The organism is Alloalcanivorax venustensis ISO4, from assembly GCF_015356855.1.
GTDB lineage: Bacteria > Pseudomonadota > Gammaproteobacteria > Pseudomonadales > Alcanivoracaceae > Alloalcanivorax > Alloalcanivorax venustensis.
Window position 1 is genome coordinate 57672 of record NZ_ARXR01000006.1, and the last position, 113472, is coordinate 171143.

At 66.1% G+C, this 113472-nt stretch carries 108 protein-coding genes and 4 tRNA genes (2 of these 112 running past the window's edge); 29 read left to right on the top strand and 83 right to left on the bottom strand.

Features of this window, described 5'->3' with window-relative positions:
• A protein-coding gene (locus ISO4_RS05200; protein WP_194855396.1) for a HEPN domain-containing protein crosses the window boundary here: on the bottom strand, nt 1–527 show its 5' portion. 124 nt of this gene lie to the left of the window's left edge; only the first 527 of its 651 coding nucleotides appear in the window; its start codon is at nt 525–527; the stop codon falls past the left edge of the window.
• 128 nt (nt 528–655) lie between these two features.
• Nucleotides 656–1588 carry a metallophosphoesterase gene (locus ISO4_RS05205; RefSeq protein ID WP_194855397.1) on the bottom strand — a complete coding sequence of 311 codons (933 nt, stop codon included), beginning with the start codon at nt 1586–1588 and terminating at the stop codon, nt 656–658.
• A gap of 176 nt (nt 1589–1764) precedes the next feature.
• Between ISO4_RS05205 and ISO4_RS05210 the strand changes: the two genes are divergently transcribed.
• The 3 genes from ISO4_RS05210 (at nt 1765) to fdxA (ending at nt 5851) form a co-directional block, all read left to right on the top strand.
• Nucleotides 1765–2655, top strand: coding sequence for a helix-turn-helix transcriptional regulator (locus ISO4_RS05210; RefSeq protein ID WP_194855398.1), 891 nt, complete (start codon nt 1765–1767; stop codon nt 2653–2655).
• Between the two features lie 106 nt (nt 2656–2761).
• Nucleotides 2762–5317 (top strand): DNA mismatch repair protein MutS, encoded by a 2556-nt coding sequence (gene mutS / locus ISO4_RS05215; RefSeq protein WP_194855399.1) that lies wholly within the window; start codon nt 2762–2764, stop codon nt 5315–5317.
• Nucleotides 5318–5521: 204 nt separating this feature from the next.
• On the top strand, nt 5522–5851 hold the full coding sequence (gene fdxA, locus ISO4_RS05220; protein WP_067612130.1) for a ferredoxin FdxA: 330 nt from the start codon (nt 5522–5524) through the stop codon (nt 5849–5851).
• Nucleotides 5852–6406: 555 nt separating this feature from the next.
• Here the strand turns inward: fdxA and ISO4_RS05225 are convergent.
• From ISO4_RS05225 to ISO4_RS05245, 5 genes are all read right to left on the bottom strand, one after another.
• Nucleotides 6407–6745: an Hpt domain-containing protein gene (locus ISO4_RS05225; protein ID WP_194855400.1), complete on the bottom strand. Its 339-nt coding sequence runs from the start codon at nt 6743–6745 to the stop codon at nt 6407–6409.
• A gap of 123 nt (nt 6746–6868) precedes the next feature.
• The gene (locus ISO4_RS05230; RefSeq protein WP_228547930.1) at nt 6869–7501 is read right to left on the bottom strand and encodes a TIGR04282 family arsenosugar biosynthesis glycosyltransferase; all 633 of its coding nucleotides are present in this window, start codon (nt 7499–7501) and stop codon (nt 6869–6871) included.
• On the bottom strand, nt 7491–8195 hold the full coding sequence (locus ISO4_RS05235) for a TIGR04283 family arsenosugar biosynthesis glycosyltransferase (protein ID WP_142948628.1): 705 nt from the start codon (nt 8193–8195) through the stop codon (nt 7491–7493). Before ISO4_RS05235 ends, ISO4_RS05230 begins: the two co-directional genes overlap by 11 nt.
• Nucleotides 8192–9151 carry an arsenosugar biosynthesis radical SAM (seleno)protein ArsS gene (gene arsS, locus ISO4_RS05240; protein ID WP_194855401.1) on the bottom strand — a complete coding sequence of 320 codons (960 nt, stop codon included), beginning with the start codon at nt 9149–9151 and terminating at the stop codon, nt 8192–8194. Before arsS ends, ISO4_RS05235 begins: the two co-directional genes overlap by 4 nt.
• 104 nt (nt 9152–9255) lie before the next feature.
• Nucleotides 9256–9332: transfer RNA gene (locus ISO4_RS05245), tRNA-Arg, on the bottom strand.
• A gap of 138 nt (nt 9333–9470) precedes the next feature.
• Here ISO4_RS05245 and ISO4_RS05250 point away from each other — a divergent pair.
• The gene (locus ISO4_RS05250; protein WP_142948630.1) at nt 9471–9650 is read left to right on the top strand and encodes a PLD nuclease N-terminal domain-containing protein; all 180 of its coding nucleotides are present in this window, start codon (nt 9471–9473) and stop codon (nt 9648–9650) included.
• Between the two features lie 17 nt (nt 9651–9667).
• Here ISO4_RS05250 and ISO4_RS05255 read toward each other — a convergent pair whose 3' ends face one another.
• Both ISO4_RS05255 and ISO4_RS05260 read right to left on the bottom strand, forming a co-directional pair.
• Nucleotides 9668–10159: a hypothetical protein gene (locus ISO4_RS05255; protein WP_194855402.1), complete on the bottom strand. Its 492-nt coding sequence runs from the start codon at nt 10157–10159 to the stop codon at nt 9668–9670.
• A 25-nt stretch (nt 10160–10184) separates the two neighbouring features.
• Nucleotides 10185–11639: a phospholipase D-like domain-containing protein gene (locus ISO4_RS05260; protein WP_194855403.1), complete on the bottom strand. Its 1455-nt coding sequence runs from the start codon at nt 11637–11639 to the stop codon at nt 10185–10187.
• Between the two features lie 311 nt (nt 11640–11950).
• Between ISO4_RS05260 and ISO4_RS05265 the strand changes: the two genes are divergently transcribed.
• Entirely contained in the window at nt 11951–13306 is a 1356-nt protein-coding gene (locus ISO4_RS05265; protein ID WP_194855404.1) for a KamA family radical SAM protein, read from the top strand.
• 39 nt (nt 13307–13345) lie between these two features.
• On the opposite strand, the gene ISO4_RS05270 is transcribed toward ISO4_RS05265, so the two are convergent.
• Nucleotides 13346–14185 (bottom strand): aminotransferase-like domain-containing protein, encoded by an 840-nt coding sequence (locus ISO4_RS05270; RefSeq protein ID WP_194855405.1) that lies wholly within the window; start codon nt 14183–14185, stop codon nt 13346–13348.
• Here ISO4_RS05270 and ISO4_RS17155 point away from each other — a divergent pair.
• The 4 genes from ISO4_RS17155 to recD all read left to right on the top strand — a co-directional run bounded on the left by ISO4_RS17155 (nt 14184) and on the right by recD (nt 23341).
• Entirely contained in the window at nt 14184–14306 is a 123-nt protein-coding gene (locus ISO4_RS17155) for a hypothetical protein (protein ID WP_267254079.1), read from the top strand. The two genes, ISO4_RS05270 and ISO4_RS17155, sit on opposite strands and share 2 nt — an antisense overlap.
• Before the next feature lie 101 nt (nt 14307–14407).
• On the top strand, nt 14408–17797 hold the full coding sequence (gene recC / locus ISO4_RS05275; RefSeq protein ID WP_194855406.1) for an exodeoxyribonuclease V subunit gamma: 3390 nt from the start codon (nt 14408–14410) through the stop codon (nt 17795–17797).
• Nucleotides 17794–21447 carry an exodeoxyribonuclease V subunit beta gene (gene recB / locus ISO4_RS05280; RefSeq protein ID WP_194855407.1) on the top strand — a complete coding sequence of 1218 codons (3654 nt, stop codon included), beginning with the start codon at nt 17794–17796 and terminating at the stop codon, nt 21445–21447. Before recC ends, recB begins: the two co-directional genes overlap by 4 nt.
• Nucleotides 21437–23341: an exodeoxyribonuclease V subunit alpha gene (gene recD / locus ISO4_RS05285; RefSeq protein WP_194855408.1), complete on the top strand. Its 1905-nt coding sequence runs from the start codon at nt 21437–21439 to the stop codon at nt 23339–23341. The genes recB and recD overlap by 11 nt, the downstream gene beginning before the upstream one ends.
• Nucleotides 23342–23399: 58 nt before the next feature.
• On the opposite strand, the gene ISO4_RS05290 is transcribed toward recD, so the two are convergent.
• From ISO4_RS05290 to ISO4_RS05380, 19 genes are all read right to left on the bottom strand, one after another.
• Nucleotides 23400–24473 carry an OmpA family protein gene (locus tag ISO4_RS05290; protein ID WP_142948638.1) on the bottom strand — a complete coding sequence of 358 codons (1074 nt, stop codon included), beginning with the start codon at nt 24471–24473 and terminating at the stop codon, nt 23400–23402.
• A gap of 185 nt (nt 24474–24658) precedes the next feature.
• The gene (locus tag ISO4_RS05295; protein WP_142948639.1) at nt 24659–24982 is read right to left on the bottom strand and encodes a YdbL family protein; all 324 of its coding nucleotides are present in this window, start codon (nt 24980–24982) and stop codon (nt 24659–24661) included.
• Between the two features lie 21 nt (nt 24983–25003).
• Nucleotides 25004–25162: a YnbE family lipoprotein gene (locus tag ISO4_RS05300; protein WP_185956908.1), complete on the bottom strand. Its 159-nt coding sequence runs from the start codon at nt 25160–25162 to the stop codon at nt 25004–25006.
• A 50-nt stretch (nt 25163–25212) separates the two neighbouring features.
• Nucleotides 25213–27849 carry an intermembrane phospholipid transport protein YdbH family protein gene (locus ISO4_RS05305; RefSeq protein ID WP_194855409.1) on the bottom strand — a complete coding sequence of 879 codons (2637 nt, stop codon included), beginning with the start codon at nt 27847–27849 and terminating at the stop codon, nt 25213–25215.
• An 81-nt stretch (nt 27850–27930) separates the two neighbouring features.
• Complete coding sequence (locus ISO4_RS05310) at nt 27931–29013, bottom strand: acyl-CoA dehydrogenase family protein (protein WP_194855410.1); 1083 nt, start codon at nt 29011–29013, stop codon at nt 27931–27933.
• Between the two features lie 22 nt (nt 29014–29035).
• The gene (locus ISO4_RS05315; protein ID WP_194855411.1) at nt 29036–30241 is read right to left on the bottom strand and encodes an acyl-CoA dehydrogenase family protein; all 1206 of its coding nucleotides are present in this window, start codon (nt 30239–30241) and stop codon (nt 29036–29038) included.
• A gap of 321 nt (nt 30242–30562) precedes the next feature.
• Nucleotides 30563–31207 (bottom strand): hypothetical protein, encoded by a 645-nt coding sequence (locus ISO4_RS05320; RefSeq protein ID WP_142948644.1) that lies wholly within the window; start codon nt 31205–31207, stop codon nt 30563–30565.
• A gap of 112 nt (nt 31208–31319) precedes the next feature.
• The gene (locus ISO4_RS05325; RefSeq protein WP_194855412.1) at nt 31320–32006 is read right to left on the bottom strand and encodes a hypothetical protein; all 687 of its coding nucleotides are present in this window, start codon (nt 32004–32006) and stop codon (nt 31320–31322) included.
• Between the two features lie 69 nt (nt 32007–32075).
• Nucleotides 32076–32309 (bottom strand): hypothetical protein, encoded by a 234-nt coding sequence (locus ISO4_RS05330; protein WP_142948646.1) that lies wholly within the window; start codon nt 32307–32309, stop codon nt 32076–32078.
• Nucleotides 32310–33035: 726 nt separating this feature from the next.
• A tRNA-Pro gene (locus tag ISO4_RS05335) sits at nt 33036–33112 on the bottom strand.
• 131 nt (nt 33113–33243) lie between these two features.
• A complete protein-coding gene (locus ISO4_RS05340; RefSeq protein WP_142948647.1) occupies nt 33244–33627 on the bottom strand; it encodes a MerR family transcriptional regulator in 384 nt (127 codons plus the stop codon).
• Nucleotides 33608–33907: an integration host factor subunit alpha gene (gene ihfA / locus ISO4_RS05345; RefSeq protein WP_142948648.1), complete on the bottom strand. Its 300-nt coding sequence runs from the start codon at nt 33905–33907 to the stop codon at nt 33608–33610. Before ihfA ends, ISO4_RS05340 begins: the two co-directional genes overlap by 20 nt.
• 27 nt (nt 33908–33934) lie before the next feature.
• On the bottom strand, nt 33935–36310 hold the full coding sequence (pheT, locus tag ISO4_RS05350) for a phenylalanine--tRNA ligase subunit beta (RefSeq protein ID WP_194855413.1): 2376 nt from the start codon (nt 36308–36310) through the stop codon (nt 33935–33937).
• A gap of 13 nt (nt 36311–36323) precedes the next feature.
• A complete protein-coding gene (gene pheS / locus ISO4_RS05355) occupies nt 36324–37343 on the bottom strand; it encodes a phenylalanine--tRNA ligase subunit alpha (protein ID WP_142948751.1) in 1020 nt (339 codons plus the stop codon).
• 305 nt (nt 37344–37648) lie between these two features.
• Nucleotides 37649–38008, bottom strand: coding sequence for a 50S ribosomal protein L20 (rplT, locus tag ISO4_RS05360; RefSeq protein ID WP_067610411.1), 360 nt, complete (start codon nt 38006–38008; stop codon nt 37649–37651).
• Between the two features lie 26 nt (nt 38009–38034).
• Nucleotides 38035–38229, bottom strand: a complete 195-nt coding sequence (rpmI, locus tag ISO4_RS05365; protein ID WP_067610414.1) for a 50S ribosomal protein L35 — start codon at nt 38227–38229, stop codon at nt 38035–38037.
• 50 nt (nt 38230–38279) lie between these two features.
• On the bottom strand, nt 38280–38837 hold the full coding sequence (gene infC / locus ISO4_RS05370) for a translation initiation factor IF-3 (RefSeq protein ID WP_142948650.1): 558 nt from the start codon (nt 38835–38837) through the stop codon (nt 38280–38282).
• 125 nt (nt 38838–38962) lie between these two features.
• Nucleotides 38963–39039 (bottom strand) — tRNA-Val (locus ISO4_RS05375).
• Between the two features lie 63 nt (nt 39040–39102).
• Nucleotides 39103–39795 (bottom strand): GntR family transcriptional regulator, encoded by a 693-nt coding sequence (locus tag ISO4_RS05380; RefSeq protein WP_067610418.1) that lies wholly within the window; start codon nt 39793–39795, stop codon nt 39103–39105.
• 187 nt (nt 39796–39982) lie between these two features.
• Between ISO4_RS05380 and ISO4_RS05385 the strand changes: the two genes are divergently transcribed.
• The 4 genes from ISO4_RS05385 (at nt 39983) to ISO4_RS05400 (ending at nt 43270) form a co-directional block, all read left to right on the top strand.
• A complete protein-coding gene (locus tag ISO4_RS05385; protein ID WP_194855414.1) occupies nt 39983–40525 on the top strand; it encodes a hypothetical protein in 543 nt (180 codons plus the stop codon).
• A 112-nt stretch (nt 40526–40637) separates the two neighbouring features.
• Nucleotides 40638–42080, top strand: coding sequence for a cytochrome ubiquinol oxidase subunit I (locus ISO4_RS05390; protein WP_194855415.1), 1443 nt, complete (start codon nt 40638–40640; stop codon nt 42078–42080).
• A 3-nt stretch (nt 42081–42083) separates the two neighbouring features.
• The gene (gene cydB, locus ISO4_RS05395; protein ID WP_142948653.1) at nt 42084–43091 is read left to right on the top strand and encodes a cytochrome d ubiquinol oxidase subunit II; all 1008 of its coding nucleotides are present in this window, start codon (nt 42084–42086) and stop codon (nt 43089–43091) included.
• A gap of 17 nt (nt 43092–43108) precedes the next feature.
• Nucleotides 43109–43270, top strand: coding sequence for a DUF2474 domain-containing protein (locus tag ISO4_RS05400; protein ID WP_194855416.1), 162 nt, complete (start codon nt 43109–43111; stop codon nt 43268–43270).
• Between the two features lie 330 nt (nt 43271–43600).
• Here the strand turns inward: ISO4_RS05400 and ISO4_RS05405 are convergent, their stop codons facing one another.
• The 5 genes from ISO4_RS05405 to dapA form a co-directional block, all read right to left on the bottom strand.
• Nucleotides 43601–44773, bottom strand: coding sequence for a phosphoglycerate dehydrogenase (locus ISO4_RS05405; RefSeq protein WP_142948655.1), 1173 nt, complete (start codon nt 44771–44773; stop codon nt 43601–43603).
• A gap of 64 nt (nt 44774–44837) precedes the next feature.
• Nucleotides 44838–45554: a phosphoribosylaminoimidazolesuccinocarboxamide synthase gene (gene purC / locus ISO4_RS05410; protein WP_194855417.1), complete on the bottom strand. Its 717-nt coding sequence runs from the start codon at nt 45552–45554 to the stop codon at nt 44838–44840.
• Nucleotides 45555–45605: 51 nt separating this feature from the next.
• Nucleotides 45606–46418 (bottom strand): MBL fold metallo-hydrolase, encoded by an 813-nt coding sequence (locus ISO4_RS05415; protein ID WP_194855418.1) that lies wholly within the window; start codon nt 46416–46418, stop codon nt 45606–45608.
• 45 nt (nt 46419–46463) lie between these two features.
• Complete coding sequence (gene bamC / locus ISO4_RS05420) at nt 46464–47081, bottom strand: outer membrane protein assembly factor BamC (RefSeq protein ID WP_142948658.1); 618 nt, start codon at nt 47079–47081, stop codon at nt 46464–46466.
• Nucleotides 47081–47962 carry a 4-hydroxy-tetrahydrodipicolinate synthase gene (gene dapA / locus ISO4_RS05425; RefSeq protein WP_142948659.1) on the bottom strand — a complete coding sequence of 294 codons (882 nt, stop codon included), beginning with the start codon at nt 47960–47962 and terminating at the stop codon, nt 47081–47083. The genes bamC and dapA overlap by 1 nt, the downstream gene beginning before the upstream one ends.
• 147 nt (nt 47963–48109) lie before the next feature.
• On the opposite strand from dapA, the gene bcp reads away from it, so the two are divergent.
• On the top strand, nt 48110–48574 hold the full coding sequence (bcp, locus tag ISO4_RS05430) for a thioredoxin-dependent thiol peroxidase (RefSeq protein ID WP_142948660.1): 465 nt from the start codon (nt 48110–48112) through the stop codon (nt 48572–48574).
• Between the two features lie 114 nt (nt 48575–48688).
• On the opposite strand, the gene ISO4_RS05435 is transcribed toward bcp, so the two are convergent.
• Nucleotides 48689–49786 (bottom strand): AI-2E family transporter, encoded by a 1098-nt coding sequence (locus ISO4_RS05435; protein ID WP_194855419.1) that lies wholly within the window; start codon nt 49784–49786, stop codon nt 48689–48691.
• Nucleotides 49787–49801: 15 nt separating this feature from the next.
• Nucleotides 49802–50029, bottom strand: a complete 228-nt coding sequence (locus ISO4_RS05440; protein WP_194855420.1) for a sulfurtransferase TusA family protein — start codon at nt 50027–50029, stop codon at nt 49802–49804.
• A gap of 118 nt (nt 50030–50147) precedes the next feature.
• Between ISO4_RS05440 and ISO4_RS05445 the strand changes: the two genes are divergently transcribed.
• Nucleotides 50148–51584, top strand: coding sequence for a M48 family metalloprotease (locus ISO4_RS05445; RefSeq protein WP_228547931.1), 1437 nt, complete (start codon nt 50148–50150; stop codon nt 51582–51584).
• A gap of 27 nt (nt 51585–51611) precedes the next feature.
• Here the strand turns inward: ISO4_RS05445 and nadA are convergent, their stop codons facing one another.
• The 26 genes from nadA to moeA form a co-directional block, all read right to left on the bottom strand.
• Complete coding sequence (gene nadA, locus ISO4_RS05450; protein WP_194855421.1) at nt 51612–52661, bottom strand: quinolinate synthase NadA; 1050 nt, start codon at nt 52659–52661, stop codon at nt 51612–51614.
• A 146-nt stretch (nt 52662–52807) separates the two neighbouring features.
• Nucleotides 52808–54082: an SAM-dependent methyltransferase gene (locus tag ISO4_RS05455; RefSeq protein WP_194855422.1), complete on the bottom strand. Its 1275-nt coding sequence runs from the start codon at nt 54080–54082 to the stop codon at nt 52808–52810.
• On the bottom strand, nt 54069–54851 hold the full coding sequence (locus ISO4_RS05460; protein ID WP_194855423.1) for a DUF1365 domain-containing protein: 783 nt from the start codon (nt 54849–54851) through the stop codon (nt 54069–54071). Before ISO4_RS05460 ends, ISO4_RS05455 begins: the two co-directional genes overlap by 14 nt.
• Nucleotides 54848–56125, bottom strand: coding sequence for an NAD(P)/FAD-dependent oxidoreductase (locus ISO4_RS05465; RefSeq protein ID WP_194855424.1), 1278 nt, complete (start codon nt 56123–56125; stop codon nt 54848–54850). Before ISO4_RS05465 ends, ISO4_RS05460 begins: the two co-directional genes overlap by 4 nt.
• Complete coding sequence (locus ISO4_RS05470) at nt 56122–57564, bottom strand: cryptochrome/photolyase family protein (protein WP_194855425.1); 1443 nt, start codon at nt 57562–57564, stop codon at nt 56122–56124. The genes ISO4_RS05465 and ISO4_RS05470 overlap by 4 nt, the downstream gene beginning before the upstream one ends.
• Entirely contained in the window at nt 57542–58429 is an 888-nt protein-coding gene (locus ISO4_RS05475; RefSeq protein WP_194855426.1) for a MerR family transcriptional regulator, read from the bottom strand. The genes ISO4_RS05470 and ISO4_RS05475 overlap by 23 nt, the downstream gene beginning before the upstream one ends.
• 7 nt (nt 58430–58436) lie before the next feature.
• On the bottom strand, nt 58437–59411 hold the full coding sequence (locus ISO4_RS05480; RefSeq protein ID WP_194855427.1) for a YbgA family protein: 975 nt from the start codon (nt 59409–59411) through the stop codon (nt 58437–58439).
• A 573-nt stretch (nt 59412–59984) separates the two neighbouring features.
• Entirely contained in the window at nt 59985–61016 is a 1032-nt protein-coding gene (locus ISO4_RS05485) for an ATP-binding cassette domain-containing protein (protein ID WP_194855428.1), read from the bottom strand.
• A complete protein-coding gene (gene modB / locus ISO4_RS05490) occupies nt 61003–61683 on the bottom strand; it encodes a molybdate ABC transporter permease subunit (RefSeq protein ID WP_194855429.1) in 681 nt (226 codons plus the stop codon). Before modB ends, ISO4_RS05485 begins: the two co-directional genes overlap by 14 nt.
• Nucleotides 61667–62389 (bottom strand): molybdate ABC transporter substrate-binding protein, encoded by a 723-nt coding sequence (gene modA, locus ISO4_RS05495; RefSeq protein WP_185956906.1) that lies wholly within the window; start codon nt 62387–62389, stop codon nt 61667–61669. Before modA ends, modB begins: the two co-directional genes overlap by 17 nt.
• 49 nt (nt 62390–62438) lie before the next feature.
• Complete coding sequence (locus ISO4_RS05500) at nt 62439–62897, bottom strand: molybdenum cofactor biosynthesis protein MoaE (RefSeq protein ID WP_194855430.1); 459 nt, start codon at nt 62895–62897, stop codon at nt 62439–62441.
• Nucleotides 62898–63143 (bottom strand): MoaD/ThiS family protein, encoded by a 246-nt coding sequence (locus tag ISO4_RS17235; protein WP_194855431.1) that lies wholly within the window; start codon nt 63141–63143, stop codon nt 62898–62900. It lies immediately after the preceding gene.
• Nucleotides 63140–63622: a cyclic pyranopterin monophosphate synthase MoaC gene (gene moaC / locus ISO4_RS05510; RefSeq protein ID WP_142948675.1), complete on the bottom strand. Its 483-nt coding sequence runs from the start codon at nt 63620–63622 to the stop codon at nt 63140–63142. The genes ISO4_RS17235 and moaC overlap by 4 nt, the downstream gene beginning before the upstream one ends.
• On the bottom strand, nt 63603–64199 hold the full coding sequence (gene moaB / locus ISO4_RS05515; RefSeq protein ID WP_142948676.1) for a molybdenum cofactor biosynthesis protein B: 597 nt from the start codon (nt 64197–64199) through the stop codon (nt 63603–63605). Before moaB ends, moaC begins: the two co-directional genes overlap by 20 nt.
• Nucleotides 64196–64777, bottom strand: a complete 582-nt coding sequence (gene mobA / locus ISO4_RS05520; RefSeq protein ID WP_194855432.1) for a molybdenum cofactor guanylyltransferase — start codon at nt 64775–64777, stop codon at nt 64196–64198. Before mobA ends, moaB begins: the two co-directional genes overlap by 4 nt.
• A 1-nt stretch (nt 64778) precedes the next feature.
• On the bottom strand, nt 64779–65750 hold the full coding sequence (gene moaA / locus ISO4_RS05525; protein ID WP_194855433.1) for a GTP 3',8-cyclase MoaA: 972 nt from the start codon (nt 65748–65750) through the stop codon (nt 64779–64781).
• Between the two features lie 26 nt (nt 65751–65776).
• Complete coding sequence (locus tag ISO4_RS05530) at nt 65777–68425, bottom strand: nitrate reductase (RefSeq protein ID WP_194855434.1); 2649 nt, start codon at nt 68423–68425, stop codon at nt 65777–65779.
• A gap of 3 nt (nt 68426–68428) precedes the next feature.
• Nucleotides 68429–68785, bottom strand: a complete 357-nt coding sequence (gene nirD / locus ISO4_RS05535) for a nitrite reductase small subunit NirD (protein ID WP_142948680.1) — start codon at nt 68783–68785, stop codon at nt 68429–68431.
• A 29-nt stretch (nt 68786–68814) separates the two neighbouring features.
• A complete protein-coding gene (nirB, locus tag ISO4_RS05540) occupies nt 68815–71370 on the bottom strand; it encodes a nitrite reductase large subunit NirB (RefSeq protein ID WP_194855435.1) in 2556 nt (851 codons plus the stop codon).
• A 14-nt stretch (nt 71371–71384) separates the two neighbouring features.
• Entirely contained in the window at nt 71385–72671 is a 1287-nt protein-coding gene (locus ISO4_RS05545) for an NAD(P)/FAD-dependent oxidoreductase (protein ID WP_194855436.1), read from the bottom strand.
• A gap of 12 nt (nt 72672–72683) precedes the next feature.
• Complete coding sequence (locus ISO4_RS05550) at nt 72684–73565, bottom strand: ABC transporter ATP-binding protein (protein WP_194855437.1); 882 nt, start codon at nt 73563–73565, stop codon at nt 72684–72686.
• Nucleotides 73566–73602: 37 nt separating this feature from the next.
• The gene (locus ISO4_RS05555; protein WP_194855438.1) at nt 73603–74604 is read right to left on the bottom strand and encodes an ABC transporter permease; all 1002 of its coding nucleotides are present in this window, start codon (nt 74602–74604) and stop codon (nt 73603–73605) included.
• Between the two features lie 25 nt (nt 74605–74629).
• Nucleotides 74630–76039, bottom strand: coding sequence for a CmpA/NrtA family ABC transporter substrate-binding protein (locus ISO4_RS05560; protein ID WP_194855439.1), 1410 nt, complete (start codon nt 76037–76039; stop codon nt 74630–74632).
• A 277-nt stretch (nt 76040–76316) separates the two neighbouring features.
• Complete coding sequence (locus ISO4_RS05565) at nt 76317–77501, bottom strand: CmpA/NrtA family ABC transporter substrate-binding protein (RefSeq protein ID WP_194855440.1); 1185 nt, start codon at nt 77499–77501, stop codon at nt 76317–76319.
• Nucleotides 77498–78118 (bottom strand): ANTAR domain-containing response regulator, encoded by a 621-nt coding sequence (locus tag ISO4_RS05570; RefSeq protein ID WP_323745338.1) that lies wholly within the window; start codon nt 78116–78118, stop codon nt 77498–77500. The genes ISO4_RS05565 and ISO4_RS05570 overlap by 4 nt, the downstream gene beginning before the upstream one ends.
• A 2-nt stretch (nt 78119–78120) precedes the next feature.
• Nucleotides 78121–79341: a molybdopterin molybdotransferase MoeA gene (moeA, locus tag ISO4_RS05575; protein WP_194855441.1), complete on the bottom strand. Its 1221-nt coding sequence runs from the start codon at nt 79339–79341 to the stop codon at nt 78121–78123.
• 1501 nt (nt 79342–80842) lie between these two features.
• On the opposite strand from moeA, the gene ISO4_RS05580 reads away from it, so the two are divergent.
• On the top strand, nt 80843–81076 hold the full coding sequence (locus ISO4_RS05580) for a hypothetical protein (RefSeq protein ID WP_194855442.1): 234 nt from the start codon (nt 80843–80845) through the stop codon (nt 81074–81076).
• Between the two features lie 490 nt (nt 81077–81566).
• Here the strand turns inward: ISO4_RS05580 and ISO4_RS05585 are convergent.
• The 15 genes from ISO4_RS05585 to aspS all read right to left on the bottom strand — a co-directional run bounded on the left by ISO4_RS05585 (nt 81567) and on the right by aspS (nt 93085).
• Nucleotides 81567–81642, bottom strand: a tRNA-Lys gene (locus ISO4_RS05585).
• A gap of 66 nt (nt 81643–81708) precedes the next feature.
• On the bottom strand, nt 81709–82380 hold the full coding sequence (gene queC / locus ISO4_RS05590) for a 7-cyano-7-deazaguanine synthase QueC (protein WP_142948688.1): 672 nt from the start codon (nt 82378–82380) through the stop codon (nt 81709–81711).
• Between the two features lie 37 nt (nt 82381–82417).
• A complete protein-coding gene (queE, locus tag ISO4_RS05595) occupies nt 82418–83059 on the bottom strand; it encodes a 7-carboxy-7-deazaguanine synthase QueE (protein ID WP_194855443.1) in 642 nt (213 codons plus the stop codon).
• 152 nt (nt 83060–83211) lie between these two features.
• The gene (ybgF, locus tag ISO4_RS05600; protein WP_194855444.1) at nt 83212–83997 is read right to left on the bottom strand and encodes a tol-pal system protein YbgF; all 786 of its coding nucleotides are present in this window, start codon (nt 83995–83997) and stop codon (nt 83212–83214) included.
• A gap of 3 nt (nt 83998–84000) precedes the next feature.
• The gene (gene pal / locus ISO4_RS05605; RefSeq protein ID WP_194855445.1) at nt 84001–84573 is read right to left on the bottom strand and encodes a peptidoglycan-associated lipoprotein Pal; all 573 of its coding nucleotides are present in this window, start codon (nt 84571–84573) and stop codon (nt 84001–84003) included.
• Between the two features lie 46 nt (nt 84574–84619).
• Nucleotides 84620–85909 (bottom strand): Tol-Pal system beta propeller repeat protein TolB, encoded by a 1290-nt coding sequence (tolB, locus tag ISO4_RS05610; protein ID WP_194855446.1) that lies wholly within the window; start codon nt 85907–85909, stop codon nt 84620–84622.
• Nucleotides 85906–86745, bottom strand: coding sequence for a cell envelope integrity protein TolA (gene tolA / locus ISO4_RS05615; RefSeq protein ID WP_194855447.1), 840 nt, complete (start codon nt 86743–86745; stop codon nt 85906–85908). Before tolA ends, tolB begins: the two co-directional genes overlap by 4 nt.
• Nucleotides 86742–87176, bottom strand: a complete 435-nt coding sequence (tolR, locus tag ISO4_RS05620) for a protein TolR (protein ID WP_142948693.1) — start codon at nt 87174–87176, stop codon at nt 86742–86744. Before tolR ends, tolA begins: the two co-directional genes overlap by 4 nt.
• Nucleotides 87177–87193: 17 nt before the next feature.
• Nucleotides 87194–87883, bottom strand: coding sequence for a protein TolQ (gene tolQ, locus ISO4_RS05625; RefSeq protein WP_194855448.1), 690 nt, complete (start codon nt 87881–87883; stop codon nt 87194–87196).
• A complete protein-coding gene (gene ybgC / locus ISO4_RS05630) occupies nt 87884–88318 on the bottom strand; it encodes a tol-pal system-associated acyl-CoA thioesterase (RefSeq protein WP_142948695.1) in 435 nt (144 codons plus the stop codon).
• Complete coding sequence (gene ruvB / locus ISO4_RS05635) at nt 88311–89339, bottom strand: Holliday junction branch migration DNA helicase RuvB (RefSeq protein ID WP_194855449.1); 1029 nt, start codon at nt 89337–89339, stop codon at nt 88311–88313. The genes ybgC and ruvB overlap by 8 nt, the downstream gene beginning before the upstream one ends.
• Nucleotides 89340–89345: 6 nt before the next feature.
• Nucleotides 89346–89954, bottom strand: a complete 609-nt coding sequence (gene ruvA, locus ISO4_RS05640) for a Holliday junction branch migration protein RuvA (protein ID WP_142948697.1) — start codon at nt 89952–89954, stop codon at nt 89346–89348.
• Entirely contained in the window at nt 89951–90469 is a 519-nt protein-coding gene (gene ruvC / locus ISO4_RS05645) for a crossover junction endodeoxyribonuclease RuvC (protein WP_067609030.1), read from the bottom strand. The genes ruvA and ruvC overlap by 4 nt, the downstream gene beginning before the upstream one ends.
• A 93-nt stretch (nt 90470–90562) precedes the next feature.
• Entirely contained in the window at nt 90563–91294 is a 732-nt protein-coding gene (locus ISO4_RS05650) for a YebC/PmpR family DNA-binding transcriptional regulator (protein ID WP_194855450.1), read from the bottom strand.
• A 27-nt stretch (nt 91295–91321) separates the two neighbouring features.
• Nucleotides 91322–93085, bottom strand: coding sequence for an aspartate--tRNA ligase (aspS, locus tag ISO4_RS05655; protein WP_194855451.1), 1764 nt, complete (start codon nt 93083–93085; stop codon nt 91322–91324).
• Nucleotides 93086–93474: 389 nt separating this feature from the next.
• Here aspS and ISO4_RS05660 point away from each other — a divergent pair, with 389 nt between their 5' ends.
• From ISO4_RS05660 to ISO4_RS17240, 8 genes are all read left to right on the top strand, one after another.
• Entirely contained in the window at nt 93475–93771 is a 297-nt protein-coding gene (locus ISO4_RS05660; protein WP_370184957.1) for an HU family DNA-binding protein, read from the top strand.
• A 176-nt stretch (nt 93772–93947) separates the two neighbouring features.
• Complete coding sequence (locus tag ISO4_RS05665; RefSeq protein WP_194855452.1) at nt 93948–94241, top strand: PA4642 family protein; 294 nt, start codon at nt 93948–93950, stop codon at nt 94239–94241.
• A gap of 143 nt (nt 94242–94384) precedes the next feature.
• A complete protein-coding gene (locus ISO4_RS05670) occupies nt 94385–95629 on the top strand; it encodes a hypothetical protein (RefSeq protein WP_194855453.1) in 1245 nt (414 codons plus the stop codon).
• Nucleotides 95630–95649: 20 nt separating this feature from the next.
• Complete coding sequence (locus ISO4_RS05675; RefSeq protein ID WP_142948703.1) at nt 95650–96270, top strand: class I SAM-dependent methyltransferase; 621 nt, start codon at nt 95650–95652, stop codon at nt 96268–96270.
• Between the two features lie 58 nt (nt 96271–96328).
• Nucleotides 96329–97513, top strand: a complete 1185-nt coding sequence (locus ISO4_RS05680) for a sensor histidine kinase (RefSeq protein ID WP_194855454.1) — start codon at nt 96329–96331, stop codon at nt 97511–97513.
• Nucleotides 97503–98054: a response regulator transcription factor gene (locus ISO4_RS05685; protein ID WP_194855455.1), complete on the top strand. Its 552-nt coding sequence runs from the start codon at nt 97503–97505 to the stop codon at nt 98052–98054. The genes ISO4_RS05680 and ISO4_RS05685 overlap by 11 nt, the downstream gene beginning before the upstream one ends.
• Before the next feature lie 84 nt (nt 98055–98138).
• Nucleotides 98139–99908 (top strand): autotransporter assembly complex protein TamA, encoded by a 1770-nt coding sequence (locus tag ISO4_RS05690; RefSeq protein ID WP_228547932.1) that lies wholly within the window; start codon nt 98139–98141, stop codon nt 99906–99908.
• Nucleotides 99905–103369, top strand: coding sequence for a translocation/assembly module TamB domain-containing protein (locus tag ISO4_RS17240; RefSeq protein WP_194855456.1), 3465 nt, complete (start codon nt 99905–99907; stop codon nt 103367–103369). Before ISO4_RS05690 ends, ISO4_RS17240 begins: the two co-directional genes overlap by 4 nt.
• Before the next feature lie 177 nt (nt 103370–103546).
• Here ISO4_RS17240 and ISO4_RS05700 read toward each other — a convergent pair whose 3' ends face one another.
• Complete coding sequence (locus tag ISO4_RS05700) at nt 103547–103957, bottom strand: PaaI family thioesterase (protein ID WP_194855457.1); 411 nt, start codon at nt 103955–103957, stop codon at nt 103547–103549.
• Between the two features lie 414 nt (nt 103958–104371).
• On the opposite strand from ISO4_RS05700, the gene ISO4_RS05705 reads away from it, so the two are divergent.
• A complete protein-coding gene (locus ISO4_RS05705; RefSeq protein WP_194855458.1) occupies nt 104372–106084 on the top strand; it encodes a proline--tRNA ligase in 1713 nt (570 codons plus the stop codon).
• Between the two features lie 69 nt (nt 106085–106153).
• Here the strand turns inward: ISO4_RS05705 and ISO4_RS05710 are convergent, their stop codons facing one another.
• Nucleotides 106154–107173 carry a DUF4062 domain-containing protein gene (locus tag ISO4_RS05710; RefSeq protein ID WP_323745339.1) on the bottom strand — a complete coding sequence of 340 codons (1020 nt, stop codon included), beginning with the start codon at nt 107171–107173 and terminating at the stop codon, nt 106154–106156.
• Nucleotides 107174–107324: 151 nt separating this feature from the next.
• Here ISO4_RS05710 and ISO4_RS05715 point away from each other — a divergent pair, with 151 nt between their 5' ends.
• A complete protein-coding gene (locus tag ISO4_RS05715; protein WP_142948709.1) occupies nt 107325–108074 on the top strand; it encodes a ParA family protein in 750 nt (249 codons plus the stop codon).
• A 3-nt stretch (nt 108075–108077) separates the two neighbouring features.
• On the opposite strand, the gene ISO4_RS05720 is transcribed toward ISO4_RS05715, so the two are convergent.
• The 3 genes from ISO4_RS05720 to ISO4_RS05730 are packed head-to-tail and all read right to left on the bottom strand — an operon-like array spanning nt 108078 to nt 110898.
• Nucleotides 108078–109757, bottom strand: coding sequence for an acyl-CoA dehydrogenase family protein (locus ISO4_RS05720; protein ID WP_194855475.1), 1680 nt, complete (start codon nt 109755–109757; stop codon nt 108078–108080).
• Nucleotides 109758–109774: 17 nt separating this feature from the next.
• Nucleotides 109775–110260, bottom strand: a complete 486-nt coding sequence (locus ISO4_RS05725) for a DUF4442 domain-containing protein (protein WP_194855459.1) — start codon at nt 110258–110260, stop codon at nt 109775–109777.
• Entirely contained in the window at nt 110257–110898 is a 642-nt protein-coding gene (locus ISO4_RS05730) for a TetR/AcrR family transcriptional regulator (RefSeq protein WP_194855460.1), read from the bottom strand. The genes ISO4_RS05725 and ISO4_RS05730 overlap by 4 nt, the downstream gene beginning before the upstream one ends.
• Nucleotides 110899–111136: 238 nt before the next feature.
• Between ISO4_RS05730 and ISO4_RS05735 the strand changes: the two genes are divergently transcribed.
• Complete coding sequence (locus ISO4_RS05735; RefSeq protein WP_323745340.1) at nt 111137–111379, top strand: type II toxin-antitoxin system RelE/ParE family toxin; 243 nt, start codon at nt 111137–111139, stop codon at nt 111377–111379.
• Entirely contained in the window at nt 111376–111669 is a 294-nt protein-coding gene (locus ISO4_RS05740; RefSeq protein WP_142948718.1) for an addiction module antidote protein, read from the top strand. The genes ISO4_RS05735 and ISO4_RS05740 overlap by 4 nt, the downstream gene beginning before the upstream one ends.
• A gap of 40 nt (nt 111670–111709) precedes the next feature.
• Here ISO4_RS05740 and chrA read toward each other — a convergent pair whose 3' ends face one another.
• Entirely contained in the window at nt 111710–112855 is a 1146-nt protein-coding gene (gene chrA, locus ISO4_RS05745) for a chromate efflux transporter (RefSeq protein ID WP_194855461.1), read from the bottom strand.
• A 110-nt stretch (nt 112856–112965) separates the two neighbouring features.
• On the opposite strand from chrA, the gene recQ reads away from it, so the two are divergent.
• Nucleotides 112966–113472 carry the start of a DNA helicase RecQ gene (recQ, locus tag ISO4_RS05750; protein ID WP_194855462.1) on the top strand. The gene runs 1299 nt beyond the window's last position, so 507 of the gene's 1806 nt are visible here — the first part of the coding sequence; it begins with the start codon at nt 112966–112968; the stop codon falls past the right edge of the window.

The window sequence follows — 113472 nt, forward strand, 5'->3', positions numbered from 1 at the left end:
TTGCCGCCCCAGGTGGCGCCGCCGTGCATGATCTGGTTTCTCAGTGTGTAGATGCGACTGAAGACGATGGAGAGCACCATCGGAGTGTTCTGCTCGGCCAGGGCTGAATGCGCCGCTTTCTTGGCGCCGTCGAAGCTGCGCTTCCACTGTTCTTCGGTCAGGTAGCCTTTCTGGTGGTTCCAGAAGCAGGGGAACACGTAGGGGTTATCCAACAGGACGCGGATCGCGTTCGGGTAGGCGTTCCACACCAGCTCGTCGAAGCGCTTTTCGCCGTCCAGGTCGCACAGTTTCCGCAGGAAGCTGTTGAAGGTGGCCTGTTCGTTGAGGTGGACGCGGTCGTCGATTTCCGTGGCGTAGGCGGCGTTGAAGGCGATCCACAGGAAGATGAAGCGACTGTCCGGGTCGTCTTCCTGTTCGGCACGGTCGAGCCAGCTCAAGGCGCGATGCACGCGCAGGCTCAGATTCTCCGGGTAGTTTTCGCGCTCGGCGCGCTGGCGCGCCTTCAGTTCTTTGTGGGTGCTCCCCATTTCCCCTCCAAATGCCCACCTTGGCGGACCGACGTTTATTGGCGGACTCATTCTGTCGTCGGTTCCCTATGCCGGTGTGCCGGCTTTTTTGAGAACCTTATCACATCGGAAGGAATAGGTGATTACCTTCATATCGCTGCCTCCACCCAGACGAAATTTGCCTCGCTGAGCGGCCCGGCGCCGTCCCAGCGGTAGGCGGCCAGGCGCCCGCCGTGGCGGGCGGCAACGCTGTAATCCAGGCAGGCGACGTGGTCGGTCAGGGGCTGGGGTCTGCCCTGGAACCAGTAGTGCCCGACGAACACGGGCTTGTCGTTGGCGTAGCCGGGGAGCACGCCGTCGGCCACGGGCAGGTCGGGGATCGCGTGCAGTGTGGTGTCGGGCACCAGGGCCACGTCGAGATAGGTGGCCGGCGCGGTTTGCCACCAGCGGGTGCGGATGTGTCGCCGGGCCTGGCCGTCTTTGTCGTGAAAGCCTTCGCCTTCGGGCAGTTCGATCTCCAGGCCTTTGAGGGTGGTTTCCACGGCCGCGAACAGTGCGTGGCCTTCGATGGCGGCGGGTGCCCAGGCGTCGGCGGGCAGTCTCGCGTGGTCGTCCAGCCAGGTGTCGAGCGTGTCGATGTGCGCCGGGTGCCAGCAGGCGTGCACCGCGCGGAACTCCGGCAGGTCCAGGTACAGCGGCAGGGTGCGGAACCAGTCCAGCACCTCTTCGTGGAGGTCCGGGTACTGCCCGATTTGCTCCAGGAAGGCTTGATGCTGGTGGCGGTTCTTGGCGGAGTGCGGGCGCAGGTACTCACCGGGTTGCGACGGGTCCGGCGTGGCCCAGGCCACCGCGTTGAACTCATGGTTGCCCATGATCGCCAGCGCTTCGCCGGCTTCGACCATGGCACGCACGACGCGCACCACCTCCAGTTGCTCGGGCCCGCGGTCGATGTAGTCGCCCAGGAACAGCGCCTTGCGGGTCGGGTGCCGCCACACGCCCCGGGTTTCCGTGTAGCCCAGCCGGTGCAGCAACCGCTTCAGGGGTTCCGCGTGGCCGTGGATGTCGCCAATGATGTCGTACATCGTGCGTCCTCGTAATTCGAAAGGTGGCATCCCTGCCCCAGTATCTATCCTAGATGGTGTCCATCCGTGACATCCGCCACTCTATGACTTCAGTGACGACACATCTATACTGGCTACATGAACACGTCCAGTTTTCAGGCAGGTCGCCATGCCAACCAATAAAGAGGGAGAGTGCCATGGCTCGCGTTAGCCGCAAAAGCGCCGGTGCATGGCCGGTACGTTGGGATCTGTTACTGCGCTACAGGTTGATCGAGGTGATGGCGCTCTGGGAGGGCCGGCTCACCACCAATCATCTGATGCGTGCCTTCGGCATCGGGCGCCAGCAGGCCAGCAAGGACATCAATACCTATCTGGCGGATTACGGGCCGGACAATCTGACGTATGACCGCTTCCTCAAGGGCTACCGCCCCACGGAGGCGTTCAAGCCGGTGTTCACCCAGGGCGTCGCCGACGAGTACCTGCAAATGATGCACGCCCGGGAGGACCTGGCCTGTTCCTTTGAGTCGCTGACGGTGCGCGAGCTCAACACCGAGGTGCTGCTGCCCCCGGCCCGGGATCTGCGTCCGGCGGTGTTGCGGCCGGTGTTGCAGGCCTGCCGGGAAGGCAAGCGAGTGGAGATCGAATACGCGTCGCTGGCGAACCCGGAGCCGGAGTTCCGGGTGATCCAGCCGCACACCGTGGTGCACACCGGCTACCGCTGGCACGTCCGCGCCTGGTGCGAGAAGAACGGGGACTTTCGGGATTTCGTACTCAGCCGGATCAGCGACCGGCCCGAGCTGGTGCTGCACGGGGACCGTGGCGCCGAAGACGACGAGGCCTGGCGGACCCGAGTCGTCGTGCGCCTGGGGCCAGATCCTCGCTTATCGCCGCCGCAGCAGGCCCTGATCGAGCGGGATTACGGTATGCAGCACGGTGAACTGCGCCTCGAGACCCGCGGGGCCCTGGTGAGTTATCTGCTCCAGCAGCTGCGGGTGGATACGCCGGCGGACCATCGCTCGCCGGAGGCACAGCAGGTGGTGGTTCTGAATCGGGATGAGGTGGAGCACTGGGCGGTTATGCCCGGCTAGCCGCCACCAATAGAGCCCCGCCCAAGGGTTTGCTATTCTGCCCCGCTTACGTCCCGTTACCCGCCGGGGCGCCACCACTCTTCAGAAAACAGGCGATACCGCGCTTATGGCAATGGACGACCTCTCCGGGCATACGCCCATGATGCGCCAATACCTCGGCCTGAAGGCCAACCATCCAGATCAGCTGCTGTTCTACCGGATGGGGGATTTTTACGAGCTGTTTTTCGGCGACGCCCAGAAGGCGGCCCGCCTGCTGGATATCACCCTGACGCAGCGCGGGCAGAGCAACGGCAAGCCGATTCCCATGGCGGGGATTCCCTACCACGCCGCCGAGGGCTATCTGGCGCGGCTGGTGAAGTTGGGCGAGTCAGTGGTGATCTGCGAGCAGATCGGCGATCCGGCGCTGGCCAAGGGGCCGGTGGAGCGCAAGGTGGTGCGCATCGTGACGCCGGGGACGGTGAGCGACGAGGCGTTGCTGGAGGAGCGCCGCGACACGCTGCTGTGCGCGCTCTATGAGGACGGGCCGCGCATCGGCGCCGCCAGCCTGGACGTGGCCGCCGGGCGCTTCGTGGTGACGCAGGTGGACGGCCATGAGCAACTGCAGGCGCTGTTGGAGCGCTGGCAGCCGGCGGAGCTGTTGATCAGCGAGGATCACGGCCTGCCGGGCCCGCTGAGCCAGCGGCCCGGTTGCCGGCAGCGGCCGCCCTGGGATTTCGACGCGGAGGGCGCGCGCCGGCAGCTTTGCCAGCAGTTCCAGGTGCAGGATTTGTCCGGCTTCGGCCAGCCCACCCCGGCGTCGGTGGCGGCGGCCGGGGCGCTGTTGCAGTACGCCCGGGAAACCCAGCGCAGCGACCTGCCCCACGTCACCGGGCTGACCCTGGAGGCGTTCGACGACGGCGTCGCCATGGACGCCGCCACGCGCCGCAATCTGGAGCTCACCGAAACGCTCACCGGCCAGGAGGAGCCGTCCCTGGCCTGGGTGCTGGACAGCACCGAGACGGCCATGGGTTCGCGGTTGCTCAAGCGCTGGGTGCACCGGCCGCTGCGCGACCGCTCGGTGCTCGGCGAGCGTCAGGACCGCATCGCCGCGCTGCGCGACGGCTGGCGCTTCGAGTCCGCCCGCCAGGTGCTGGACCGGATCGGCGATATGGAACGGATTCTCGGCCGGGTGGCGCTGCGCTCCGCCCGGCCCCGCGATCTGACGCGACTGCACATCAGCCTGTGCGCGCTGCCCGAGCTGCACGCCGCCCTGCCCGACGACGCGGTGTTCCAGGGGCTGCACGACCGGCTCAGCGATTTCCCGGATAAAGTGGCGCTGCTGGCGCGGGCGGTGATCGAGAACCCGCCCATGCTGATCCGCGACGGTGGCGTGATCGCGCCGGGCTACAGCGAAGAGCTGGACGAGTTGCGTTCGATCAGCGAGAACGCCGGCGCGGTGCTGGTGGATATTGAAACCCGTGAGCGCGAGCGCACCGGCTTTTCCACGCTGCGGGTCAAGTACAACCGGGTGCACGGCTATTACATCGAGCTGTCCCGCCGCGAGGCGGACCAGGCGCCGGTGGATTACCAGCGCCGCCAGACGCTGAAGAACGCCGAGCGCTTTATCACACCGGAGCTGAAGGAGTTCGAGGACAAGGCGCTGTCCGCGTCCAGCAAGGCGCTGAACCTGGAGAAGCGGCTTTACGAAGCGCTGATCGAGGAGCTGGCCGCCGATCTCGGCCCACTGCAGGCGAGCGCCGCGGCGGTGGCCGAGCTGGACGTGCTGGCGTGTCTGGCGGAGCGGGCGGAAACCCTGAACTGGGTGCGCCCCAATCTGGTGGACGAGCCGGGCATCGAGATCGTCGACGGCCGCCACCCGGTGGTGGAACAGGTGATGGACGACGCCTTCGTGCCCAACAGCCTGCAGCTGGACGATCAGCGCCGCATGGTGATCATCACCGGCCCGAACATGGGCGGTAAGTCCACCTACATGCGCCAGACGGCGCTGATCGCCCTGCTCGCCCACATCGGCAGCGCGGTGCCCGCCGCCAGCGCCCGCATCGGCAAGATCGATCGCATCTTTACCCGCATCGGCTCGTCCGACGATTTGGCCGGCGGCCGTTCCACCTTTATGGTGGAGATGTCGGAAACGGCCAACATCCTCAATAACGCCACGCCGGAAAGCCTGGTGTTGATGGATGAGATCGGCCGTGGCACCAGCACCTTCGACGGCCTCAGCCTGGCGTGGGCGGCGGCGGAGCATCTGGCCCGCAATCTGCGCGCCTACACGTTGTTCGCCACCCATTACTTCGAGCTGACGCAGCTGCCGGAGCATCTGCCCGGCGTCTACAACGCCCATCTCACCGCCAGCGAGCACAACAACCGCATCGTCTTCCTGCACCGGGTACAGGAAGGGCCGGCGAGCCGCAGCTACGGCCTGCAGGTGGCGCAGCTGGCCGGGGTGCCCGCCGGCGTGATCCGTCAGGCGGCGGACAAGCTGGCGGAGCTGGAAAGCGGTGAGCGGCCGGTGCCGGCGGCCCACTCCGAAGCACCCGCCCAGGCGGACATGTTCGGTGCCATCAGCGAGGTGGATAAAGCGCTGCGGGATCTGGACCCGGATGATCTGACGCCGCGCCAGGCCCTGGAGGCGCTCTACCGCCTGAAGCAGTTAAGCGACCACTGATAAACCGCGGCATTGACCACTTCGGTCAATCGCGGTGCCCGCGGCGCTTGCCAGCCCGGCACAGTCGGGTAGACTAGCGCGGCCCCGAGGGAGGGTCACGCGCCGAGCGGCTGGCGCCCCTGGCGATATACCCCAAGCGGGCCGGTGATCTGATAGAATTCAGTGCTGGCCCTGGAAAGAGAATACACCTGGCGAGGACAGGCTATGACGTTCGTAGTAGGTGAAAACTGCATCAACTGCAAACACACGGACTGCGTGGAAGTATGTCCGGTGGACTGTTTCTATGAAGGCCCCAACTTCCTGGTGATTCACCCGGACGAATGCATCGACTGCGCCCTGTGCGAGCCCGAATGCCCGGTGAACGCCATCTTCTCGGAAGACGAGTTGCCCGACGACCAGCAGGATTTCCTGGAAATCAACGCGGAGCTGGCGGAGAAGTGGCCCAACATCACCGAGATGAAGGACTCCCCGGACGATGCGGAAGAGTGGGACGGTGTCCCCAACAAGAAGGAAAAGCTCGCCCGCGAGTGGTAATCGGCGGGTAGCCTGAAATAAGAAAGGGCGGCATCCTGCCGCCCTTTTTGCGTCGAGTGTTCCTTACCCGATTGCGCTCACCTAGAACCTCCGTGTCCACCGTCCCTAGCTTTCCGTGTGCTCTTCTCCATGAGCACGGGAGGCACTATAGCAATCGCGGAGGCCGGCAAGGGTTAAAGATATATAAAAACTGCGGACAAGAAATGAGCTCTTTCGGCTCTTCCCCAGGTATATCAATAGCTTAGCGAATTCGCCGATAAAAATTGACGGCATCCGAGGACAGAAGATTGGTAGAAATGCTTACAGTCTTGTAAGATATTGCTTACAAACTCAGAGCATTTCAGCAGGCTGTTCCGGTGCCTTAAGGCCTCCGGGACACACAGCGGTGCCACAAAGCCGCCAAGTTTTACAATCGCTCACGGCTTTTTACAGCATGGGCAAAGTGGGACATGTAACCTTTTGATTAGATAAATGGTATCCCCCCAAGGCGCTAGCAATAGCGCTCACAACCCCCCCTCATCCACCCCCTTTGGATGAGGGGTTTTTTTTGCCCGCTCAACAGGCGCCGAGGGCGTCGCAGGACTTCTGGAACTGATTTTCCAAGGCCTCCATCAGGGTGCCGGCGGCGGCCAGGTCCCGCTCGCGGGCGTATTGCTCGATTTCCAGGCAGATGCCCGTTACCCGCAACGCACCGAGATTGCCGCTGCTGCCTTTGAAGCTGTGCGCCTGCTGCCGGACGGCTTCGGCGTCGCCGGCGGCGAGGGCGTCGTGGAGGGCTTGCAGGCGCTGACCGCCATCGCGGATGTAGGAGGCGACCAGGGTGTCGAAGTCGCCCCCCATGATTTCTCGAAGTTCATTGATAACGGCGCTGTCGAGCACCGGTGGCTGTTCCATGTCTCACTCCCTTGATTGAAGGCGGCCCGGATTCCGATGATAAGCCTAAAGGACCACCTGGAAGGCCAATATACTAAGCCGGAAGCGCGGGGTTCAGGAAGCCGGAAGTACCGGGAATGGGACTCAGGGCAACACACCCAGGTTGCGGGCGCGGGTCACGTCCTCGGGGATATCCACGTCCCAAAGGGGCGGCAATACGGTCACCGGGGCCACGTCGTTGAGCGCCACCAGCGTATCGGCCATGGCGTAATCGGTGCCCAGGCGCACCCCTTCGAAGCGTCCGTCGTGCCAGACCGAGGCGTCGCTGCCGCCGATCAACACATAGCCGCCGTCCTCGCTGGCGCCCAGCACCACCCGGGCGTTGTCGAGCCCGTCCACGGCCAGTGCCAGGTAGGTCTGGTCCAGCACCGGGCAATCGCTGCCCACCAGCAGCACACGTGGCGCCTCTTGCAGGCCGTCCCGCAGTGCCGCGTTCATGCGCTCGCCGAGTCCGCCGCCGTGCTGCAGCCCCACCTCCAGGCCGATTTCCCGGGCGTGGGCGGCGAGCCGGTCGTCATGATCGTCGAGCATCAGCCTGGCGCGGCCGGGAAAGGCGGCGGCCTCCCGCAGGGTGCGGTCGAGCAGGCGCTGGTGTACATCCAGGGCGGTGTCCTCGCCCAGTTCGGGCACCAGGCGGGTCTTCACCCTGCCCCGGCGCGGGGCCCGGGCGAAGACCAGCAGCAGGGTATCCATGGCGGGCGCGCGCTCAGCCGCCATGGTGCTGCTGACGGTAATGTTGGCGGTAGTAGTCGCGGTGCAGCCGGGCCGGGTCCTCGCCGCGCCAGTAGCGCCAGCGCAGCTGCCACATCAGCATCATGGTGCGCCACACGCCGTGTTCCTCCCAGCGCCGGCTGTCGGCCACCAGCCGCGGACGCAGGCAGGCGGGCGCCGCCAGGCGGCGCAGACGCTGGCTCAGCGCCACGTCTTCCATCAGCGGCTGCATCGGGAAACCGCCCATTTCCAGGAATTGGTCGCGCCGCACGAAGATGCCCTGGTCGCCGGTGGCGATGCCGGTCCAGCGCGAGCGGATATTCATGGCATGGCCGATCAGCGGGAACAGGCGGTGATTGCCGGACAGGCGCACGTCGAAGCGGCCCCAGACGGCGTCCTCGGGCAGCGCTCTCAGGGCGCGGATGTGACCGCGCACCACCCGGCCGCAGTCGGCGTGCAGGAACCACAGCCAGTCGCCTTCGGCGCGCTCGGCGCCCAGGTTCATCTGCCGGGCCCGGCCACGGTCGCAGTGCAGCACCAGGTCGGCGTGCTCACGGGCGATCAGCGCGCTGTTGTCGCTGCTGCCGCCGTCCACCACGATGATCTGATCGCCCTCGCCCAGGCGTTCACGAAGCATCTCCAGGAACGGCCCCAGACATTTCGCCTCGTCGAGCACCGGAATTACCACACTCAGGTTCATCCCAAAGCGCCTCCACAGCTACTGCCGGACCCCGCGGTGCACCCGAAGCAATGATCGGCCACGTACACCGGCTCGCCTTCCTTGTCGGCGTCGAGCAGCTCGCTGACGTGGGGGCGCCGATCATGGTGCCCCTGGGGCATATCCAGCATCTGGTTGAAGTCACAATCGTACAGGTAACCCTGATAATCCACGCTCAGGGTATTCCGGCACATCACGGCTTCAAGATTGTCGCGATTGTAGTTGTCGCGCAACAACTGCATGTAATCGTTGAACTGGTTATGCGCCAGCAGCACCGCGCCGAAGCGGCTGATGGGCATATTGGTGATGGTCAGCAGGCGGTTGAAGCGCACCCCGAAGCGCGCGTCCAGCTCGCGGTGGTAGTCCGCCTCCAGGGCCGCCTGCGGCGGCGGCAGATGGGCGCCCACCGGGTTGTACACCAAGTCCAGGGGCAGCGCCGGGTCGCCGTAGCCGACCGCGTTCAGGCGCCGGATCGCCTCGATGCTGCTGCTGTACACGCCCTTACCGCGCTGCTCGTTGACGTTCTCTTCCAGGTAACAGGGCAGCGACGCCACGATCTGCACGCCCTGCTCCGCCAGAAACGCCGGCAGATCCTGATAGCCGTCCTCCAGCAGGATGGTCAGGTTGCAACGGTCGATCACGGTGACGCCGCGGGCCCGGGCGGCGCGCACCAGATCGCGGAAATGCGGGTTCATTTCCGGGGCGCCGCCGGTCAGGTCCAGCACCTCCACGCGGCCCCGGTCCAGCACCTGGATGATCTGCTCAATGGTCTCGCGCTCCATCATTTCGGTGCGCGTCGGGCCCGCGTTCACGTGGCAGTGCACGCAGCTCATATTGCACAGATAGCCGAGATTGACCTGCAGAATGCTGGTGTGGCGCCGGCGCAGCGCCGGGAAGTCGGTACCACTGCGGAGCAAAAGCCCTCGGGTGTCCTTCATGGTGCGCTCCTCTACTTCCAATACGCCCATGGATGCACGTTCAGGGGAAACGTTACGTCAAACAGGGGGCTCCGGCGAGGTTTATCCGAAAAACCGAGGAAAGATGGCGCCCCGAGCAGGAGTCGAACCTGCGACCTAGCGCTTAGGAGGCGCTTGCTCTATCCAACTGAGCTACCGGAGCTGAGGGTTGGTATTGTAATTATCTTGGCGCTTGATGCCAGTTCGTGGGTTTACGGGCTTTTACCTTCGTTTGGTTTACCGGGGCGGCGAGTGTGGTTAGCGTCGGGGTATCCATTCTATGAACCTAGGGAGCGGGCACATGAGCAAGATACTCGGCTTAATCATTCTGGTGCTGGATATTCTGGCGATCATCAAGATCGTTCAGTCCGGCGCCTCCACCGGCGAGAAGATTCTGTGGGTGATCCTGGTACTGGTACTGCCGGTGATCGGCCTGGTGATATGGGCGCTGTTGGGCCCGGGCTCACCGGTCAAGAAGTAGCGCCACGGCGGCCGGCGCTATCCGCCGGTCGCCGCCTTTATCAGCGCCTGATTGTCCTGGCTGATCAGCCAGAAGCCCACACTGCCAAGCGACACCATCAGAAACTGCATATGCTGTTTGCGCCCGCGTAGCCAGGCCTGGGGCCAGTGTTCGCGGACCGCGCCCACCTTCTCCATCAGAAACAGCAGCATCACCGCCACCGCCATCAGCGGCGTGGACGCCCAGGCCGGCAGAAACGGCGTGGCACAGGCGGCCACCAGCAGCAACGCCGCCATCGGCACCAGACCGGCATCCTCCCGCGCCAGCGCCGACCCCGTATAGAGCCCCACCTGCAGCAACAGATGCAGTGCCGCCAGCAACGCCACCAGCGTCACCCAGGATTGCGCCACGGTCGGTGACGGCAGCCAGATCGCGGTGGCCACCGCCACCACCACGAAGCCGTGGATGAACTGCAATCGGGACAGGGTTTTCAGGCCGGCCGGAAGCTCCGGGTCGCGGGGCAAACGCATGCAACATCCTCATTGCCAGAAAAGGTTATAGATAGGGCTCGAACAGGTGCGCCAGCGCGTTGCGCGCGTGGCGCCAGCGGCCCATGGCACGGAACTCCGCCTCGCCGACCCGGCGCGCGCCGCGCAGACGGCGGTCGATCAAATCGTTGGCCTGCTCCGCCAGCGGGTCATCATAACACTCCATATCGAATTCGAAGTTAAGGCGCAGGCTGCGCGCGTCCCAGTTGCCCGAGCCCAGCAGCACCCAGTGGCCGTCCACCGTCATCAGCTTGGTGTGATCGAACGGCGGCGCCGAGAAATGCAGCTCCGCGCCTTCGCGCACCAGCCAGCGAAGCGCGTGCAGGCTGGCCCACTGCACCAGCCGCAGGTTGTTCTTTTGCGGCACCACGATGTTCACCCGCACCCCTTTCAGCAACGCCAGCTGCAGGCTCGCCAGCAGGGTCTGGTCGGGCACGAAATACGGCGTGACGATGCGCACTTCGTGCTCGGCGGCGCCGATCGCCGCCAACAGCGTCAGCCGGCGCTTGTCGAAATCCGCGTCCGGGCCGGCGTTGATGCCGCGCGCCAGGGTGTCGCCCGCTTCCAGGGCGCCCAGGTAGTTGTCATCCAGGGTCTCGCCGCAGGTAAAGGCCCAGTCGGCGACGAAGCTGCGCAGCAGATGCACCACCGCGGGGCCCTCCACCCGGGCGTGCAGGTCCTGCATGTGTGCCGGCTCGCGCAGGTAGCCGGCGCGGATGTTCATACCGCCGGTGAAGCCGATGCAGCGGTCCACCACCATCAGTTTGCGGTGGTTGCGCAGGTTCAGGTAAGGCATTCGCCAGGGGGCGATGGAGTGCAGAAAGCGCTCCACGCGCACGCCCCGGCGGCGCAGGCGCAGGGTGATCGGCGGCAGCGAATAGAGCGCGCCGACGCCGTCCACCAGCACCCGCACGGTCACGCCGCGCGCCACCGCCCGCTCCAGGGCCTCCGCCAGCGGCTTGCCGGCGGCGTCGTTGCCGAAGATATAGGTGGCCAGCAACACACTGTCACGGGCCTGGTCCACCGCCTGGATCATCGCCGCCAGGGCCGGCCCGGCCTCCAGCAGCGTGACCCGGTTACCGCCGGTAAGCGGCAGGCCGGTGAGACGCCCCACCAGCCGCGCCAGCACCCGCAGGCGGTCGGATTGCAGCGGCGTGCCCTGATCCCGGCCGGCGCTCAGGGCGGCATCAATGGCGCCGCCGCCGGTGAGCTGGCGGGCGCGCCGCTGTATGCGGTTCACCCCCAACAGCAGATACAGCAGGGCGCCGACCAGCGGCACCAGCCATACCAGGCCGGTCCAGGCCGCGGCGGCGCGGGCATCCCGTTTGTGCTGCGCCACATGCAGCGTCACCCAGACCGCCGCGACCACGCCGGCGGTGGCGACGATGGCGGGCCAGAACACCTGTAGCCAGGCGATCAGCCACTCCACGAGCGACGCCGCGCCGGCGACCCATTCCTGCATGCTCTCTCCCTTCCGATTGCTTCCCCGTCCGCACGCGGCCCAGCATACACCAGGGCCGCCGCGCATCCGTCCCCGGCGGCGCCGTTTTGCGCTCGGCCGCGCAAACGCATACCATAGCGCCGCTTTACACCCGCCGCGTTAACGACGCGCCACCCCTGGCCCTTGCGGCCCGCAGGGGTACTTATCCGGCCCAAAAGGCCATGGGGTCAGCCCCCGACGCAGACAGATATAACATGAACCACGCTGGTTGAAGCGGCCAGTGTACCGGCGCGCCCCTTGTCGCCGTCGGCGCATGATCAGGAGCGAAAACCATGTCAGAAGCCAATACGGTTATTCCGCTGCGTGAACATCAGGAGCCGGCCACCCAGGAGCCGCGCCGCTTCAAGGTGTTCACCGCACGCCAGTTGGACAAAATCGAACAATTGCAGCGCCTCGACGATGACGCCCGTTTCGCCATGCGCGTGGTGGCCAACGTGCTGCCGTTCCGCGTCAACGAATACGTGATCGAGGAACTGATCGACTGGGACAAGGTGCCCGACGACCCGATCTACCAGCTCACCTTTCCGCAGAAAGGCATGCTCGCACCGGAACACTTCGACAAGGTGGCCGACGCCATGCGCGGCGGCGACAAGGCGGAGATCGACGCCGCCGTGGCCGAGGTCCGCGAGGCCCTCAACCCGCACCCCGCCGGGCAGATGGAACACAACATTCCGGAAGTGGACGGCGAAAAGATCGACGGCATTCAGCACAAGTACAACGAGACGGTGCTGTTTTTCCCCAGCCAGGGCCAGGTGTGCCACAGCTACTGCACCTTCTGTTTCCGCTGGGCGCAGTTCATCGGCGATAACGATCTCAAGATCGCCACCAAGGAAGCCGGCCAGCTCAAGCGCTATGTGCAGGCGCACCCGGAGATCACCGACATCCTGATCACCGGCGGCGACCCGCTGGTGATGAAAACCAAGAACCTGCGCGCCCACATCGAACCGCTGCTGGAGCTGGAGCAGATCCGCACCATCCGCATCGGCTCCAAGGCGCTCACCTTCTGGCCCCAGCGGGTAGTCTCCGACAAGGACGCCGACGACCTGCTCGACCTGTTCCGTGAAGTGCAGGCCGCCGGCAAGCACCTGGCGCTGATGGCCCACTACAACCACTGGCGCGAGCTGGAGCCGGCCATCGCCCGGGAAGCGATCGCCCGGGTGCGCGAAACCGGCGCCCAGATCCGCGCCCAGGGCCCGCTGCTCGCGCACATCAACGACAATGCCGACGACTGGGCGCGCCTGTGGCAGACCCAGGTGGAGCTGGGCATCGTCCCCTACTACATGTTCGTGGAACGGGACACCGGCGCGCGCCGCTACTTCGAAGTGCCGCTGGCCCGCGCCTGGAATATCTACCGCGACGCCATGAAGCAGGTCTCCGGCCTGGCGCGCACCGCCCGGGGCCCGAGCATGTCCAGCCACCCGGGCAAGGTGGAAATCCAGGGCGTCACCGAAGTCGCCGGCGAGAAAGTGTTCGTGCTGCGCCTGATCCAGGGCCGCAACCCGGACTGGGTACAGCGCCCGTTCTTCGCCAAGTACAACGAGGACGCCACCTGGCTCAACCACCTGGAGCCGGCGTTCGGCGAAGACAAGTTCTTCTTCGATGACGAGCTGGCGGCGATGGAAGACTAGGATCGCGGCCCGTCAGGCGCGGCAGCGGCCGGTCGACGCTCAAAGCAGCGCGGCCAGCCGCGTCAGCGCCCGCTCCACCCGGTTGTCCCAGCGCACCGCGCAATTCAAACGCAAACAGTGATCGAACTTGCCGGAGGCGGAAAACAGCGCCCCCGGCGCGAAGTTCACACCCGCGTCCAGGGCCCGCTCCGCCAGCTCGGTGGTGTTCACCCGGCCGGGCAGTTCCAGCCACAGCACGAAACCGCCCTCGGGCCGGCTGACCCGGGTCTTCGTGGGAAACAGCTCGGTGACCCGGTCGGTCATGCGCGCCACCGCCTTGGCGTGCAAGCTTCTCACCCGCCGCAGATAACGGTCGTAGTGACCCTTTTCCAGGAAATGCGCCAGCGCCAGTTGTGACGGCGTGGCCACCGACACCGTATTGATGAACTGCAGATACTGCGCCCGTTGAAAATCCCGCCCGGGCACCAGCCAGCCCACGCGCATCCCCGCCGACAAGGTCTTCGAGCACGACGAGCAGTAGTACACCAGGCCGTCCCGGTCCCAGGCCTTGATGGGCAGCGGGCGCGTGCCGCTGAGCGACAGGTCGCCGTAGATGTCATCCTCCACCAGCGGCACGTCGTGGTCCGTCAGCAGACGCAGCAGCGCCTGTTTGCGGCTGTCCGGCATGCGCGTGCCCAGCGGATTCGAGAAGTTGGGCACCATCACGCAGGCGGCCACCGGCCAGCGCTCCAACGCCAGCGTGAGCGCCTCCAGGGACAGGCCCTGGATCGGGTCGGTGGGAATCTCCAGGGCCTTGAGGCCGAGGGATTCGATCACCTGCAGCAGGCCGTAGTAGGTGGGCGACTCAATGGCCACGGTGTCGCCCGGCCGGGTCAGCATGCGCAGGGCGATGGCGGTGTTGCTGCTGGCGCTGCTGTATCCGGTCTTTTTCAGCGCCGACGCGCCACCGCTGCCGGCGCCCGCGGCGACCCCGCCGCAGTGGTGGCTGAGCGTTATGTAACCGCCGCGGCAGCCGGCACTTTTTCTTTGCGGGTGAGTCGCTTAGGCTTGGCGGGCGGCCCGCCCGGGCCGTGGATACGGGATGCTCAGGGGAAGGCGGCGATGCACAACGGTTTCATGGTGTTGCACGGCAACCGGCTGGAGACGCTCACCGAGCTGGTGGCGGACTGGCTGCGGCAACACCCGCTGGCGCCGCTGGACGAGGAGATCTTCCTGGTCCAGTCCAACGGCATGGCCCAGTGGCTGAAATTGCAGCTGGCCGGGGCGCTGGGCATCAGCGCCGGTTTCCAGTTCCAGATGCCCGCCCGCTTTCTGTGGAGCGCCTACCGCACCGCGCTCGGTGAAGACCGGGTGCCACGCACCTCGCCGTTCGACAAGTCGCGGCTGCTGTGGCGCCTGTACCGGCTGCTGCCCACCCTGCTCGACGCCCCCCATTTCGGTCCGCTGCGCCACTTCCTGGCCGACGACGTGGACGGCCGCAAACGCCACCAGTTGGCGGAACGGCTGGCGGATCTGTTCGACGCCTACCAGGTCTACCGGGCCGACTGGCTGGCGGACTGGGAACGGGGCGACGACCGGCTGCGCCGCGCCGAGGACCGCGACCGCTTCGACGACTTCCCCGCCAGCCAGCTGTGGCAGGCGCATTTGTGGCGCGCCCTGCTCGCGGACATGGAGGCGGACAAACAGGGGCTCAGCCGCAGCGCCATTCACCGGGCCTTCGTCGACACCCTGCAACAGGACACTCTGCAACAGGATACGCCGCCGGCGGGGCTGCCGCGCCGGCTGATCATTTTCGGCATCAGCGCCCTGCCCCAGCAGGCACTGGAAGCCCTGGCGGCGCTCAGCCGCCACTGCCAGATCCTGATGCTGGTGCAGAACCCCTGCCAGCATTACTGGGCCGACATCGTCGAGGACAAACAGCTGCTGCGCCGTCAGCTCGACAACCGCAAACGTCACCTCACCGCGTTGCCGGACAACCCGATCAATCCGCTGCTCGCCGCCTGGGGCAAGCAGGGCCGCGATTTTATCGGCCTGCTCTACGACCACGACGACCCGGACAGTTACCGCAGCGCCTTTCAGAACCAGATCGATCTGTTCGAGAACCTGGAGCCGCGCACCCTGCTGCAACGGTTGCAGCAGGACATTCTCGACCTGGAGCCGCTGCCGCCCCCCGGAGAACAGCCGCCGCTGGCGGCGGACGGCTCTCTGCGCTTCCGCATCGGCCACAGCGCCCAGCGGGAGGTGGAGATTCTGCAGGACGAGCTGCTGGACCGCTTCAGCGCCGACCCGGACCTGCAGCCCCGCGACGTGATCGTCATGGTGCCGGACATCGAAGCCTATGCGCCGCACATCGACGCCGTGTTCGGCCGCCTGGAGCGGGACGACCCGCGCTACCTGCCCTACACGCTCAGCGATCGCAGCGCCGGCGCCGCCTCGCCGCTGGCCCAGGCGGTGGAGTCGCTGTTGCATCTGCCGCAGTGGCGCTTCACCGCCACCGACATCCTCGACCTGCTGGACGTGCCGGCCGTGCGCGAGCGCTTCGGCATCGACGAGAGCGACCTGCCGCAGCTGGCCCGCTGGATCGACCAGGCGCGCATCCGCTGGGGCCTGAACAGCGAACAACGGGAAACCCTGGAGGTGCCCGGCTTCGAGCAGAACAGCTGGGCGTTCGGGCTGAAACGCATGCTGGCCGGCTACCTGCTCGGCGACGGCCCGGCCTGGATGGGCATCGAGCCGCTGGACGAAGTGGCCGGCCTGGGCGCCGAGCTGGCCGGGCGCCTGGCGCGCCTGCTCGACACCCTGGAACACCACTGGCGCCAATGCCGCCGTGACGGCGGCGCCCGCGACTGGCGAGAGCGCTTCACCGCCCTGCTCGACGATCTGTTCCTGCCCGTGGACGAAGCGGACCAGAACCTGGACGCGGGCCTGCGCGACGCCCTCAACGACTGGATCGCCGCCTGCGACGAAGCGGATTTCGACAGCCCGCTGCCGCTCACCGTGGCGCGCCGGCCGCTGCTCGACGCCCTCAACGCGGAAAGCCTGTCGCAGCGGTTCATGGCCGGGCGCATCAACTTCTGCACGTTGATGCCGATGCGCGCTATCCCGTTCCGCCATGTGTGCCTGCTGGGCATGAAGGACGGCGACTACCCGCGTCAGCAGCAGCCCATGGATTTCGACCTGATGCGCCAATGGGGCAACTACCGGCCCGGCGACCGCTCGCGCCGCGACGACGACCGCTACCTGTTCCTGGAGGCCCTGCTCAGCGCCCGCGACAGCCTCTACATCAGCTGGACCGGCCGCAACGTGCGCGACAACAGCGAACGCCCGCCTTCGGTGCTGGTGGCGCAACTGCGCGACCACATCAACCAGCGCTGGCGCGTGGACCGGGGCGAACCGGTGGACGCCCTCACCGTGGCGCACCCGCTGCAGCCGTTCAGCCCGGACTATTTCGACGCCGACGATGACCGGCTGCACACCTACGCCAACGAATGGCGCGCCCTGCACCAGGGCGACGCGCCCCGGGCGCGCAATGAACAGCCGCTGGCGCCGCTGGAAACCGGCGAGCCGGTCACCTGCGCCGCCCTGGGCCGCTTTCTCAAGCAGCCGGTGGCGCACTTTTTCGAGCACCGTCTGAAAGCCCGGCTCCGACAGGAACGCCGCGTGCTGGACGACACCGAGCCGTTCGCCTTCGACGGTCTGCAACGCTTCCAGCTGCAGGATCAACTGCTCAGCGAGGCCCTGCGCGCCGGCCCCGACCAGGCCGACGCCGCCATGGCCGCCGGCCTGGACCGGCTCGCCGGCAGCGGCGACCTGCCCCTGGCGCCGTTCACCGAAGGCAGCCGCGACAGCCTGTTGATGCCGCTGTCCCAGCCGCTGGCGCAGTACTTCGCCCTGCTGGCCGAATGCGGGGAACGGCGGGCGCAGCAGGAAATCCGCCTGCAGGCGGGGCCGCTGCTGATCGAGGACTGGCTCACCGACCTGCGCGGCAGCAACGCCGACCCGCGGCGGCTGGTGCTGCACACCGGCCGCCTCAAGGACCGCTTCGACAAGGTCACCCCGGAGTGGACCCTGCACCTGGCCGCCTGCGCCGCCGGCCACCCACTGACCACGCACCTTCAGGGCCAGGACGGCCGCCTGACCCTGCCGCCGCTGGCCCGCGACGCCGCCCAGCAGCACCTGGACCGCATCGGCCAGGCCTGGCGCCAGGCCCTGTGTGAGCCGCTGCCCATCGCCTGCGCCACCGCGTTCGCCTGGCTCAAGGGGGAGGAGAAGGACAACGGCGAATACGAGGCCCGCAAGCAGTTCGAATCCGGCTTCATGCACACCGGCGAACAGGAAAAAGAGCCGGCCCTGGCGCGCGCCTGGACCGGCTTCGACGCCCTGCTCGCGCCCCGCCACGGCGACCTCAGCGCCTTCGAATACTGGACCGGGCAGCTCTACGCGCCGCTGTACGCGCACGCCCAATGGCACGAACCGGGGGAGCCGGCATGAACGCTGAACGACCGCTGCCGATCACCTTCCCGCTGCACGGCACCCGGCTGATCGAGGCCAGCGCCGGCACCGGCAAGACCTTTACCCTGGCCGCCCTCTACCTGCGCCTGGTGCTGGGCCACGGCGACGACGGGGACCACAACAACGCCTTCCACCGGCCGCTGCTGCCGCCGGAAATCCTGGTGGTGACCTTCACCGAAGCGGCCACCGAGGAACTGCGCGAGCGTATCCGCCACCGCCTCGCCGAAGCCGCCCGCCTGTTCGCCGACCCTGACGCCGAAGCCAGCGACCCGGTGCTCGCCGAGCTGCTCAACGATTACCGCGAACCCGAGCAACGCGCCCGCTGCGCCCAGCGTCTGGAGGCCGCCGCGCAATGGATGGACGAAGCCGCCGTCTACACCATCCACGGCTTCTGCAACCGCATGCTCAAGCAGCACGCCTTCGATTCCGGCAGCCTGTTCAGCCTGGAACTGCAGGAGGACGCCAGCGACGAGCAGCAGCAGGCCGCCCGCGATTACTGGCGCACCGTGATCGCCGATTTCCCGGTCAGCGCCGCCAATGCCCTGCAAAGCGACAACCTGGGCAACCCGGACGCCCTGCTGGCCGCCTGCCGCCCGCTGCTGGGCCTGCGCGAAGCGGACCCGGACGTGCTGCCGCAAAGCGTGCGCCACTGGCTCACGCTCACCGGCCCGCAGGCGGACACGGAGCAGCGGGCGCGGCAACAGCTGGCCGCCGAACTGCCGGACTTTCTGGAATGGGTGCGCGCCGCGCGCGACAACAAATGGCTCAACGGCAACAGCTACCGCACTAACAGCCTGCCGGGCATGCTGCAGACCCTGCAGCGTTACGCCAACGGCGAGCGACTGAACGACAAGGGCTACGAGACGCTGGCGAAGTTTTCCCACGACGGCATGAAGCTCACCAAGGCGGGCCAGGCCCACCGACCGGACTTCGCTTTCTGCCAGGCCCTGGACGCGGTCATGGAAGGGCGCGCCAACACCCGCCTGCCGCGCACGGATCTGCTCGCCCACGCCGCCGCCTGGATTCATCAGCGGGTGGACAAGGTGCGCCGCCAGACCGCCACCATCGGCTTCGACGACATGCTCAGCCGCCTGCACGATGCCCTGCACGGCGACAACGGCGAGCGGCTCGCCGAGGTGATCCGCACCCAGTTCCCGGTGGCGCTGATCGACGAATTCCAGGACACCGACCCCACCCAGTACGGGATTTTCTCGGCGCTGTACGGGGGCCGCGAGGCGGACTTGGCTGACAAGCGCACCGGCTGGTTTATGATCGGCGACCCCAAGCAGGCGATCTACGCCTTCCGGGGCGCCGACGTCTTCACCTATCTGAAAGCGCGCCGCGCCACCGAAGGCAACCACTACACCCTGGACAAGAACTTCCGCTCCGCCGAGGCCATGGTGGAGGCGGTGAACCATTTGTTCACCTACAGTCAGGAGGCGTTCGGCGATGTCTTCATGATGGACAACGCCATCCCCTTCGAGACGGTGAAAGCCCAGGGGCGCAAGGAAGAGCTGCTGGTGGACGGTGCGCCCAAGGCCGGCGTCACCCTGTGGGTGGAGGACCGGGACAAACCGGTGAGCGCCGGCCCCTATCGCGAAGAGCAGGCGGCCCGCTGCGCCAACCACATCGCCCACCTGCTCAACGGCGCGGAACAGGGCGTCACCGGCTTCCGCGACGGCGACGGCTTCACCCCGCTGCACCCCAACGACATCGCCATCCTGGTGCGCGACCGCATTGAGGCCAAGGCGGTGCGCGACGCGCTGATGGAACGCCAGGTGCGCAGCGTTTATTTGTCCGATCAGGATTCCGTGTTCGCCCAGCCGGAAGCCTTCGACCTGCTGCTGATTCTGCACGCCTGCGCGGCGCCGGAATCCGACAGCCGGGTGCGCAGCGCCCTGGCCTGCTCGGTGCTCGACCTGGCCTACGCAGAGCTGGACGCGCTCAACCAGGACGAGGTGCGCTGGGAAAAGACCGTGGAGCAGTTCCACGGCTACCGCCACCAGTGGCGCACCCAGGGCGTGCTGCCAATGCTGCGCGGCCTGCTGATGGAGTTCCAGGTGCCCGCCCGGCTCAGCCAGAGCCTGGACGGCGAGCGCGCCCTGACCAACCTGCTGCACCTGGCCGAGCTGCTGCAGCAGGCCGCCACCCGCCTGGACGGCGAGCAGTCGCTGATCCGCTATCTGGAAGACGCGGTGGAGAGCGCCGTGGAAGAGCAGCGCTCCGGCAGCAAGGAGAGCATCCTGCGCCTGGAAAGCGACGACGACCGGGTCAAGGTGATCACCATCCACAAGTCCAAGGGCCTGGAATACCCGCTGGTGTACCTGCCCTTTATCTGCGGCTTCCGCCCGGCGGACAAGAACAAGCCGCCGCTGCGCTACCACGAGAACGACCACCTCAATGTGTCCCTGGAGCCGGACGACAGCGTCGAGCACAAGGCCGACCACGAGCGGCTGGCCGAGGACATGCGCCTGCTCTATGTGGCGCTGACCCGCGCCCGCCACGTCTGCACCCTGGGCCTGGCGCCCTACATCAAGGGGCGCGGCAAACAGAACCAGCTGGAACGCAGCGCCGTGGGGCGTCTGCTGTTCGGCCGCGGCGTCGCCAACGACGGCCTGATGGCGGCGCTGGCACCGCTGGCCTGCGACGCCATCACCGTGATGGCCCCGCCGGACAGCGACCTGGAGGTCTACCGGCCCACGGAACAGGCCATGACGCTCAGCGACGAGCTGCGGCTTCCGGCCCGGCAGCGGGAGCCCTGGTGGATCGCCAGCTACAGCGCGCTGAAACAGGTTCAGGAAACCCTGGCCCCGGCGGATCCGCGCGGCGATCAACTGGCGGAACAGCACAACGAGGACAGCGACCCGGCGGACGTGGACCAGCCGCCACGGCCGGACAGCATCCACGCCTTCCCGCGCGGCGCCGCGCCCGGCACCCTGCTGCACGACCTGCTTGAGCAGGCCGCCGACCAGCGCTTTGCTCAGACCCTGGCCGAGCCCGCCGACTTCGATCTCAACCTGGAAGAAAAGCTGCGCGCCCGGGGCTGGCAGGACCACAGCGACGTGATCCGTGACTGGTGGAAACAAACCCTCAGGGCCGAGCTGCCGCTGGCCGAGGGGCGCATCAGCCTGGCGACGCTGAACACCTATGTGCCGGAACTGGAATTCGTGTTCCCCGCCCACCGGGTCAAGGTGGCGGAGATGGACGCCCTGATCCGCCGGCATATTCATCCGCAGCATCCACGCCCACGGCTGGAAGCGGACACCCTCAACGGCATGCTGAAAGGCTTTATCGATCTGGTGTTCGAGCACGACGGCAAATACTACGTGCTGGACTACAAATCCAACTGGCTGGGCGCCGACGACCAGGCCTACACCCGGGACGCGATGACCGACGCGGTGCTGGAGAAACGCTACGAGGTGCAGTACGTGCTCTATCTGCTCGCCCTGCACCGCCTGCTGCGCAGCCGCCTCGGCGACGGCTATGACCCGGAGCAGCACCTGGGCGGCGCCGTCTATGTGTTCCTGCGCGGCCTGCGGGGCCCGGCGGCGGGCACCGTGTTCGACCGGCCGGATACCGCCCTGATTGAAGCGCTGGATGCGCAGTTCGGAGGCGCCCATGCAAACTGATTTGTTCGCCACGCTCGACTGGCAGGACGCGCTGGCGCAGCTGCGCGACCAGGGCCTGCTCCGCGATCTGGACGTGGCGGTGGCCCGCTTCCTGCAGCAGCAATGCGCCGAGGCCGGCAACGAAGTCCTGCTGCTCGCCGCCTTCACCAGCAACCAGCAGGCCAGCGGCCACCTGTGCCTGGACCTGAACAACCGGGATCTGCCCACCCAGCTGTGGGGCAGCAATCCGCCGCCGGCGCTCACCGCCCTGTTGCCCGGCGGCGTGGACAACTGGCTTCGGCACTTACAACAGAGTGCGCTGGTCAGCGAGAACGGCGGCACCCCCCTGGTGCTGGACGGCGACCGGCTTTATTTGCGCCGCAACTGGTCCCGGGAGCAGGCGGTGGCCGAGGCCATCGAGGCGCGCCTGGCGGGCGGCGAACCGGTGCCGGTGGACGCGCTGCGCGCGGCCCTGGCCAGGCTGTTCCCCGGCGGCGACGGGGCGCACACCGACTGGCAGCAGGTGGCCTGCGCGCTGGCGGTGCGTGGCGGCATCGGCATCATCACCGGCGGCCCGGGCACCGGCAAAACCACCACCGTGGTGCGCCTGCTGGGCGTGCTGCAGAGCCTGGCCATGGCGGACGGCCGGCGCCTGCGCATGCGGCTGGCGGCGCCCACCGGCAAGGCGGCGGCGCGGCTCACCGAATCGATCGGCGAGCAGCTGCAAAAGCTGCCGGTGGACGCGGCGGTGCGCGACGCCATCCCCACCGAGGTGACCACCCTGCACCGGCTGCTCGGCACCCGCCCGGACAGCCGCCACTTCCGGCATCACCGCGACAACCCGCTGCACGCGGACCTGGTGGTGGTGGACGAAGCCAGCATGATCGACATGGACATGATGGCCAGCCTGCTGGACGCGCTGGATCAACATACCCGGCTGATTCTGCTCGGCGACAAGGACCAGCTGGCCAGTGTGGAAGCCGGCGCGGTGATGGGCGACCTGTGCCGCGACGCGGACCAGGGCCTGTACACCCCGGACACGGTGGCCTACCTGCGCCAGGCCTGCGGCGCCGACGTCAGCCCCTGGGCCGGCGACGGCGCCGCCCTCGCCCAGCAGACCGCCATGCTGCGCACCAACTGGCGGTTCAAGGACACGCCGGGCATCGGTGAGCTGGCGTTGGCGGTGAACGGCGGCGACCCGGCGGCGGTGGCGCGGGTGTTCCAGCAGCAGCGGCCCGGCCTGCGCGGCCTGTCCCTCGGTGAAGAAACTGACGCGCTCACCGACCTGCTGCTGGACGGCGACGGCCAGCACCCCGGCCTGCGCGCCCTGTTCGCCGACGTCGCCACGCCGCCGGCTGACGGCCAGCCCGACAGCTGGGCCGCGCAACGGCTGCGCCAGCTCACCGGCCAGCAACTGCTCAGCGGCCTGCGCAGCGGCCCCTTCGGCGTGGACGCGCTGAACCGGTCGATCACCGAGCGCCTGCGCCGCGAAGGTCTGGCGGGGGACCACGACTGGTATCCGGGCCGGCCGGTGATGATGACCCGCAACGACTACCAACTGGGCCTGATGAACGGCGACGTGGGCCTGACATTGCCCCACCCGGACGGCCTGCGGGTGGCGTTCCAGCTGCCTGACGGGCGCATCAAGTGGGTGCTGCCGAGCCGCCTGGACAGCGCCGACACCGTCTACGCCATGACCGTGCACAAGGCCCAGGGCTCGGAGTTCGGCCACACCCTGCTGGTGCTGCCGGACCACCCCCATCCGTTGCTGACCCGGGAGCTGATCTACACCGCCGTGACCCGCGCTAAACAAGCTTTCACCCTGATCGAGCACGGCCCGCCCACCGTGCTGGCCGACGCGGTGCGGAGGCGAACTTGGCGCGCTTCAGGCCTATGGCAAAAGCTGAACCGCTAAACCATAAAAAAGGGGCGGCAAAAGCCGCCCCATGGGTTCGCTGAGCAAGGCAGCTGAATCACTCCTTGAATTGCGCTTCCTTCTCTTCGCTCTCCACCACGATGTCGGCGCGGCGGTTCTGCTCGCGGCCTTCGGCGGTGTCGTTGGGCGCCACCGGACGGCGTTCGCCGTAGCCCTGGGTGTCGATCACGCCGCTCTCCACCTGGTACTCCTGGATCAGCTCATCACGGACCGAGTTGGCGCGCCGCTCGGACAGGCCCTGGTTGTACTCCTCGGTGCCGATGCTGTCGGTGTGGCCCTCGACGCGGATGCGGTTGCCGTCGCCGTCGCGTACTTTCTCGGCGGCGCTGCGCACTTCGTTGTTGAACTGGTCACGGATATCGGACTGGTCGAACTCGAAGTAGATGGTTTTGATGGTCTCTTCCCGACGGACGTCGTAGACCTGACAACCACGGTCGTCGACCACCGCGTTCGGCGCGGTGCCGGGGCAATCGTCGCGGGCGTCGATGACGCCGTCGCCGTCGCTGTCCTTGCTGACCACCTCGGCGGGTTCGTCCACGGCGGTGCGCGGCTCGCTGTCGGACTCGCGGCCACTGACCGCGAACATCAGGTTTACGCCGGCGTAGACCTGGCCTTCCCAGAATTCCCGGTCGCTGCTGTAGGCGTGCCGCGTACCCAGATCAAGCAGCACGTTTTTGAAGAAGGCGCGCTGGATGCCCATCTCCACGCCGCTCATGGTTTCTTCGTTGTCGTTGATTTCCTGGGTGCCCACGTTCAAACCCATGTAGGGCTCGAAACCGAGCAGGCTGGTTTCATCGAAATGGTGACGCAGGCTGGCGTAGTAGTTGACCACATCGGATTCGCGGTCGGTGTATTTATGCTCGACCTCGTCGTTTTCTTCGTACCAGGCCTGCACCGACCAGCGCGGGCTGAAGCGCCAGCCGATCTGGCCGCCGAAGAACTCGGAGTCGTCGAAACCATCCACGTCCCCGGTCACTTCGTTATCGTAGAAAAAATACTGGCTGACGTGCCCGCCGATGTACCCGTAGGTATCCGGCACGTTTTCATCGGCGAACGCGGGGGAAAACAGAAGCGGTGACGCAAGCACCGCGGTCATCATTGACTTCTTCATGGCAAGCTCCTTTGCGAATCAGTGCTGAACATCAGCAATTCTGAGCCGCAAAGGGCAGCTTGGGGATGGGAAAACGTAAACAGTTTCGAAAATCCAAGCGGATTTTACGCCGTTATTACAATCCTGTTTCCCGGTGTTACCGGACGTTCAAACCCCTTAACCGGGCGCCTGCTTTGGGAAACCTTTTATTTGGTCACCCACTGCCCGGTGGGGGTCTTCACATATTCGCCGGATGGGGTTTTCTCGATCGCTTTCTGGCCGGCCAGATTGGCGACCTGCTCCAGGCTGATACCGTTTTCCCGGGCGATGCGCTGATACGCCTCACGGCGTTTTTCGTTCACGTCGGAGACCAGCTCCACCGCTTCCGAAGTGGCCTTGACCACGCCCAGGTAGCCGTTCGGCTGCTCGCCCACCAGGCCCTGGCTTTTCGCGCTGTCCAGGTCCAGGGCAAACGCCGCGCCGGCGAAAACCAGGGTGACCGCGAACAGCAGGTGTCGAATGAATGTCATGTTTATCTCCTGATCCCTACCCTAGAACAACTCGCTGTCTTCACTGAACAGGTCGTCAATATCCTTCTCGACCTTAAGACGGATTTCATGATCGATCTTAACGTTGAGGTTGATCGTGATCGGCTCCTTGGGGGCTTCCAGCGCCACCCGCGGCGTGCAGGCAACGGCCAGAGGCACCATCAGCGCCAGGGCCAGCAGGCCCGCGCTCCGGTGTCCGTTGATCCGGTCTGTCATGGTCTGGTCTCCGTCATCACTCTGTCGGTGATTCGTTCACCGATGCGTAAACTGCGTAATAGCTCTAGCACATTTTCCTTGTGGGTGTAATTAAAGACCACCGGCAGCCCGTTTCGTTGCGGATTGGTGCCGCGAATGTGCACGGCGGCGTCCAGCCAGCCGTCGTCGGCCATATCCACTTCCGCGCTGAAACGCTCCACGCGCAGCGGGTTGAGCGCCTCCAGAGCGATCGATACCGCCCGGTTGGATTCCGCCATCGCCTGGGTGCCCGCCGCCGGCAACAACGCCAGCGACAGCGGTGTCTCGTTGGCCAGCCGGCCGTCGCGCACCGCCACGCTGTCGGCGGCCAGGCGCAGCGGAATGTAGCCACCCACCTCGCCGGTAAGACTGACCACCGCCTCGTTCTGCAACGCCGCCAACTGATTCAGCTCGATGCCGGTCAGTACCACCGGCTGCCACTCCGACGACGGCCACCGCAAACGGGGCGCGCGCACTTCACCGCCCAGCAGTTGCGCGCTGATCTTTTCAAAACGCCACTGATCCAGATCGGTGTCCACGCCCATGCGCACCTCGGTAACCGGCACGCCCACGTCCAGGTTGGCCAGGGTCAGCGGCGCGCGGCTGCGGATGTTCGGCGCCTGCCCCTGGCGCCAGTCCAGCGCCAGATCCGCGTCCAGGCCACGCGCCTGGATGCTGCCCCAATCCAGTGACAGCCCTTCGCCGCGCAGGGTGCCGTCGACCTGGAAGGCGTCGCGCCACTGCCAGCGACCGTCCATCACCAGGTCGCCGGCGCGGGTGGTCAGTGGCAGCCCGCGGCTCATCGCCGGCACCAGCGGCGAGCGGCCCTGCAGCGTGCCGCTCAGCCCGGTGCCGCCCTGGCGGCCGCGCATGGACAGCCGGGTGCCCCACTGGTCCACCGAGAGGTCCGCCTGGAAGGCGGCGCCGTTGAGCCGGGCACTGCCGGTCACCGGCGGCAGGGTCCAGCGCTCCGCCACCAGGCCTTCGGCGCGCACTTCCAGGGCGCCGGTGGGCCCGCCCTCGCCGATCACCAGCGGCTCGCTGACGCGCAGGGTAAGCGGTTTGACCAGGCGCGTACCGCTCACCGTACCGCCCACGGACAGCCGACTACCGGCCAGCAGGCTCAGGCTGTCACCCCAGCGCCAGCGGCCCTCGGCGGTGACCGGCCCGCCCTGACCGAGCGTCGGCACCAGGCTGTAGAAGTGTTCGCCGCTGGCCTGGATCCGGCCCGCCCAGACGCCCTCGTCGAGCGCGCCGCTCAGCTGGCCCCGGAACGGCACGCTCTGGTAGCGGCCCTCCACGCTGGCCTGGAACGGCCACTGTGGCGGGCGCAGGCCGTCCACCGGCAAGCGCGCCGTCACGTCCAGATCGGTGGATTGGAGGCGCAGCCGGGCCGGCTCGCCGCGCACCCCGGTGGGGCCGGCGTCGCCGGTCCAGCCGCCGCTGACCCGGTAGCCCTGCCAGCGCCCGTCCACGGTGACGGCGCCGCGCCACTGCAGATCATTGGGCCGCCAGGCCAGGCCGCTTTCCGTGGTTTCCAGAGTGAGCTCCCGCCAGACCAGCGACAGCGGCAGGCTGGCCTGGCCCTGCATCGCCAGCGGCGCGGTGACCGGCTCGCGCAGGCGCACCGTCAGGTCCTCGGCCAGCCCGCTGACCTGGAACGGCGACACCGTAACCTCACCGTCCCGCCAGCGGAACGCCACCTCGCCATCAAGCCCCTCGCTGAGCGACAGGCTGCCCTGCCCTTCGCCCAGCCGCGCCGCGTCGCTGCTCAACGACAGAGCCGCCCGCCCCTGGGGGCCGTTGGCCACCAAGCGGCCGTCCGCCCGCACCAGCGCCGCGCCTTCGCCACGGGCCTGCAGGTCCTCGCCGGGGCTCACCACCCAGCCGGCGCCCACCGCCAGCGGCTCGTCCAGGCCGGCGCGCAGCCGCCAGGCGTCGCCCTGCCATTGGCCGCGCACGGTGACGTTGCCGCGCGGCCCGGGGGTTTCCAGACCCAGGTCCCGGCCCAGCAGCACCAGCTCGCCAGTGAAGTGTTCCGGGTCGGTCCAGTCCCCGGGCCACCACAGGCCGTCGCCCTGCACCCGCACCTCGCCGGCCAGGCGCTGGTCCAGATGGCCGCCTTGCAGGGTGCCGTCCACCCGCCAGCGGCCGCTGCTGCGGCGGTACTCGGCACTGAGCCGGCTGTCGCGGAACTCGGCCCGCGCCCGCCAGGCGCCGTCGCGCTGAGACAGGTTGACCATCACCGGTGGCAGATCGCGGTACTGCACCGCCCACACGGTGACCTCCAGGGCCGGTAAGGAAGGGATGTCGGTGAGGCCGTCCGGCGCCGTATCGGCGTCGTCGGGGCAGGCGTGAATGCCCAGGGTGTCGATGCCCAGGGTGAGCGGGCGCAGCGCCGACAAGCGCACGCCGCGGGCTTCCAAGGGCCGGCAACCGTCTGTTTCTTGCCAGACCGCGTCCAGGGTCAGGCCGTCGCGCCAGCCCGGGCCCTGCCAGTGCCAGCCGGCCAACCGTATCGCCAGGGCGGCGACCAGCACGGCCAGCAACAGGCCCGCCGCGATCACAAGCGGCAGCAGCCAGATCAGCCGCTTGCCGGGAAACCGTTTCGCCATCAACAATTCGACCTTTTTCCCTGGTCAGCAGTAAAGGGAAAGGATGGCGGTTTCACGCTCGGAAATACAGGCCTTTGCGACTCAACCGCGGGCGAACGCGGCCAGATGCTGGTCGGCGCCACCGAACAGGCCGTCCATGGCGGTGATGCGCTTAAAGTAACGCCCCACCGCCAGCTCGTCGGTCATGCCCATGCCGCCGTGCAGCTGCACCGCTTCCTGGGCGATATGCCGGCCGGCGCCACCGATGCGGGCCTTCAGCGCGTGCACCGCCTGGCGGGCGTCGTCGTGGCCTTCCAGCGTCTTCAGGGTGGCGGCCAACAGCAGCGAGCGGGTCTGCTCCAGGGCCATGAACATGTCCGCCATGCGGTGCTGCAGCACCTGGAAGCTGCCGATCGGCACGCCGAACTGCTTGCGGGTTTTGCTGTATTCCACGGTGTCGTCCAGCAGCACGGAGAGCGCGCCCACGGCTTCCGCCCCCAGGGCGAGAATGGCTTCGTCCAGTACTTGGCGGACCGGTTCGAAGGCGGCGTCTTTCTCGAAGATCAATGCGTCGGCGGACAACCGGACCCCATCGAGCTGCAGCCGGGCCGCCCGGTGGCCGTCCACCAGACGGTGCGGCGTCAGCGTCACGCCCGGGCTGCCCGGGTCGAGCAGGAACAACGACAGGCCGCGCTGATCGCCGGGCTCGCCGCCGGTGCGTGCCAGTACCAGAATACGGTCCGCCTGATCGCCGTTAAGCACCACGGTCTTGCGACCGTTCAAAACGAAGCCGCCGCCCTCCTCGCAGGCTTGCAGCGCGGTGTTTTCCGGCGCGAACACACGCTCCTGTTCGTCCACCGCCAACGCCAGCTGCAAGTCGCCCGCCATCAGGTCCGGCAGATAGCGGGCACGGCAGGCCGCGTCGGCGCGGCGCAGGATGCCGCCGCCCAACACCACCGTGGCCAGGTAAGGCGTGGTCACCCCGCCGCGACCCAGTTCTTCCAGCAGCACCATGGTTTCCACCAGGCCGGCGCCCAGGCCGCCGTCGTCCTCATCGAACGGCAGCGCCAGCCATCCCAGTTCAGCGAACTGACGCCACAGGGCTTCCGGCTGGTAGCCGCCCTGCACAAAACGGCGCGCGCTGTCGGCCAGCATTTGCTGCTCATCGCTCAGCGAAAAATTCATCCTCGTTCTCCTTCCGTCGCCGTCACAGGCCCAGTACCGCCTTGGCGATAATGCCCCGCTGCACCTCGTTGGACCCGCCGTAAATGGAACAGGCCCGCGCGTTCAGATAGGACGCCATGGCGGTGAGCGCGTACTCCGGGCCCAGCGGCGCCTCGTCACCGCCGGGCACCAGCGCCTGCGGCTGCCAGACCAGCGCCTGGCTGCCCAGCGTCTCGATACCCAGCTCGGTGACCCGCTGCTGCAGCTCGGTGCCGAGGATCTTGGTCATCGACGACAGCGCGCCCGGGTCCTTGCCCGCGGACAGTGCCGACTTGATGCGCTTTTCCGTAAAGGACAGCGCCAGCACCTCGCTTTCGCAGGCGGCCACCTTGTGCGCCCACACCGGATCCTCGCGCAAGCTGCCGCCGCCGGCGGTGGTCTGCCGCGCGGCGATCTGCTTCAGCCGCTGCAACTGCACGCCCAGCGCCGGCGCGTAGTCCTGGCCGCCGCGCTCGAAGGTGAGCAGGTACTTGGCCACCGTCCAGCCGTCGTTCTCCTCGCCCACCCGGTTGCGCTTGGGCACCCGCACATTGTCGAAGAACACCTGGCACTGCTCCGGCACTTCATCGAGGCCGACAATCGGGTCCACGGTGATCCCCGGCGTGTTCATATCCAGCAACAGGAAGGTAATGCCCGCCTGAGGCTTGCCGTCGCGGCGGGTGCGCACCAACAGGAACATGCGGTTGGCGTGGTGGGCGTAGGTGGTCCAGATCTTGGTGCCGTTGATCACATAGTCGTCGCCGTCGCTCTCCGCGAACGTCTTCAGCGACGCCAGATCGGAACCGGCGCCGGGCTCGGAATAGCCCTGGCACCAGATATCCTCGCCGGAAAGAATGCGCGGCAAATAATGCGCCTTCTGCTCCTCGGTGCCGAAGCCGATCAGACAGGGCCCGCACATCTGCAAGCCCATGGGAATCAGCGGCGGCGCCTCGGCGCGCACCAGCTCCTCGGCGAACACCGCGCGCTGGCCGACACTCCAGCCTGTGCCGCCATACTCTTTCGGCCAGTGCGGCGCCGCCCAGCCCTTTGCATGCAGAAGACGCTGCCAGGCCATCACCTCCTTCACCGGCGCGAACACCGAGGTGGTCTTGCGCCCCGCCTCCAGAATCTCAGGAGTCAGCGATTCATTCAGGAACGCACGCACTTCCTCGCGGAAATGCCGCTCCTGCTCGGGTACTTTCAGGTCCATGGTTCACCCCGGTAGCACGTTGGCTGGCCAGCATAGAACCAGCGGATTTGAGAGGCACTGGCCTTAAACACCGGCGCCCTGACGGAAACGGTCAGGCACGACATCCCAGCCCCACTCTACCCGGGGCCGGCGCCGCCGCTACTCGGCGAAACGGACGAGGTTTGCCGGCAATCAGCCGTCGCAGGCACACCCCGGCGGCTTCGTGCAGGTGTAGCTACGGCTGATGCAGGAATTACCGCAGGCCTTGCCCTTGCGGCACACCTTGCAGCAGCTTTGGAAAACTATATGAATCTGTTAACGAATAATCAGCTCCCCGATACTTCACTGAGCGCTGGTCTTCCGAACATGCTGTCGGTATGTGGTTGGACGACCATGCCCAAACCCTGTGTGGTCGGGAAAGACGTCCGACCAAGAAAGCTCTCTGTCGTTACCAAAAAGGACGTGGAACTTCTGAAGTTTCGGCGCATAGTCTTCGATATCGTTGTATACCTCGATAAAGCCATCGAGCTTGGCAATTTCCGGGTTTTCGAGAATTGCCTTAAGCATCTCCGACGTGGCCTGGACCGCCCTAGATACAGCAAGCACATCTCTAACGAGCTGCGTACTGGGCAGATCCTTGAAAACTAAAGTGTCGAGAACTCTCTGTGTCTGAATCAAACCCTGCCGAACAGCCTTAAGGTAGATAGGGTGAACCTCGCCCTTCTCCTGCACGATGCCCACAAGAGTCTCCACATCGGTCCGGGCCATACTCAGTGCGGATTTAAACCTGGCAATAGACTCCAAATGATCCATGTGAATTTTCTGCCGATACAGATCAACGGCATCCTGCATGGTCTTCCGGCTCCTGCTACCTGCATACCAAATGGCCAAACCAGCGACGATGGCTTGAACCCAGGCTGCGGTTGCTGGACTCCAGAACCACGTGGCCCAGCAATTCCAGTCACCTTCACACCAATACAGTTCCATTACTCCATTCTCTTCTACAGCGTCAGGGAGGCATGCCGAATTCCGTCACCAGGTTTCAAGGATTTGAAAAGCGAAGTAAGCCACGAAATATCGCAATCACTCCTAGGCAGCTTCAATCCTCGCCAAGCTTCTTTTCTTCAGGCCCCTCATCCTTCGACGAGATCTGAATGCCCGGAAACTTTGCTTTCTGGCTGGTGCGTAGCTCCACGGAGAATATCGTCATCGCCTCGATAATAGCACTCATAACCGCAACCTGATCTTCCAGAACCGCTAACGTTTGGTCAGGAATGGCCGGTCGTAGACCCAGGGGACTCAATGTGCCGCGCGACGCTTTGGCCTGCTCCAGAATGTCCTCAATGACGATGCACACTTGCTCACTAGGGAGCATATATCCCGAAAGAGCCAAAACGACTTCTTTATGGGCAGTCGGTTGAGTCATCAGGAACTCAACCTGACGATGGGTGAACTGAATCTGGCGAAGGGTGGCAATAAGTTTTCCAAGCCCGATTGGACCTCCCTTTTTAGCCTCTTTGATTACTTCCTCAATAACCGATGTACAGTACCTCTGCACTTGTATGATCGACTCAGTGTTCCTCTGGATGGCATCGCGCTTAGCCTTCGATTCACGCTGTGCCGCATGGCTAGCCACAACCACCGCCACTACAGCAGCCGCCAACGCACCAATCCCTTGCACCCAACCAACAGTTGCAGGGTTTGTAAGCCAGGCCACCCAGCAGTCGATATTAGATCCGCAAAAGCAGTAAGACATCACGCCCCCGAGTATTTTTAGGGTAAGCACGCTTTATCCGACCGCTCCACACCAAATCAGGGTTGGAGGGGGCCGCATCACATGCGAATTCCAAAATAGCTAACGTTGAACCACGGCTTTAGCTTGAGCTTCTCCGGCGTTCCTAGCCGCATCAAGGGTCTCGAAAGATGTATCCATCAGCTCAAGCGTGCCTCCAATTTTCCTTCCATTTTTGTCGTGCAACTCAACCTCCACCACCCACCGGCCCTCAGCAGTGAACTGGGTAGAGTGAATGGTGGCATCAACGGCCTCATTGATTTCTCTCACCGTTGTATCCGAATCATACTTTTGCACAAAAGTCCCCTGTTCGTGATTACACTTCCTTACGATATAACGCTGCTCGCCAGGCGGAAAGTGCCAAGCCGCATAGCAAACCATGACAAAAAAAGGGGGGAGGGTACGAGTGACGCACCTGTTGAACCACAGGACTAGCGCCACGACGACTGTCTTAACACAATGCCCGATAAAATTGTGATTGGCATCCACCACAGATACGGCAAGTGGCGCGTGGTTTACATACAGTATTTGTAACATCTCCTGGGTTCGTCTTCCCATAACGTCCCAACTGAAAGAGATGGTAGCCCTCCGCCGACATCATGTGCACTCCCAGATCCTAATTCACCAGAAGCCCGATTGGCGCGTAAACCAGTCCGGAGCTGCGCCCAGGTCGATAACCGGTACCTGACCCTGGCGTTCAGGGCGGCCAGGGACGCCGCCAACCCCTACCCCGACTGATCACTGGAGTAACAGCTGGGCTTCCATGAGCTGCGCGCCCTGAGCCTGCACCTGTACAAGAAAGCGGGCAAGGATGGGCAAAAGCTGGCCGGGCACAGCACGCGGAAGATGACGAAAAACTACGAGGCGGATCACGAAGAGGTGGTGTGTACCGAGGCCGTGGCCGACCTGGATTTGAGCAATATCACGGGCTGAGTTTTGCAACAGTATTGAAAATGTTTTGCAACAGCGTCAGAAACGAAAAAGGGCCAGTGCTCGTAAGTCACTGACCCTCTTCGTTTTATTTGGTCGGGACGGAAGGATTCGAACCTTCGACCCCTTGCACCCCATGCAAGTGCGCTACCAGGCTGCGCTACGCCCCGAAATTGTGCTGCTCCGCCAGGGGAAGGTTCAGTGCGGCGAAGCGGCGGGAATCATAACGGATTCCCCGGTCGGATGGAACCCGGAATCCGCGCCGGTCGGCGCGGATGCTCAGGCTTTGAGCAGACGGCGTTCAGGGATGGCGCACGCTGTTGATGCGGTCCGCGTTGAGCACGTCCAGCACGTCTTCCAGTTCGACGATCATCTGCTTGATCATCTGGTGGTAGCGGGTGGACTGCTCGGCGTTGGCGTCGCCGGACAGCTGCTGACGGGCGCCGCCGATGGTGAAGCCCTGCTCGTAGAGCAGACTGCGGATCTGGCGGATGGTGAGCACGTCCTGGCGCTGGTAGTAACGGCGGTTGCCGCGCCGCTTTACCGGTTTGAGCTGGGGGAATTCCTGCTCCCAGTAGCGCAGCACGTGCGGTTTGACGTCGCACAGCTCGCTGACCTCACCGATGGTGAAGTAGCGCTTGCCGGGGATCGCCGGCAGTTCGTCGTTATGACTGGGTTCGAGCATAGTCTTCCACCCGCTGTTTCAGTTTTTGCCCGGGACGGAAGGTGACCACGCGGCGCGCGGAGATCGGGATCTCTTCCCCGGTTTTCGGGTTCCGGCCGGGGCGCTCGCTTTTGTCACGCAGGTCGAAGTTGCCGAATCCGGAGAGCTTCACCGGCCGGTTGTCGGCCAGTGAGTCTCGAATCTGCTCGAAGAACATCTCCACCAGTTCCTTGGCTTCGCGCTTGTTGAGACCGAGCTCCTCGAACAGCCGGTCGGCCATATCTGCTTTGGTCAACGCCATTGGAAATGCCTCAATCCAGGCCCTTCTTCAGTCCCTGAGGGTCGCCTTAAACTGTTGTTTTAACTGAGATACTACCGCTTCCACCAGGTCGTTGACCTGGGCGTCCTTAAGAGTGCGCGAAGGATCCTGGAAGGTCAAGGTCAGCGCCAGGCTTTTGCGTCCGGCCTCGATGTTGTCGCCCTGGTAGAGGTCGAAAATATGCACCTGACGCAGGCGGTCGTCGCAGGCCTGGTGGGCGGCGGCGACCATCTCGCCGGCCGGCACGTCGGCGTCGACCACGAAGGCCAGGTCGCGCTGCACGCGGGGCTGGTCGGAGACCGGCTCGAAGTGCGGCAGGCGACCCAGACGCAGGGGCTCCAGGGCCAGTTCGAACAGGTACAGGCCCTTGGGCAGGTCGAGCTGCGCGGCCAGGCGCGGGTGCAGGCGGCCCAGGTGGCCCACGGTGTGGCCGTCACGGGTGACTTCGGCGCACTGCCCGGGGTGCAGCGCCGGGTGGCTGCCCGGCCGGAACGCGAAGGCGTCCGGTTGTGACAGGGCCAGCAGCGCTTCCACGTCCCCTTTCAGGTCGTAGAAGTCCACCGGGCGCGGCTTGCCCTCCCAGTGGGCGGGCTGGGCGCTGCCGTAGAGCAGGCCGGCGACCATGGGTTCCTGGGCCAGGCCGTCCGGGCCGGGCACGAAGCGCAGGCCGGTCTCGAACAGGCGCAGGCGGCTGCACTGGCGGTTGACGTTGCGCTCGGCGGCGCTCAGCAGGCCGGCCATCAGGCCGGTGCGCATCACGCCCAGGTCGGCGGAGATCGGGTTGAGCAGCGCCAGCGGCGCGTGGTCCGGGTCCACCTTGGCCTGCAGCTCCGGGGCCACAAAGCTGTAGGTGATGGCTTCCATATAGCCGCGGTCGCGCAGGGTGTCGCCCAGGCGGCGCAGCGGCAGCTCTTTCTCCGGGGCGGGGTCGCCGGCGGGGGTGCCGGCGGGCACGCGGCTGGGCAGATTCTCGTAGCCGTGCACGCGGGCCAGTTCCTCGATCAGGTCTTCCTGGATCGCCATGTCGAAGCGCCAGCTGGGGGCGCGCACCGACCACTGGCCGGCGCCGGTTTCGGTGACCGTCATGCCCAGGCGCTCGAGAATGTCGACGATGTTGGCGTCGTCCAGGGGCGCGCCCAGCAGGCGGGCCACGCGCTCGGCGCTCAGCTCGATGGTGGCGGGCTCGGGCAGCTTGTCCTCGGCCAGGGTTTCGTCCAGCGGGCCGGCTTCGCCGCCGGCGATCTCCAGGATCAGCGCGGTGGCGCGCTCCAGGGCGCGTTGTTGCAGGGCCGGGTCGACGCCGCGCTCATAGCGGTGCGAGGCGTCGGTGTGCAGGCCGTAGCGGCGCGCCCGGCCGGCGATGGCCAGCGGGCTGAAGAAGGCGCACTCCAGGAACAGATCGCGGGTGTCTTCGGACACCGCGCTGGGGCGGCCGCCCATGATGCCGGCCAGGGCCAGGGGGCCGTTGTCGTCGGCGATCAGCAGGGTGTCGTCGTTCAGCTCCAGGGTCTGGTCGTCCAGGCTTTGCAGGGTCTCGCCGGCCTGGGCGCGGCGCACGCGGATGCCGCCGGCCAGCTTGGCCAGGTCGAAGGCGTGCAGCGGCTGACCCAGCTCCAAAAGCACATAGTTGGTCACGTCGACGATCGGGTCGATGGCGCGCACGCCGGCGCGGCGCAGGCGCTCCACCATCCACAGCGGCGTCTCGGCGGCGGCGTTGATACCGCGAATCACCCGGCCCAGGTAGCGCGGGCAGCCGTCGCTGTCGTCCAGGGTCACCGGGAAGCGGTCGTCCAGGGTGGCGGGCACCGGCTCAATGGCGGGCTCGTTGAGCGGGGTGCGGTTGAGCACGCCCACTTCCCGGGCGATGCCGCGCAGGCTCAGGCAGTCGGCCCGGTTGGGGGTCAGGTCCACTTCGATGACGGTGTCGTTCAGCGACAGGTAGTCGCGGATATCGGTGCCCACGGGGGCGTCTTCCGGCAGTTCCAGCAGGCCGTCGATGCGGTCTTCGAGACCCAGCTCGGAGCCGCCGCACAGCATGCCCTCGGAGGGCTCGCCGCGCAGCTTGGCTTTCTTGATCTTGAGGTCGCCGGGCAGTTCGGCGCCGACCCGGGCGAACGGCGCTTTCAGGCCTTCGCGGGCGCTGGGGGCGCCGCACACCACCGGGAAGGTGCTCTCGCCGTCGCTGACTTCACAGACGCGCAGCTTGTCGGCGTCCGGGTGCGGCTGGCAGCTTACGATTTGCCCCACCACCACGCCGGTGAACGGCGGCGCCGCCGGCTCCACGGCGTCCACTTCCAGGCCGGCCATGGTCAGTTGGTGGGCCAGGGTGTCGCTATCGATGTCCGGGTTGACCCATTCCCGCAACCAGGCTTCATTGAAACGCATTCTTTATAGTCCCCTAGGCGAATTGCGACAAAAAGCGCGCGTCGTTTTCGAAGAACAGACGCAGATCGTTGACGCCGTAGCGCAGCATGGCGAGGCGCTCCACGCCCATGCCGAAGGCGAAGCCGCTGTAGCGGGTGGCGTCCACGCCGCCGTGCTCCAGCACCTTGGGATGGACCATGCCGCAACCCATGATTTCCAGCCAGCCGCTGTGCGAGCACACCCGGCAGCCCTCACCGCCGCAGGTCATGCAGCCCACGTCCACCTCGGCGCTGGGCTCGGTGAACGGGAAGTAGCTGGGCCGGAAGCGCACCGGCAGGTCGTCCACCTCGAACACGAACTTGAGAAACGCCGCCACGGTGCCTTTCAGGTCCGCGAAGGTGATGTTCTCGTCCACCAGCAGCCCTTCCACCTGGTGGAACATGGGCGTGTGGGTGAGATCCGAATCGCAGCGGTACACCCGCCCGGGGGCGATGATGCGGAACGGCGGCTCGCCCTTCTGCATCACGCGCACCTGCACCGGCGAGGTGTGGGTGCGCAGCAGACGGCCGTCACCGAAATAGAAGGTGTCGTGCATGGCCCGGGCCGGGTGGTGGGCGGGAATGTTGAGCGCCTCGAAGTTGTGGAAGTCGTCTTCTACCTCCGGGCCTTCGGCGATGTCGAAGCCCAGCCGCAGGAAGAAGTCTTCCATGCGCCGGCGCATGCGCGTGACCGGGTGCAGGGCCCCGGGCTGTTCGCCCCGGCCGGGCAGGGTCACGTCCAGGGTCTCGGCGCTCAGCTGTTCGTTCAGGGCCGCTTCCTCGAGCGTTTGGCGGCGCTCGTCGATGGCCGCCTGAACGCGCTGCTTGGCTTCGTTGATCAGCGCGCCGGCCTTGGGCCGCTCTTCCGCGCTCAGCCCGCCCAGGCTCTTGAGCAGCGCGCTGATCTCCCCCTTCTTACCCAGGTAACGCACTCGCACGTCGTCCAGCGCGCGCGCGTCACCGGCCCCGGCCACTTCCGCCAGCGCCGCCTCCACCAGGCTTTCCAGGTTCTCCATCATATAATTTACCTGTCCCGTGTTATCTCTCTGCCTCGATGCTCCGGAAGCCCCGGCTGGGCCCTTTCGCGACGCTGACAGGGTCGTTTTGCTTTCGGATCAAGGCGCGCCGCCGCCGGCGGGCTGGAGGCCCGCCAAGAAGGTGCAACGCCGAGCCGGAAGCAAAACGGCCCTGGCCCGAAGGGTCGCCTCCGGCGACAGCGTCGCGAAAGGGCCCAGTCGGGGCTTCCAAACGAAAAAAGGGGAAGAGCGCGAGCTCTTCCCCCGTTTCGGAGTGCTGTCGTGTAGGCTAACCGACAGTCAGCTCAGGCGGCGAGACTCGCTTTGGCTTTCTCGGCCAAAGCACCAAACGCTGCCTGATCGCGAACCGCCAGGTCCGCCAGCACTTTACGGTCGATCTCGATGGACGCCTTCTTGAGGCCGTCGATCATACGGCTGTAGGACATGCCGTTGACGCGGGCGGCGGCGTTGATCCGCACGATCCACAGACGACGGAACTGACGCTTGCGGACCTTGCGGTCACGGTAAGCGTACTGGCCGGCCTTGGTGACCGCCTGTACCGCCACGCGGAAGACGCGGCTGCGCGCCCCGTAATAACCTTTTGCTTGCTTGAGAATTTTCTTGTGCCGGCGACGCGCCTGCACACCACGCTTAACTCGAGCCATTGTTCAGACCTCCAAAAACCGGTGATTTAGCTGTAGGGCATCATGCGCTTGACCAGGGGCACATCGGACTCGTGTACCTGGGTCTTGGGGCGCAGATGACGAATCGTCTTGGCGGACTTCTTCGTCAGGATGTGGTTTTTGAATGCCTGCTTACGCTTGAAACCGGAGGCGGTTTTTTTAAAACGCTTTGCGGCCCCGCGGTTTGTCTTGATCTTTGGCATGGTACCTGTCTCAAGTTGTGTGAATAAAACAAAAGCAACCGGGGTTCCGGTTACTTTTTCTTCTTGCTGCCCGGGCTGAGCACCATGATCATCTGGCGCCCTTCCATGTTCGGGCGTTGCTCGACGGAACCGTGTTCCGCGAGATCGGCCTCCACCCGCTCCAGCAGTTCGCGACCCAGCTCCTGGTGAGCCATTTCGCGACCGCGGAAACGCACGGTGACCTTGGTCTTGTCGCCGGCCTCGAGGAAGCGCTTGAGGTTACGCAATTTCACCTCATAGTCGCCGGAGTCGGTGCCGGGACGGAATTTGATTTCCTTAAGCTGAGTCTGACGCGTCTTCTTGCGCGACTCCTTGGCTTTCTGCTTTTGTTCGAACAGATGCTTGCCGTAATCCATGATTCGGCAAACAGGCGGTTCCGCATCAGGGGAGATTTCCACCAGATCCAGTTGCTTGCCGCTGGCCTGCTCGATGGCCTCCTCTAAGGGAACGATGCCTACCTGCTCGCCATCGACGTCGATCAGTCGAACCTGAGTCGCCTGGATTTGCTGATTAATTCTGGCTCGCTGCTCGCGGCCTTTGCCTCCACGCTTAATATCGTGAACCTCCAACTGGTTAATCGAACGAGGCCGCCATCACCTCAGCGGCTCTTGAATATAGCAGGTCATTCTAGGCGACCCCCGGGTCTGCGTAAACCTGGGGTGGCCAAGCGCTGAATTCAAGAGCGGCTCGAAACTGGTAGAACCGGGCGGATTCGAACCGCCGACCTCTGCCATGTCAAGGCAGCGCTCTAACCAACTGAGCTACGGTTCTGCAGAGGGGCGCAATTCTAGGCAGCCAGGACGCCGCTGGCAAGCCCTTATCGGCCTGTGGGGGCTATTTACGGCGGCCACCCCAGGCCGCTTCGATCTGGCGGGCCCGGGTAATGGATTCCTGTACCAGCTCGGACTGGTGCTCGGCGAATTCGCGGATGATCTCCAGGGCCGAGCGCACGTCGCGGCGGAAGATGGTCTCCACCAGCGCCTTGAAGAACGACAGGCACTCTTTCATCTCGTCGTTATCCAGGTGCAGCGCCATGAAATAGGTGCGCTGCAGGGCCGGGTGCAGGTCGGTGAGCACGTCCTCGACGAAGCCGTTGCGGGCGAACGGATAGGCGTGCTCCAGGAACTGGAAGCTGAGGTCGAAGAAGCGCTCCAGATCCCGGTCGGAGGCCGCCACCTGCAACTCGTGGATCAGGGCGATGATCGGGTCCAGGTCGTCCTCGCGCACATTCTTGATCGCCTTGCGGATCACCAGACCCAGCAGCACCTGGACCAGCTCATAGAGGCCGCGCACCTGGCTCTCCGACATCTCCTTCACCACCGCGCCGCGGCGCGGCAGGATGTCGATCAGGTGGCGCCGCTCCAGGATCAGCAACGCCTCGCGCACCGACCCCCGGCTCACTTCCAGCTCGCCGGCCACGCGCAGTTCCTGGATGCGGTCGCCGGCCAGCATGTCACCACGAATGATCTGCGCGGCCAGATGGCCGGCGATTTGTTCGGAAAGGCTTTCCCGGGCTTTAAAGGTCACGTTGGCCTGCGTCCGCTGGCGAATGGAAGACGATGGAAATCATTTTGTCCGACTATAAAACAATCCGGCAGGACCACCAAGCCGGCGCCGAATGCAAAAAATCCACCCCGGGCATGACAAGCCTGTCCCGGTCTGGTTAATTGAGGGCACAGAGGGATTGCGGACGGCCACCACGCCAAGGGCAGTAATGAAAAGGCTAATCACCGAACTGGCGGAACTGGACGGCCTGTTCGACCAGTACGCGGAGCGCTTCGGGCGGGACCAGACGCCCTATCGGAACCACGTTTACCGGGTGATCAACCTGGTGGCGGCGCAGCGCACGCTCACCGGTGACGATCTGCGCAAGCTGGAGCTGGCCGGCTTCTTCCACGACGCCGGCATCTGGCTGGCGGGCACCTTCGACTACCTGCCGCCCTCGGCGCGGCTCGCCTGCCACTATCTGGACGAGCACGGGCTGCAGAGCTGGAGCGACGAAATCCACGCCATGATCGTCCAGCACCACAAACTCACCCGCAGCGACGCCCCCGCCGAAACCCTGGTGGAGGCGTTCCGGCGCGCGGACTGGATCGACCTTTCCCTGGGCCTGCTGCGTTTCGGCGTCAACCGGGAGCGCCTGCGCGAGATCAACCGGCGTTTCCCCAACGCCGGCTTCCACGCCCTGCTGCTGGGCCTCAGCGCCCGGCAGCTGATCACCCAGCCGTGGCGGCCGTTCCCGATGCTGCGGCTGTAGCCGGCCGGGGTAGGACCTTTTGTCACTTGGTGCGGATGCCCCTGATGGGGCAGCATACCGGGTATGACAGCGGCCCCGCCCGGAGCCGCCGGATCACTCAGGAGCTTCGACCATGACCGAAACCCTGGCCCTGGACCTGGCGCGTGCCCAGTTCGCGTTCACGATTTCGTTTCATATCATCTTCCCCGCCATCACCATTGGCCTGGCGAGCTACCTGGCGGTGCTGGAAGGGCTCTGGCTGTACACCAAGAACACGCTGTACCGGGACCTGTACCATTTCTGGGTGAAGATCTTCGCCGTTAACTTCGGCATGGGGGTGGTCTCCGGCCTGGTGATGGCGTACCAGTTCGGCACCAACTGGAGCTTCTTCTCCGAATTCGCCGGCAGCATCACCGGCCCGCTGCTGGCCTATGAAGTGCTCACCGCCTTCTTCCTGGAGGCCGGCTTCCTGGGCGTGATGCTGTTCGGCTGGAACCGGGTGGGCCCCGGGCTGCACTTCTTTTCCACCGTGGTGGTGGCCATCGGCACGCTGATTTCCACCTTCTGGATCCTCGCCTCCAACAGCTGGATGCAGACGCCCCAGGGCCACGAGATCATCAACGGCCAGGTGGTGCCGGTGGACTGGCTGGCGGTGATCTTCAACCCCTCCTTCCCCTACCGGCTGATCCATATGTCGGTGGCCGCGTTCCTGGCCACGGCGCTGTTCGTGGGCGCCTCCGCCGCCTGGCATCTGCTGCGCGGCCGCGACAACCCGGCGGTGCGCAAGATGTTCTCCATGGCGATGTGGATGATGGTGCTGGTGGCGCCGGTGCAGGCGGTGATCGGCGACTTCCACGGGCTCAATACCCTGGAGCACCAGCCCGCCAAGGTGGCCGCCATGGAGGGCCACTGGGGCGGCGAGGAGGCCGCCGACGGCGAGGGCCTGCCGCTGATCCTGTTCGGCTGGCCGGACATGGAGGAAGAGCGCACCCGTTTCGCGGTGTCGGTGCCCCACCTGGGCAGCCTGATCCTCACCCACAGCTGGGACGGCACCATTCCCGGGCTGAAGGAATTCGCCCCGGAGGACCGTCCCAATGTGCCGATCGTGTTCTGGTCGTTCCGGATCATGGTGGGCCTGGGGATGCTGATGATTCTGCTCGGCGGCCTGAGCCTGATGCAACGCTGGCGGGGGCGGCTCTACAACAGCCGCTGGTTCCTGCGCTTCGCGCTGCTGATGGGCCCCGCCGGGCTGATCGCCATCCTGGCCGGCTGGTACACCACCGAAGTGGGCCGCCAGCCCTGGGTGGTATACGGGCTGATGCGCACCGAAGACGCGGTTTCCACCCATTCCGCCACCACCCTGGGCGTGTCCCTGGCGCTGTTCGTGGTGGTCTACCTGTTCGTGTTCGGGGCCGGCGTGGCGTACACCCTGCGGCTGGTGCGCAAGGGCCCGCAACTGGAAGAAGGCACCCGGGAAACCAGCGGCGGGCCGGGGCGGCCACGGCATGCCATGCGCCCCCTGTCCGCGGTGGAGGAAGACCTGGACGACGATCAAGACACGGACGGAGGGCGCTGAGCCATGGGTATTGATCTGCCTCTTATCTGGGCGCTGATTATCGGTTTCGGCGTCATGATGTACGTGCTGATGGACGGCTTCGACCTGGGCATCGGCATCCTTTATCCCTTTATTCCCGACCGCCACCACCGCGACGTGGCGATGAACACCGTGGCGCCGGTCTGGGACGGCAACGAAACCTGGCTGGTGCTGGGCGGCGCGGGCCTGCTGGCCGCCTTCCCGCTGGTCTACTCGGTGGTGCTCACGGCGCTCTATCTGCCGCTGATTTTCATGCTGCTGGGGCTGATCTTCCGCGGCATCGCGTTCGAGTTCCGCTTCAAGGCCCGCGACCACGAGCGCCACATCTGGGACAAGGCCTTTATCGGCGGCTCCTTCACCGCCACCTTTTTTCAGGGCGTGGTTCTGGGCGCCTACGTCAGCGGCCTGCCGGTGGAGAACGGCGCCTACCCCGGCGGCCCGCTGGACTGGATCGCGCCCTTCCCGCTGTTCACGGGCGTCGCCCTGGTGTTCGCCTACGCCCTGCTCGGCAGCACCTGGCTGATCATGAAAACCGAGGGCGAGCTGCAGTTCCGCATGTTCCACCTGACCCGGCCGCTGATGTGGATTCTGCTCGCCGCCATCGCCGTGATCAGCCTGTGGACGCCGCTGCGCGATCCGGTGATCGCCGAACGCTGGTTCAGCTTTCCGAATATCGTCTGGTTCTCGCCGGTGCCGCTGCTGGTGGTGGGCGCCGCCCTGCTGATGCAGCGGGCCCTGGCCCGGGGCCGGCCGGTGGCGCCGTTCCTGCTGGCGCTGTTGCTGATGTTCCTGGGCTACGCCGGGCTGGCGATCAGCGGCTGGCCGAACATCCTGCCGCCGGACATTTCCATCTGGGAAGCGGCCGCCCCGCCCCAGAGCCTGGGCTTCGCCCTGGTGGGCGCGTTGCTGATCATCCCCTTCATTCTGATGTACACCGCCTTCGCCTATTACGTGTTCCGGGGCAAGGTGCGCCCCGGCGACGGCTACCACTGACGCGTTGAGGAGTCCGCATGCAAGGTCGTGAAACCCGGGAACGCAACGGCGCCACCGCCCCGTTGCGCAAGCGGCTGGGCTGGTTGGTGCTGATCTGGGTGGCCAGTGTTCTGACGCTGGGTGGGGTGGCCTGGTTGATGCGCTTGTTCATGAACGCCATCGGCCTGCAGACCAACTGAACCGGCGTGTAAGAAAATCCTCACGAAAAAGTTACTCACAGATTCTGTGGATAACTCTGTGCATAGTCTGTCAGGAACTGTCCCCAGGGCCCATGATCACGCCGATGACCCCTAAATGACGAAAAAATATCCATATTATTAATTTCAATAAAATCAATCAGTTACAAACCTTTCCTTCACAAATCAAGCGGTTACGGGTGCTTGCTAAAAGTGAAATGAGCAATCGCCGTCCGCTGTGCAAAACTCCCAGCCACGGAATGCCCTTTCACGGCGCTGTCACAGGCTGCTGGCGCCGTTTTGGTGCGAAATCGCTGACAGGCCGTGCGCCGCTCACGGACGCACCAGACGGGCGTTAACCACCCCTTCCAGGGCACGGATTCTGGCCATCGCCGCCTCGGTGGGTTCTTCCTCCAGGTCCAGCAGGTTATAGGCCAGCTCGTCGCGGCTTTTATTGAGCATGTCGATCACGTTGATGTCGGCGTCCGCCAGCACCGACAGCACCTGGCCGAGCATCTTGGGGATGTTGCGGTTGGTCACCGCCAGACGCACGCCCGGGCCCGGCTCCAGAATCAGGTCGGGGAAGTTCACCGAGTGGCGGATGTTGCCGTTTTCCAGGAAGTCGGTGAGCGCCTCGGCGGCCATCACCGCGCAGTTCTCCTCGGATTCGCCGGTGCTGGCGCCCAAATGGGGCAGCGCCAGCACGCCGGGAACGCCGGTCAGCGCCAGGCTGGGGAAATCGGTGACGAAGCCGCGCAGCTTGCCGGCGCGCAGCGCCTCGGCCACCGCCGCGTCGTCGACGATGCCCTGGCGGGCGAAGTTGAGCAGCACCGCGTCTTCCTTCATGGGCGCCAGCTGGGCGGCGCCGATCAGATTCCGGGTGGCGTCCAGCAGCGGCAGATGCAGGGTGACGTAATCCGCCCGCGCGAGCAGCGCTTCCAGGCTGGCCATGGGGGCCACCTGGCTGGGCAGCCGCCAGGCGGCGTCCACGCTCAGCGCCGGGTCATAGCCGATCACGTTCATGTCCAGGGACAGGGCGGTGTGCGCCACCCGCGAACCGATCGCGCCCAGCCCCACCACGCCCAGGGTGCGGCCGCGCAACTCGCGGCCCTGGAAGTGCTTCTTGCCCTCTTCCACCTGGCGGTGCAGGTCCGCTTCGCTGTCCGCGCGCAGCCCGGCCACCCAGTCCAGCCCCTCGCGCAGGTGGCGCGAGGCCAGCAGCAGGCCGGCCACCACCAGCTCCTTGACCGCGTTGGCGTTGGCGCCGGGAGTGTTGAACACCGGAATGCCCCGCGCACTGCAGTGGGCCACGTCGATGTTATTGACGCCGGCGCCGGCGCGGGCCACGGCTTTCACCGTCGGAGGGATGTCGGCGCCACCGAGGGGGTGGCTGCGCAGTAACAGGGCGTCCGGTTCGGACAATTCGCTGGCGACCTCGAAACGGTCGCGGGGGAAACGCTCCAGGCCGCGCAGGGCGATCTGGTTGTAGGTGCGAATGCGGAACATGGCGGTCCTCCGAAGGGCTGCTGGATCACCACAGCCTCTCCGTAAACCGCCCTGATTTCCAGAGTTATTGCTGGAAGGTCATGCCCAGGCGGCGCCCTACTTCCTCGTAGGCCTCGATCACGTTGCCCAGGTCCTGGCGGAAGCGGTCCTTGTCCATCTTCTCGCGGGTGTCCTTGTCCCACAGCCGGCAGCCGTCCGGGGAGAACTCGTCACCGAGCACCACCTCGCCGTGGAACAGGCCGAATTCCAGTTTGTAGTCCACCAGCAGCATGTTGGCGTTCAGGAAACGTTTCTTGAGCACGTCGTTGACCTTGAAGGTCAGCTCTTTCATTTTTTCGATGTGCTCGGGCTCGGCCCAGCCGAAGCTGCGCACGTGGTATTCGTTGATCATCGGATCGCCCAGGGCGTCGTCCTTGAGGAACAGCTCGAAGGTGGGCGGATTCAGCTCCTTGCCCTCCTCGACGCCCAGGCGGCGCACGATGGAGCCGGCGGCGATGTTGCGCACCACGCACTCCACCGGAATCATGTCCAGCTTCTTGACCAGCGATTCGTTGGCGCTGAGCAGTTTTTCGAAGTGGGTGGGAATGCCTGCCTCGTGGAGCATCTCCATGATCGCCGCGTTGAACTGGTTGTTCACCGCGCCCTTGCGATCCAGCGCTTCTTTCTTCTTGCCGTCGAAGGCGGAAGTGTCGTTGCGGAACACGATCACCAGCCGCTCCGGATCGTCGGTGGTGAATACGGACTTGGCTTTACCCGCGTAGAGTTCGTCGCGCTTTTCCATGACCTACCTGCGTTAAGTTTGAGAACCCCGCGCGCTCGCCGCCGGGGCGTCTTAGTGAATGTCGAGCCAGCCGAAGCCCTGCTCCTGGCTGGCCACGCGGATACGCTCCCGTCCCGCCTCCACCGCCTGGTGGATCCAGCCCAGGGCGTGGTCCGGCGTATTGTTCTGCTCACTCAGGTGCGACAGCACCAGGTGCTGCAGCCGGTCCACGTTGCAGTGGCCCAGCAGCGTCGCCGCCTGCTGATTGCTCAGGTGGCCCAGATTACCACCCACCCGCCGTTTCAGGGACGCCGGATAGGGGCCCCCCCCCCCCCGCCGTTTCAGGGACGCCGGATAGGGGCCCGCGGCGAGCAGCTCCGGCTCGTGGTTGCACTCCAACACCAGGGCGTCGCATTCGCGATAGGCGTCCACCACATGGGGGGTCAGCGAGCCCAGGTCGGTGAGCACACCCAGCTCCCGTTGCCGCCAGCTGAAGCGGTACTGGCAGGGCTCCAGGGCGTCATGGGGCACGGTCACCGGCGTCACCGTCATGTCCGCCAGCTCGAAGGTCCGGCCCGGGCGCACTTCGCGCCAGTCGGCGCCGTGGAAACCGGCGGCCTTGCCGGTCACCGCCCGAGCGGTCCCGAAGGTGCTGTAAAGAGGGGTCTTGTACTTGCGCGCCAGGGCGCCGGCGCCGCGCACGTGATCGCCGTGCTCGTGGGTCACCAGCAACGCGGCCAGATCCGTGGCGCTCAGCCCCAGCGCCGCCAGCCGGCGTTCCGTTTCACGCAGGGAAAAACCGCAATCCACCAGCACCAGCAGATCGCCGGCGCACACCAGGGTGCCATTGCCTTTACTGCCACTGCCCAGGGACGCCAGCCGCAAGAATGCTCTCCCCCTAAACGGCCCGGCCGGCGGCCGGAGCCCGGTTCACAATTCGCCGTGGATGCTTTCCAGGATAGCCAGGCCGGAGGTCTTTCCGGCCAGCGCCGTACCTTCCTCGTTGAGCACCGCCACCTGGATACCATTGGTGGTGTGGCTCAATTTGAGGCGCGCCTGGGGCGGCTGCAGCTGGTAACGCTCGGGCACGGTCAGGAAGAACACCCCCTGGTCCCGGTTGCGGTCGGTGACGCGCAGATCGGTCTGGGTCAGCGCCTCGCTGACCTTTTCCCAGGCCCAGGCGAAGCTGGTGGGCATCATGATGATCGGGTAGCCGCTGCCGTCTTTCGCCAGCACCGCCTGGCCGGTGTTGTCGGCCGGCGCCGCCGGGGTCTCCTCTTCCTCGTCATCGGCTTCGCCGGGCGCCGCCACCAGTTGCGGCGGACGGGGCGCTTCGAATTTGTCCTCGCCCTCGCCCTTGCCCTGCAGGCGGCGCTCCATCTGCGGCACCGCGTAGAGCGGGTCCGCGCCGATGAACACCATATCCCCGGGTACCGTGATCGGCTCCAGCACTTGCGCTTCGCGGTAGCGCAGGCTGTTATCCGGAATCAGGCCGCAACCGGCCACGCTCAGCGCCACGGCGCCGGCAACAATCAAACTACGATGCATTATCCCTCCAGGAGACCGCAGCTACGCAGCGTTTCGCGCAAGCGTGGCTGGGCGGCCTCCGACAAATGAACCAGCGGCAAACGGATGCCGCTGTCGATCAGACCCATTTCGTACAGGGCCCATTTCACCGGAATCGGGTTGGCTTCCAGGAATAGATCACGGTGGAGGGGTTCCAGTTCCGCGTTCAGGGCGCGGGCACGGTCCACGTCGCCGTCCACCGCCGCCTGACACATGGCGGCCATCTTCGCCGGCGCCACATTGGCGGTCACCGAGATGTCGCCGTCGCCGCCGGCCAGAATCAGCTCCAGGGCGGTGGCGTCGTCGCCGGAATAGATCAGAAAATCGTCGCCGCAGCGCTCACGGATTTCCCGCGCGCGCTCCAGGTTGCCGGTGGCTTCCTTGATGCCGACGATGTTCGGCACCTTGGCAAGACGCTCCACGGTTTCCGGCAGCAGGTCGCAGGCGGTGCGGCCGGGCACGTTGTAGAGAATCTGCGGGATGTCCACCGCCCGGGCCACGGCCAGGAAATGCTGATAGAGGCCTTCCTGGGGCGGCTTGTTGTAGTACGGCGTCACCAGCAGGCAGGCGTCGGCGCCGTCGCGCTTGGCGTCACGGGTAAGGCGGATGGCTTCCTCGGTGCTGTTGGCGCCGGTACCGGCGATCACCGGAATCCGTTTGTCGGCCACCGCCACGATCTCGCGGACCACACTGTCGTGTTCCTCGAAGCCCAGGGTGGCGGATTCACCGGTGGTGCCCACCGCCACGATTCCATGGGTGCCCTGCTCCACATGCCAGTTGACCAGACCGCGCAGACGTTCCCAGTCCACCGATCCGTCTTCGCGCATGGGGGTTACCATTGCCACGATGCTGCCGCGAATCATGCCGCTTCCTCTTAAACGCTTTCGACGCCTTGATTAATGGAGCGCTATGGTAAACCCCGCCCGAAGGGCGGACAAGCGTTGCCCGGCCCGGTAAGCTGTGCCGCTGGCGGCCCCGAGGCCGCGATCAGGCAGTAGCAGGAGACAACCATGACAATCAAAGAAGGACAGCCGGCGCCGGACTTCACCGCCCCGGCCACCAGCGACACCACCATCACCCTGTCGGCCCTGAAGGGCAAGAAAGTGGTGCTCTATTTCTACCCCAAGGACAGCACTCCGGGCTGCACCACGGAAGGCCAGAACTTCCGCGACCTGTACCCCAACTTCCAGGAAGCCAACTGCGAGATCCTCGGTGTGTCCAAGGACTCCCTGCGCCGCCACGAGAACTTCAAGGCGAAGCAAGAGTTCCCGTTCGAACTGATCAGCGACGAGGACGAAACCGTCTGCCGCCTGTTCGACGTGATCAAGCTGAAGAAGATGTACGGCAAGGAATTCGAGGGCATCGAACGCAGCACCTTCCTGATCGACGAAGAAGGCGTGGTGCGTGACATCTGGCGCAAGGTCAAGGTCAAAGGCCACGCCGAGGACGTCCTCGACGCCGTCCACGGCCTCTGACTTCCGTGCCACCGGGCCCGCGGGAGCGGGCCTTGTGGGAGCGGGCCCAGCCCGCGAAAGGCAAGCTTTGCTTGCCGGCAAAGGCTGCCCCGCAGGATCCCAGAGCCCTCTCTATTACTCTTTACTCCCCTCCACTTCCCCCGCCGGCAACCGCCACGCATCACTGCGCTTGGGCCACGCATTGATCACCGCCTTCAGCAAGGTCGCCAGCGGAATCGCGAAGAAAATCCCCCAGAAGCCCCACACGCCGCCGAAGAACAGAATCGCGGTGATGATTGCCACCGGGTGCAGATTGACCGCCTCGGAGAACAGCAGCGGCACCAGGATGTTGCCGTCGATGAACTGAATCACTCCGTAGATCACCATCACCAGCGCGAAGTCGCCGCCCCAGCCGAACTGCAGGTAGGCCACCGCCGCCACCGGCACGGTGACGATGGTGGCGCCGATATAGGGAATCAGCACCGACAGCCCCACCAGCACCGCCAGCAGCACCGCGTAGTTCAGGCCCAGCAGCAGGAACGCCAGGAAGGTCACCGACCCCACCAGCAGGATTTCCACCGCCTTGCCGCGCACATAGTTGGCGATCTGCTGGTCCATCTCCTGCCAGACGTGGGAGAGAATACGCCGCCGCTCCGGCAGAAAGCCCAGCACCCAGCCCACCAGCTTCTCGCGGTCCTTGAGGAAGAAGAACACCAGCAGCGGCAGCAGCACCAGGAACACCAGGATTTCCAGCATGTTGGGAATCGAGGAGAGCGACAGGGTGAGCACCGACTGACCCAGCTGGGCCAGCTCCCGCTGGGCGATGGTGACCAGGGTGTTCACCTGCTCCATGGAGATCATTTCCGGATAGCGCTCCGGCAGGCTGCGCAGCCAGGTCTCGGTGGTGCGCAGAATATCCGGCAGCTGGTCGCGCACCAGCAGCACGGTCTGGCGCCACAGCAGCGGCATCAGCACCACCAGCACCGCCACCAGGGCGGCCAGGAACACCAGAAACACCAGGTTCACGGAAAGCACCGGCGGCACCCGGTAGCGGTTCAGGGCGGTGACCAGCCCCTGCATCAGGTAGGCCACCACCAGCGCCGCCAGCACCGGCGCCAGAATGCCGCCGAACAACAGCACCACGGCGAAGCCCGCCAGCAACAGAAACAGCAGGTACACCGCCTCCTCGTCGGAGAACCAGGCATTGAACCAGCCTTTAAGCACATTCAGCATCGGAGAACCTCGGGCCTAGTCGCCACAACGAATGAGAAAGCGGAATTCCCGCTCGTCCTGCTCGTGGCGAACCAGCTCATGGGAAGACTGTCGAAGATATTCAGGGATGTCCCGGGCCGACCCGGCGTCGGTGGCCGTCACTTCCAGCAAGGCCCCGGCCCGCAGGGCGCGCAACGCCTGCCGGGTCTTGAGCAGCGGCAGCGGACAATTCAGACCGCGGGCATCCAGATATTTGATATCCATGGTGTGATCCGTTCGCAGGGGCGGTCATTATAGGGCACATGACGGCATTATCAGAGACACCTCGTCGCGACAGAATCATGGTGACACGAAAAATGCGGATCGCTAAGGAGAGTCCATTTTGATCGCTGCCGCGCGCTTCGCTCTTGTGGCCTTGCTGTGCCTGGGCGCGGGCCTGGGCCAGGCCCAACAACAGGATCTGCCGGAACTGGGCGACCCCACCGTGGCGATCATTTCCGCCGAGCAGGAGTACCGGCTCGGGCGCGGCTGGCTGCGCGATCTGCGGGGCCAGACGTCGATCATGGAGGACCCGCTGGTCCAGGAGTACGCGGAACATCTGGTCTACCGGCTGGCGTCCTTCAGCGAGCTGAACGAACCGGACCTGGCGATCGTGGTGATCAACAGCGCCGCCATCAACGCCTTCGCCGTGCCCGGCGGGGTGATCGGCCTGAACGCCGGCCTGTTTCTGAACGCCGCCAGCGAAGACGAGGTGGCCAGCGTGGTCGCCCATGAAATCGCCCACGTCAGCCAGCGCCACTTCACACGCCGCTACATGGACTCGAAACGGCGCGGCCCGGCGGTGCTGGCCGCCATGCTGGCGAGCATCGCCCTGGCCATCGCCGGCAGCGGCGACGCCGGCATGGCGGGCATCGCCGCCACCCAGGCGGCGTCGATCCAGGCGCAACTGGCCTACTCCCGCCACAACGAATACGAAGCGGACCGGGTGGGCATGCAGATTCTCGCCGCCGCCAGCATGGACCCCAGCGCCATGCCGCGCTTCTTCGAGCGCATGCTGGAACAGCAGCGCTATTCCGGCGACCCGCCGGAGTTCCTGCTCACCCACCCGCTCACCGCCGAGCGGGTCGCCGACTCCCGGGCCCGGGCGCGCTCGCTGAGCGCGCCGCCGGCCAATCCGTCAGCCTCCTTCGAGCTGGTGCGCGCGCGCATCCAGGCCCGTTACTTCGACGGCCAGGAACGGGCCCGGGATTACTTCGGGCGGCGCCTGGAGAGCAACGACCGCGTTCAGAAGCAGGCGGCGCGCTACGGGCTCGCCCTCACCGACCTGAAAGAGGACCGCTACGACGCGGCGCGCCGCGCGCTCACCGAACTGGTGGAGGCGCACCCGGACCAGATCTGGTTCCAGCTGGGTCTGATGGAAGTGGATATGGATCAGGGCCGCTACGCCGACGTGATCGAGCGCGGCAAGGAGGTGCTCACCATCAACCCCAAGGACTACGCCGCCTCGGTGATGACCGCCCGCGCCTACCTGCTGAGCAAAAAGCCGGAACAGGCGGCGCCGCTGCTGGAGCCGCTGCTGCTGCAGCGCCCCAACGACCCGATGCTGTGGTCGCTGGCCGCCGACGCCTGGGGCAACAGCGACCAGAACGCCCGCGCCCACCGGGCCCGGGCGGAGGTGCTGTTTCTGCGCGGTCAGGATCAGGCCGCCCTGCGGCAGATGCGTTTCGCCCTGGACGAGGCCGACGGCCAGTTCGCCCTGCGCAGCAAACTGAACGCACGCATGAGCGAAATGGAGCGGCTGTCCTCGGAGGAATTCTAGGGGCGCCCGGAACGGCGCCCCGGTGGATCAGGGTTTAAGGCGGGCGCCGAACTCGAGCATGCGGTCCAGCGGTTTCATGGCCTTGGCCGCCAGGGTCGGATCGACGAAGATTTCCTGGCCGCAGCCGTTGTCGTCTTCCAGCACCGCCAGGGTGTTTTCCAGGCCGTTCATGGCCATCCACGGGCAGTGGGCGCAGCTGCGGCACGCCGCGCCGCTGCCGGCGGTGGGCGCTTCCACGAAGGTCTTGTGCGGCGCCAGCTGCTGCATCTTGTAGAAGATGCCCTTGTCGGTGGCGACGATAAAGGTCTGGTTGTCCATCTCCTGGGCGGCCTTGATCAGCTGCGACGTGGAGCCGACCACATCCGCCATTTCCACCACCGACGACGGGGACTCCGGGTGCACCAGCACCGCCGAGCCCGGATAAGCCGCCTTCAGATCTTCCAGACCCTGGGCCTTGAACTCTTCGTGGACGATGCAGGCACCGTCCCAGCACAGCACGTCGGCACCGGTTTTACTGCGCACATAATTGCCCAGGTGCTTGTCCGGCGCCCACAGAATTTTCTCGTTGCGCTGATCCAGGTATTCGATCAGTTCCACCGCGATGGAGGACGTCACCACCCAGTCGGCGCGCGCCTTCACCGCCGCCGAGGTGTTGGCGTACACCACCACGGTGCGGTCCGGGTGCTGGTCGCAGAACGCCGCGAATTCGTCCTCCGGGCAGCCGATGTCCAGGGAACAGGTGGCTTCCAGGGTCGGCATGAAGACCCGCTTTTCCGGGCTGAGGATCTTGGCGGTCTCGCCCATGAAACGCACGCCGGCCACGATCAGGGTGCTGGCCGGGTGGTCGCGGCCGAAGCGCGCCATTTCCAGGGAATCGGCCACGCAGCCGCCGGTCTCCTCGGCCAGGGCCTGGATCTCGGGGTCGGTGTAATAGTGGGCCACCATCACGGCGTCACGGGCCTGTAACCGTTCTTTAATGCGCTGACGGTACAGTGAACGCTGATCGTCGGTGAGTTCGGTCTGCTCGTTAGCGCCCGCCAAATGGGCGCGCACGATCTCTTGGGCCTGTGCTGTCATACGGCATCACCACCCCAGGGTAAGGGGACTATCAATCGCTTGAGGCACCTGCTGTCCAGGATACCACTTTGGTCTCGGTGTCGGGATCATACCATATTGGTCTTAGCAGGACGCTGACCATGACCAAAAGCGACAGCCTCATCGTCTTATATGGACGCCGCGCCGCCCGGATTCAAGCCCTCGCCACCCCGGTAATCCGGGCCGGCGGCGAGCAGATGCACGGTGCTGATGGCCCGCTCCATGAAGGCGCCCTGGCAGTAACACAGGTAGTAATCCCACATTCTGCAGAAGCGTTCGTCGAAGCCCAGTTCACGGATGCGCGGCAGCGCGCTGATAAATCGGGCCCGCCAGTCCTCGATGGTTTTGCCGTAATGGGCGCCGATGTCTTCCAGCCCCACCGGCATCAGCCTGGTGTTCTTGCGCAGCGCCTGGCACATCACCGTCACTGACGGCAAAAAGCCGCCGAGGAAGATGTAGCGCTTGATGAAGTCCACGTTGTCACGGGCGTATTCGTAGCGCTGGTCCGGCACCGTGATCGCCTGCAGCAGCAGCAGCCCTTCCGGCTTGAGGCGCTGGTTGAGCACCCGGAAGTACTCGTCCAGGAACTGGTGGCCCACCGCCTCGATCATTTCCACGGAAACGATGCGGTCGTAGCGGCCCTGCAGCTCCCGGTAGTCCTGCTCGAGCACCTGGATACGGTCGGACAGGCCGGCTTCGCGGACCTGTTCGCGGGCGAAACGGGCCTGCTCCCGGGAGATGGTGGTGGTGGTCACGCGCACCCCGTAGTGGCGGGCGGCGTGCAGCGCCAGACCGCCCCAGCCGGTGCCGATTTCCAGCACTTCCATGCCCGGGGCCAGGCGCAGGCGCTGGCAGATCAGATCCAGCTTGTGGGTGGCGGCGGTTTCCAGGTCCGCTTCCGGACTCGGATAGATGGCGCTGGAATACATCATGTGCCGGTCCAGGAACAGGGCAAAGAAATCATTACCCAGGTCGTAGTGGGCGGCGATGTTGCGGCGCGATCCGTTCAGGGAGTTGCGGTTCATGGCGTGCAGGGCCTTGAGCGCCGGCTTCGCCAGCCAGGCGGCGGAGCCTTCCAGCGCCCGCATGGCGTCCACGTTGGCGGCGAAGAAGCGCACCACCGCGACCAGATCCGGGCTGTCCCAGGCGCCGTCCATATAGGCTTCGGCGGCGCCCAGGGCGCCCCCGGTCATCATCTGCCGGTAGCTGTCCCAATCATGGATGCGGATCTCGGCGGCGCCTTCGGCCGCCGTGTCGCCAATGGACACGGTCTCGCCGTCGGGCTCATGCAACACCACGCCGCCCTTGGGCATCTTCGCCAGGTGTCCCTGCACCAGCCGTCGGGCCAGACTTTGCGCCCAGGACGGGCGCTGACCCACCAGCGCCTTATCACCGTCCATCATGAGTGTTCTCCCCATTACCTTGCTTATCTTTACCCGGGTGGGCGTGGAACCGGGCGCCCTTGCGCCAAAGCTTCCAGGCCTGCCAATAGATGCCCGCCACTGTTTTCACGCTCTGCGCGCCGAAGCGGCGTATCACCCGCGCCATGGCGGGCGCGTCGGCCTCCGCCATGTGCATTTTCAGGCCGGCGGCGAAAACCAGCTGGTCGCCGTCCCGGTCCTCCAACGTTAGGCGCAGATCGGGAAATAAGGCGTGAAGATGCCAGTGATAGCGCAGCCCCAGCGGCAGGAAGGGCGACACATGGAAGGTCTTTTCATGCGCCACCGTTTGCGGCCCCGGCCCCTGGCTCAGGGTCAGGGCGTAGATATGGCGTTCATGCCAGGGGGTGTTGCGCACCTCGGCCAGCATCGACGCCGGCCGTTCGGCGCCGTCCGGAAAGTGGAAGTACAGCACCAGGGGGTTGAACAGCATGCCGAAGGTGCGCCACTGGCCGAGCATGAACACCCGGCCGGCGCGCCAGTCCAGACCGGCCTCGGCGGCCCGGTCGCGCACCTTGTCGCCCAGCGGCCGGCGGTCGGCGTCGATGAAGTCCCGGTCGCGGAACGTCACCGGACGCCAGCGGCGGCCCCACAAACGCTGGCGGGCCAGCATCCGGTCCGGCGCGTCCACATCGCACCACACCAGCCACAGCGGATAGCGGAAGGCGTGCCGCATGGGGGTATGGCGCTGATGCCACACCTGGCCGGTGGCGAGCGCGAAGCGGGGAATCACAGCGCCGCTCCCCGGCCGCCGCCCTGGCCGCGGGCGGCGATGCCTTCGACCACGTCCAGCGCCGACACCACGCCGTCTTCGTGGAAGCCGTTGCGGCACCAGGCGCCGCAGAACCAGGTGCGGTTATCGCCGTTGGCGGCCAGCAGGCGTTCGCGGGCAAGCAGCCCCTCGGTGGTGAACAGCGGGTGGTGGAACACCTCCCGGCGGATCACCGTTTCCGGGCGGATCCGGTCACCGGCATTGAGGGTCACGCAGAAGGTCTCCGGCGCTTGAAAGCCCTGCAGAATGTTCATGTTGTAGGTCACCTGTACCGGCTCCGCGTCATCGGTGCGCCCCAGCAGGGCGTTCCAGCTCGACCACACCCGGCGGCGCTTGGGCAGCATGGCGGTGTCGGTGTGCAGCACCACGTCGTTGGGCTGGTAGCGCAGGTCCGCCAGGCAGTCCCGCTCACGCGGGCCCGCGTCGTCCAAAAGCGCCAGGGTCTGGTCGCTGTGGCAGGCCATCACCACCTGATCGAAACGGTGGCTGTCGCCGCCGGCTTGCACCGTGACGCCCTCGCTGTCCCGGCGCACACCGGTGACCGGCGTGGCGGTGTGGAAGCGGGCGCCGCAGGCGGCGCGCAGGGCTTCCACATAGCGGCTGGAACCGCCGGGCACCACGTACCACTGGGGCCGGTTCCGCAACGCCAGCAACCCGTGGTTGATAAAAAACCGCACGAAGAACTTGGCCGGAAACGCTTCCATCTGCGCCAGGGAGCAGGACCAGATGGCGCCGCCCATGGGCAGAATATAATGCCGCCGGAAGCGCTCGCCATAGCCCTGTTCGTTCAGATAAGCGCCCAGGGGCTGCTCGCCGGCGTCGCTGTCCAGCAGCGCCGGCGCCTCCCGGTTGAAGCGCAGAATATCGCGCAGCAACGCCCAGTGACCGGGGTCCAGCAGATTGCGGCGCCGCCCGAAAAAGCCGCCCAGGCCGTCGCCGCAGTATTCCACGCCGGTTTCCGCGTCGGTGACCGCGAAGCCCATGGCGGTGGGCTGGCGGCCGATGCCGAGCTCCGCCAGCAGCGCCTCGAAGCGCGGATAGGTGCGGTCGTTGAACACGATAAAGCCCATGTCCACGGCGTAGTCGCCGTGCTCGCGCTGCACGTCCACGGTGAAGGTGTGGCCGCCCAGGCGGGGCTCGGCTTCGAACAGCGTCACCTGGTGGTCGCGGCTCAGATACCAGGCGGCGGTCAGGCCGGCGATGCCGCCGCCGACAATGGCGATGCGCTGGCTCAAGAGGCGTCTCCGTTCTGCTGGTTCCAGGCGTCGCGGGCGGCGCGGAAGGCGCTCTCCACCCGCTGCTTGACGCCCTGGTGGGCGACGATCGTGGTGGGGTAATCCGGGGTCATCAAAGGCTGCTTCCAGGGTTCATGGATGGTCTTGTCGTCGGCGGTGGCCAGCTCCGGCACATAGCGGGCGATAAAGCGGCCCTGCGGATCGAAGCGGTGGCTCTGGCGCACCGGACTGAATACACGGAAATACGGCGCGGCGTCGGTGCCGGTGGAGGCGCTCCACTGCCAGCCGCCGTTGTTGGCGGCGAAGTCACCGTCCACCAGATGCGCCATGAAAAAGCGCTCCCCTTTGCGCCAGTCGATAAACAGATGCTTGGTCAGGAACATGGCGGTGAGCATGCGCAGGCGGTTGTGCATCCAGCCGGTCTGCACCAGCTGGCGCATGGCGGCGTCCACCAGCGGGTAGCCGGTGCGGCCTTCGCACCAGGCCTGGAAGTGCTCTTCGTTATCGCTCCATTGCAGCAGCGCGGTCTCCGGCCGGAACGGCGCGCCGGTGGCCAGCGACGGAAAGCGATGCATGATCTGCCGGTAGAAATCCCGCCAGGCCAGCTCACCGATCCAGGTGGCCGCGCCCTCCCGGGCCTTGGCGTCCTGCAGCGCCGGCCGCGCCGCGAGGTAGGCGTCCAGCGGCGCCAGCGTGCCCGCCGACAGCGCCGCGGACAGGCCGCTGGTGCCGGGCTCGGCGGGAAAGTCCCGCCGCGCTTTGTAGTCGCCCAGATGCTGCTCGACGAAATCCTTCAGCTGGCCGCGCGCGGCGTCCTCGCCGGGGTGCCACAAGGCGGTCACCGAGTCCGGCACGGACAGCGTCTCCAGCGCCCGCTCCACCCGATCACGGCCGACAAAGCGGCCCTGCCCGCCGGGCCAGTCCGGCGCCGGCACCGCCTCGGGCTGAAGGTCGTCCATCCACACGTCCCAGCGCTTCTTATAGGCGGTAAAGACGGTATAGGGCGTGCCCTTGCCGGTGTGCAGCGCCCTCGGCGGCACCAGCACGCCGTCGTCGAAACCGTGGATGCGCACGCCCTGCGCTTCCAGGCGGCGGGCCACCGCCCGGTCCCGGTTCAGTTCGTTGAGCGGGTACTCCCGGTTGCAGAACACCTCGGTGACGCCCTGCTCGGCCACGAAGTGTTCCAGGGCGGTAACGCTGCCGTCGAAATCGCCGCCGTCGAGCACATGCAGATCCACGCCCCGCGCCGCCAGGGACTCGCCCAGCTCCAGCAGGCTGTGCAGCACGAACCAGCGGCGCGCCGGCGCCACGCCGTGGGCGTCCCACTGGTCCGGGCACAGAATGTGCAGTGCCGTGACCGCGTCGCCGCCGGCCAGCGCCTGGGTCAGCGGGGTGTGCCCGTGACAGCGCAGATCATTACGAAACCAGACCAGTCGCACCCTGTTCTCCTTGCTGTTGAGTGATTGATTCGGCGTCGTCCATTCGCTTCGCCACCGCCTGGTAGTCGCCCGGCTCGCACGGCAGCCAGGCCGGCGTCGGCGGGTCCCCGGCCAGGGCCGGTCCCGCGCAAAGAAAGGCGCCTTCGGGCTGTTGCTCCGGCCACAGCTGAGCGATCTGCCGGCGTGCCGGGCGCTCGCCGAGCATCCACACCACGCCGGCCAGACGCGGCTCCGCCAGCCAGGGGGTCAGCGCCGGCCAGGCCACCGGCGTTTCCAGGCACCACACCGGCCGGTCCGCCACCGCCGCCTGAATCAGCGCCGGCAGCGGATCGCCCACCGCCATCACCAGCCAGGCCCGCTCGCGTCGACCCGGCGCCCGGGCCAGAAGCCGGCCGGCCAGCTTCTGGCGCAGAAAGCTGTCCAGCAGCGCCTGGGACGCACCGAGGCCCGGCAGCGCGCGCAGATGATCGCGCAACGGGTCGCAAAATCCCGTGACCACCCGACCCAGCGGATAGTCGCCGGTGAGCCGCTGGAACAACTGCTCGAGACGACGCACGTTGCGCGCCTCCAGGGCCAGCAGTGCATCTTCCATGGCGTCCCGCCAGGGGCCGGCCACCTCGGTCACCGGGCCGCCATCCTGCTCCAGTACCGGGCGCACCTGGCTGATCGGCAGCCCCCGATCCAGCCAGGACAGAATCCGCTCGATCACCGCCAGATCCTGGTCGCTGTAGCGGCGGTGGCCGCGCTCGGTGCGCGCCGGCCGGATCAGCCCGTAGCGGCGCTCCCAGGCGCGCAGCGTCACCGGGTGCACACCGCTTTGCCGGCTCACCGCCTGAATGCTGTAACCGTCGTCGAAAGCTTTCATGGCTGTCTCATACCCGGTTGCGCAGCCCCAGCGCGTCCGGGTAGGGGCGCAGGTACTGCTGGGTGGCCAGGTAGGGCTGCTCCACCTTGCTCTGGGCGGCGCGCAGCATCGTCATCGGCACCACCAGCGGCACCTCGCCGCGCAGATAGGCGTCGATCTGTTCGTGGATCGCGGCGCGGTCCTGCTCGCCCAGCTCGTCTCGCAGAAAGCCCATCAAATGCAGCATGGTGTTGACGTGGGCGCCCGGCGAGATGCGCTTGGCCATGGCCGGCATAAAGGCGTGGATATAGTCGTCGGCGATGTCCGCCAACGGTCGCTTCTTAAGGTCGGCGAGCAGCGGCCCCAGGCGCCGATAGGTGGCCTGGCAGTGGGCCAGAAGCTGGAATTTATGGCGGCTGTGGAAGTCGATCAGGCCCTTGGCGGTCAGGCCGCCCTCGCGCTCGGTCAGCCGGCACCAGTCGTCGTAGACGAACACACGCTCGACGAAGTTCTCACGCAGGCGGTCATCGTTAAGACGGCCCTCCTCTTCCACCGGCATCAGCGGAAAACGGTCCATCAACGCCGCCGCGAACAGGCCGCTGGCGTCGCGCCGCGCCACCTCGCCGTCCTCGCGGTAAACGCGAATGCGCTCCATGCCGCAGCTCGGCGACTTGGCCATCAGCACGAAGCCGCGCAGATCCGCCAGCCGCTCCACGGCCTCGGTCACGAAGCCGTCCATCAGAGCAGTAAAATCCCGGTCGCCGCGGGTCGCCTTGAGGCGCACGCCGTCGTCGGTCTCCACCAAGTGCATGGCCGGCCGCGGCGTGGACAGCCCGGCGCCCATCTCCGGACACAGGGAGCGGAACCGGAAATAGCGCGCCAGCACCCCGGTGCAATAGCGGGAATGCTTATGGCCGCCGTCGTGGCGCACCTCGCGGCCCATCAGGCAGGCACTGATGCCCACCGGAATCCGCTGATCGTCGCTGTCTGAATGCCGCCCCATGGTTGCCTCCGTCCGGTGCGCTTGAAGCTGTACAAACCGTTATAGTTGTACAAGTCTCGGGCGTCACCCATGAAGGCTTTGTGAAGCAGGTCTCAAGGTGAAACGATGAAGGCGGGAAAGCAGGGACATTTAAAGCTGTTTTACACACGGCGGCGCGGGATCGTGGCACAGTGAATTCGCGTTGCTGGCCACGGACGGTCAACGTCTCCCCCAGGACGTCACGCAACGCGCATCCCCCCTTCCTTCAGGCATTTGAAGGAACCCCAGGCCGCCTCCCCCCAGGCGGCCTTTTTTATGCCCGCGGCATTCAGAAAGGTTGGCTCTTTAGGTGTTCGGTGCTCCGTATCGGAGACGCGGTGCAATGGTGGTGCCTTCCGGGATCGCTCAAGCCGTCCATGGCCGCTCTCATTTGGCCATCCATGGCCAAATAGGTCCCTCCAGGCACCACCATTGCCCCGCTCACTCTGCAGCGGAACCGCCACGGGTCAGAAGAACCGTCAGGACCTTTCTACGAAGCTGGGTTTGTGGGAGCAAGTCTTGTGGGAGCAGGTCCCGGATACTGAGCACCAATCTCTAAAACTCCGTAAGCAACGACACCGCCGAAGCCTTGAACAGCAGAACCACCCGGCCACCCTCATGCAACCCGAGCCGCGCCTGACTCCGCACCGTCACCCGCGCCTGGATCGACTGCCGCTCGCACAGAGATTCCACCAGCACTCCGGAATCCTGCACCGTGACACCGGTGATGCGCGCCGGCAGCTGGTTCATCAGGCTCACGCCGGCCAGCTCGGCGACGCTCAGGGCCACGTCGTCGGCGTGCAGCAGCAGGCGCACCGGCGTGCCCGCCGGCGGCAGGCGCGGGGTACGCACCCACAGGGTTCGTGCGCCGAAGGCCACCGGAAGCAGGCCGGCTTCCGCCTGCCCGGAGAGAGCCTCCCCCAACAGCACCGAGCACGGCGAGGCCTGACCCTGGTAGCGTCGCAAACCCGGCAGCAAGGCACCGCAATAAGAGACGCCGCCGGGTTCCAGGATCGCCACCTGGTCGCAGAGCCGGGCGATGTCTTCGATCTGGTGGGCTACCAGCACCACGTCGCAGCCCAGGCGCCGGGTGAGGGCCTGCAGCTTGGGATAGAGGCGGTGCCGGCTGTCGTCGTCGAGCGCGGAAAACGGCTCATCCAGCAGCAGCAGGCGTGGCCGGCGCAGTAACGCCAGCGCCAGCGACACCCGGCGGCGCTGGCCGCCGCTTAACTGCGGGGGACAGAGAGGGCGCAAACCGTCGATGTCGAGATCCCGGATCAGCTCGCCGGTCAGGTCACCGGTTTGATGGTGGCGCGCCACCCGCCGCAGGTGCCGGGCCACGGTCCAGTGATCAATCAGCGCCGGGGTTTGCGACACCAGCGACACCCGGCGGGCCAGCGCCGCCGGCGTCACCGCCCGGTCTTCGACACGCAAACGGTGAGCCGCCGGGTTGAGGCCGGCCAGCGCCCGCAGCAGCGTGCTCTTGCCCACCCCGGAGTGCCCCAGCAGGCCGAGCCATCCGCTTTGCGCCCGCACCCGGGCGCGCAGGGCCACCGGCGCCGCGAGGGTGACATCAAAATCGATCATGGCGGCGGCCGCTCCATTGCGACAGCAACACCGTGGCCACGGCGATCGCCATCATGGTCAGCGCCAGCCGGTTGGCGGCCTGGTAGTTCATTTGCTCGACATGCTCAAACAAGGCCACCGACAGCACCCGGGTTTCGCCGGGAATATTGCCGCCGATCATCAGCACCACGCCGAACTCACCCAGGGTGTGGGCGAAGCAGAGCAAGGCGGCGCTCACCAGCGCCGGCCGGATACCGGGGATAACGATAAACAGAAACCGGTACCAGCCCGGGAAGCCGAGCACCCTGCCCGCTTCATCCAGGGCCGGGCCGCTTTGCTGCAAGGCCGCTTCCAGGGGACGAAACGCGAACGGCAGGCTGTAGATCAGAGAGCCGATCAGAATGCCGGTAAAGCTGAACGCCAGTTGCTGGTCGAACAGGCGCGCCAGCAAGGAGCCGGGCGGATGCGCCGGGGAAAACGCCACCAGCAGGTAGTAGCCGAGCACGGTAGGCGGCAACACCAGCGGCAGCATCACCAGGGATTGGATCAGGCTCCGCCCGCGCGAGTCGCGGCGCACCAGCAACCAGGCCAGCGGCAGGCACACAGCCACCAGAATAACGGTAGTGGTGGCGGCCAGTTTGACCGTCAGCAACAGGGCCTGGGCGTCACCGCTAGCGAGCCAGGGCATCGGTGCCTCCTGGTAAGGCGTAGCCGGCGGCGCGAATCAGCCGGCCCGCCCGCTCGGAGAACAGAAACGCCATAAAGGCTTCGGCCAGCGGATCGCCGGGGTTCACCACCACGCCCTGCTGCACCAGCGGCCGGTGCCAGTCGGCGGGCAGCACACGGTATTCACCCCGCCGCGCTTGAATCAGGCTCAGCGCCACCAGCCCCAGGTCGGCGTTGCCGCCGTCCACCAACTGGGTGGCTTGGCTGACATTGGCGGCGACCACGATTCGCCAGCGCGGCGCCGGCCGCGCATCGCGGTAGCGGGCGATGGCCGCTTCGGCGGCGCGGCCGTAGGGCGCGGTGGCCGGGTTGGCGATGGCCAGGGTGTATTGGCGCTCGCCGTTCAAACCCAGACCACGTGGGTCCCAGATCGCCAGCCGCCCCAGCGCGTAGGTGCGCGGCACGCTACTGCCGTTGTTCCGGTGCAGCGCCGCCGGGTAGGCGCTGTCGGCGGACAGGAACAGCTGGTATGGGGCGCCGTGGCGAATCTGCTGGTAAAGGTGGCCGGACGCGCCGCTGATCAAATCCAGCGCCACCTGGGGATGATCTTCGTTGAACAGAACGGCCAGCTTTTTCAGGGTGGGATAGAAATTGCTGGCGCAGGCAATGCGTAATTCGCCCTCTTCCCGCGCCTCAACCGGGGGCGCGAGACAGAACGCCACCAACATTAGCAGCCCGACTGCTTGCCGGCCGATTCGCTTCCCGGCGCGGCTCATCTCACAGCGCCACGGCGTCAGCGTACCAGCGCCCGGCGGCGCGGACGTCGTTGGCAGCGGCATCAAGCCAGCGGGCGCCGTCGGGGCAATGCTCTTTTTTCCAGAACGGCGCCCGGGTTTTGAGCTGGTCGATCAGGAAATGGGCCGCCTGAAACGCTTCGGCGCGGTGGCGGGTGGCCACCGCCACGAACACGATCTGCTCGCCGGCGGCGAGCCGGCCGACCCGGTGCAGCAGACGCACCGCGCGGCAATCCCAGCGGCGCCGCGCCTCGTCCACGAAGCCCTGCAACTGGCGCTCGCACATGCCGGGGTAATGCTCCAGCTCCAGCGCCTGCACGGCGCCGTCGCCGCCGCGCACCCGGCCGACGAAGAACACCACCGCGCCGGCCTCCCCGGCCTGCTCGCAAAGCCGCCGGTACTGGTCGCCCACATCGAAGTCGTCTTGCTGCACCGAGATCATCTAGCCTCCGGTCACCGGGGGAAAGAACGCCACTTCGTCGCCGTCGCGCACCGGCGTCTGGCCGTTGGCCATTTCCTGATTCACCGCGCTCAGCAAGCGGCCGTCCAGGTGCGCCGCCCAGTGCGGGTATTGGTGAATCAGATGCCGGCGCAACGCCGCCACCGACAGCGGCGACGGCGGGCACAGGTCGAGGAAGTCGCAGTCCAGCGCTTCCCGCAGGCGGGCGAAAAAGCGTATCCGGATCATGCCTGCGCCCCCCGGTGCCAGTCGCCGCCGGCGCCGCCGCTCTTGGTCTCCAGGCGGACCGTGTCGATCGACATGCCCCGGTCCACCGCCTTGCACATGTCGTAGAGCGTCAGGCCCGCCACCGACACGGCGGTGAGCGCTTCCATCTCCACCCCGGTGGGCGCGGTGGTTTTGCACTGGGCCTGGATATGGATGGTGCCGTTGTCGTGGTCCAGCTCGAACTCAACCGTGACACCGCTGAGCGGAATCTGGTGGCAGAGCGGGATCAGCTCCCAGCACTTCTTCGCCGCCTGGATCGCGGCGATACGCGCCACCGCCAGCACATCGCCTTTTTTCAGACCGTTGTCGCAGATCAGCGCCAGGGTGGCCGGCGCCGCCCGCACCCGGCCGCTGGCTCGGGCCACCCGGGCGCTGTCGGTCTTGGCGGACACATCCACCATGTGCGCGTGGCCGTTCTGGTCAGTGTGCGTCAGCGACATGGGCCGGCCCTCCGTTGTCGGTTTCGCGGCTGTCGCAGGCGCGGTCCGCGCCCTTCAGATGCGACACGAAATTGCACGGCCGGTGGGCGGCGTCCAGCTGCTCCACCAGGATGCGGTCCCAGGCCAGCCGACAGGCGTTGGTGCTGCCCGGCAGGCACACCACCAGGGTGCCGTTGGCCAGCCCGGCCACGCAGCGGGACTGCAGGGTGGAGGTGCCGATCTCCTCCAGGGAGAGCGCCCGGAACAGCTCGCCGAAGCCGTCCACGGTTTTGTCGAACAGCACGCTGACCGCCTCCGGGGTGCTGTCGCGACCGCTGAAGCCGGTGCCGCCGGTGATCAGCACCACCTGCACGGCGGGATCGGCGATCCAGCGGGACACCTCGGCGCGGATCAGGTAGATGTCATCCACCACCAGCCGCCGGTCGGCGTTGCGGTGGCCCTGCTCAAGCAGCCGGGAACGCAACAGATCGCCGGAGCTGTCCTCGGCCAGGGAGCGGCTGTCCGACACGGTCAGCACGGCAATGTCCAGCGGCCGGGCGCAACGCGGTGCGGCCCGGGTCACGGGGGAAAGGGTCATGATCCGATCTCCTTGCAGAGGGTTTGCGGGGCAGCGTCCAGGGCGGTCGCCCGGCGCCAGGCCTCCGGCGTATTGGTATTGAGAAAGGCGGCGGCGTCACCGCCGTCCAGTGCCCGGGCACGGAGCGCGCGCAGAAAGCCGCCCAGCGCCAGATCACCGCGCCGCAGCCGTTGCGCCAGCCGCTCCGGCAGGGCCGGATCGCCGCTCAGGTAGCAGGGCAAGAACGAGTGCCGGTAATAGCAGTGGCCGTGATCGCGGCCGGCGGCGATCAGCCCGCGCAGCAACGCCACCGACAGCAGCGGCATGTCCACCGGCACCACCAGGTAATCGACCGCCGGACGGCTTCGCAGCACCGCATGAATGCCGCCCAGCGGCCCACGGTCCGGATAAAGGTCGGCGATGCAGCCGGGGGCGGCACGGCTGGTCACCACCGCCTGGCAACCGGCCGCCCAGAGCCGCGCCCGCAGGTGGTCGAGCAGCGGCTGCCCGCGCCATTCCAGCAACGCCTTGTCACGGCCCATGCGTCGCGAGCCGCCGCCGGCCAGTACCACGCCGATCACACCGGGAGTGTCCTGCATGTCAGCCTCCGATCATGGCCAGGTGGCGGGTGGCGCCCGGGTCATGCCGATGCAGCCCGTGGCCGGCTTTCTTGCCCAGCACCAGGCGGTGCAAACGCCGCGATAACTGTTCCGGGGTGTCGTGTCGCAGAGCGTCGCGGAGCGAAATGCCACCCTGGGAGAACAGACACAGCTGCAGGTCGCCCAGGGACGACACGCGCAGCCGGTTGCAGTCGTCGCAGAAGCCTTGTTTATAGGGGCGGATCAGCCCCACTCGGCCGGCATGGCCGGGGTGGTCGAATTCCCGCGCCGGGCCGTCGTCCTCGCCACGGGCCCGGGGGCGCCAGCCGTTCGTGGCCAGCCAGTTTTCGAGAAGGTGGGCGGGGCGGTGCTGCTGGCGGAAAAACTCGCGGTTGTCGCCGGTTTCCATCAGTTCGATAAAGCGAGCGGTCACCGGACGGCGGCGCAGGTAGTCGGTGAACCGCGCCAGCTCGTCGCCGTTGTAGTGGCGCATCAACACCGCGTTGAGTTTCACCGGCATACCCAGTGCCAGGGCTTCATCCACCGCGTCGAGCACATCGCGCAGCCGGTCATGGCCGGTGATCATTTCGAACACCGCCGGCGTCAGGCTGTCGACGCTGAGGTTGATGCGGTCCAGGCCGGCTTTTTTCAGCGTCGCCAGCTTTGGCGCCAGCCGGTAGCCGTTGCTGGTCATCACCACCTCGCGGATCCCCGGCGTCTGTTTGCACAGTGCGATGATCTCCGGCAGGTCCTTGCGCAGGGTCGGCTCGCCGCCGGTGATGCGAATCTTGCGGGTGCCGCTGAGCGCGAAGGCGCGCACCAGGGTGCCGATCTCCTCCAGGCTGAGGGGCGTCGGCACGTTGTCGCCGCGTTGATAGCCACGCGGCAGGCAATACTCGCAGCGGTAGTTGCAGACCTCGGTGATGGAGAGGCGCAAATAGGTGAAGCGTCGGTTGAACTGATCGGTGAGCATGGTTTCTCTCCTGCCTTGGGGCCCGGTCAACCGGCCAGAATGTGTTTCAACTCGGGGATGCAGGAACCGCAGTTGGTCCCGCAACGGAGCGACTTACCCAACGCCTCGACGCTGCGGTCGCCGGCTTCGATGCGCGCGCGAATGGCCGGCTCGCCGACCTGGAAGCAGGCGCACACCACCGGCCCGCTTTCGGCGGCGCCGTCCGGCGCTTCGCCGCTGAGCAGCGCCCGCCGCTCCGTGTTTTCCAGCGCGTCCCGTTGCAGCATCTCGATCAGCCAGTCGCGGCCGGGCAAATCGCCTTTCGGGTGGATAAACAACGCGCCCATCAGCCGGCCATTGCGTACCGCCGCCTGGCGGAAATGGCCGATGTACGGGTCCTGCATGTCCAGCCAGTGCAGGTCGTCGGCGTCGCCGGGGCCGCTGATCAGGGCGGCCAGACGCCGGCGGGCGCGGTCCGGATCGTCGCGGCCGGCCAGTTCGAACAGGTGCCCCCGGGGCAAGGGGCTGTAGCTCCAGTAAAAACAGCGCGGATCGCCGCGCCGCTCGCGGGTGATCAAAAAGCCCTGCCAGCGCACCGCGCAGGGCGCCACGCGGACGCGGGACACTTTTGATTCCGGCTGGCCGGACAGCGGATCGGTGGTGGCCTGCACCAGGGCGCCCATGCGCGCGCGGGCGCTGAACGGGCTGCTCCAGTGCATCGGCACGAACAGCTCGCCGGGACGCTGGTCGGTAGTGACACGCGCGCGCATCACGATGGCGCCGTGGCGGTTTTCCACGTTGGCCAGTTGGCCGTCGCCGATACGATGGCGGCGCGCGTCCTCGGGGTGCAGGGCGACAAAGGGCTCACCGATATGCTGAAGCAGCCGCCGCGCCTTACCGGTGCGCGTCATGGTGTGCCACTGGTCGCGGATACGGCCGGTGTTCATGATCATCTCACCGGGACCGGGCCGGCCTTCCGGTAGCCTGGCGGTGACCGCCACGAAGCGGGCGCGGCCGTCGTCGGTGGTGAAACGGCCGTCGCCGAACAGCCGCCGGCGCCCTTGCGGCCATTGCCGGTTCACCGGCCAGCGCACCGGCGCCATGGCGTCGTAGCCGGCCTGATCCAGCGTCGCCAGCCCGCTGATATCGAACGCCCGGCGACCGTCGTTTTCGAACCCGGACAGGGCCGCGTGTTCGGCGAACACCTGGGCCGGATGCCGCCAGCCGAACGCCTCGGCGTAACCGAGCCGCCGGCCCACCTGGGCCAGCGCCCACCAGTCCGAGCGCGCCTCGCCGGGCGCTTCTAGGAACGGCCGCTGGCGGGAAATGCAGCGTTCGGAGTTGGTCACCGTGCCGTTCTTCTCGCCCCAGGTGCGCGCCGGCAGTTTGATGTCGGCGAGCCGCACCGTGTCGGTGTCGGCCATGCACTCCGACACCACCACGGTGGGGCAGCGGCGCAGGGCGTCGCGCACCCGATCCGCCTCGGGCAGGCTGACCACCGGATTGGTGGAAAGAATCCAGATAAATTTGATCCGCCCGGAGGCCACCGCCTGGAACAGCTCCACCGCCTTGAGGCCGGGCTCGCTGACCATGTTGGCGGCGTTCCAGAAGCGCTTTACCCGGTCCACGTCCTCCGGCGCGAAATCCATGTGCGCGGCCAGCTGATTGGCCAGCCCGCCCACTTCGCGGCCGCCCATGGCGTTGGGCTGGCCGGTGATGGAAAACGGCGAAGCACCGGTTTTCCCCACCCGGCCGGTGGCCAGGTGGCAGTTGATAATGGTGTTGCACTTGTCGGTGCCGGTGGCGCTTTGGTTGATGCCCTGGGAGTAGAACGTCACCGTGCGCGGGCGCCCGGCGAACCAGTTAAAGAACGTCTCGATATCTTCTTCCGGCAGATCACAGCGTTGCGCCAGGCTCGCCAGCGAACCGCTGTCCGCCTCGGCCCGGGCCAAAGCGTCCTCGAAGCCGCGGGTGTGTTCGCGAATGTAGTCCCGGTCCAGATGGCCGTGCCGGCCCAGCCAGGCCAGCAGGCCGTTGAACAGCAGGCCATCGGCGCCGGGCCGTAACGGCAGATGCAGATCGGCCAGATCACAGGTGGCGGTGCGGCGGGGATCGATCACCACCACTCTGGTGTCCGGGCGCGCTTTTTTCGCGGCGACCATGCGCTGGTACAGCACCGGATGGGTCCAGGCGGCGTTGGAGCCCACCAGCACCAGCAGCTCGGCGCTGTCCAGATCCTCATAGCAGCCGGGCACGCTGTCGCCGCCGAAAGCGCGCTTGTAGCCGGCCACCGCCGACGCCATGCAGAGCCGGCTGTTGGTGTCCATGTGGGCGCTGCCGACAAACCCTTTCATCAGCTTATTGGCGACGTAATAGTCCTCGGTGAGCAGTTGCCCGGAGCCGTAGCAGGCCACACTGTCGGGGCCGTATTCCGCCACCGTGTCGCGCAGCCGCCGCGTCACTTCATCCAGCGCACTGTCCCAGTCCACCACCGCGCCGTTCACTTCCGGGTACAGCAGCCGGTTGTGATGGTCGAGGGTTTCGTGGAGCGCCGCGCCCTTGACGCAAAGACGCCCCTGGTTGGCCGGGTGGTTCGCCATTCCGGTAACGCTGTCGCCGGCGCCGTTCACGGACACACCGCAACCCACGCCGCAGTACGGGCAGGTGGTGTCGGTGGTGTGAATGCGCTCGGCCATGGCTCAGGTACCGGTCCGGTTTAGCGCCGCCGGCAGCGGCCGCAGCAGCACCTTGTCACCGTCCAGCTTCACCTCCCAGACCGGCACCGAAACGTGGTCCTGCTCCAGGCAGGCACCGGTGAGCAGGCTGAAGTGCTGCTTATACAGCGGCGAAGCCACCACCAGCTCGCCGTTGACGTCGCCGACGATGCCCCGCGACAGCACGTTGGCGCCGCCGATCGGGTCGTGGTTGCCGATCGCGTAAAGCGGCGGCGACTGATCCGGCAGGTAGAACAACGCCACCTGCTCGCCGTTGATCAGCGCGGCCACGCCGCTGCCGGCCACCAGATCCTCCCGGGTACAAATATGTTGCCACTGCATGGTTGCTCTCCTTCCCTTCGCCGGTTGTTTCAGACGCTGACGGTTTCAATCAGATCGCTGCGCTCGTCCTCGGTGGCGGGCCGGGGCTGGCCCCGCTCGCGCACGAAGCGGATGTCCTGGTCGGGCGTCTCCGCATTGACGAAGCTGCGAAAGCGCTTGAGCTTTTGCGGGTCGTCGATGGTGGTGCGCCACTCGCACTGATAGCGCTCGCGGACCACTTCCATCTGCGCTTCCAGTTCGGCGGCGATGCCCAGGGTGTCGTCGATCACCACCTGGCGCAGGTAATCCAGACCGCCTTCCAGGTTTTCCAGCCACACCGAAGTGCGTTGCAGGCGGTCGGCGGTGCGCACGTAGAACATCAGCACCCGGTCCACCAGTTGCACCAGTTGCTGATCCGAGAGATCGGTGGCGAACAGATCCGCGTGGCGCGGCCGCATGCCGCCGTTGCCGCACACATACAGGTTCCAGCCGTTCTCGGTGGCGATCACGCCGATGTCCTTGCTTTGCGCTTCGGCGCATTCGCGGGTGCAGCCGGACACCGCGAACTTGAGCTTGTGCGGCGAGCGCAGGCCCTTGTAGCGATGCTCCAGGAAGATCGCCATGCCGACGCTGTCCTGCACGCCGTACCGGCACCAGGTGGAGCCGACGCAGGATTTCACCGTGCGCACCGACTTGCCGTAGGCGTGGCCGGTCTCGAAGCCGGCGTCGATCAGTTCTTCCCAGATCAGCGGCAGCTGTTCCAGACGGGCGCCGAACAGATCGATGCGCTGGCCGCCGGTGATCTTGGTATAGAGATCGTATTTGCTCGCCACCCGGCCCAGGGTCATCAGCTTTTCCGGGGTGATTTCACCGGCGGGCACACGCGGCACCACGGAGTAGGTGCCGTCCTTCTGCATGTTGGCGAGGAACACGTCGTTGGTGTCCTGCAGGCCCACGTGCTCGGGTTCGAGGATGTAGTCGTTATGGATGCTGGCGAGAATCGAGGCCACCGCCGGCTTGCAGATGTCGCAGCCGAGCCCTTTGCCGTGGGTGTCGCGCACTTCGCGGAAACTCTTCAGGCCGCCCACCAGAATCAGGTGGTAGAGCTCCTGGCGAGAATATTCAAAGTGCTCGCAGAGGTGGTTGTTCACTTCCACGCCGCGCGCTTCCAGCCCGGCGTCGACCACGCTTTTCAACAGCGCGGCGCAACCGCCGCAGCCGGTGGACGCCTTGGTCGCGTCCTTGATATCACCCAGCGAGCAGCAGCCGCCGTCCAGCGCGTCGTTGATGGCGCCCTTGGAAACGTTGTGGCAGGAGCAGATGGTGGCGCCATCCGGCAGCGCGTCGGCGCCCAGCGCCGGCGCCGCGTCACCGGCGGGCAGAATCAACGACGCCGGGTTGTCCGGCAGCGGAATGCCGTTGAGCATGTACTGCAGCAGGGTGTCGTAGGCGTCGCAGTCGCCCACCAGCATGGCACCGAGCACGTACTTCTGGTCTTCGCTGACCACCAGCTTGCGGTAGACGCCGGCCACTTCGTCCTGGAAACGGTAACAGCGGGCGCCGGCGGTGCGCGCCTGGGCATCGCCCACCGAGCCCACGTCCACGCCCATCAGTTTCAGCTTGGTGCTCATGTCGGCGCCGGTGAAATCGCCGGCTTGGTTGTTGAGCACCGCGGCCACGGTGCGCGCCATGGTGTAGCCCGGCGCCACCAGCCCGAAGATCTGGTTGTTCCAGAGCGCGCATTCACCGATCGCGAAAATCGCCGGGTCCGAGGTGCGGCACTGGTTGTCCACCACGATGCCGCCGCGCTCGCCCAGCTCCAGACCGCTCTGGCGGCCCAGGCTGTCCTGCGGGCGGATGCCGGCGGAGAACACGATCATGTCGGTTTCCAGCGGCGCCTGGCCTTCGAAGTTCATGCGCAGGGTGTGCTGTTCGCCGGCGTCGATCAGCTCGGTTTTCATGCCGGTGTGGATGTGCACGCCGAGCGCTTCCACTTCCTTGCGCAACAGGGCGCCGCCGGTTTCGTCCAGTTGCACCGGCATCAATTGCGGCGCGAATTCCACCACGTGGGTTTCCAGCCCCAGCAGCCGCAGGGCGTTGGCGGCTTCCAGACCGAGCAGGCCGCCGCCCACCACAACGCCGCGTTTGGCGTTGCCGGCGCAGCGTTTGATCGCATCCAGATCGTCCACGGTGCGGTACACCAGGCAGTTCTCGTGGTCGTGGCCGGGGATCGGCGGCACGAACGGATAGGAACCGGTGGCCAGCACCAGGGCGTCGTAGTCTTGCCGGACACCGCCGGCGGTGATCACGGTTTTATGGTCCCGGTCGATCTCCACCACCTCGTCGTTCAGGTGCAACGTCACCCGGTTGTCCCGGTACCACTGCGCCGGGGACAGACAGAGATCCTCCGGGGTCTGGTCGTCGAACAGCGCGGACAGATGCACCCGGTCGTAGGCGGGCCGGTTCTCGCCGGCGAACACATGGATGGTCCAGGGGCTGGCGTCGCCCTGCTCGACCAGGGTCTTCACCAGGTGGTGACCGACCATGCCGTTGCCGATGATCACCAGGTTGCCCGAGGTGGGAAGTACGGTGTTGTCGTCCGTCATAGCCTTGCCTCCTGTTAAGCCACATCGACCGAAACATCGGCCGGGGTTGATTCGTCGTCGTCACGGCTGGGGTCCGTGAGCAGCACGTCGCGCAACGCACTGACGTCGCGGTCGCTTTGATGGGTTTGGAAATACCACTGGCTGTGGCGCACATCGCCGACCAGCAGCACGCCGCGCAGGCGGCCGTCTTCGATAATCAGTTTTTTATAGACCCCGGCTTGCGGGTCGCTGAGCCACAGGGTCTGCTGGCCGGCCACCGCCTCCACCTGCCCCATGCTGTGGATATCCAGGCCGCTGACCTTGAGGCGGGTAACCAGGGAAGGATCGCGATAGCGGGCGCGTTGGCCCTTGAGCACCCGGGCCAGCACGCTGGCCTGTTCCTGCACCGGCGCCACCAGGCCGTAGGTGTTGCCCTGGAATTCGCAGCATTCGCCCAGCGCATGCACGTGCGGGTCGGAGGTACGCAGGGCGCTGTCGACGCGCACGCCGGCGCCACACTCCAGGCCGGCGGCTTGCGCCAGTTCCCGGTTGGGGGTGATGCCGGTGGCGAACACCACCAGATCGGCGGGCAGCGTTCGCGGCGCCCCGCCCTCTTCCACTTCGACAGCGCTCACCGAGGTGTCGCCGAGAAGACGCTTGGGGTCGCAGCCGGTGCGCACCCGGATACCACGGGCGGCCAGAGCCGCTTCCAACAGGGACGACGCGCTGGCGTCGAGCTGCCGGTTCATCAACACCGGGCGGCGGTGCACCAGGGTCACGTCGGCGCCCAGACGGCGCAGGCCGACGGCGGCTTCCACGCCCAGCAGGCCGGCGCCGACCACCACCGCGCGGACGCCGGGGCGCGCCCGGCTCCAGCCGCGCAGACGCTCCACGTCGTGCAGGGAACGGAAGCCGCTGACACCGTCCAGCTCCGCGACACCGGGCAGCGGCGGCATGGAAGAACGGGCGCCGGTGGCGATCACCAGGGTGTCGTAGTCGACCCGTTCACCGTCGTCGCAGTACAGGCAGCGGCGCTGCCGGTCGAGGCGCGCCACCCGTTTGCCCAGGCTCACCGTCACCCGGCGCGCCCGGTACCAGGCGTCATCACGCGGCGTGATGGCATCCAGGTCGGTCTCCTCGCCGAGCAAGGGCGACAGCATGATGCGGTTGTAGTGACGCACCGGTTCCTCGCCAAGCACACGCACCGACCAGCCATGGTCGGTGCCCAACCGGCTGATCAGGCTTTCCGTGGCCATGCCGTTGCCGACGATCACCAGCCGGCGCCGTGCCTCGGTGCGTTTCATGCGGGTGGCCCGAATCATCGCTGGCTCCCCTCAGGCCCGACGGCCGAGCCGGTCCACCAGGCCGGCCACCTTGCCCCGTGCCGGCGCCGCCTCGTCTTCGTCGACGGCCGGTTCGCGGGGGATCTCCACCACCTTGCGCTGCTTCTCGTAGAGGAAGCTGAGCACCTGCTGACGGAAGTGGTTGTAGTCGCTGTTCTCGGCCAGCGTGACGCGGTTGCGGGGGCGCGGCAGATCGATATTGAGCACCTCGCCGATGGTGGCGGCGGGGCCGTTGGTCATCATCACGATGCGGTCGGACAGCAATACCGCCTCGTCCACATCGTGGGTGATCATCACCACGGTGTTGTTCAGATCACGCTGAATCTCCATCAGCGAGTCCTGCATGTGCGCCCGGGTGAGTGCGTCCAGGGCGCCGAACGGCTCGTCCATCAGCAGCACCTTGGGGCGCATGGCCAGGGCGCGGGCGATACCGACACGCTGCTTCATGCCACCGGACAGTTCGTCCGGGCGTTTGTGCATGGCGTGCTCCATGTGCACCAGCTTCAGGTTCTGCTGAATCCAGTCGCGCATTTCCGCTTTGCTCATGCTGTCGCGGAACACCTGACGCACCGCCAGCTGCACGTTCTCGAAGGCGGTCAGCCAGGGCAGCAGCGAATGGTTCTGGAACACCACCGCCCGGTCCGGGCCCGGTTCGTTGACCTCCTTGCCGTCGAGGGCGACACCGCCTTCGGTGGCCTGAAGCAAACCGGCGAGAATGTTCAGCACCGTGGATTTGCCGCAGCCGGAGTGGCCGATCAGCGACACGAACTCGCCTTTTTTGATGCGCAGCGACAGCTCATCCAGGGCCCGGAACGGGCCTTCCGGGGTCGGGAAATCGATGCTGATCTTGGAGATGTCGAGATAATTGCTCATCACAGAATTCCTCTCTTAAAACCTGCCCGCAACGCGTTCAGCGCAGGTCCGCGGATTTGTCCCAGGACACCAGGCTCTGCACGGCCAGCATCAGACGGTCGAGCAGAAAGCCGATGGCGCCGATGGTGATCACCGCCACCATGATGCGGCTCAGCGAATCGGAGCTGCCGTTCTGAAACTGGTCCCAGACGAACTTGCCCAGGCCCGGGCTCTGCGCCAGCATTTCCGCCGCGATCAGCACCATCCAGGCGATCCCCAGGGAGGTGCGCAGGCCGGCGAACATCATCGGCATCGCCGACGGCAACACGATGGTGCGCACATGGGTGAGCCAGCCCAGCCGCAGCACCCGGCTGACGTTGTTGAGGTCGTTGTCGACGCCGGCCACGCCCACGGCGGTGTTGATCACCGTGGGCCACAGGCAGCACAGCATCACGGTGACCATGGAGGTAATGAACGACTTGGGGACCAGCGGGTCCTGGCTGACATAGACGGCGCTCACCACCATGGTCACCAGCGGCAACCAGGCCAGCGGCGACACCGGCTTGAGCAGTTGAATCACCGGATTGAAGGCGCGGTACAGGGTGTGGCTGAGGCCGATCAGAATGCCCAGCGGAATCGCCAGCAGCGACGCCAGCACGAAGCCCGCCGTCACCGTCATCAGGCTGGTGAGGATCTGGTCGATAAAGGTGGCGCTGCCGGTGTAGGGAAAGATCCGCGGCTGATAGGACGGATCCACCGCCTGCCGCTGGGCGTTGCGCTCACGCTGACGCTCATAGAAGGCCTCCTCTTCGCGGCGCTCCGCGGCGTGTTCCTCGAGCAGCGCCCCACCCTGCTGCCACACGTCCAGGGGCCCGGGGAAGGCACCCAATGAGGTATTGATCTGCCCCGCCGCCACGGCCCACAACAGCAGGAAGGCGGCGATGCCGGCCAGCGGCACCAGCAGGGTTTTAGCCAGGGCGCGCAACTGCTCCGACGGCCGTTCGCCGCGCGCTAGCTTGATCCACGGTTGTAACCAGGTTTGCTGGCTGATCGAAATCATTTCATCACTCTCTTTTACCGGTGCGTTAAAGGCGCTGGTCGCCTTTCAGGCCGATGTCGAACTGCTTCAGGTAGGCGTTGGGCTCGCGGCCGTCGTAGGTCACGCCGTCGATGAACTCGGACTGCGGCGGCTTGAAGCCGTCCTCGCTGTCGAAGTCCGGGAAGTCCGAGGCTTTCATCTTTCCTTCCTGGATCAGCGCCCTGGCCGCCAGTGCGTAGACATCCGGGCGGTACACGTCGCGGGCGGTCTCCATGTACCAGTCGTCGCTCTTCTGCTCGGCGATCTGGCCCCAGCGGCGCATCTGGGTGAGGTACCAGATGGCGTCGGAGTAGTAGGGATAGGTGGCGTTGTGGCGGAAGAAAACGTTGAAATCCGGGATCGGCCTTTCGTCGCCCTTCTCGTATTCGAAGGTGCCGGTCATGGAGTTGGCGATGACCGCTTCGTCGGCGCCCACGTATTCGCTTTTGGCGAGAATCTTCACCGCCTCGGGGCGGTTGGCGTTGTCGTTCTCGTCCAGCCACTTGGCCGCGCGGATCAACGCCTTGACCACGCGGGCGTGGGTGTTGGGGTATTTCTCCGCCCAGGCTTCGCTGACACCGAACACTTTTTCCGGATTGTTTTTCCAGATTTCGTAATCGGTGATCACCGGCACGCCCACGCCTTTGAACACCGCCTGCTGGTTCCAGGGTTCGCCGACGCAGTAGCCGTGGATGGTGCCGGCCTCCAGGGTGGCGGGCATCTGTGGCGGCGGCGTCACCGACAGCAGCGCTTCGGCCTGGAGCTGGCCGGAGGTATCGCCTCTATGGGGCGCGTAGTAGCCGGGATGGATGCCGCCGGCGGCGAGCCAGTAGCGCAGTTCGTAGTTGTGCGTGGAGACCGGGAACACCATGCCCATCTTGAAACGCTCACCGCGATCCCGGTACGCCTTCACCACCGGTTTCAGGGCGCTGGCGCTGATCGGATGCACCGGCTTGCCGTCGCGGCGCTCGATGTTTTTCTTCATCTCCTCCCATACCGAATTGGCGACGGTGATGCCGTTGCCGTTCAGGTCCATGCTGAAGGCGGTGATGATGTGCGCCTTGGTGCCGAAGCCGATGGTGGCGGCCAGCGGCTGACCGGCCAGCATGTGGGCGCCGTCGAGCTGGCCGTCGACCACGCCGTCGAGCAGCACCTTCCAGTTGGCCTGGGCCTCCAGCGACACATACAGCCCTTCGTCCTCGAAGTAGCCTTTTTCGTAGGCGATCGCCAACGGCGCCATATCGGTAAGCTTGATAAAGCCGAACGTCAGCTCCGGCTTTTCCGGCCAGTCCACCAGCGGCTTGTCCGCCGCCTTCGCGACACCCGCGAACACGGTCAGCACGAAGGCCGCCAGCACGGCCAGCCGCCGTGCAGCGCCGGGGCCCGGGCGGGGAGAGATCGAATCGGCGTTGTTCATGGTGCTGCTCCTTTACTATCAACGACGGCGTTCGGGGTCGGCGACGCAAAAAAAAAGCGCCCACCACTTTCCGTGGTGAGCGCCTTCGCTCAGATCAGTCGCATATTGTCCGGAGGGTCGGCACCGCCATTGGTTTCCGACCTGTTATCACCTGCTCTCAACCTTATACATTCAACTTCCATGCCACATCGGCATCGGCGCTCAAAGGCCGCCATCGCGGGCCCCGGGCGGCGGCGGCGACGCCGCGCCGTGCGCCAATCCGGTGATCAGGCACGGATCATGGCGCGGATTGGTGCAGAAAATTCATGGAACGCAGCTGCCACTCCTCACCGTCGATAAAGGTGTCCGCGCCCATGCCGATTTCCCCCTGGCTGGTCTCCAGGCGCCAGGGGCCGGCGTGGATGCCCTCGCCTTTCCAGTCCTGGCCCGGCAACGGGGTGTCGGCCAGCGCCCGGCGGTACAGATCCGGGCGGTAGCACGCCGCCGCCACGGCGGACAGATCCTGGTCGCCGGGCAGCCAGCCCCAGCGGGCCATCTGGTTGAGAAACCAGTAGCCGTGGGAGACCCAGGGGAAATTGGCCAGGTAGCGATGAAACACCAGCAGGTCCGGCTCCGGGGCGTCGCCGGAGTCCGGCCGGTAACCGGTGTGGCCCAGCAACGCCGGTGCCAGCGCTCGGCGGTCCACCGGCAGGTATTCCGCCAACAACGACACCGCCTGCGCCCGGTTACCGTCCAGCCAGGCGCCGGCGCGGTACAAAGCGCGCAACAGCGCATCCAAGGTGTCCGGGTTGGCCCGCGCCCAGTCCTCGGTCACCCCCAGCACCTTGTTGGGTGCGTTCTGCCAGATGTCCCGGCCGGTGGCCACGCAGCAGCCGATACCGTCCGCCGTGGCCACCGCGTTCCAGGGTTCACCGGCGAAGAAACCGTGGATATGTCCGAGCCGCAGGTGGTCGACCATCTGGGACGGCGGCAGCACCACGGTGGTGACGTCACGGTCCGGGTCGATGCCGGCGCTGGCCAGCCAGTAGCGCAGCAACAGATTGTGGCTGGAATACGGAAACACCACCGCCAGAACCAGCGGCGGCTGCTTTTCCAGTTTCCGCTGCTCGATCAGTTGTTTCAGACTGGCGGGGCCCGGGCGGCCGCGCGTGGTGCTCTCAAGCTCCCGGTACAGGGACGCGGACAAGGTCATGCCGTTGCCGCCCAGGTTCAGCGAATACGGCGCGATCAAGGGTTTATTCAGGCCGCCCAGCCCCAGCGTCGAGGCCATCACCATGGGCGCCAGCATGTGCGCGCCGTCGAACTGACCGACGATCACCTTGTCGCGGATATTGGCCCAGGACACCTCTTCCTGCAGGGTCACGTCCAGGCCCTGATCCCGGAAAAAGCCCAGCTGAGCGGCGGCCAGCAGCGGCAGGCTGTCGGTGAGCGGCATATAGCCCAGGGTGAGATCGGTCTTCATTGATCACGGGTCCTCTGCGATTTCGGCGCCAGCAGCCCCAGCACCGACACAATGTCGTTGGCCACGTCCACCAGCTTCTGGCTGCGGTCCATGGCCAGCTTGCGCATGGCGTGGTAGGCCTCGTCCTCGTCCATCTGGCGGTGCTGGATCAGCAGCGCCTTGGCTTTGTCGATCACCTGCCGGTCGGCGAGCCGGGTGCGGGTTTGTTGCAGCTCGTTGCGCAGCGCCTGGAATTCACGGAAGCGGGCCACCGCCACGTCGACGATGGAACGCACCCGCTCCGGATTGAGGCCGTCCACCACGTAAGCGCTGACCCCGGCCCGGATGGCGCGGTCGATGGTATTGCTGTCGCCCTGCTCGGCGAACATGATCACCGGCTTGGGAAGATGCTGGTTGAGCACCGTCATGTGCTCGAGCATGTCCCGGTCCGGCGACTCGATATCCACGATCACCACGTCCGGCTGATGCTCGGCCACCTGTTTCATCAGGCCCTGGGCGCTGGCCATGCGGCAGATCACCTGGAAACCGCAGTCGGTGAGCGCCTGCTCGAGCATCGCCGCCCGGGCCGGGGTATCGTCGACCAGCATCACGCGGGTGTGTTGCGGCTGCTCACTCACGGCTACATCAACCAGCGGTCGAAAGGCAGAACGGACACGGTATCGCCGGCGGCCACATCGCCGCGCTCCGCCTCCAGGCGGATAAAGGCGTTGGCCCGGGTCACCGACGACAACACCCCGGACCCCTGCGAGCCGGTGGTCGCCACCCGGTGGCCGTCGCCGTCGGCGAACAGCACGGCGCGCTGAAAATCGGCGCGCCCGGGCTTCTTGCGCAACGGCGCGGCGGCCCGCGCCGGCACCAGCAACGGCGACTCCCCGGAGCGCTCGCCGGCCAGATGGCGCAGGGCCGGCAGCGCCAGCTGATGAAAGGTCACGGTGGCCGACACCGGATTGCCCGGCAGGCCCAGGAACAGCGCTTCGCCCAGGGTCCCGAAAGTGAACGGCTTGCCCGGCTTCATGGCCACCTTATAGGCGTCCACCCGGCCGATGCGGTCCAGCACCCGGCGGGTGTGATCCGCCTCGCCCACCGACACGCCGCCGCTGGCGATCACCACATCATGACCGCGCGCGGCGCTCTCCAGCACGGCCTGCAAGCGCTCCGGCGTATCCGCGCAAATCCCCAGGTCGGTGATCGCCACATCCAGCCGGCGCAGCATGGCGGTGAGCAGGTAACGGTTACTGTCGTAGATCTGGCCCTCGGCGAGCGGTTCGCCGGGCTCGCGCAATTCCGAACCGGTGGACAACAACGCCACCCGGGGCCGGCGCAGCACCTCGACGGCGCTCAGCCCCAGCGACGCCAGCAACCCCAGATCCGCCGGCCGCAGCCGCCGCCCGGCCTCCAACAGCCCGTCCCCCACGGCGATGTCCTCACCGGCGCGGCGGATGTTCTCGCCGGGGCGCGGCGCACGCCTGAGGTGCACCCTGGCGGTGCAGCCCTGCCCGCTCAGGTCACACTCCTCCTGCATGATCACCGCGTCGCACCCGTCGGGTATCAGGGCACCGGTCATGATGCGCACGCACTGCCCCGCCGGCAGCGCCCCCTTGAAGGGCGCCCCCGCCGTGGCGGTGCCCGCCAGCGCCAGGCCGCCTTCCGCCGGCCAGTCGGCGCAGCGCAGCGCGTAGCCGTCCATGGCGGAATTGTCCGCCGGCGGCACCGCGCGGGCGGCGAGCAGGTCCTCAGCGAGAATCCGGTCCAGCCCGTCCCGCAGCGGCACCGTCTCGCGCTCCGTCACGGAGCGAACGGCGGCAAGCAGACGGTCGCGGGCCTCTTCAAGACTGAGCATAGGGTCGCCGGTTGATTGGGGAGATAACCGGACTTATGCATCAAGCATGCCACCGATTGGTGCGCGGAGAGCGGCGGCACCACGGCGGGGCAGCGGGGCAGCGCTCAGGTGATGGCAGACTTGTGGGAGCGGGCCCTGCCCGCGAAAGGGTGGCTTTTAGCCACCCGGCAGGATCCCAGAGACGCTGATTCTTCCGGTGTTCGGCGCTCCGTATCGGAGACGCGGTGCAATGGTGGTGCCTTCCGGGACCGCTCAAGCCATCCATGGCCGCTGTTAGTTTGGCCATCCCCGGCCAAACAGCTCCCTCCAGGCACCACCATTGCCCCGCTCACTTGGCAGCGGAACCGCCACGGGTCATACCGACCGTGCCAGAACACCAACTGGCCCCTCCCTGATTGCTGCAAGGATGGAACGACCCCGAACCTAGCGCTGCACATCCAAGGGTTTAGCCCCGTCAAACAGCCGCCTTATTCCATTTCTGCCCATACCAAGCTTTGAGACGGAAATCATCCAAGGAATAGGCCTTCAAGATTCAACAAACTCAAGCGACCTGATACTGGAACGGGTGCCTCCTGGCAAAAGAAGGCGCATCCAGATCTGCTCTTTGCGGTTTTGAGCGATATCCACCGGCTCTGTCCTTTTGAGCCGTTTCATAGACGAAAAACCCCGACGCGAGACGCTATCAGGGCCTTAGAGATTTGAAATCTTTTTTAATACACATTGTGCTCAAAAAACGCACAGGTTATCCACAGCATTTCCCCAGGAGGAACGCTTGCTTTAATACTAACCCACCTATAACTTGTACGAAGAAGTCTAGCAGGCCCCATGATATTGGGGTTACCGCTAGATGGAGGGAACATAGCCGGCGGATACCAGCCGCCGACTATGTTGAATATCAACCAGGTCGGAAACCTCATTGACACACCTACTAATAGGATGATGCGCGACTACTGACGGCAACGTCAACATTTTTATCGCGTAAATTAAATCAGAGTTTTCCGATCTCCAAAAAAGGAGATCAAAAAATGTTGCATAGCATTTACATGCTCATTTTGATCCTAAATGAGGCCTTGGAGCTAGCCGACAGGCTGACTCCAATGTTGCTGTAACAGGCTGTAGGCTCCCATTCGGGGGCCTACCCTCTACCCGGATACTCCATATCGTCAATCGGTATTTGCCAGCTGCGCGCCTGTCACTCGCTCTAGCAAGAGATGGCACCATAGTCGTGGCAAAAGAGAGCGCATGTCGCCTACTCCTTTCCCTTCCAAATATCGACCTTCTCCACGTTGTACTGATGGTTCCGGTCTTGATCTTTGATCAACGCTCTTGACGTAGAGGTGCGGCTTTAGCCCTCGGCCTGCTTCTCGTCTAAACACAGCCCCGGATCCTGCGATACCCGGTCCGGTCAAAACCGCTTCATGCCCTATCGCGCCCCCAAAGCGTCGATAGGGATCCAGGGATCTGGCATATTGCCAATGCCCCCACTAAGTTGGAGTGAGTTATGAAATCTGTCGTGATGAACATCGAAATTGGCGAAGACGCCGTGTGTATTGATGAATTGCGTGCAATGGACTGCCCCGACTACCGGGACTACATCGAAGATAAGCTTCTTTTCGTAGATCACCACGATGTGCTTCGAGCCACTCTTGGCGAATATCCCATCGCGACCAGTCGGGAGCAGGTGGACGCGCTCATAGATCACCTTCAATCAGTGAAGGCCAGGATGCCAGACTGATTATTCTCCCCGCTCTACCGGCGAATCCTTACCGATGTGGTGCCTGGAGGGATATGTTTGCCACCAGGATGGCTGAGCGGTCTCGGAAAGCATCATCCTTTTACCGCCGCGTCCCGGACATCGGAGCAACAAACTCAAGAATGAGGGTCCTCGAGATCCGGTCGGGAGCTTCGCCCCCTTTTGCTCGCAGGCAAGCTCGCACAGACCTGGCTCAGCACCGCTTGGCGACTCGCTCCCTGGGGAGGTTCGGTCTAGGTGCCCGGTGTCCAGGACTGTGTGAGGCAGGGAGCCGAACACAAGCCTACAGGGATGTATTCACGGCGGGTCCTGGACACCGGGCACCTAGACCGAACCGGACTACGGAGCCCAGTAGCCCGAGTCGTAAGAGTCTCTGGGATCCTGCCGGGTGGCTAAAGCCACCCTTTCGCGGGCGCGGCCGCTCCCACAACAAAAAAAGGGGCTGCCTTTTGGCAGCCCCTTTTCGGAATAGTGGTGGGTCGTGCTGGATTCGAACCAGCGACCAATTGGTTAAAAGCCAACTGCTCTACCAACTGAGCTAACGACCCGCCGAATGAGGCGCAAATAATACGGATTTATTTCGCCGTGACAAGGCCTGAGGGCCATTTTTTTCGTTAAGACTGGTAGATCGTGGGATCTTTGATCAAAGCCTGTTCAAAGCCCTCGCGGCGCAGCCGGCAGCTGTCGCAGCGGCCGCAGGCACGGCCTTCGGCGTCGGCCTGGTAGCAGGACACGGTGAGACTGTAATCCAGCCCCAGCTCGGTGCCCCGGCGGATGATCTCCGCCTTGGAGAGCGCCATCAGGGGCGTGCTGATGCGCACCGGGTGCCCTTCCACGCCCGCCTTGGTGGCGAGCCCGGCGAGGTGCTGGAAGGCGTCGATGAATTCCGGGCGGCAGTCCGGGTAGCCGGAGTAGTCCACGGCGTTGACGCCGATAAAGATGGCGTCGGCGCCGACCACTTCCGCCAGGCCCAGGGCCAGGGACAGGAAGACGGTGTTGCGGGCCGGCACATAGGTGACCGGGATGCCCTCGCCGCCGTTCTCGGGCACGTCGATGGCGTGGTCGGTGAGCGCGGAGCCGCCGATGCCGCCCATGCCGAGCTCTATCACCCGGTGTGATTCGGCGCCCAGGGCGGCGGAGACGCGCTCCGCCGCTTGCAGCTCGGAGCGGGTGCGCTGGCCGTAATCGAAGGCGATGGTGTGGCACCGGAACCCTTCGGCGCGGGCCATCGCCAGGCAGGTGGCGGAATCGAGTCCGCCGGAGAGCAGTACCACCGCGGTTTCCATGGTGTCTCCTGTTTACCTCGGGTTGATGGGGGCCGGATCAACGCCCGCGGGCGTCGTTCCAGAGCAGTTTGTGCAGTTGCAGCTGGAAGCGCACCGGCAGCCGGTCGGCGAGGATCCAGTCGGCCAGTTCGCCGGGGGGCAGCTGCCCGTGCACCGGTGAGAACAGCACCTCGGAGACCCGCGCCGTCAGGTTGTGCTGGTCCAGCATAAAGCGGGCCCAGTCGTAGTCGCGGCGGTCGGCGAGCACGAACTTCACCTGGTGGTGCGGGCGCAGATGGGGGATGTTTTCCAGGCGGTTGTTGTGCTGTTCGCCGGAGCCCGGCGCCTTGAGGTCCATGACCACCGAGACGCGCTCGTCGACATCGGCGATATCCATGGCGCCGCCGGTTTCCAGGCTCACCTGGTAGCCCCGGTCGCACAGTTCGGTGAGCAGCGGCAGGCAGTTGGGCTGGGCCAGCGGTTCCCCGCCGGTCACCGTGACGTAGCGCGCGGAGAAGCCGTCCACCTGCTCGAGGATCGCGTCCAGGGACCGTTTTTCGCCGCCCTGGAAGGCGTACTCGGTGTCGCACCAGACACAGCGCTGCGGGCAGCCGGTGAGGCGCACGAATACGGTGGGCACGCCCACGCTGCGGGATTCCCCCTGCAGGGAATGGAAGATTTCGGTAATGCGCAGTTCCACGGTGGACGCTCTGAGACTTCTCTGGGTGGCGCGGATTCTAACACCTTGCCACGGCCGGGTCCGCCCCCCGCTTTCTTTGGTCTCTGGGATCCTGCCGGGAGCTTTGCTCCCTTTCGCGGGCTGGGCCCGCTCCCACAAGCCCGCTCCTAGAATTAATCGCCGTTGAGCTGCTTGAGCATGCTCTTGGCCATTTCCGCCTCGGAGGCGTCGGGGAACTGCTTGATCAGCTTGTGCAGGGAGACTTCCGCTTCGCCGGTGTTGCCGGCCTGGGCCTGGAGGCTGGCCAGTTTGTACAGGCTGGTGGGGGCGCGGCTGTGGTTCGGGTAGTCGTCCACCACGGTCTGGAACTGCTTGCGGGCTTTGTCCAGCTGCGGGCTTTTCTGGTTGGTGTAGACCTCGCCCAGCCAGAAGTGGGCGTGGGCCCGGAACTGCCCCTGGGGGAAGTCCTTCAGGTAATCTTCGAAGGCGGTGGCCGCGGCGTCGAAATCGCGCTCGAGCAGCTTGCCGCGGGCGGCGGAATAGGCCTCGCGGTCCGCTTCCGGGTCGGCGGGTGTGTCGCTGTTGCCGCCGTCGTCGCCGGCTTCGGCGTCGGTCTTGGGGGCGCTGTTCATTTGTTCGACCAGCGCGTTAATCCGGGTGTCCAGGTCCAGGTAGCGTTCCCGCTCCGCGCCTTTGAGCTGGTTCAGCTCGTGGCGAAGCTCTTCCACCTGACCCTGTAAATTCTGAACTTGCTTCTGGTACTGCTCCATTTCCTGCATCAGCAGGTAGATGCCCTCTTCGCCGCCACCGTTGCCGGTGGCGGACGATGAGGCCCGGTCGCCGCCGGAGCCACGCTCCTCGACGACCAGGGGGCCGGTGCTCTGTGCCTGGGCACCGAGCACCGGCCCGCCAAGCAGGACAGCCAGTAAAAAGCGCTTGATTACCTGCTTGGACCGCATGGCTTACGGACGGCCGGCGGTGTAGTTAAGAACTACGCGACGGTTCTTCGCCCAGTCCATTTCGCTGTGGCCGAAAGCGGCCGGCTTCTCTTCGCCGTAGGCGACGATTTCCACCTGGGAAGAGCTCACGCCCTGCACGCGCAGGAACTTCTGGACCGCTTCGGAACGACGCTCGGACAGAGCAACGTTGTACTCACGGGTGCCACGCTCGTCGGCGTGACCTTCCAGACGCACCTTGGCATTCGGGTTGTCTTTCAGGTAGCTGGCGTGGGCGCGCAGGGTTTCGAAGGCGGCCGCCGGCACGGTGTTGCTGTCGAAAGCGAAGTAAATCACTTTGGTGTCGGTGGTGCCGTCGTAGTTGGACGGGTGGTTGTGGAAGTTGTCCGCGGTCACCGGAATGCTGCTGGTGTCCGGCTTGGACGGCGCGGGACGCTCGACGGGCTCAGCCGGGCTGCTCTGGCTGTCGGTCGGTTGAGTATCGGTCGCGGAGGTGTCCTCCTCGGTGGGAGTACTGGAACACGCAGCCAGCAAGCCGGCCAGAAGCACGGCGAAAAGCGGGTTAATGAATGAACGCATACTAAAAACTCCTATTGATGTCCTGGATTGGAACTCTGAGATCCGTTCAGAGGAACGGCGACCAGGCCGGTTCCCTGACTTCCCCTTCCTTCGACGGGAGCTCTACTTTCACTCTCCCATCGATGGAGACGGCTTGCAGGACCCCTGTACCCCGGTGTTGCGTCCCGTAAATTATCATACTTCCATTGGGCGCAACACTGGGCGATTCATCCATATTGGTCTGTGTCACAATATCGAATGTCCCGCGCTGGAGGTCCTGCACACCGACGTTGAAACTGCCGTTACGCCGGTGTACATAAACCAGATACCGACCGTCCGGGGTAACCTCCGGGCGGGCGTTGTAAGCCCCTTCGAACGACACCCGGCGCACCGATTTGTCGTCCACGTTAAGCTGGTAGATCTGCGGCCCGCCGGAGCGACTGGAGGTGAACACCAGATGGTCGCCATCGGGCATCCAGCGCGGCTCGGTGTCGATGCCGTAATGATCGGTCAGTTGCTCCAGATCCCCATTGTTGAGGTCCAGGCTGTAAATGTCCGGGTTGCCGCCCTTGGACAGGGTCAGCGCCAGCTTCTGGCCGTCCGGTGACCAGGAGGGGGCGCCGTTGATGCCCTTGAACTGGGCCACCACCCGCCGCTCGGCGCTGCTCAGATTGTGCACATAGATCTTGGGCAGCCCGTTCTTCTCGAAGGAAACATAAGCAATCTTAGTGCCATCCGGCGACCAGGACGGGCTCATGATCGGCTCGCGGCTGCGCAGGATGGTCTTCACCCGGGCGCCGTCGGCGTCCGCGTACTGCAGCTGGTAGGGCCGCTCGGCGCCACGGTTGTGGGTAACGTAGAGAATCTTGGTGGAGAACGCCCCGGGGATGCCGGTGAGCTGCTCGTAGATGCGGTCGGAAATGGCGTGCGCCACGTCGCGCAATTGCGACTCCGGCGGCCGGTAGGTTTCGGAGATCAGTTCCTTGCCGCGGGCCACGTCGTGCAGCGCGTAGCTCACCTCATAGGAGCCGGTACCGGTGGCCTTGAGCTTGCCGATCACCACGTACTCCTGATTGAGCACCCGGAAGTCCCGGTAGGACAGGCCTTCCTTGCTGGTGGGCCGGCTCAGCATGTCCTTGGGCGACAGGGTTTTGAACTGACCGCTGCGGTGCAGGTCGGCACGCACGATGTCGGACACGTTCTCCGGTGCGTCGCCGGCGCCGGCGAACGGCACCACCGAGATCGGCACCGCGTCCGTGCGGCCTTCGGTGATCTGAATCAGCAGCTCGGCGCGGGCGTTGACCGCCAGCAGCGAGAGCATCGCGACGATGAAGGGAAAGGCTAAAACTCGCATCATTTAACATCCGTGGGGCTGAATACGATTGGAAAACTCCGGAAACTCTCGAACAACTTGCCCTCAGGCACCGGTAACGGGCTGGCCAACTCGACCGCTTTGACCACTGACTCGTCAAAATCCGGGTAGCCGCTCGACTTGTCTACCTCGATACCGACCACTTCACCACCCGGAATTACTCGAACACGCAAACGCACGCTGACGTCATCCCGATTTCGATAATTACCAGGTATCCGCCACCTCTGTTGAATAGCGCTTTTAACGGCATCAGCATAACTCGCCGTCTCTTCCTCAACGTCACTGTCGGAGGCGCCGCTGCCGGGTGTCTCGGCGACTTTTTCGCGCTCCTTGCGCGCCATCTCAAGCTCTTCCTCGGCCATCAACTCTTCCAGGCTCTGCTGCTCGAATTCCGGGGCCGGCTCCTTTTTCGGTTCCGGCTTGGGCTCGGGCTTCGGTTCCGGTTTGGGTTCGGGTTTCGGCTCGGGTTTCGGCTCAGGCTTGGGCTTCGGCTCGGGTTTGGGTTCCGGCTTCGGCTCGGGCTTGGGCTTCGGTTCCGGTTTGGGTTCCGGCTTCGGCTCAGGCTTGGGTTCCGGCTCGGGCTTGGGCTCCGGCTTCGGCGCCTCCTCCCGGGCCTGCTTCTGATCCTTTTCCTCGCGGGCCGGCGCGGTGTTGGCCTCCGGCGCGCGGCGCGTCTCTTCCATCACCGTGGCCATCACGTGGGGCGGGATTTCCGGCGGCCGCCGCAGCTCCGGATCCGAGGACCAGGTAAACACCATCAAGCCCAGCACCAGCAGATGCAGAAACGCGGAAAACCCGACCGCAACGCCACGATCGCTCATGAACGCCCCGGCGGCTCCGTGACCAGCCCCAGGTTGGTGACGCCGGCCTGCTGCAGTTCGGACATCAGGACCACCACTTTGCCGTAGGGCACGTTCTGGTCACCTTCCACCAGGAACAGGGTCTCCGGTTTTTGTTTCCGGATCGTGAGCACATGGCCTTTCACCGTTTCCAGGCTCGCCGACGACTGGCCGTCGCCGCCCACGTTAATGTAGTAGCTGCCGTCCGGGCGCACCGTGATCATCACCGGCTCGTCGTTGTTGGTGATCGCCGCGCTGTCGGTCTGCGGCAGGTCCACGGACACGCCCTGGGTCATCATCGGCGCGGTGGCCATGAAGATCACCAGCAGCACCAGCATGACGTCGATGTAGGGCACCACGTTGATGTCGGCCATCGGCTTCTTGCGCAAACGGCGGCCGCGGATCGCACTCATGGACGCACTCCCTCGGCTCATGCGTCGCGCCCGTGGGCCTGGCGGTGCAGCACCGAGGAGAACTCCTCGGCGAACAGTTCACAATCGCCCACCAGGGATTCGGACAAGGACGCATAGCGGTTGTAGGCCATCACCGCGGGGATCGCCGCGAACAGGCCCATGGCGGTGGCCACCAGCGCCTCGGCGATACCCGGCGCCACCACGCTCAGCGTCGCCTGGGTCACGTTGGCCAGGGCGCGGAACGAATTCATGATGCCCCAGACGGTACCGAACAGGCCGATGTACGGGCTGGTGGAACCCACCGTGGCGAGAAACGCCAGATGCTTGGTGAGGCGGGATTCCTCGCGCTGCAGGGCCACGCGCATGGCGCGCTGGGCCCCTTCCATGATCGCTTCGGAACCGCGCGTGCTCTTGGACAGCCGCACGAACTCCTGAAAACCGGCACGGAAAATCGCCTCGCTGGCGGAATCCGGATTGGGCTTCTTGCGCACCTGGTTATAGAGACTGGAGAGGTCCTCGCCGGACCAGAACTTCTCCTCGAAGGCATGATCGGCGCGCCGTGCGCGGCCCAGTACCCGAAAGCGGGACACGATCATGTACCAGGAAATCATCGATGCCAGCAGCAGAACCAGCATCACCAACTGGACCACCGGCCCGGCGTTGGTGACCAGCGAGAGGATCGACATGCTGGACGAAGCGTCTTCCATTTACCCCAACTCCTCGAATTCAGCCTTGAACTTGTCGTGGAGCGGCCCGGGCAAAGCCACCGGCTTGATGCCGTCGGCGCTGACACAGGCCACCTTGATAGTAGCTTCGCACAACACTTCCTGGTCACGGGTGACACGCTGCGCGAACACCAGGGTGGCACGTTTAAGCGCCACCAGTCGGGCACTGACCCGCAAATCGTCGTCGATCCGGCCGGGTTTGCGGTAGTTGATCTGGGCGGAATGCACCACGAACTGGAAGTTTTCCTCGGCCAGCGCATAGTGCTGGTAGCCCAGCGACCGCATGTACTCAGTGCGCGCCCGCTCCATGAACTTCAGGTAGTTCACGTAGTAGACGATGCCACCGGCGTCAGTGTCTTCGATGTAGACGCGAACCGGTAGGACAAATTCCGAACCTTGAGAAAATTTTTCACTCATTAAACAAATCCCCGTCCCGCGCGGGCTTGACCAGGCCGAAATGGCGCCAGGCGTGGTTGGTCACCTGGCGTCCCCGGGGGGTGCGCTGAATGAAGCCCTGCTGAATCAGGTAGGGCTCGACCACCTCTTCCAGGGTGCCGGCGTCCTCGTTGAGGGCGGCCGCCAGGGAATCCAGCCCCACCGGTCCGCCGTCGAATTTGTGCATCATCATGTTGAGCAGGCGGCGGTCGGTGCCGTCCAGGCCCAGGCTGTCCACCTCCAGCATGTCCAGGGCGCTCTGCGCCACCGCGCCGGTGAGCCGGCCGTCGCCCTTCACCTGGGCGTAGTCGCGCACCCGGCGCAGCAGGCGGTTGGCGATGCGCGGCGTGCCGCGGGCGCGGCGGGCCACTTCCCGGGCGCCCTCCTGGTCGCCGGGTATGGCCAGAATGTCACAGGAGCGCTCGACGATGCGCGCCAGATCGTCGACGTTATAGAACTCCAGCCGCTGCACGATACCGAAGCGGTCTCGCAGGGGCGCGGTGAGCAGGCCGGCGCGGGTGGTGGCGCCGACCAGGGTAAAGGGCGGCAGATCCAGCTTGATGGAGCGCGCCGCCGGCCCCTCGCCGATCATGATGTCGAGCTGGTAGTCCTCCATCGCCGGATAGAGGATCTCCTCGACCACCGGGGAGAGGCGGTGGATCTCGTCCACGAACAGCACGTCGCCCTCCTCCAGGTTGGTGAGGATGGCGGCCAGGTCGCCGGCCTTTTCCAGCACCGGCCCGGAGGTGGATTTCAGCTGTGAGCCCATTTCCCGGGCGATGATGTGCGCCAGAGTGGTCTTGCCGAGCCCCGGCGGGCCGAAAATCAGGGTGTGATCGAGCGCCTCGTCGCGGCCACGGGCGGCGTCGATGAAAATTTCCAGCCGCTCGCGCACTTTCGGCTGGCCGTTGTAGTCGGCCAGGCTGGCCGGGCGGATGGCCCGGTCCTGCTGCGCTTCGCCGGCGTCGGAAGGAAGCGGGGTGATCAAACGATCATTGTCCATGGCGTTTTACCTTGCCAGAGTTCGCAGGGCGCGGCGAATCAGCTCTTCACTGCTGGGGTCGGCGCCGGCCTCTTCGGCGGCGCGGCCCACGGCGGCGGCGGCTTCCTTATTACGGTAGCCGAGCGATTCCAGCGCGGCGATGGCGTCGGCGCGGCCGTCCGGCGGGCCGTCCAGGGGGCGCGGCCCGGGCCGCGCGGCCGGCGCGCCTTCCAGCTTGTCGAGCCGGTCGGACATCTCGATCACCAGCCGCTCGGCGGTTTTCTTGCCGATGCCCGGCACCTTCACCAGCGAAGTGGTGTCCTGGTCGCGGATGCAGGCGGCCAGCCGGTCGGCCTCGATGCCGGAGAGGATCGCCAGCGCCATTTTCGGCCCCACGCCGTTCACCTTGATCAGGCTGCGGAACAGCTCGCGCTCGTAGCGGCCGGTGAAGCCGTACAGCAGTTGGGCGTCCTCGCGGACCACGAAATGGGTATAGAGCGTCAGCTCGGCGCCGCTTTCCGGCAGGTCGTAGAACACCGTCATCGGCGCTTCCACTTCATAGCCGACGCCGGCCACGTCCACCAGCAGCCGCGGCGGCTGCTTTTCCAACAGGGTGCCTCGTAATTGTCCGATCATCGTATCCGTCTTCTTCGTACCGAGGTGGCGCCGCCCATGCGCGCCAGGGAAACACGGGTGTGAGCATGACAGAGGGCGATCGCCAGCGCATCGGCGGCGTCTTCCTGGGGGCGCTTTTCCAGCCCCAGCAGGTGTTTGACCATCTCCGCCACCTGCACTTTTTCGGCGCCGCCGCGCCCCACCACCGCCTGCTTGACCTGGCGGGCGGAATACTCGAACACCGGCACGCCGCTCTGCACCACCGCGGTGAGCGCGGCGCCGCGCGCCTGGCCGAGTTTGAGGGCGGAATCCGGGTTGCGGGCCATGAACACCTTCTCGATGCTCACTTCCTCCGGCCTGTGGGCGCTCATCACCTCGCAGAGACCGGCGAAGATGGTACCCAGCCGGGGCGCCATCTCGGCGCCGCTGGTGCTGATGGTACCGAACGCCAGGGCCCGGCTGCGATTGCCGACCTGCTCAATGACGCCGTAACCGGTGTGGCGGGAGCCCGGATCGATCCCCAATAGAATGGTCATAACGGCCGTCGCGCGGGCTTGGCCCGCTCCTACAAAAAAAGGCAGGTTACATCTAACCTGCCTCCTGTTCATATGTCCAGTATGGGCGCGCTGTTATTCTTCCGGCCACCGGGCGTTGGTGTAGACGTTCTGCACGTCGTCGAGATCTTCCAGCAGGTCGATCATTTTGCCCACCGTCTCGGCGGTCTCGGCGTCGATCTCCGCTTCCGTGGAGGGGCTCATGGTCACTTCCGCGTCGGCCGGTTCCAGCCCCGCCGCCTTGAGACCGTCCACCACCTCGCCGAAGCTCTTGTCCGGGCGGGTGATCACCAGGAAGCTGCCGTCCTCGTTCTCTTCCACGTCCTCGGCGCCGGCCTCCAGGGCCGCTTCCATCAGCTTCTCTTCTTCCACGCCCGGCTCGAAGAAGATCTCACCGCGCTTGGTGAACAGAAACGCCACCGAGCCGCTGGTGCCCAGGTTGCCGCCGAACTTGGAGAAGGCATGGCGCACCTCGGACACGGTGCGGTTGACGTTGTCGGTCATGGTTTCCACCAGCACCGCCACGCCGTTCTTACCGTAACCCTCGTAGGTGATCTCTTCCATGTTGGCGCCGTCGTCATCGCCGGCGCCGCGCTTGATCGCCCGGTCGATGGTGTCCTTGGTCATGTTGTTGCTGAGCGCCTTGTCGACGGCGGCGCGCAGGCGCGGGTTGTCGGCGATCTCCGGGCCGCCCATGCGGGCCGCCACGGTGATTTCACGAATCAGCTTGGTGAAGATCTTGCCCCGCTTGGCATCCTGGGCCGCCTTGCGGTGCTTAATATTGGCCCATTTACTATGACCCGCCATGGTGTCTCCTAACCTGTCCGCGTTATCTCATTGCTCTTCTTTGCGTACCGCCACGCCCACTTCGCGCAGCTGCTGATTATCCACCGGCGACGGCGCGTTGGTCATCAGGCAGGCGGCGGTCTGGGTTTTCGGGAAGGCGATCACATCGCGGATGGAATCGCCGCCGGTCATCAGCATCACCATCCGGTCGAGACCGAACGCCAGGCCGCCGTGCGGCGGCGCGCCGTACTTGAGACCGTCCAGCAGGAAGCCGAATTTCTCGTCCGCCTCCTGGTCGCTGATGCCCAGCGCCTCGAACACGCTGCGCTGCATGTCCGGGCGGTGAATACGGATCGAGCCGCCGCCCAGTTCGGTGCCGTTGAGCACCATGTCGTAGGCCCGGGACAGGGCGCCTTCCGGGTTGCTCTTGAGCTCTTCCGGGTTGCACTTGGGCATGGTGAACGGATGGTGCAGCGCGTAGTAGCGGCCGTCCTCTTCCTCGAACATGGGGAAGTCCACCACCCACAGCGGCGCCCAGTCGCCTTTCGCCAGGCCGCGCTCGTGGCCCACCTTGACGCGCAGCGCGCCGATCGCCTCGTTGACCACCTTGGCCTTGTCGGCGCCGAAGAAGATCAGGTCGCCGGTGGCCGCTTCGGTGCGCTTGAGGATGCCCTGGATGGCGTCCTCGGTGAGGAACTTGAGGATCGGCGACTGCAGCCCCTCGGCGCCGGCGTCCAGGTCATTGACCTTGATATAGGCCAGGCCCTTGGCGCCGTAGATGCCCACGAACTTGGTGTACTCGTCGATCTCCTTGCGCGACAGGTCGCCGCCGCCGGGCACCTTCATGGCCACCACGCGGCCTTTCGGGTCCTTGGCCGGGCCGGCGAACACCTTGAACTCCACGCCGTCCATCAGATCGGCGATGTCGATCAGCTCCAGCGGCACGCGCAGGTCCGGCTTGTCGGAGCCGTAGCGGCGCATGGCCTCTTCATAAGTCATGCGCGGGAAGGCGGGCAGGTCCACGTCGAGCATGTCCTTGAACACGCTTTTCACCATCGACTCGGTGATCGCCATGATGTCGTCCTCCTCCACGAAGGACGCCTCCAGGTCAATCTGGGTGAATTCCGGCTGACGGTCGGCGCGCAGGTCCTCGTCGCGGAAACACTTGGCAATCTGATAGTAGCGGTCGAAGCCGGCCACCATCAGCAGCTGCTTGAACAGCTGCGGCGACTGCGGCAGCGCGAAGAAACTGCCCGGGTGGGTGCGGCTGGGCACCAGATAGTCGCGGGCGCCCTCCGGGGTGGCGCGGGTCAGGATCGGCGTTTCCACGTCCATGAACCCCTGGCCTTCCAGGTGGGCGCGCACCGCGTGGGTGAGCCGCGAGCGGAACTGGAAGCGCTTCAGGGCTTCCGGGCGGCGCAGGTCCAGGTAGCGGTACTTGAGCCGCACTTCCTCGCCGGCGGCGGAGTACTCGTCCAGCTCGAACGGCGGCGTCTGGGCTTCGTTGAGGATGGTCAGCGACAGGCCCAGCACCTCGATGTCGCCGGTGTCCATGCGCGGGTTGCGCACCGACTCGTCGCGCAGGCGCACCCGGCCCTCAAGCTGCAGCACGTATTCGCCGCGTACCTTGTCGGCCAGGGCAAAGGCCTCCTCGGTGTCCGGGTCGAACACCACCTGCACCAGGCCGGTGCGGTCGCGCAGGTCGAGGAAGATCACCCCGCCGTGGTCGCGGCGGCGGTGAACCCAACCGCACAACCGCACTGTTTCCCCGTCGTGGGAGGCTCGCAAATCACCGCAATAATGGCTTCGCATGTGTTCTGTCCGTTCCTGAATCCGATGAAGCCGCCGTCGGGACGGCCTGGGTGGCTGAAAAGGCGGCCTAGTATAGCGATTCGGGGTTGGGCCTGCTAACCCTTGCCGGCCTGACCGCCGAGAACGTCGATTCGGTGCCGAAACACACAAAAAATAGGGGCTGCACGCCTTGTACCGCGCATATCCATGGCATATAACTGGATGCGCACTGTATCAGTCGTGCCTCTGAGGCCGCAGTACAGGGGTGCCCTGACAGGGACACGCAGTTTCTTTATTCCAGGAAGTCACCAACAAAAGGGGTAAGCAATCCTATGGCTGCAAAGAAAAAAGCGGCAAAGAAGGCCGCCACGGCAACCACCACGCGTCGGGTGAAGGCGATCGCCGATCCGATGACCAAATCCCAAATCATCGCTCAAATCAGCGATTCCACCGGCCTCACCAAGAAAGACGTGAACAGCGTTTTCGATGAGCTGACCGATATCATGGAAGGTCATCTGAAGAAGCGCGGCGCCGGCCAGTTCACCCTTCCCGGTCTGTTCAAGGCAGTGACCCAGAAGAAGCCGGCCACCAAGGCTCGCAAGGGCATCAACCCGTTCACCGGCCAGGAAACCACCTTCGCCGCCAAACCCGCTCGCACCGTGGTCAAAGTGCGGCCACTGAAAAAGCTCAAGGACATGGCTCAGTAAGTCCGCGTCCCGCCCTCCGGGCCGGCGCGGTCGCCGGTCCGGAGCGTCCCCGCCCCCCTGTTCACGCCCCTCCTCGCCCCCCGGGGCTTTAGACCCTATAATCCCCGCCCCTGGAAACCCGGCCGGTGACGCCGAGCCGCGCGCGCCGCGCAAGCAGACAACGTCAGAGGTGGTGAATGGCAGAGCGCAAAGACAAAAAGAAGGTGGTCGGCGAGCCGATGACCGACGAACAGATCAAGGTGTTCCTGGACTTCCCGCCGGAAGAAGGCGAGAACCCGGACTTCCACGTCCTGCTCAAGGCCTACCGCGCCCTGCGCGCGGAGGATTTCGAACGCTTCGTGGCGTTCTTCCAGGCGCAGAACCGCGATATCCGCGCCACCGACGACCGGGGGCGCACGCTGCTGGATATCGTCCGCGGCCACGGTAAAAGCGAACCCTTCGTCGCCATCCTGGAAAAAGCCGGCGGCTGACTGACCGTAGAGCCGCCCACCCCCGGCTGGTGAATTCTTGTTCGACCCGCTCTTCCCATGGCAAGGTTCGGCTTCCTTTTTGGTTTGCCCGAGCCACGCCGGCCCTGCCGGCGACGTCCAGATAAAAAAAGAAGAGCATCGTCATGAAAGTGGAATTTCACCGAGGCCGCGCGGGATGGCGCTGGCCCCTGCTGATCGTATTGTGCCTGACCAGCCTGGGACTGCAGGCACAGAAAACCCCGGATATCGACCCGGCCCTGCTGATCGACGAGGAGGAGCAGGTCACCCAGGAAGAGCTGGAGATGGAGAACATCCCGGTCGATGAGCGCATCTTCATCGAGCCCTGGAACGAGGTCCCCTACAACCGCGCCTACTTCACCTACACCGACGCCGAAATCCGCGAAAAATGGGACTACCTGATGCGCGGCCTGCGCATGCCCTACCCGTCCGCGGACTACCTGCGCCGGCAATTTGAAAAGTACCCCTTCCTGCGCGACGGCCTGGAGGATTTCGACGGCGACTTCCAGAGCCTGGAGGGCCGCTACGTCAACGTCTGGCGCCACTTCTTCGCCGGCAACTTCCAGACCGCCCGCCGCCTGGGCCTGGAACTGGGCCCCATCGGCGAGATCCCGGCGCTGTTCTCGCAGCTGCTTTACGCCATCTATCTGGCCGACCGGCAAAGCGTCAAATACATGATGCTGCAGGACATGGCCAACCGCACCGAGCGCTACTTCGACCTGATGGAGCCCGCCGAGGACGACCCGGAAATGGAGCCGGTGGTGGCCGTGGTGCGCCTCGGTTACGCCTACGCCATCGCCCGCATCGCCGAGGAATCGCCGGTGCCGATCATTGTCGCCCGCCGCTATATCAGCAAGATCAAGAACAACGCGGAACGGGTCCTGGAGATCATGCCCGACCACCCGCTCGGCCACGCCTTCCTGGCCGGCGTGGACGCCGGCATCATGCGCCGGGTGGGCAAGTTCACCGGCCGCATGACCTACGGCGCGCGCACCACCACGGTCCAGGACTCCTTCGACGAGGCGCTGACGCTGGCCCCGGACATTCCCATCGTCCACTACGAGTACGCCAACGCGCTGATCTACATGAACCGCAAACGGGACCTCAACGAGGCGATCAGCCACCTGGAGACCGCCATGCAGCTCAAGCCGCAATTCTCCATGGACGCGCTGGATGTGATGTACTCTTACCAGCGGCTGCGCGAAGTGCGTCTGTACGCGCTCAACTTCCGCAGCTTCCGGCTGTTCGAGAAGGCCCGGCGCACCTTCAGCAAACACACCGACCGCAACCTGACCAGCGTGATCTCCGGGCCCCTGACCACCGACATGCTGGAAAACCCGGACGACTACGTACTGCCCGAGCGGCAATAGCCGCCACAACAAGGAGCCCCATGCGCTGGTACCAGGACCGTCTGTTCCCGAAACTGCTGGACTGGGCCACCCGTCCGCTTTATCGCGACCGCCAGCGCCTGCTGCAAGGCGCCCGCGGCCGCGTGCTGGAGCTGGGCATCGGCACCGGCGCCAATCTGGCCCTCTACGGCGACGCCGTCAGCGAGATCCACGGCCTGGAGCCGGAGGCGGCGATGCTGGCGCTGGCCCGCCGCCACGCGCGGGAAGCCGGCGTCCGCCAACCGCTGCACCTGCTGCAGGGCGACGCCCGCCGGCTGCCCTACCCGGACGGTCACTTCGACACCGTGGTCGCCTGCCTAGTGTTCTGCACCATTCCAGAGCCCGAGCTGGCCGCCCGCGAAATGCACCGGGTGCTGGCCCCGGGCGGGCGTCTTCTGTTGCTGGAACACATCGCCAGCGGTCGCCCACGCACCTTCCGCTGGCAACGGCGGGTGGACCCGCTCTGGCATCATCTGGCCTGCGGCTGTCATCTCACCCGCCCCACCCCGGATACCCTGCGCGACGCCGGCTTCGACCTCAGCGACACGCGGGTTTTCCGGCACCGCAAACTGCCCGGGCTGATGGCCGAGCTGCTGCAAGGCAGCGCCCGGCGCGCCGACTGACCGGCGCGGCAAAACGCCACCTGCCGTTCCCCGCCCACCGGGGGTACAATCCGCGCCCATGAACTCAACCCTGCAACGCGTCTGGCGCCGCCGGCTGATCGGCCTGCGCAGCCTGCTGGTACTGTGCCTGGCGCTGGCCCTGCTGGTGCTGCAGCAAATCGCGCGCGCCCCCGCCAGCCTGGAGCCGCTGCTGTGGCTGGCCGCGCTGCTGCTACCCAACCTGATCGCCCTGGCCAGCCTCAATACCCGCCGGCAGCAGCGCCTGCTGGCCCTGGAACTGACCCTGGACGTGGTGATCTTCGTCGGCCTGCTGCAGCAACTGGGCGGCGCCGGTAACCCGTTGTCGTTCTATCTGCTGGTGCCGCTGCTGCTCGGCGCGCTGACCCTGGGGCGCGGCGCCGCGCTCTGGCTGCTGGTGGTGACGCTGGGTGGATACCTGCTGGCCACCCTGTGGCACAGCGCCCCGCCGGCGCATTCCACCCTGCACGCCCTGACCCGGGAGCTGAGCCACACCCACGGTCTCGGCATGGGCGTGGTCTTTGTCGCCCTGGCGCTGTTGCTGACCGCCCTGGGCCAGGTGATCCAGAGCCTGGCCCGCCAGCAACAGCGTCAGCACGACCGGCTGCTGGAACTGGCCGGCCGCCGTGAACGGCTCTACCAGGTGGCGGCGACCCTGGCCCATCAGGCCCACGAACTGAACACGCCGCTCAGCAGCCTGGTGATGCTGGCCGACAACGCCGCCCGGGAACCGGGGCTTCCGCAAAGCACCCGCGACGATCTGGCGCAAATCGAGGCCCTGGCCCGGCGCGTCGCCGCCCGGCTGCGCAACGTGGACGCGGACAGCCTGCCGGAGCGGCCCGCCTACCGGACGCTGATGGAACGGGTGCGGGATCATCTGCGCCACCTGCACCCGACGCTGGCCCTGTCGGTGAGCGGCCCCGAAGGGCAGTGTTTCAATGACGGCGCGGCCTGGTTCCGGGTGCTGGCCAATCTCGGTTACAACGCCATCGACGCCGGCGCGGAACGCCTCGACGTGCGCCTGGCGGCGCTGCCCGGCGGCGGCTGGCTGCTGCAGGTGAGCGACGACGGCCCCGACCACCCGGAACGCCGCGCGGAAGAGGGCCTGGGCGTGGGCCTGGCGCTGGTGGAAAGCACCCTGGCGGCACTGGGCGCGACTCTGACCCTGCGTTTCGAGCGCCAGTGGAGCCAGGCGCGCATCGAATGGAGCGAGCATGACGCCTGAATCCCTGCTGCTGCTTGAAGACGACGCCCTGCTCGCCGAGCAGGCCCGGCGCGCGTTCGCCCGCCACGGCATCGAGGTGCACCATGCCGCCGATCTGCAACAGGCGCACGCGCTGCTGGCCACGCTCGCCACCCTGGACGCGGCGGTGCTCGACCAGAATCTCGGCAACGACAACGGCCTGGATCTGATCCAGCCGCTGCTGGCGCGTTTCCCGAACTGCCGGGTGCTGGTGCTGACCGGCTACGGCAGCATCCCGGCGGCGGTGGCCGCGACCCGGCGCGGCGCCCACAATTACCTCACCAAACCGGCCAGCGCCGGGGAAATCCTCGACGCCCTGGGCCGCGACCCCGCCGACATCGGCGATCTCCCCGAAGCGCCGCCGTCCCTGCAGCGTCTCGAGTGGGAGCACATCCAACGGGTTCTTGACGCCCACGACGGCAATATATCCAGAGCGGCGGAGGCCCTCGGCATCCACCGCCGCACCCTGCAGCGCCGGTTGAAAAAGCGCCCCAGCCCGAGCCACTTCCAGCGCGATCGTTAACACCGTTATTACGCGAAACACTTCCCCCGGTGCACCAGGTTGACCACAATGCGGTGTCTTATTCCAGGAATCACAAGGGCGCCGATGAGCAGCCGTTACAGCCTCGCAACCCTGGCGGTCCTGGCCATCCTCACGGCCTCGGCGATGCCTGGCCGGGTCAGCGCCGACCCGGTCCCGGAACTGACCCTGAAGACCGCCGGCGACCGGGAGTGGCCGGAAGGCGTCGAGGCCAACCTCCGTACCCTGATCGACCTGAGCCGTTACCCCTGCCGTCCCGGCCCCGGCCAGAAAGCCCTGATCCAGCGCCAGGTACGCGACAACAGCCGCGCCGCCTTGCAGGCGCTGGGCTTCTACCAGCCGGTGTTAACGCCGCAATGGCGCGACGCCGATGATGAGCGCTGCTTCGCCCTCACCCTCACCGTGGATCCCGGCGAGCCCACCCGCATCAGCGCCCTGGACATCACCCTCAACGGCGACGCCGCCGACGACCCGGCTTTCCAGCGCACCATCGACAACGCCGGCCTGGAGCAGGGGCAACGGCTGCGCCACGACCGCTACAGCCGCCTCAAGCAGTCGCTCCAGCAGTTACTGATCAACCGGGGTTACGCCGAGGGCGCCCTCACCCGCCACCGTCTGGAGGTGGACCGGGACCGCCGTGAAGCGCGGGTGGTGCTGCACGTGGACAGTGGCCCGCGCTACCGCTTCGGCGAGATCACCCTGACCGGCGACGACCAGATCAACGAACGGCTGCGCCGCGCCTATCTGCAATTCGACAGCGGTGAGCCGTTCAGCAACGACAAACTGCTCGCCACCCAGCAGGCCTACCTGGGCGCCGGCTATTTCAGCGCGGTGCGCCTGGACCGCGGCGAACCGGACGCGGACAGCCAGACCATCGATGTGAGCATCCACTTCAACCCGCGTAACGAATGGGCGCTGCTGGCCGGCGTCGGCGTCAGCACCGACACCGGCCCGCGCCTGCGGCTGGGGGTGGAGAACCGCCGCGTCAACGCCGCCGGCCACACCGCCCGGGTGGAAACCGAGCTCTCCAGCGTGCGTCAGGGCGTGGGCGCCGGCTACACCATCCCGCTGCGCGACCCGATCAACGAAAAAATCGAGCTGCGCACCCGCTATGTGAATGAAGAGACCGACACCAGCGACAGCGAGATTTTCAGTACCAGCGCCGACTACATCATCAAACTCGACTCCGACTGGGTGGCCACCACCTCGCTGGAGTACCTGCGCGAGACCTACACCGTGGCCGACCAGCTCGACCAGGTGGGGCTGGTGATCCCCGGCTTCCAGCTCAGCCGGGTGGAATACGACGACCCGATCTATCCGCGCTTCGGCTGGCGGCTGGGCGGCAAGGTCAGCGGCGCCCACAAGGCGCTGGCCTCGTCGGCGTCGTTCACCCAGTTCGACGGCTGGAGCAAGCTGATCTTTCCGCTGTTCGGCGGCCGGGTCATTACCCGCGGCGAAGTGGGCTACACCGAAGTCTCCGACGTCACCGAACTGCCCGCCTCGATCCGCTTCTTCGCCGGCGGTGACGCCAGCGTGCGCGGCTTCGCCTACGAATCCCTGGGCCCCTTGGACAACGACGGCGAAGTGATCGGCGGCCGCCACCTGCTGGTCGGCAGCCTGGAGTACGACCACCCGATCAGCGAACAGTGGAGCCTGGCGGTGTTCACCGACGCCGGCAACGCCTTCAACAATTTCGACGATTATGAAATCCGCCACAGCGCCGGCTTCGGGGTGCGCTGGCGCTCGCCGCTGGGCCCGATCCGCGTGGACTTCGCGCGCGGCATCGAAGAGGGGCGGGAGTGGCGGCTGCACCTGAGCATGGGGCCGGACCTGTGAAGCGCGCCCTGCTGATCGGCCTGCTGCTGATCCCGTTGCTGCTGATCGGCGCCCTGCTGGCGCTGCTCGGTACCCGCGCCGGCAACCTCTGGTTGCTGGACCGGGCCGGCCCCTATCTGCCCGGCGAACTGAGCGTCGAGGAGTGGCGCGGCAACCTGCTCTCCGGCGTCGACGTGGGCGCGCTCAACTACCGTCAGGGCGACGCCGAGCAAACCCTGGCCGTGGCGTTGAGCGACCTGCACCTGGAACTGGCCCCCGGCGAGCTGCTCGGCGGCTGGCTGGTGATCCAGGCTCTGCGTGCCGAGCAGGTGACCCTGACGTTGCCGGCGGGGGAGCCGGAGGAACCGGACGCGCCGCCCTTCGAGCTGCCGGACAGCCTGACACTGCCCCTGGGCGTGCGCATCGAAACCCTGTCGGTGGGCCGCTTCACCCTGGCCGGCGAAGCACCGCTGCACATCGACCGTATCGAGGCCCGCGAGCTGGCCGCCTGGCGCAAGCTCAACCTGCCCCGCGTCGCCCTGAGCGTGGCCGACACCCGCCTGCACGCCAACCTCAGCGGCCCGTTAAGCGCCCCCTATGATCTGCGCGGCGAGCTGGACTGGCGGCGCCCGGCGGCGCCGGACGCGGTGCCGCAAACCGCCGGTCGGCTGCGGGTCGAGGGCACACCGGAAAACCTCAGGGTGGAACACGCACTCTCGGCGCCGGCGCAACTGATCACCGAGGGCGAGCTGGGCTACCGGGACGGTCAGGTGCACCTGGACCTGCGCCATCACTGGCCGGCGCAACCCCTGCCGGTGGAGACCCCGGTGCCGGCGCGCCTGGGCGAAGGCGAGCTCACCACCAAGGGCACCCTGGACCGCGTCCGTCTGCAGGGGCAAACCACCCTCACCGCCGACGACCGGCCGCTGGCCGTGACCCTGCGCGGCGACGCCGGCCTCGACGGCCTGACCCTGGAGACCCTGAGCCTGAAGAACGACGGCCAGAGCCTGACACTGAGCGGCCGCCTGGATTACCAGGACGGCCTGGCCTGGGACCTGGACGCCCAAGGGCAACACCTGAACCCGGCGACCCTGGCGCCGGCCTGGCCCGGCGATCTGACCCTGAAGGCGCGCACCCGGGGCCATTGGCGTGGCGCCGACCACTGGGCCCTGAACGCCGACCCGCTGTCGCTCACCGGCACCCTGCAGGGCGACCCGGTGGCCCTGAACGGCCAGGCCCGCCAGGACACCGGCGGCGATCTGACGGTCACCCTGGACGGCCGCTGGGGCGCGGACCGCCTCAGCGCCCGCGGACAAGTGGGCGACAGCCTGAACCTGGACGGCACCCTCAACATCGAACGGCTGACACGCTGGTACGGCCCGGCGCGGGGCCGACTGCGGGCGGACTGGCGCCTGCGCGGCCCGCTCGACGCGCCCCGGCTGAGCGGCACCGCCAAAGGTGACGCCCTGGGCTACCAGGACTGGCGGCTGGACACCTTGAGCGCCCGCTTCCAGGACCTCAACGCCGGCGACACGCCCATGAGCCTGGCGCTGGAGGGGCGGGCGCTGAGCCAGAACGGCGAGACCCGGGTGGCGCGCCTGGACGCTGATGTGGAAGGCCGGCGCGGCGACCACCGCCTGAACGTGGCGGTGGAGAACGACGGCGCCGCCACCGCGCTCACCGCCCAGGCCGGCCTCAACGGCGACCTGGTCTGGTCCGGGCGCCTGCTCGACTGGCGACTGCAGGAGCGACAACTGGGCGTCTGGACCCTGGCGGAGCCGGTGCCCTTTACCCTGGGCGCCGACCGCCAATCCCTGGACAACCTCTGCCTGCAGAGCCGCGACGACCCGGGCCGCTTATGCCTGGCGGGCGACCACGCCGCCAACGGCGCTATCGACGCCAACCTGGAAGTGCGCGACCTGCCCCTGGCGCTGGCCAACCCCTGGCTCGGCGACGGCGTCAAACTGGACGGCCGCCTGCGTGCCGACGCCACCTTCGGCGGCCGCGTCGACCGGCCCCGGGGCCAATGGTCGCTGAGCCTGGAAGACGCCTCCACCCGCTTCGTCGGCGCCGAGCCGCCGCTGACCCTGGTGTTCCAGCAAGCGGCGCTCACCGGCAACCTGGACAACGACCGTCTCGATCAGCAACTGGATCTGGTGGTGGCCGATCAGGGCGAAGTGCACGCCCGGGTGGAAAGCGGTCTGAGCCTGGACGCGCCGATGAGCGGTCGACTGCGCCTGGACATCCCGCGCCTGGACGACCTGGCGCCGTTGCTGCCCCGGGTCGGTGAGCTGCAAGGCCGGGTGCAGGGCGATCTGAACCTGGGCGGCACCCCCGCCGGCCCCAGGCTGGACGGGGAGATCGCGCTGCTCGACGGCCGCGCCACGGTGCCCGACCTGGGCATCAGCGCGGAAAGCGTTCGCCTGGCGGTGACCGGCGACGCCTCCGGCACCCTCAATCTGGACGGCAGCGCCCGGCTGGGCGACGGCACCCTGGAACTGGGCGGCACCTGGACCCCCACCCGCTCACCGCTGGCGATGGACCTGTGGGCGCGCGGCGAGCGCCTGCGGGTCGCCGACCGCGCCGACGCCAAGGTCTACGTTTCGCCGGATCTCGCCCTCAAAGGCGACGGTGACGGCCTGAATCTGAGCGGCACCCTGAACGTGCCGGAGGCCGACCTGAAACCCCGCGAACTGCCCGAGAGCGCGGTCACCGTCAGCGAGGACCAGGTGCTGGTGGACGCCCGCGCCGAGGAGACCACGCCGCTGCCGTTCGCCATGGGCGTCACCGTCACCCTGGGCGACCAGGTGCGTTTCGAAGGGTTCGGGCTGCGCGCCACCCTCACCGGCGAGCTGCGCGTCAGCCAGCAACCCGGCCAGCCGGCGCAGCTCAACGGCGAGCTGATCATCACCGAAGGGCGCTACCGCGCCTACGGCCAGAACCTGCTGATCGAAAACGGCCGCCTGCTGTTCCAGGGCCAGCCCGACAACCCGGGGCTGGATATTCGCGCGGTGCGCAAGATACCCAGCGAAAATCTGGTGGTGGGGGTGCAGTTGTCCGGCACCCTGCAGGAGCCGGACGCGCGCATCTTCTCCGACCCCAGCCTGGAAGAAAGCGAGGCCATGTCCTACCTGGTCACCGGCCGCTCATTGAACCGGGGCTCGCAAAGCGATTCCGCCCAGGTGGCCCAGGCGCTGGCGCTCTACGGTCTGCAAAAAGGCAGCGGCGTGACCGACAAGATCGGCGACACCCTGGGGCTGGACGAAATCTCCATCGGCAGCGACTGGGAAACCTCCGACGCCGCCCTGATGCTCGGCAAACAGATCTCCGACCGCCTCTACCTGACCTACGCGGTGGGCCTGTTCGACGCCATCTCCACCGTCATGCTGCGCTACACCCTGACCCGCCAGCTGCACCTGGAAGCGCAATCCAGCAGCAAATCCCAGGCCATCGACCTGATCTGGGAAAAAGAACTGGAATGAGCAGTTAATAGTGAATAGTTAACAGTTAATAGTTCGCGGGTTGGGGTGGGTGGGTCGTGTGGCGCCGAGGCCGCGCTCAAAGCCTAGTCGCGGCTTCCTGGCTTGAAGCTGCGCGAGCCTCCGCTCGCGCAACTGTTAACTGTTAACTGTTCACTGTTCACTGTTAACTCTTAACTGTTAACTGCGCGGGATCGCGTACGTGCCGGTGACGTGCGCCACCATCACGTCGTTGCCGTCGCTGTAGAGGCGGACTTCGAGCATGGCGGAGCGGCGGCCCAGGCGGAGGATTTCGGCGTCGCCGATCAGGTCGGCCTGGCCGGGCTTGCTGAGGAAGTTGATGTTGAGGTTCTGGGTCACGGCCATTTCCTGGCCGTCCAGGTTGGCGAGGATGGCGGCGTACATGGCGGCGTCCGCCAGGCTCATCAGGGTGGGGCCGGACACGGTGCCGCCGGGGCGGATCATCGACTCCGTGAACCGGTAGCGCACCCGCGCCCGCTTCTCGCCCACGGACTCCACCACCACGCCCTGCTCCGCCGCCGCCGGCAGGCCGCCGCGGATCAGCGCTTCCACTTGTTTTGCTGTCAGCATGCATCTCTCCCCAAACGAAAGCGGAACATAAAGCTGCAAGCTGCAAGCTGCAAGCTGCAAGCTGCAAGCTGCAAGCTGCAAGCCGGCGATGGTGACGGGCCGGCCGTGCCGGTCAAGCAGCAAAGACGATTCAGGATGCAGGATTCAGGATACAGGGATGGAGCGGTGCGAATCCTCTGGGGTCGCACCACGCTTACAGCGCCGGGCCACGATGCGGAGCGAGGCGCCAACCGGATCGCATCGACCGCGCCCCTGTATCCTGCATCCTGAATCCTGTATCGGGCGGCGCAAGCCGCCCTCGGCCCCGCCAACGGCACGGCCTTTCCTCCAGCACAGCCTGCTTGCGGCGTGTGGCTTGTGACTTGTGGCTGCTCTAGAATGCCGCCTTTAGCCACCAACAACACAGATTCGATTATGCGCACCTCCCAGTACCTGCTCGGCACCGTTAAACAAACCCCCGCGGACGCGGTGGTGGTCAGCCATCAGCTCATGCTGCGCGCCGGCATGGTCCGCAAGCTGGCCTCCGGCCTGTACACCTGGCTGCCATCCGGTCTGCGCGTGCTGCGCAAGGTGGAGCGTATTATCCGCGAGGAAATGGACCGCGCCGGCGCCCAGGAAGTGCTGATGCCGGTGGTGCAGCCCATGGAGCTGTGGGAAGAGTCCGGCCGGGCGCCCGCCTACGGCCCTGAGCTGCTGCGCTTCACCGATCGCCACGACAACCCCTTCTGCCTGGGCCCCACCCACGAGGAAGTGATCACCGATCTGGTGCGCAACGAGATCCACAGCTACAAGCAGCTGCCGGCCAATTTCTATCAGATCCAGACCAAGTTCCGTGATGAGATCCGGCCGCGTTTCGGCATCATGCGCGCCCGCGAATTCACCATGAAGGACGCCTACTCCTTCCACACCGACATGGACTCGCTGGCGCAGACCTATCAGGTGATGCACAACGCCTACTGCGCGATCTTCGACCGGCTGGGCCTGGATTACCGCCCGGTGGAAGCGGACACCGGCGCCATCGGCGGCGCCGCCAGCCATGAATTCCATGTGTTGGCCGAGTCCGGCGAGGACGACATCGCCTTCTCCGACCAGTCCGGCTACGCCGCCAACGTGGAGCTGGCCGAAGCCGTGGCCCCCGCCGGCGAGCGTGCCGCCCCCGTCGCGGACATGGCGCTTACCGACACGCCGGACGCCAGGACCATCGAGCAGTTGGTGCAGCAGTTCGATCTGCCCATCGAGAAGACCGTGAAAACCCTGGTGGTGAAAGGCAGCGAAGGCGGCCTGGTGGCGCTGCTGGTGCGCGGCGACCACGAGCTCAACGACATCAAGGCGGAGAAACTGGACGCCGTGGCCACGCCGATGGCGTTCGCCGAGGAAGAGGAAATCCGCGCCGCCATCGGCGCCGGCCCCGGCTCCCTCGGCCCGGTGAACCTGCCGATTCCCTGCGTGGTGGACCGCAGCGTGGCGCTGATGAGCGACTTCGCCGCCGGCGCCAACCAGGACGGCAAGCACTACTTCAACATCAACTGGGAGCGCGACGTGGCGCTGCCGGAAGTGGCCGACCTGCGCAACGTGGTGGAGGGCGACCCGAGCCCGGACGGCAAAGGCACCCTGACCATCAAGCGCGGCATCGAGGTGGGCCACATCTTCCAGCTCGGCACCAAGTACTCCGAGGCGCTCAACGCCACCGTGCTGGACGACAACGGCCGCTCCGTGGTGATGCCCATGGGCTGCTACGGCATCGGCGTCAGCCGGGTGGTGGCCGCCGCCATCGAACAGAACCACGACGACAACGGCATCGTCTGGCCGGAGGCCATCGCCCCCTTCCAGGTGTCGCTGATTCCGCTCAACATCAAGAAGAGCCCGCGCGAAAAAGAAGTGGCGGAAAAACTCTACGCGGACCTTACCGCCGCCGGCATTGAGGTGCTGTTCGACGACCGCGAAAAAGAGCGCGTGGGCGTGAAGTTCAGCGACGCGGAACTGATCGGCATCCCGCACCGTGTGCTGGTGGCCGAGCGCGGCCTGGACAACGGCGTGCTGGAATACAAGAGCCGGCGCGGCGGTGAAGCCGAAGAGGTTCCCGCGGACTCCATCGTCGACTTCCTCAAGAAGAAGCTGGGACTTTAGCCCTGTGGGAGCGGGCCCCGCCCGCGAAAGGGCGCGCAGCGCCCGGCAGGATTCCAGAGACGTCTTTAACTACCGCCGGCGGGCCATCACCTGGCTCATGGCGGTATCGCCCTGGGCGGTCAACCGCCACAGCGGCATGCCGCGGCTGTCGTTGTCGGAGGTCTTGTTGATCAGCCCCAGCGCGCGCAGGTGCACCTTGATCTGGTTGAAGGCGTGGCCGGCCAGCACCACGTTGCGCACCGCGTGGGCCTTGGGGAAATCCGCCAGCACGTCGTCCAGGGCCTTGCGGGCGATATAGTCTTCCAGCGCTTTCTGCATCACCGGCTCCGAGACCGGGTTCAGCATCAGCGGCGCCACACAGGCGAACACCCGGTTCCAGTCCAGCTCGCAGGACGCCATCGCCACCTTGCAGTCGCCGCCTTCGTAGACATTGCACGAATAGTCCAGCGTCACCCGGTCCGAGCCCCGCGCCAGATGGCGCGCCGGCGTGCGCTGGCCGCTCAGCCACTCCTCGCGCTCCTTCTCCAGCTCGGCGACCCGGCGGCGCAGCCGTTCCGTTTCACCGCCGGCGCTTTTTTCGAGGCTGCCCGACTTCACCCAGCCGGCGGCGGGATGCTGACGCATCACATCGGGCATCACCTTGGCCACCTGCTCGCTCAGCTCGCGCTCGTCGCGCCAGCGGAAGGCCAGCGTCTTGTTCTCCAGCAGCCGGGCGAAATCGTCGCGCCGCACCTGCCCTTCACGGCTGTCCTCGCGGGCCTCGGCGGGCAGACTGAACGGCTGGTCGTGGATAAAGGTGACGATCGGTTTGCGCTTGGTGGCGGCAAAAATGTATTCACGGTGGGTGTAGCTGAGCCCCAGCGGTGACAGGGTGCCGTAGCGGCCGCCGAGCAGGATCACGAAATAATCGCAGTCGTCGATCATGCGCTGCACCACCGGCATCAGATTGTTGGTCTCGGCACTGTGCAAATCCATGCTCATGGGCGCCATGCCGAGATCCAGCAATGGCAGCATCAAGGCCTGGCGCGCGGACTGCATGTCCGGGTAGGTGGTGCTGATGAACACCTGATAGCGTTTCTCGACTGTCACCCTGGTCGATCTCCGCGTTAAGAAGGTTGAAGGCCCGGCTATTAAAGCCGCTGGGCGCGCCGATCACAAGCCGGCGCCGACCCCCCGGTGAGGATCCGCGCGTTTCATGCTAGCCTCCAAGTCCGACCGCTGAAACCGGAACCTGGATGCCATGAAGACCATCGCCTTTTACAACCTGAAAGGAGGGGTGGGTAAAACAGCCACGGCCGTGAACATGGCCTGGCACGCGGCCCGCTGGAAACACCGCACCCTGCTCTGGGATCTCGACCCGCAAGGCGCCGCCAGCTTTTACCTGGGCGTGGACCAGGACAACCCGGGCTATAAGGCCGGCAGCCTGTTGAAGGGCAAGCAACCGGTGGGCCGCCTCAAGCGGGAGACCCGCTGGCCGCACCTGGACGTGGTGCCCGCCGATATCAGCATGCGCAACGCGGACGTCAAACTGGCGGAAAGCGGCGGCGGCAAGAACCGCCTCAAGGAACTGATCGCGCCGTTCGGCGAATCCTACGAACTGACGCTGCTGGACTGCCCACCGACGCTCAGCCCGCTGGCGGAAAGCGTGTTCGCCGCCGCCGACTACCTGTTCGTGCCGGTGATCCCCACCCACCTGTCGCTGCGCGCCTTCGAGCAGGTGCTCGACTGGATCGACGGCAAGAAGATCAAGAACCTGCAGGTGGTACCGTTTTTCAACATGGTGGACCGCCGCCGGGACCTGCACGTGCAGATGCTGGTCAAGCGCCCGGCACTGATGAAAAACGGCCTCAAGACCTGGATTCCCTACTCCACCCATGTGGAGCAGATGGGCGACCACCGCGCGCCGGTGGGCGAGTTCGCCCCCTACACGCCGGCCGCCCAGGCGTTCCGCGCGCTCTGGTTCGAGGTGCTCGGCCGCCTCAAGCTGTAAGCGTCAGCTCTCCAGCGGATTGGCGCGCCGGATCAGCGTGTCGATGTCCAGGCCGCGTGGCAGGCTGCCGTAGTTGCGGGTGTGCCCGCCGCCCAGCCGCGCGGCGATAAACGCCTCGCTCACCGAGTCGTTACCCGCCTTCACCAGCAACGCGCTCTGCATGGTCAACGCCATGCGGTCCACCAGATCGCGGGCGCGGAACTCAATCTGGTCCGGGTCGGCCAGCTCTTTCTTGAGGTCGTTGATGGCGTTGTCCAGGGTGGCGTTCCGGCCCTGGGCGCCGGCCAGCTCCTCGAACCAGGTGTCCACCACCGCCGGGCTCTTGTTCATGGCGCGCAGCACATCCAGCGCCTGCACATTGCCGGAGCCTTCCCAGATCGCGTTGATCGGCGCGTCCCGGTACAGCCGGGCGAGAATGAAATTCTCGGTGACGCCGTTGCCGCCCAGGCACTCCATCGCCTCATAGGCGTGGTGCGGGGTGCGCTTGCAGATCCAGTATTTGCCCACGGCGGCGCCCAGCCGGGTGAACCGTTTCTCGTGCTCGTCGTCCAGGTTATCCAGGGCCCGCGCCATGCGCAGGGTCATCGCCACCGAGCCTTCCACTTCCAGCTGCAGATCGGCGATCACATTGCGCATCAGCGGCTGATCCAACAGTGTTTCGCCGAAGGCGGCGCGGTTGGCGGCGTGGTGCACCGCCTGGGCCACCACCTGGCGCTGGCCGCCGGACGAGCCGATCATGCAATCGAAGCGGGTCATCGCCACCATCTCGATGATCGCCGGCACGCCGCGGCCCTCTTCGCCGACCATCCAGCCGTGGGCGCCGCGCAACTCCACCTCGGAGGAGGCGTTGGAGACATTGCCCATCTTGTTCTTGAGGCGCTGCACCTGCAGCGGGTTCTTGCTGCCGTCCTCGCGCCAGCGCGGCACCAGGAAACAGCTCAGGCCGCCCGGCGACTGGGCCAGCATCAGGAAGGCGTCGCACATCGGCGCGGACATGAACCACTTGTGGCCCACCAGTTCGTAGAGCTCACCGGAACCGCCGGCACCGACAGGATGGGCGCGGGTGGTGTTGGCGCGCACGTCCGAGCCGCCCTGCTTCTCCGTCATGCCCATGCCGATGGTCAGCGCCTGTTTGTCGTGATGGCTGACATTACGGCCGTCGTAGCCCCGGGCGGTGACCTTGGGCAGCCAGCGCTCGGCGAGGGACGGCGTCAGCCGCAGGCTCGGCACCGACGCGAAGGTCATGGTGATCGGACAGCCGTGGCCGCCTTCCACCTGGGCGTGCATGTAGTACTTGGCGGCGCGCAGCACCTGGGCACCCGGCCCCGGATCGGTCCAGGGCGAGGAATGCAGGCCTTCCCGCGTCGCCATGTCCATCAGCTTGTGATAGGCCGGGTGGTAATTGACCTGGTCCACCCGGTGGCCGTAGCGGTCGTGGGTCTCGAACTCCGGCTTGTTAGCGTTGGCCTGGTAGCCCCACTCAATCACCTCCGGTCGGGTGGTCTCGAAACCGTAGCGGTCCAGCTCCTCGACGCCGCGCTCGCCGCCTTCGCGCAGCACCGCGTCGTAGAGGGCGGTGTCGCCCCGGAAGGCGTTGTAATCCTGCAGCGGCGTGGCCTGGTTGAACACCTCATGGGTGTTGGCCAACGCGTCCAATTGGGACGTGGTTTGTTCCGCGTTCATGGCTTTCTCTTGAGCGTTCATGACTGTTTCTCCCCGGCTTTGCGCCGCACATAGAGGACTTTCTCCACCCGGGCCACGGCCTCGCCGGCGCCGTCGCGCACGGTGACCTCCCAGGTGGGCAGATACTTTTCGCCACCGGCGGTGGCGGCCTTTACCTCATCGATCATCGCCTGGGTCAGTTCGAACTCGGCGAACACCCGGCCCTTGCCCGGGCGCAGAAAATCGATCGTCGCGCTCTTATCCCAGACGATGTAATCGCGCCCCAGGTTGTTCATCAGCATCAGCATGTAGAACGGGTCCGTCATGCTGTACAGGCTGCCGCCGAAGTGGGTGCCCACATAGTTGCGGTTGTACCAGTGCATGCCCATGGACACGCGCACCCGGCGGAAATCCGCGCTCAGTTCCTCGACCCGCACGCCGGCGCCCAGGAAAGGCCCGTACAGCAACAGCCCCCGGCGCAGGCCGGCGGCCCCGGAAAACAGCTTTTTCAGTGGATTGCTCATGGCGCGCTCTCCGTATCGCCGGACCCGGCCACGGACGCGGCACCGGCCACGCCCACCGCCCGCAAACAAAACGCCGCCAGGTGATCGGCCAGGCCGGCATCATTCAGGGGCGCCGCCAGCGGCCCCACCAGCGCCTCGGCAATGGCGCCCACCAGGGCCGCCGCCGCCAGCGCCGTGGACTGCGGCGGCAGCTCGCCGGCCGCCACGCCCTGGTCCAGCACCCGCTGGTACAGGGCCGCGTAGGCGGCGCGATAGCGCAACCGCTCGGCGTCCACTTCCGGCTCCACCGGCTCGGCGATCAGCGCCCACGCCAGCCGCGGCGCCGCCAGTGCCCGGCGGGCGAACAGCCGCAACGCCCGCTCCAGCCGCGCCGAGGCATCGCCGCCACCGGCCAGCGCCCGGTCCACCGCGTCCACTTCCCGCTGGGTGGCCACCGCGAACACCGCCGCCGCCAGGGTCGCCTTGTTGTCGAAATAGCGGTAAAGCGTGCCGACGCCCACGCCGGCGCGGTCCGCCACCGTCTGCATGGTCATGGCGGCGAAGCCGCCCTCGCGCACCAGGGTCTCGGCGGTGCGCAGCAACGCCTCGCGCTGCGCCGCCTTGCGCGCCTTGACCTGCGCCGTCTCTCTATACGCCATTCGCGTTCGCCATGATCGGAATCCTGATTCCAGTCTTTCAAGGATTGAATCACGGTTCCGATCTTTAGGCAAGAGAGCGTACTGCGGGGTCAGGTCTTGCCTTTTGCGCCTCAAACTTCCGCTATCGCCTACCCGTTTTTCAGCTTGGGCTTACGGAACCCGGCTTGTCCCCCTGTTTACCGTGAATGCACTCGCCAGTGACTGAAGCTTGCGCGGGTAAACCAGGCCATTGACGGGTGTGTATACCAGGGTTTACATTATCGCTATTAAGTCGATCCTCACCACTTCCCGATTCGAGGACTGGCTTCGTGGACTCAAGGACGGTCAAGGGAAGGCCCGCACCCTCGCCCGCATCCGCCGGCTGTCTCTGGGCAACACGGGCGATATGAAATCCGTGGGTAAGGGGATTTACGAACTCCGCATACACACCGGGCCGGGTTATCGCGTGTACCTGACCATGCGCGGCCAGGAGGAATCATGACTGCCCCGAACCCGCTGAAACGCTGGGATGCCGCTGATCACCTCGAGAACAGCGAGGATATGGTGTTGTACCTGAACGCCTGTATTGATGACGATCCCGGCGACGGCTCTCTGATCCGGGCCGCGTTGAACGATATCGCACGGGCCCGGAACATGAGCCAGCTGGCCACTGAGGCCGGGCTCACTCGGGCCGGGCTGTATAAGGCATTATCGCCGGAGGGAAAGCCCGGTTTTGACACCATGCTCCGGATTACCCGAGCCCTGGGCATGAACCTGCACTTCGATCAGTAGGTCGGTATCGTTGCGTACCGCGGGGTCAGGTCACGAAGCGCTAATGAATGACCAGGCCAAGAGCGGCCATCGCCACCACCAGGGCCAGCAACGGCACCCGCCCCGACCGCAAGGCCAGGAACCCGAGCACCACCAGCGCCAGGTCGCGGGGGCCGGCCACCGCCGATAGGAACACCGGCTGATACAGGGCCGCCAGCAGCAGACCGACCACCGCCGCGTTGATGCCGGCCACCGCGCCGGCCATGGCGGGCCGGGCCGCCAGGGCGCGCCAGGCGTCGCTGAGCGCCAGCACCAGCAGGAAGCCGGGCAGGAAGATGGCCAGGGTCGCCACGCCGGCCCCCAGCCACGGGCTGGCCGGCGCCAGCTGCGCGCCCAGATAGGCGGCCAGTGAGAACATCGGCCCGGGCACCGCCTGGGCGGTGGCGTAGCCGGTGAGGAACTGGTCCTGGCTCATGGCGTCGCCGACAAAGCCTTCCAGCAGCGGCAACACCACATGGCCGCCGCCGAACACCAGCGCCCCGGCGCTGTAGAAGTCCCGGGCCAGCCCGCCCAGGGTGCCGCCGCCGATCAGCCACAGCAGCAGCCAGACGGCGGCGAACAGGCCGAACGGCAGCCAGGCCACCCGGCTTTCGCCGGCGCCCGCGTCCTCCGGCGCCGCCGAGGGCTTCAGCCAGTGGCGGCCGATCAGCGCCGCCACCAGCAACGCCAGCAACTGCACACCGACGCCGGGGAACAGCCACAGCACCACCGCCGTGGCCAGGGCCACGCCACGGGTGAAGCGGTCGCGGCAGAATTTGCCGCCCAGGTTCAGCACCGCATCGGCCACCACCACCACCGCCAGCCATTTCAGGCCGGTGACCAGGCCGTTCAGCCAGGCCTCGGGCAGCCGGGTGGCGTACAGGGCCACCATCACCATGATCAGGAAAGACGGCAGGGTGAATCCCAGGAAAGCCGCAACGCCGCCGGCCAGCCCGCCCCGGTGACGGCCGATGGCGAAACCGAGCTGGCTGGACGCCGGCCCGGGCAGAAACTGTGTCAGGGCCAGCAGACGGGCGTAGGTGGCCTCGTCCAGCCAGCCCAGCCGCACCACGAAGCGGCGGTGGAAATAGCCCACATGGGCGGCGGGACCACCGAAGCTGATACAGCCCAGCCACAGGAATTCCCAGAATACCTTCCCGAATCTCATAGCCATTCTCTTAAACCGACGAAAGCCCGATCTTAAAACAGGGGGCGACAATAACGGAAAAGGGTGTCAGCCGGATGTCAGTGTGGCGGCGGGCGGGTATACTCGCCGCCATGCAACGCGACGCCCTCTCCGTTTTACAGCACGTCTTCGGTTATCACGACTTCCGTGGCGAACAACGCGCCATCATCGACAACCTGATCGACGGCGACGACGCCCTGGTGCTGATGCCCACCGGCGGCGGTAAATCCCTGTGCTACCAGATCCCGTCGCTGGTGCGCGACGGCGTGGGCGTGGTGGTGAGCCCGCTGATCGCGCTGATGCAGGATCAGGTCAGCGCGCTCAATGCGCTGGGGGTGCGCGCCGCCTTCCTGAATTCCACGCTCAGCGCCGAGCAGAGCCAGTCCCTGCAGCAGCAGGTACGCAACGGCGAGCTGGACCTTCTCTATGTGGCGCCGGAACGGCTGATTCAGCCGCGCACCCTGGAGCTGCTGCATCAGTCGCCGCTGGCGCTGTTCGCCATCGACGAGGCCCACTGCGTGTCGCAATGGGGCCACGACTTCCGCAGCGACTATCTGCAGCTCTCCCTGTTGCACCGTGAATTCCCCAAGGTGCCGCGC

Bases quoted from the DNA above. Each gene is read 5' to 3' on its own strand.
- ISO4_RS05730 (WP_194855460.1), bottom strand. From the start codon at position 110,898: ATGGCGTATAGAGAGACGGCGCAGGTCAAGGCGCGCAAGGCGGCGCAG.
- ISO4_RS05700 (WP_194855457.1), bottom strand. From the start codon at position 103,957: ATGCTGACAGCAAAACAAGTGGAAGCGCTGATCCGCGGCGGCCTGCCG.
- ISO4_RS05265 (WP_194855404.1), top strand. From the start codon at position 11,951: ATGTCAGAAGCCAATACGGTTATTCCGCTGCGTGAACATCAGGAGCCG.
- rplT (WP_067610411.1), bottom strand. From the start codon at position 38,008: ATGGCTCGAGTTAAGCGTGGTGTGCAGGCGCGTCGCCGGCACAAGAAA.
- ISO4_RS05225 (WP_194855400.1), bottom strand. From the start codon at position 6,745: ATGGAACAGCCACCGGTGCTCGACAGCGCCGTTATCAATGAACTTCGA.
- ISO4_RS05480 (WP_194855427.1), bottom strand. From the start codon at position 59,411: ATGGGGCGGCATTCAGACAGCGACGATCAGCGGATTCCGGTGGGCATC.
- tolR (WP_142948693.1), bottom strand. From the start codon at position 87,176: ATGAGTGCGATCCGCGGCCGCCGTTTGCGCAAGAAGCCGATGGCCGAC.
- ISO4_RS05230 (WP_228547930.1), bottom strand. From the start codon at position 7,501: ATGGCGGCTGAGCGCGCGCCCGCCATGGATACCCTGCTGCTGGTCTTC.
- ISO4_RS05565 (WP_194855440.1), bottom strand. From the start codon at position 77,501: ATGAAGACCGATCTCACCCTGGGCTATATGCCGCTCACCGACAGCCTG.
- ISO4_RS05580 (WP_194855442.1), top strand. From the start codon at position 80,843: ATGAAATCTGTCGTGATGAACATCGAAATTGGCGAAGACGCCGTGTGT.
- ISO4_RS05255 (WP_194855402.1), bottom strand. From the start codon at position 10,159: ATGCGTTTGCCCCGCGACCCGGAGCTTCCGGCCGGCCTGAAAACCCTG.
- queC (WP_142948688.1), bottom strand. From the start codon at position 82,380: ATGGAAACCGCGGTGGTACTGCTCTCCGGCGGACTCGATTCCGCCACC.
- moaB (WP_142948676.1), bottom strand. From the start codon at position 64,199: ATGACCCTTTCCCCCGTGACCCGGGCCGCACCGCGTTGCGCCCGGCCG.
- ISO4_RS05270 (WP_194855405.1), bottom strand. From the start codon at position 14,185: ATGCTGACCCGGCCGGGCGACACCGTGGCCATTGAGTCGCCCACCTAC.
- dapA (WP_142948659.1), bottom strand. From the start codon at position 47,962: ATGATTCGCGGCAGCATCGTGGCAATGGTAACCCCCATGCGCGAAGAC.
- ISO4_RS05405 (WP_142948655.1), bottom strand. From the start codon at position 44,773: ATGTTCCGCATTCGCACCTACAACCAGATCGCCCTGCGCGGCCTGGAG.
- ISO4_RS05300 (WP_185956908.1), bottom strand. From the start codon at position 25,162: ATGGTGCCTCTGGCCGTTGCCTGCACGCCGCGGGTGGCGCTGGAAGCC.
- pal (WP_194855445.1), bottom strand. From the start codon at position 84,573: ATGCGTTCATTCATTAACCCGCTTTTCGCCGTGCTTCTGGCCGGCTTG.
- modA (WP_185956906.1), bottom strand. From the start codon at position 62,389: ATGTTGGTGGCGTTCTGTCTCGCGCCCCCGGTTGAGGCGCGGGAAGAG.
- ISO4_RS05685 (WP_194855455.1), top strand. From the start codon at position 97,503: ATGACGCCTGAATCCCTGCTGCTGCTTGAAGACGACGCCCTGCTCGCC.
- mobA (WP_194855432.1), bottom strand. From the start codon at position 64,777: ATGCAGGACACTCCCGGTGTGATCGGCGTGGTACTGGCCGGCGGCGGC.
- ISO4_RS05530 (WP_194855434.1), bottom strand. From the start codon at position 68,425: ATGGCCGAGCGCATTCACACCACCGACACCACCTGCCCGTACTGCGGC.
- ISO4_RS05475 (WP_194855426.1), bottom strand. From the start codon at position 58,429: ATGAAAGCTTTCGACGACGGTTACAGCATTCAGGCGGTGAGCCGGCAA.
- ISO4_RS05670 (WP_194855453.1), top strand. From the start codon at position 94,385: ATGAAAGTGGAATTTCACCGAGGCCGCGCGGGATGGCGCTGGCCCCTG.
- ISO4_RS05545 (WP_194855436.1), bottom strand. From the start codon at position 72,671: ATGATTCGGGCCACCCGCATGAAACGCACCGAGGCACGGCGCCGGCTG.
- ISO4_RS05675 (WP_142948703.1), top strand. From the start codon at position 95,650: ATGCGCTGGTACCAGGACCGTCTGTTCCCGAAACTGCTGGACTGGGCC.
- ruvA (WP_142948697.1), bottom strand. From the start codon at position 89,954: ATGATCGGACAATTACGAGGCACCCTGTTGGAAAAGCAGCCGCCGCGG.
- nirD (WP_142948680.1), bottom strand. From the start codon at position 68,785: ATGCAGTGGCAACATATTTGTACCCGGGAGGATCTGGTGGCCGGCAGC.
- ISO4_RS05705 (WP_194855458.1), top strand. From the start codon at position 104,372: ATGCGCACCTCCCAGTACCTGCTCGGCACCGTTAAACAAACCCCCGCG.
- ihfA (WP_142948648.1), bottom strand. From the start codon at position 33,907: ATGGCGTTGACCAAAGCAGATATGGCCGACCGGCTGTTCGAGGAGCTC.
- ISO4_RS05260 (WP_194855403.1), bottom strand. From the start codon at position 11,639: ATGCAGGAATGGGTCGCCGGCGCGGCGTCGCTCGTGGAGTGGCTGATC.
- ISO4_RS05205 (WP_194855397.1), bottom strand. From the start codon at position 1,588: ATGTACGACATCATTGGCGACATCCACGGCCACGCGGAACCCCTGAAG.
- pheT (WP_194855413.1), bottom strand. From the start codon at position 36,310: ATGCGTTTCAATGAAGCCTGGTTGCGGGAATGGGTCAACCCGGACATC.
- moaC (WP_142948675.1), bottom strand. From the start codon at position 63,622: ATGTCGCTGACGCACACTGACCAGAACGGCCACGCGCACATGGTGGAT.
- moaA (WP_194855433.1), bottom strand. From the start codon at position 65,750: ATGCTCACCGATCAGTTCAACCGACGCTTCACCTATTTGCGCCTCTCC.
- nadA (WP_194855421.1), bottom strand. From the start codon at position 52,661: ATGACAGCACAGGCCCAAGAGATCGTGCGCGCCCATTTGGCGGGCGCT.
- ISO4_RS05555 (WP_194855438.1), bottom strand. From the start codon at position 74,604: ATGATTTCGATCAGCCAGCAAACCTGGTTACAACCGTGGATCAAGCTA.
- bcp (WP_142948660.1), top strand. From the start codon at position 48,110: ATGACAATCAAAGAAGGACAGCCGGCGCCGGACTTCACCGCCCCGGCC.
- ISO4_RS05560 (WP_194855439.1), bottom strand. From the start codon at position 76,039: ATGAACAACGCCGATTCGATCTCTCCCCGCCCGGGCCCCGGCGCTGCA.
- ISO4_RS05680 (WP_194855454.1), top strand. From the start codon at position 96,329: ATGAACTCAACCCTGCAACGCGTCTGGCGCCGCCGGCTGATCGGCCTG.
- ruvB (WP_194855449.1), bottom strand. From the start codon at position 89,339: ATGGACAATGATCGTTTGATCACCCCGCTTCCTTCCGACGCCGGCGAA.
- ISO4_RS05435 (WP_194855419.1), bottom strand. From the start codon at position 49,786: ATGCTGAATGTGCTTAAAGGCTGGTTCAATGCCTGGTTCTCCGACGAG.
- ISO4_RS05290 (WP_142948638.1), bottom strand. From the start codon at position 24,473: ATGAAGAAGTCAATGATGACCGCGGTGCTTGCGTCACCGCTTCTGTTT.
- ISO4_RS05500 (WP_194855430.1), bottom strand. From the start codon at position 62,897: ATGATCTCGGTGCAGCAAGACGACTTCGATGTGGGCGACCAGTACCGG.
- tolQ (WP_194855448.1), bottom strand. From the start codon at position 87,883: ATGGAAGACGCTTCGTCCAGCATGTCGATCCTCTCGCTGGTCACCAAC.
- recB (WP_194855407.1), top strand. From the start codon at position 17,794: ATGAACGCTGAACGACCGCTGCCGATCACCTTCCCGCTGCACGGCACC.
- ISO4_RS05320 (WP_142948644.1), bottom strand. From the start codon at position 31,207: ATGGAACTGTATTGGTGTGAAGGTGACTGGAATTGCTGGGCCACGTGG.
- recD (WP_194855408.1), top strand. From the start codon at position 21,437: ATGCAAACTGATTTGTTCGCCACGCTCGACTGGCAGGACGCGCTGGCG.
- ISO4_RS05455 (WP_194855422.1), bottom strand. From the start codon at position 54,082: ATGATGGACGGTGATAAGGCGCTGGTGGGTCAGCGCCCGTCCTGGGCG.
- ISO4_RS05340 (WP_142948647.1), bottom strand. From the start codon at position 33,627: ATGCTCGAACCCAGTCATAACGACGAACTGCCGGCGATCCCCGGCAAG.
- ISO4_RS05665 (WP_194855452.1), top strand. From the start codon at position 93,948: ATGGCAGAGCGCAAAGACAAAAAGAAGGTGGTCGGCGAGCCGATGACC.
- ISO4_RS05720 (WP_194855475.1), bottom strand. From the start codon at position 109,757: ATGAACGCGGAACAAACCACGTCCCAATTGGACGCGTTGGCCAACACC.
- ISO4_RS05650 (WP_194855450.1), bottom strand. From the start codon at position 91,294: ATGGCGGGTCATAGTAAATGGGCCAATATTAAGCACCGCAAGGCGGCC.
- ruvC (WP_067609030.1), bottom strand. From the start codon at position 90,469: ATGACCATTCTATTGGGGATCGATCCGGGCTCCCGCCACACCGGTTAC.
- purC (WP_194855417.1), bottom strand. From the start codon at position 45,554: ATGGAAAAGCGCGACGAACTCTACGCGGGTAAAGCCAAGTCCGTATTC.
- ISO4_RS05315 (WP_194855411.1), bottom strand. From the start codon at position 30,241: ATGGACCTGAAAGTACCCGAGCAGGAGCGGCATTTCCGCGAGGAAGTG.
- ISO4_RS05690 (WP_228547932.1), top strand. From the start codon at position 98,139: ATGAGCAGCCGTTACAGCCTCGCAACCCTGGCGGTCCTGGCCATCCTC.
- aspS (WP_194855451.1), bottom strand. From the start codon at position 93,085: ATGCGAAGCCATTATTGCGGTGATTTGCGAGCCTCCCACGACGGGGAA.
- tolB (WP_194855446.1), bottom strand. From the start codon at position 85,909: ATGATGCGAGTTTTAGCCTTTCCCTTCATCGTCGCGATGCTCTCGCTG.
- ISO4_RS05485 (WP_194855428.1), bottom strand. From the start codon at position 61,016: ATGATCGATTTTGATGTCACCCTCGCGGCGCCGGTGGCCCTGCGCGCC.
- tolA (WP_194855447.1), bottom strand. From the start codon at position 86,745: ATGAGCGATCGTGGCGTTGCGGTCGGGTTTTCCGCGTTTCTGCATCTG.
- fdxA (WP_067612130.1), top strand. From the start codon at position 5,522: ATGACGTTCGTAGTAGGTGAAAACTGCATCAACTGCAAACACACGGAC.
- ybgC (WP_142948695.1), bottom strand. From the start codon at position 88,318: ATGAGTGAAAAATTTTCTCAAGGTTCGGAATTTGTCCTACCGGTTCGC.
- ISO4_RS05715 (WP_142948709.1), top strand. From the start codon at position 107,325: ATGAAGACCATCGCCTTTTACAACCTGAAAGGAGGGGTGGGTAAAACA.
- ISO4_RS05390 (WP_194855415.1), top strand. From the start codon at position 40,638: ATGACCGAAACCCTGGCCCTGGACCTGGCGCGTGCCCAGTTCGCGTTC.
- ISO4_RS05550 (WP_194855437.1), bottom strand. From the start codon at position 73,565: ATGAGCAATTATCTCGACATCTCCAAGATCAGCATCGATTTCCCGACC.
- ISO4_RS05740 (WP_142948718.1), top strand. From the start codon at position 111,376: ATGACTGCCCCGAACCCGCTGAAACGCTGGGATGCCGCTGATCACCTC.
- ISO4_RS05305 (WP_194855409.1), bottom strand. From the start codon at position 27,849: ATGGCGAAACGGTTTCCCGGCAAGCGGCTGATCTGGCTGCTGCCGCTT.
- ybgF (WP_194855444.1), bottom strand. From the start codon at position 83,997: ATGCGGTCCAAGCAGGTAATCAAGCGCTTTTTACTGGCTGTCCTGCTT.
- ISO4_RS17235 (WP_194855431.1), bottom strand. From the start codon at position 63,143: ATGATCCGGATACGCTTTTTCGCCCGCCTGCGGGAAGCGCTGGACTGC.
- ISO4_RS05235 (WP_142948628.1), bottom strand. From the start codon at position 8,195: ATGAACCTGAGTGTGGTAATTCCGGTGCTCGACGAGGCGAAATGTCTG.
- ISO4_RS05385 (WP_194855414.1), top strand. From the start codon at position 39,983: ATGAAAAGGCTAATCACCGAACTGGCGGAACTGGACGGCCTGTTCGAC.
- arsS (WP_194855401.1), bottom strand. From the start codon at position 9,151: ATGAAGGACACCCGAGGGCTTTTGCTCCGCAGTGGTACCGACTTCCCG.
- moeA (WP_194855441.1), bottom strand. From the start codon at position 79,341: ATGCTCAGTCTTGAAGAGGCCCGCGACCGTCTGCTTGCCGCCGTTCGC.
- ISO4_RS05400 (WP_194855416.1), top strand. From the start codon at position 43,109: ATGCAAGGTCGTGAAACCCGGGAACGCAACGGCGCCACCGCCCCGTTG.
- ISO4_RS05210 (WP_194855398.1), top strand. From the start codon at position 1,765: ATGGCTCGCGTTAGCCGCAAAAGCGCCGGTGCATGGCCGGTACGTTGG.
- ISO4_RS05250 (WP_142948630.1), top strand. From the start codon at position 9,471: ATGAGCAAGATACTCGGCTTAATCATTCTGGTGCTGGATATTCTGGCG.
- cydB (WP_142948653.1), top strand. From the start codon at position 42,084: ATGGGTATTGATCTGCCTCTTATCTGGGCGCTGATTATCGGTTTCGGC.
- ISO4_RS05725 (WP_194855459.1), bottom strand. From the start codon at position 110,260: ATGAGCAATCCACTGAAAAAGCTGTTTTCCGGGGCCGCCGGCCTGCGC.
- ISO4_RS05660 (WP_370184957.1), top strand. From the start codon at position 93,475: ATGACCAAATCCCAAATCATCGCTCAAATCAGCGATTCCACCGGCCTC.
- modB (WP_194855429.1), bottom strand. From the start codon at position 61,683: ATGCCCTGGCTCGCTAGCGGTGACGCCCAGGCCCTGTTGCTGACGGTC.
- ISO4_RS05310 (WP_194855410.1), bottom strand. From the start codon at position 29,013: ATGAATTTTTCGCTGAGCGATGAGCAGCAAATGCTGGCCGACAGCGCG.
- bamC (WP_142948658.1), bottom strand. From the start codon at position 47,081: ATGCATCGTAGTTTGATTGTTGCCGGCGCCGTGGCGCTGAGCGTGGCC.
- rpmI (WP_067610414.1), bottom strand. From the start codon at position 38,229: ATGCCAAAGATCAAGACAAACCGCGGGGCCGCAAAGCGTTTTAAAAAA.
- ISO4_RS17155 (WP_267254079.1), top strand. From the start codon at position 14,184: ATGCGCAGGGCGATGGCGGTGTTGCTGCTGGCGCTGCTGTATCCGGTC.
- ISO4_RS05440 (WP_194855420.1), bottom strand. From the start codon at position 50,029: ATGGATATCAAATATCTGGATGCCCGCGGTCTGAATTGTCCGCTGCCG.
- chrA (WP_194855461.1), bottom strand. From the start codon at position 112,855: ATGAGATTCGGGAAGGTATTCTGGGAATTCCTGTGGCTGGGCTGTATC.
- pheS (WP_142948751.1), bottom strand. From the start codon at position 37,343: ATGGAGAACCTGGAAAGCCTGGTGGAGGCGGCGCTGGCGGAAGTGGCC.
- nirB (WP_194855435.1), bottom strand. From the start codon at position 71,370: ATGACGGACGACAACACCGTACTTCCCACCTCGGGCAACCTGGTGATC.
- mutS (WP_194855399.1), top strand. From the start codon at position 2,762: ATGGCAATGGACGACCTCTCCGGGCATACGCCCATGATGCGCCAATAC.
- recC (WP_194855406.1), top strand. From the start codon at position 14,408: ATGCACAACGGTTTCATGGTGTTGCACGGCAACCGGCTGGAGACGCTC.
- ISO4_RS05295 (WP_142948639.1), bottom strand. From the start codon at position 24,982: ATGACATTCATTCGACACCTGCTGTTCGCGGTCACCCTGGTTTTCGCC.